At 53.3% G+C, this 115,343-nt stretch carries 105 protein-coding genes, 1 tRNA gene, 3 rRNA genes and 1 pseudogene (1 of these 110 cut by a window edge); 51 read left to right on the top strand and 59 right to left on the bottom strand.

What is annotated here, in order from left to right; translation table 11 throughout:
• The 4 genes from pstS to glmU all read right to left on the bottom strand — a co-directional run.
• A protein-coding gene (gene pstS, locus C813_RS46050) for a phosphate ABC transporter substrate-binding protein PstS (RefSeq protein ID WP_017458057.1) crosses the window boundary here: on the bottom strand, positions 1 to 156 show its 5' end (the start). The gene continues 885 nt to the left of window position 1, outside the view; 156 of the gene's 1,041 nt are visible here — the first part of the coding sequence; its start codon is at positions 154 to 156; its stop codon lies off the left edge, out of view.
• 272 nt (positions 157 to 428) lie between these two features.
• Positions 429 to 1,007 (bottom strand): hypothetical protein, encoded by a 579-nt coding sequence (locus C813_RS46045; protein ID WP_017458056.1) that lies wholly within the window; start codon positions 1,005 to 1,007, stop codon positions 429 to 431.
• Between the two features lie 65 nt (positions 1,008 to 1,072).
• On the bottom strand, positions 1,073 to 2,902 hold the full coding sequence (glmS, locus tag C813_RS46040) for a glutamine--fructose-6-phosphate transaminase (isomerizing) (RefSeq protein WP_025263783.1): 1,830 nt from the start codon (positions 2,900 to 2,902) through the stop codon (positions 1,073 to 1,075).
• Between the two features lie 207 nt (positions 2,903 to 3,109).
• Positions 3,110 to 4,480, bottom strand: a complete 1,371-nt coding sequence (gene glmU, locus C813_RS46035; RefSeq protein WP_017458054.1) for a bifunctional UDP-N-acetylglucosamine diphosphorylase/glucosamine-1-phosphate N-acetyltransferase GlmU — start codon at positions 4,478 to 4,480, stop codon at positions 3,110 to 3,112.
• Between the two features lie 343 nt (positions 4,481 to 4,823).
• Between glmU and C813_RS46030 the strand changes: the two genes are divergently transcribed.
• Complete coding sequence (locus C813_RS46030) at positions 4,824 to 6,941, top strand: right-handed parallel beta-helix repeat-containing protein (protein ID WP_017458052.1); 2,118 nt, start codon at positions 4,824 to 4,826, stop codon at positions 6,939 to 6,941.
• A 336-nt stretch (positions 6,942 to 7,277) separates the two neighbouring features.
• Here C813_RS46030 and C813_RS46025 read toward each other — a convergent pair whose 3' ends face one another.
• The 13 genes from C813_RS46025 to asnC form a co-directional block, all read right to left on the bottom strand.
• On the bottom strand, positions 7,278 to 7,697 hold the full coding sequence (locus C813_RS46025) for a F0F1 ATP synthase subunit epsilon (RefSeq protein ID WP_017458049.1): 420 nt from the start codon (positions 7,695 to 7,697) through the stop codon (positions 7,278 to 7,280).
• A 20-nt stretch (positions 7,698 to 7,717) separates the two neighbouring features.
• Entirely contained in the window at positions 7,718 to 9,100 is a 1,383-nt protein-coding gene (atpD, locus tag C813_RS46020; RefSeq protein WP_017458048.1) for a F0F1 ATP synthase subunit beta, read from the bottom strand.
• 26 nt (positions 9,101 to 9,126) lie between these two features.
• On the bottom strand, positions 9,127 to 9,990 hold the full coding sequence (gene atpG / locus C813_RS46015) for a F0F1 ATP synthase subunit gamma (protein WP_017458047.1): 864 nt from the start codon (positions 9,988 to 9,990) through the stop codon (positions 9,127 to 9,129).
• A 50-nt stretch (positions 9,991 to 10,040) separates the two neighbouring features.
• A complete protein-coding gene (atpA, locus tag C813_RS46010) occupies positions 10,041 to 11,582 on the bottom strand; it encodes a F0F1 ATP synthase subunit alpha (RefSeq protein WP_017458046.1) in 1,542 nt (513 codons plus the stop codon).
• 12 nt (positions 11,583 to 11,594) lie between these two features.
• On the bottom strand, positions 11,595 to 12,128 hold the full coding sequence (atpH, locus tag C813_RS46005) for a F0F1 ATP synthase subunit delta (protein WP_017458045.1): 534 nt from the start codon (positions 12,126 to 12,128) through the stop codon (positions 11,595 to 11,597).
• 13 nt (positions 12,129 to 12,141) lie between these two features.
• On the bottom strand, positions 12,142 to 12,612 hold the full coding sequence (atpF, locus tag C813_RS46000; RefSeq protein WP_017458044.1) for a F0F1 ATP synthase subunit B: 471 nt from the start codon (positions 12,610 to 12,612) through the stop codon (positions 12,142 to 12,144).
• Positions 12,613 to 12,670: 58 nt separating this feature from the next.
• Positions 12,671 to 12,910 carry a F0F1 ATP synthase subunit C gene (gene atpE / locus C813_RS45995; protein WP_007369368.1) on the bottom strand — a complete coding sequence of 80 codons (240 nt, stop codon included), beginning with the start codon at positions 12,908 to 12,910 and terminating at the stop codon, positions 12,671 to 12,673.
• Between the two features lie 48 nt (positions 12,911 to 12,958).
• Entirely contained in the window at positions 12,959 to 13,777 is an 819-nt protein-coding gene (atpB, locus tag C813_RS45990; RefSeq protein WP_017458043.1) for a F0F1 ATP synthase subunit A, read from the bottom strand.
• An 8-nt stretch (positions 13,778 to 13,785) separates the two neighbouring features.
• On the bottom strand, positions 13,786 to 14,166 hold the full coding sequence (atpI, locus tag C813_RS45985; RefSeq protein ID WP_017458042.1) for a F0F1 ATP synthase subunit I: 381 nt from the start codon (positions 14,164 to 14,166) through the stop codon (positions 13,786 to 13,788).
• A 617-nt stretch (positions 14,167 to 14,783) separates the two neighbouring features.
• Entirely contained in the window at positions 14,784 to 15,407 is a 624-nt protein-coding gene (rsmG, locus tag C813_RS45980; RefSeq protein ID WP_017458041.1) for a 16S rRNA (guanine(527)-N(7))-methyltransferase RsmG, read from the bottom strand.
• Positions 15,408 to 15,461: 54 nt separating this feature from the next.
• The gene (mnmG, locus tag C813_RS45975; protein ID WP_017458040.1) at positions 15,462 to 17,351 is read right to left on the bottom strand and encodes a tRNA uridine-5-carboxymethylaminomethyl(34) synthesis enzyme MnmG; all 1,890 of its coding nucleotides are present in this window, start codon (positions 17,349 to 17,351) and stop codon (positions 15,462 to 15,464) included.
• 372 nt (positions 17,352 to 17,723) lie between these two features.
• On the bottom strand, positions 17,724 to 18,173 hold the full coding sequence (gene mioC / locus C813_RS45970) for an FMN-binding protein MioC (protein ID WP_017458039.1): 450 nt from the start codon (positions 18,171 to 18,173) through the stop codon (positions 17,724 to 17,726).
• Between the two features lie 118 nt (positions 18,174 to 18,291).
• On the bottom strand, positions 18,292 to 18,750 hold the full coding sequence (asnC, locus tag C813_RS45965; RefSeq protein ID WP_007369362.1) for a transcriptional regulator AsnC: 459 nt from the start codon (positions 18,748 to 18,750) through the stop codon (positions 18,292 to 18,294).
• A gap of 150 nt (positions 18,751 to 18,900) precedes the next feature.
• Here asnC and asnA point away from each other — a divergent pair, with 150 nt between their 5' ends.
• Positions 18,901 to 19,893: an aspartate--ammonia ligase gene (gene asnA / locus C813_RS45960; RefSeq protein ID WP_017458038.1), complete on the top strand. Its 993-nt coding sequence runs from the start codon at positions 18,901 to 18,903 to the stop codon at positions 19,891 to 19,893.
• Here asnA and viaA read toward each other — a convergent pair.
• Together viaA and ravA are read right to left on the bottom strand one after the other, a co-directional pair.
• Entirely contained in the window at positions 19,890 to 21,341 is a 1,452-nt protein-coding gene (gene viaA / locus C813_RS45955) for an ATPase RavA stimulator ViaA (RefSeq protein WP_017458037.1), read from the bottom strand. The two genes, asnA and viaA, sit on opposite strands and share 4 nt — an antisense overlap.
• Entirely contained in the window at positions 21,335 to 22,834 is a 1,500-nt protein-coding gene (gene ravA, locus C813_RS45950; protein ID WP_017458036.1) for an ATPase RavA, read from the bottom strand. The genes viaA and ravA overlap by 7 nt, the downstream gene beginning before the upstream one ends.
• Positions 22,835 to 23,057: 223 nt before the next feature.
• Between ravA and kup the strand changes: the two genes are divergently transcribed.
• The 7 genes from kup to rbsR all read left to right on the top strand — a co-directional run bounded on the left by kup (position 23,058) and on the right by rbsR (position 30,985).
• A complete protein-coding gene (gene kup / locus C813_RS45945) occupies positions 23,058 to 24,926 on the top strand; it encodes a low affinity potassium transporter Kup (protein ID WP_017458035.1) in 1,869 nt (622 codons plus the stop codon).
• A 204-nt stretch (positions 24,927 to 25,130) separates the two neighbouring features.
• The gene (gene rbsD, locus C813_RS45940) at positions 25,131 to 25,550 is read left to right on the top strand and encodes a D-ribose pyranase (protein WP_017458034.1); all 420 of its coding nucleotides are present in this window, start codon (positions 25,131 to 25,133) and stop codon (positions 25,548 to 25,550) included.
• A gap of 7 nt (positions 25,551 to 25,557) precedes the next feature.
• On the top strand, positions 25,558 to 27,063 hold the full coding sequence (gene rbsA / locus C813_RS45935; RefSeq protein WP_017458033.1) for a ribose ABC transporter ATP-binding protein RbsA: 1,506 nt from the start codon (positions 25,558 to 25,560) through the stop codon (positions 27,061 to 27,063).
• A gap of 5 nt (positions 27,064 to 27,068) precedes the next feature.
• On the top strand, positions 27,069 to 28,034 hold the full coding sequence (gene rbsC, locus C813_RS45930) for a ribose ABC transporter permease (RefSeq protein WP_017458032.1): 966 nt from the start codon (positions 27,069 to 27,071) through the stop codon (positions 28,032 to 28,034).
• 26 nt (positions 28,035 to 28,060) lie between these two features.
• Positions 28,061 to 28,951: a ribose ABC transporter substrate-binding protein RbsB gene (rbsB, locus tag C813_RS45925; protein ID WP_025263782.1), complete on the top strand. Its 891-nt coding sequence runs from the start codon at positions 28,061 to 28,063 to the stop codon at positions 28,949 to 28,951.
• A 108-nt stretch (positions 28,952 to 29,059) separates the two neighbouring features.
• Positions 29,060 to 29,989 (top strand): ribokinase, encoded by a 930-nt coding sequence (gene rbsK / locus C813_RS45920; protein ID WP_017458030.1) that lies wholly within the window; start codon positions 29,060 to 29,062, stop codon positions 29,987 to 29,989.
• A 3-nt stretch (positions 29,990 to 29,992) separates the two neighbouring features.
• Positions 29,993 to 30,985, top strand: a complete 993-nt coding sequence (rbsR, locus tag C813_RS45915; protein ID WP_017458029.1) for a ribose operon transcriptional repressor RbsR — start codon at positions 29,993 to 29,995, stop codon at positions 30,983 to 30,985.
• On the opposite strand, the gene mdtD is transcribed toward rbsR, so the two are convergent.
• Both mdtD and C813_RS45905 read right to left on the bottom strand, forming a co-directional pair.
• Positions 30,977 to 32,380 carry a multidrug transporter subunit MdtD gene (mdtD, locus tag C813_RS45910; protein WP_017458028.1) on the bottom strand — a complete coding sequence of 468 codons (1,404 nt, stop codon included), beginning with the start codon at positions 32,378 to 32,380 and terminating at the stop codon, positions 30,977 to 30,979. The two genes, rbsR and mdtD, sit on opposite strands and share 9 nt — an antisense overlap.
• A gap of 11 nt (positions 32,381 to 32,391) precedes the next feature.
• Positions 32,392 to 33,081, bottom strand: a complete 690-nt coding sequence (locus C813_RS45905) for a FadR/GntR family transcriptional regulator (protein ID WP_017458027.1) — start codon at positions 33,079 to 33,081, stop codon at positions 32,392 to 32,394.
• Positions 33,082 to 33,556: 475 nt separating this feature from the next.
• Here C813_RS45905 and C813_RS45900 point away from each other — a divergent pair.
• The 4 genes from C813_RS45900 (at position 33,557) to rrf (ending at position 38,749) form a co-directional block, all read left to right on the top strand.
• A 16S ribosomal RNA gene (locus C813_RS45900) occupies positions 33,557 to 35,096 on the top strand.
• Positions 35,097 to 35,266: 170 nt separating this feature from the next.
• Positions 35,267 to 35,342 (top strand) — tRNA-Glu (locus C813_RS45895).
• A gap of 194 nt (positions 35,343 to 35,536) precedes the next feature.
• Positions 35,537 to 38,442 (top strand): 23S ribosomal RNA (locus tag C813_RS45890).
• Between the two features lie 191 nt (positions 38,443 to 38,633).
• Positions 38,634 to 38,749: ribosomal RNA gene (gene rrf, locus C813_RS45885) — 5S ribosomal RNA — on the top strand.
• Together the 16S, 23S and 5S rRNA genes with 1 tRNA gene alongside form the textbook arrangement of a ribosomal RNA operon.
• Before the next feature lie 148 nt (positions 38,750 to 38,897).
• Here rrf and mobB read toward each other — a convergent pair.
• Both mobB and mobA read right to left on the bottom strand, forming a co-directional pair.
• The gene (mobB, locus tag C813_RS45880) at positions 38,898 to 39,407 is read right to left on the bottom strand and encodes a molybdopterin-guanine dinucleotide biosynthesis protein MobB (protein WP_017460089.1); all 510 of its coding nucleotides are present in this window, start codon (positions 39,405 to 39,407) and stop codon (positions 38,898 to 38,900) included.
• Entirely contained in the window at positions 39,404 to 39,934 is a 531-nt protein-coding gene (gene mobA, locus C813_RS45875; RefSeq protein ID WP_025263781.1) for a molybdenum cofactor guanylyltransferase MobA, read from the bottom strand. The genes mobB and mobA overlap by 4 nt, the downstream gene beginning before the upstream one ends.
• A gap of 126 nt (positions 39,935 to 40,060) precedes the next feature.
• Here mobA and C813_RS45870 point away from each other — a divergent pair, with 126 nt between their 5' ends.
• The 3 genes from C813_RS45870 (at position 40,061) to dsbA (ending at position 42,032) form a co-directional block, all read left to right on the top strand.
• Positions 40,061 to 40,330, top strand: a complete 270-nt coding sequence (locus C813_RS45870; protein WP_017460091.1) for a YihD family protein — start codon at positions 40,061 to 40,063, stop codon at positions 40,328 to 40,330.
• A gap of 75 nt (positions 40,331 to 40,405) precedes the next feature.
• A complete protein-coding gene (locus C813_RS45865; protein WP_017460092.1) occupies positions 40,406 to 41,392 on the top strand; it encodes a serine/threonine protein kinase in 987 nt (328 codons plus the stop codon).
• A 16-nt stretch (positions 41,393 to 41,408) separates the two neighbouring features.
• Complete coding sequence (dsbA, locus tag C813_RS45860; RefSeq protein ID WP_017460093.1) at positions 41,409 to 42,032, top strand: thiol:disulfide interchange protein DsbA; 624 nt, start codon at positions 41,409 to 41,411, stop codon at positions 42,030 to 42,032.
• Between the two features lie 12 nt (positions 42,033 to 42,044).
• On the opposite strand, the gene C813_RS45855 is transcribed toward dsbA, so the two are convergent.
• Positions 42,045 to 42,953 carry an acyltransferase gene (locus C813_RS45855; RefSeq protein WP_017460094.1) on the bottom strand — a complete coding sequence of 303 codons (909 nt, stop codon included), beginning with the start codon at positions 42,951 to 42,953 and terminating at the stop codon, positions 42,045 to 42,047.
• 422 nt (positions 42,954 to 43,375) lie between these two features.
• Between C813_RS45855 and polA the strand changes: the two genes are divergently transcribed.
• On the top strand, positions 43,376 to 46,162 hold the full coding sequence (polA, locus tag C813_RS45850; RefSeq protein ID WP_017460095.1) for a DNA polymerase I: 2,787 nt from the start codon (positions 43,376 to 43,378) through the stop codon (positions 46,160 to 46,162).
• Positions 46,163 to 46,328: 166 nt separating this feature from the next.
• Positions 46,329 to 46,376, top strand: coding sequence for a spot 42 RNA, inhibition of DNA synthesis (locus tag C813_RS47755; RefSeq protein WP_071892919.1), 48 nt, complete (start codon positions 46,329 to 46,331; stop codon positions 46,374 to 46,376).
• 97 nt (positions 46,377 to 46,473) lie between these two features.
• On the opposite strand, the gene yihA is transcribed toward C813_RS47755, so the two are convergent.
• On the bottom strand, positions 46,474 to 47,103 hold the full coding sequence (yihA, locus tag C813_RS45845; protein WP_025263780.1) for a ribosome biogenesis GTP-binding protein YihA/YsxC: 630 nt from the start codon (positions 47,101 to 47,103) through the stop codon (positions 46,474 to 46,476).
• 575 nt (positions 47,104 to 47,678) lie between these two features.
• Between yihA and yihI the strand changes: the two genes are divergently transcribed.
• Both yihI and hemN read left to right on the top strand, forming a co-directional pair.
• Positions 47,679 to 48,179: a Der GTPase-activating protein YihI gene (yihI, locus tag C813_RS45840; RefSeq protein ID WP_017460097.1), complete on the top strand. Its 501-nt coding sequence runs from the start codon at positions 47,679 to 47,681 to the stop codon at positions 48,177 to 48,179.
• Between the two features lie 186 nt (positions 48,180 to 48,365).
• Entirely contained in the window at positions 48,366 to 49,739 is a 1,374-nt protein-coding gene (gene hemN / locus C813_RS45835; protein ID WP_017460098.1) for an oxygen-independent coproporphyrinogen III oxidase, read from the top strand.
• A 67-nt stretch (positions 49,740 to 49,806) separates the two neighbouring features.
• Here the strand turns inward: hemN and C813_RS47290 are convergent, their stop codons facing one another.
• The 4 genes from C813_RS47290 to glnA all read right to left on the bottom strand — a co-directional run bounded on the left by C813_RS47290 (position 49,807) and on the right by glnA (position 54,182).
• Positions 49,807 to 49,929 carry a YshB family small membrane protein gene (locus tag C813_RS47290; protein WP_017460099.1) on the bottom strand — a complete coding sequence of 41 codons (123 nt, stop codon included), beginning with the start codon at positions 49,927 to 49,929 and terminating at the stop codon, positions 49,807 to 49,809.
• Between the two features lie 110 nt (positions 49,930 to 50,039).
• Positions 50,040 to 51,449 carry a nitrogen regulation protein NR(I) gene (gene glnG, locus C813_RS45830; protein ID WP_017460100.1) on the bottom strand — a complete coding sequence of 470 codons (1,410 nt, stop codon included), beginning with the start codon at positions 51,447 to 51,449 and terminating at the stop codon, positions 50,040 to 50,042.
• A gap of 8 nt (positions 51,450 to 51,457) precedes the next feature.
• Positions 51,458 to 52,507 (bottom strand): nitrogen regulation protein NR(II), encoded by a 1,050-nt coding sequence (gene glnL, locus C813_RS45825; protein ID WP_017460101.1) that lies wholly within the window; start codon positions 52,505 to 52,507, stop codon positions 51,458 to 51,460.
• Positions 52,508 to 52,772: 265 nt separating this feature from the next.
• Positions 52,773 to 54,182, bottom strand: a complete 1,410-nt coding sequence (glnA, locus tag C813_RS45820) for a glutamate--ammonia ligase (protein ID WP_017460102.1) — start codon at positions 54,180 to 54,182, stop codon at positions 52,773 to 52,775.
• 380 nt (positions 54,183 to 54,562) lie between these two features.
• Between glnA and typA the strand changes: the two genes are divergently transcribed.
• The 6 genes from typA to fabY all read left to right on the top strand — a co-directional run bounded on the left by typA (position 54,563) and on the right by fabY (position 60,049).
• On the top strand, positions 54,563 to 56,386 hold the full coding sequence (gene typA, locus C813_RS45815) for a ribosome-dependent GTPase TypA (RefSeq protein WP_017460103.1): 1,824 nt from the start codon (positions 54,563 to 54,565) through the stop codon (positions 56,384 to 56,386).
• Positions 56,387 to 56,554: 168 nt separating this feature from the next.
• Entirely contained in the window at positions 56,555 to 56,992 is a 438-nt protein-coding gene (gene tnpA / locus C813_RS45810; protein WP_025263572.1) for an IS200/IS605 family transposase, read from the top strand.
• A 171-nt stretch (positions 56,993 to 57,163) separates the two neighbouring features.
• Entirely contained in the window at positions 57,164 to 57,763 is a 600-nt protein-coding gene (yihX, locus tag C813_RS45805; RefSeq protein WP_017459697.1) for a glucose-1-phosphatase, read from the top strand.
• The gene (locus C813_RS45800; RefSeq protein ID WP_017459696.1) at positions 57,757 to 58,629 is read left to right on the top strand and encodes a virulence factor BrkB family protein; all 873 of its coding nucleotides are present in this window, start codon (positions 57,757 to 57,759) and stop codon (positions 58,627 to 58,629) included. The genes yihX and C813_RS45800 overlap by 7 nt, the downstream gene beginning before the upstream one ends.
• On the top strand, positions 58,626 to 59,063 hold the full coding sequence (dtd, locus tag C813_RS45795; RefSeq protein WP_017459695.1) for a D-aminoacyl-tRNA deacylase: 438 nt from the start codon (positions 58,626 to 58,628) through the stop codon (positions 59,061 to 59,063). The genes C813_RS45800 and dtd overlap by 4 nt, the downstream gene beginning before the upstream one ends.
• A gap of 44 nt (positions 59,064 to 59,107) precedes the next feature.
• A complete protein-coding gene (gene fabY, locus C813_RS45790; protein WP_025263779.1) occupies positions 59,108 to 60,049 on the top strand; it encodes a fatty acid biosynthesis protein FabY in 942 nt (313 codons plus the stop codon).
• A 49-nt stretch (positions 60,050 to 60,098) separates the two neighbouring features.
• On the opposite strand, the gene C813_RS45785 is transcribed toward fabY, so the two are convergent.
• From C813_RS45785 to fdnG, 6 genes are all read right to left on the bottom strand, one after another.
• Positions 60,099 to 60,437: a nuclear transport factor 2 family protein gene (locus C813_RS45785; RefSeq protein WP_017459693.1), complete on the bottom strand. Its 339-nt coding sequence runs from the start codon at positions 60,435 to 60,437 to the stop codon at positions 60,099 to 60,101.
• Positions 60,438 to 60,459: 22 nt separating this feature from the next.
• On the bottom strand, positions 60,460 to 61,371 hold the full coding sequence (locus C813_RS45780) for an alpha/beta hydrolase (RefSeq protein ID WP_017459692.1): 912 nt from the start codon (positions 61,369 to 61,371) through the stop codon (positions 60,460 to 60,462).
• A 166-nt stretch (positions 61,372 to 61,537) separates the two neighbouring features.
• The gene (gene fdhE / locus C813_RS45775) at positions 61,538 to 62,467 is read right to left on the bottom strand and encodes a formate dehydrogenase accessory protein FdhE (RefSeq protein WP_017459691.1); all 930 of its coding nucleotides are present in this window, start codon (positions 62,465 to 62,467) and stop codon (positions 61,538 to 61,540) included.
• Entirely contained in the window at positions 62,464 to 63,099 is a 636-nt protein-coding gene (gene fdoI, locus C813_RS45770; protein ID WP_017459690.1) for a formate dehydrogenase cytochrome b556 subunit, read from the bottom strand. The genes fdhE and fdoI overlap by 4 nt, the downstream gene beginning before the upstream one ends.
• Entirely contained in the window at positions 63,096 to 63,998 is a 903-nt protein-coding gene (gene fdxH, locus C813_RS45765; protein WP_017459689.1) for a formate dehydrogenase subunit beta, read from the bottom strand. The genes fdoI and fdxH overlap by 4 nt, the downstream gene beginning before the upstream one ends.
• 12 nt (positions 63,999 to 64,010) lie before the next feature.
• The gene (gene fdnG, locus C813_RS45760; RefSeq protein ID WP_139164783.1) at positions 64,011 to 67,061 is read right to left on the bottom strand and encodes a formate dehydrogenase-N subunit alpha; all 3,051 of its coding nucleotides are present in this window, start codon (positions 67,059 to 67,061) and stop codon (positions 64,011 to 64,013) included.
• A 243-nt stretch (positions 67,062 to 67,304) separates the two neighbouring features.
• Between fdnG and fdhD the strand changes: the two genes are divergently transcribed.
• Positions 67,305 to 68,141 (top strand): formate dehydrogenase accessory sulfurtransferase FdhD, encoded by an 837-nt coding sequence (gene fdhD, locus C813_RS45750; protein WP_017459686.1) that lies wholly within the window; start codon positions 67,305 to 67,307, stop codon positions 68,139 to 68,141.
• A 126-nt stretch (positions 68,142 to 68,267) separates the two neighbouring features.
• Positions 68,268 to 68,480 carry a YdgH/BhsA/McbA-like domain containing protein gene (locus C813_RS45745; protein ID WP_017460122.1) on the top strand — a complete coding sequence of 71 codons (213 nt, stop codon included), beginning with the start codon at positions 68,268 to 68,270 and terminating at the stop codon, positions 68,478 to 68,480.
• A 51-nt stretch (positions 68,481 to 68,531) separates the two neighbouring features.
• Here the strand turns inward: C813_RS45745 and C813_RS45740 are convergent, their stop codons facing one another.
• Together C813_RS45740 and C813_RS45735 are read right to left on the bottom strand one after the other, a co-directional pair.
• Entirely contained in the window at positions 68,532 to 69,029 is a 498-nt protein-coding gene (locus C813_RS45740) for a YgjV family protein (RefSeq protein WP_231942983.1), read from the bottom strand.
• Positions 69,030 to 69,084: 55 nt separating this feature from the next.
• Positions 69,085 to 69,606: a Crp/Fnr family transcriptional regulator gene (locus C813_RS45735; RefSeq protein WP_025263778.1), complete on the bottom strand. Its 522-nt coding sequence runs from the start codon at positions 69,604 to 69,606 to the stop codon at positions 69,085 to 69,087.
• 136 nt (positions 69,607 to 69,742) lie between these two features.
• Between C813_RS45735 and C813_RS45730 the strand changes: the two genes are divergently transcribed.
• Positions 69,743 to 69,955 carry a YdgH/BhsA/McbA-like domain containing protein gene (locus C813_RS45730; protein WP_017459685.1) on the top strand — a complete coding sequence of 71 codons (213 nt, stop codon included), beginning with the start codon at positions 69,743 to 69,745 and terminating at the stop codon, positions 69,953 to 69,955.
• 249 nt (positions 69,956 to 70,204) lie between these two features.
• On the opposite strand, the gene C813_RS45725 is transcribed toward C813_RS45730, so the two are convergent.
• Complete coding sequence (locus C813_RS45725) at positions 70,205 to 70,630, bottom strand: flagellar protein FlhE (RefSeq protein WP_017459684.1); 426 nt, start codon at positions 70,628 to 70,630, stop codon at positions 70,205 to 70,207.
• Between the two features lie 403 nt (positions 70,631 to 71,033).
• Here C813_RS45725 and C813_RS45720 point away from each other — a divergent pair, with 403 nt between their 5' ends.
• Genes C813_RS45720 through C813_RS45705 form a run of 4 tightly spaced genes read left to right on the top strand, consistent with a single transcriptional unit; the run spans position 71,034 to position 75,767 of the window.
• Complete coding sequence (locus C813_RS45720) at positions 71,034 to 71,771, top strand: ABC transporter ATP-binding protein (protein ID WP_046199721.1); 738 nt, start codon at positions 71,034 to 71,036, stop codon at positions 71,769 to 71,771.
• Positions 71,764 to 73,014, top strand: a complete 1,251-nt coding sequence (locus C813_RS45715) for an ABC transporter permease (protein ID WP_017459682.1) — start codon at positions 71,764 to 71,766, stop codon at positions 73,012 to 73,014. Before C813_RS45720 ends, C813_RS45715 begins: the two co-directional genes overlap by 8 nt.
• A complete protein-coding gene (locus tag C813_RS45710) occupies positions 73,007 to 74,473 on the top strand; it encodes a TolC family protein (RefSeq protein ID WP_017459681.1) in 1,467 nt (488 codons plus the stop codon). The genes C813_RS45715 and C813_RS45710 overlap by 8 nt, the downstream gene beginning before the upstream one ends.
• The gene (locus tag C813_RS45705; RefSeq protein WP_017459680.1) at positions 74,466 to 75,767 is read left to right on the top strand and encodes an efflux RND transporter periplasmic adaptor subunit; all 1,302 of its coding nucleotides are present in this window, start codon (positions 74,466 to 74,468) and stop codon (positions 75,765 to 75,767) included. The genes C813_RS45710 and C813_RS45705 overlap by 8 nt, the downstream gene beginning before the upstream one ends.
• A gap of 12 nt (positions 75,768 to 75,779) precedes the next feature.
• Here the strand turns inward: C813_RS45705 and C813_RS45700 are convergent, their stop codons facing one another.
• Together C813_RS45700 and C813_RS45695 are read right to left on the bottom strand one after the other, a co-directional pair.
• Positions 75,780 to 76,103: an AzlD domain-containing protein gene (locus C813_RS45700; protein WP_017459679.1), complete on the bottom strand. Its 324-nt coding sequence runs from the start codon at positions 76,101 to 76,103 to the stop codon at positions 75,780 to 75,782.
• Positions 76,103 to 76,765, bottom strand: coding sequence for an AzlC family ABC transporter permease (locus C813_RS45695; protein ID WP_017459678.1), 663 nt, complete (start codon positions 76,763 to 76,765; stop codon positions 76,103 to 76,105). The genes C813_RS45700 and C813_RS45695 overlap by 1 nt, the downstream gene beginning before the upstream one ends.
• A gap of 101 nt (positions 76,766 to 76,866) precedes the next feature.
• Between C813_RS45695 and C813_RS45690 the strand changes: the two genes are divergently transcribed.
• The 6 genes from C813_RS45690 (at position 76,867) to C813_RS45665 (ending at position 83,781) form a co-directional block, all read left to right on the top strand.
• Positions 76,867 to 77,415, top strand: a complete 549-nt coding sequence (locus tag C813_RS45690) for a helix-turn-helix domain-containing protein (protein WP_025263777.1) — start codon at positions 76,867 to 76,869, stop codon at positions 77,413 to 77,415.
• A gap of 415 nt (positions 77,416 to 77,830) precedes the next feature.
• Positions 77,831 to 78,367, top strand: coding sequence for a fimbrial protein (locus C813_RS45685; protein ID WP_017459676.1), 537 nt, complete (start codon positions 77,831 to 77,833; stop codon positions 78,365 to 78,367).
• Positions 78,368 to 78,388: 21 nt separating this feature from the next.
• Positions 78,389 to 79,120 (top strand): fimbrial biogenesis chaperone, encoded by a 732-nt coding sequence (locus tag C813_RS45680; protein ID WP_017459675.1) that lies wholly within the window; start codon positions 78,389 to 78,391, stop codon positions 79,118 to 79,120.
• A gap of 38 nt (positions 79,121 to 79,158) precedes the next feature.
• Positions 79,159 to 81,705, top strand: a complete 2,547-nt coding sequence (locus C813_RS45675) for a fimbria/pilus outer membrane usher protein (RefSeq protein ID WP_017459674.1) — start codon at positions 79,159 to 79,161, stop codon at positions 81,703 to 81,705.
• A 16-nt stretch (positions 81,706 to 81,721) separates the two neighbouring features.
• Positions 81,722 to 83,041 (top strand): fimbrial protein, encoded by a 1,320-nt coding sequence (locus tag C813_RS45670; protein ID WP_017459673.1) that lies wholly within the window; start codon positions 81,722 to 81,724, stop codon positions 83,039 to 83,041.
• On the top strand, positions 83,038 to 83,781 hold the full coding sequence (locus C813_RS45665; RefSeq protein WP_025263776.1) for a fimbrial biogenesis chaperone: 744 nt from the start codon (positions 83,038 to 83,040) through the stop codon (positions 83,779 to 83,781). Before C813_RS45670 ends, C813_RS45665 begins: the two co-directional genes overlap by 4 nt.
• A gap of 31 nt (positions 83,782 to 83,812) precedes the next feature.
• On the opposite strand, the gene rhaM is transcribed toward C813_RS45665, so the two are convergent.
• The 9 genes from rhaM to rhaB form a co-directional block, all read right to left on the bottom strand.
• Complete coding sequence (gene rhaM / locus C813_RS45660; RefSeq protein WP_017459671.1) at positions 83,813 to 84,127, bottom strand: L-rhamnose mutarotase; 315 nt, start codon at positions 84,125 to 84,127, stop codon at positions 83,813 to 83,815.
• The gene (gene fucO, locus C813_RS45655; RefSeq protein WP_017459670.1) at positions 84,124 to 85,272 is read right to left on the bottom strand and encodes a lactaldehyde reductase; all 1,149 of its coding nucleotides are present in this window, start codon (positions 85,270 to 85,272) and stop codon (positions 84,124 to 84,126) included. The genes rhaM and fucO overlap by 4 nt, the downstream gene beginning before the upstream one ends.
• A 62-nt stretch (positions 85,273 to 85,334) precedes the next feature.
• The gene (locus C813_RS45650) at positions 85,335 to 86,339 is read right to left on the bottom strand and encodes an ABC transporter permease (protein ID WP_017459669.1); all 1,005 of its coding nucleotides are present in this window, start codon (positions 86,337 to 86,339) and stop codon (positions 85,335 to 85,337) included.
• Entirely contained in the window at positions 86,336 to 87,340 is a 1,005-nt protein-coding gene (locus tag C813_RS45645; RefSeq protein ID WP_017459668.1) for an ABC transporter permease, read from the bottom strand. Before C813_RS45645 ends, C813_RS45650 begins: the two co-directional genes overlap by 4 nt.
• Positions 87,340 to 88,851, bottom strand: coding sequence for a sugar ABC transporter ATP-binding protein (locus C813_RS45640; RefSeq protein ID WP_017459667.1), 1,512 nt, complete (start codon positions 88,849 to 88,851; stop codon positions 87,340 to 87,342). Before C813_RS45640 ends, C813_RS45645 begins: the two co-directional genes overlap by 1 nt.
• A 49-nt stretch (positions 88,852 to 88,900) precedes the next feature.
• Positions 88,901 to 89,887 carry a rhamnose ABC transporter substrate-binding protein gene (gene rhaS / locus C813_RS45635; RefSeq protein ID WP_017459666.1) on the bottom strand — a complete coding sequence of 329 codons (987 nt, stop codon included), beginning with the start codon at positions 89,885 to 89,887 and terminating at the stop codon, positions 88,901 to 88,903.
• Positions 89,888 to 89,969: 82 nt separating this feature from the next.
• Positions 89,970 to 90,800, bottom strand: a complete 831-nt coding sequence (rhaD, locus tag C813_RS45630; RefSeq protein ID WP_017459665.1) for a rhamnulose-1-phosphate aldolase — start codon at positions 90,798 to 90,800, stop codon at positions 89,970 to 89,972.
• Between the two features lie 65 nt (positions 90,801 to 90,865).
• Positions 90,866 to 92,125, bottom strand: coding sequence for an L-rhamnose isomerase (rhaA, locus tag C813_RS45625; protein ID WP_017459664.1), 1,260 nt, complete (start codon positions 92,123 to 92,125; stop codon positions 90,866 to 90,868).
• Positions 92,122 to 93,591, bottom strand: a complete 1,470-nt coding sequence (rhaB, locus tag C813_RS45620; protein ID WP_017459663.1) for a rhamnulokinase — start codon at positions 93,589 to 93,591, stop codon at positions 92,122 to 92,124. The genes rhaA and rhaB overlap by 4 nt, the downstream gene beginning before the upstream one ends.
• Before the next feature lie 299 nt (positions 93,592 to 93,890).
• Between rhaB and rhaS (C813_RS45615) the strand changes: the two genes are divergently transcribed.
• Both rhaS (C813_RS45615) and rhaR read left to right on the top strand, forming a co-directional pair.
• The gene (gene rhaS, locus C813_RS45615) at positions 93,891 to 94,727 is read left to right on the top strand and encodes an HTH-type transcriptional activator RhaS (protein WP_017459662.1); all 837 of its coding nucleotides are present in this window, start codon (positions 93,891 to 93,893) and stop codon (positions 94,725 to 94,727) included.
• A 73-nt stretch (positions 94,728 to 94,800) separates the two neighbouring features.
• Positions 94,801 to 95,649: an HTH-type transcriptional activator RhaR gene (gene rhaR, locus C813_RS45610; RefSeq protein WP_017459661.1), complete on the top strand. Its 849-nt coding sequence runs from the start codon at positions 94,801 to 94,803 to the stop codon at positions 95,647 to 95,649.
• On the opposite strand, the gene rhaT is transcribed toward rhaR, so the two are convergent.
• Positions 95,650 to 96,684 (bottom strand): L-rhamnose/proton symporter RhaT, encoded by a 1,035-nt coding sequence (rhaT, locus tag C813_RS45605; RefSeq protein ID WP_017459660.1) that lies wholly within the window; start codon positions 96,682 to 96,684, stop codon positions 95,650 to 95,652.
• Between the two features lie 289 nt (positions 96,685 to 96,973).
• Here rhaT and sodA point away from each other — a divergent pair, with 289 nt between their 5' ends.
• Together sodA and kdgT are read left to right on the top strand one after the other, a co-directional pair.
• Complete coding sequence (gene sodA, locus C813_RS45600) at positions 96,974 to 97,594, top strand: superoxide dismutase [Mn] (RefSeq protein WP_017459659.1); 621 nt, start codon at positions 96,974 to 96,976, stop codon at positions 97,592 to 97,594.
• Between the two features lie 255 nt (positions 97,595 to 97,849).
• Entirely contained in the window at positions 97,850 to 98,833 is a 984-nt protein-coding gene (kdgT, locus tag C813_RS45595; protein WP_017459658.1) for a 2-keto-3-deoxygluconate transporter, read from the top strand.
• 36 nt (positions 98,834 to 98,869) lie between these two features.
• Here kdgT and C813_RS45590 read toward each other — a convergent pair whose 3' ends face one another.
• Positions 98,870 to 99,712: a dihydrodipicolinate synthase family protein gene (locus C813_RS45590; protein WP_046199738.1), complete on the bottom strand. Its 843-nt coding sequence runs from the start codon at positions 99,710 to 99,712 to the stop codon at positions 98,870 to 98,872.
• 212 nt (positions 99,713 to 99,924) lie between these two features.
• On the opposite strand from C813_RS45590, the pseudogene yiiM reads away from it, so the two are divergent.
• Positions 99,925 to 100,615, top strand: a pseudogene (gene yiiM, locus C813_RS45585) (6-hydroxyaminopurine reductase).
• Positions 100,616 to 100,632: 17 nt separating this feature from the next.
• Here yiiM and cpxA read toward each other — a convergent pair.
• Both cpxA and cpxR read right to left on the bottom strand, forming a co-directional pair.
• Positions 100,633 to 102,006, bottom strand: coding sequence for an envelope stress sensor histidine kinase CpxA (gene cpxA / locus C813_RS45580; protein WP_017459655.1), 1,374 nt, complete (start codon positions 102,004 to 102,006; stop codon positions 100,633 to 100,635).
• Entirely contained in the window at positions 102,003 to 102,701 is a 699-nt protein-coding gene (gene cpxR / locus C813_RS45575; protein ID WP_017459654.1) for an envelope stress response regulator transcription factor CpxR, read from the bottom strand. Before cpxR ends, cpxA begins: the two co-directional genes overlap by 4 nt.
• Positions 102,702 to 102,852: 151 nt before the next feature.
• Between cpxR and cpxP the strand changes: the two genes are divergently transcribed.
• The 6 genes from cpxP to C813_RS45545 all read left to right on the top strand — a co-directional run bounded on the left by cpxP (position 102,853) and on the right by C813_RS45545 (position 108,950).
• Complete coding sequence (gene cpxP / locus C813_RS45570) at positions 102,853 to 103,356, top strand: cell-envelope stress modulator CpxP (RefSeq protein ID WP_017459653.1); 504 nt, start codon at positions 102,853 to 102,855, stop codon at positions 103,354 to 103,356.
• A gap of 150 nt (positions 103,357 to 103,506) precedes the next feature.
• Positions 103,507 to 104,391: a CDF family cation-efflux transporter FieF gene (fieF, locus tag C813_RS45565; protein WP_017459652.1), complete on the top strand. Its 885-nt coding sequence runs from the start codon at positions 103,507 to 103,509 to the stop codon at positions 104,389 to 104,391.
• Positions 104,392 to 104,592: 201 nt separating this feature from the next.
• Entirely contained in the window at positions 104,593 to 105,555 is a 963-nt protein-coding gene (gene pfkA / locus C813_RS45560; protein WP_017459651.1) for a 6-phosphofructokinase, read from the top strand.
• 146 nt (positions 105,556 to 105,701) lie between these two features.
• Positions 105,702 to 106,691 carry a sulfate ABC transporter substrate-binding protein gene (locus tag C813_RS45555; RefSeq protein WP_017459650.1) on the top strand — a complete coding sequence of 330 codons (990 nt, stop codon included), beginning with the start codon at positions 105,702 to 105,704 and terminating at the stop codon, positions 106,689 to 106,691.
• 122 nt (positions 106,692 to 106,813) lie between these two features.
• On the top strand, positions 106,814 to 107,572 hold the full coding sequence (locus C813_RS45550; protein WP_017459649.1) for a CDP-diacylglycerol diphosphatase: 759 nt from the start codon (positions 106,814 to 106,816) through the stop codon (positions 107,570 to 107,572).
• A 73-nt stretch (positions 107,573 to 107,645) separates the two neighbouring features.
• Positions 107,646 to 108,950, top strand: coding sequence for an SLC13 family permease (locus tag C813_RS45545; protein ID WP_017459648.1), 1,305 nt, complete (start codon positions 107,646 to 107,648; stop codon positions 108,948 to 108,950).
• 39 nt (positions 108,951 to 108,989) lie between these two features.
• On the opposite strand, the gene tpiA is transcribed toward C813_RS45545, so the two are convergent.
• Together tpiA and C813_RS45535 are read right to left on the bottom strand one after the other, a co-directional pair.
• Positions 108,990 to 109,757 carry a triose-phosphate isomerase gene (tpiA, locus tag C813_RS45540; RefSeq protein ID WP_017459647.1) on the bottom strand — a complete coding sequence of 256 codons (768 nt, stop codon included), beginning with the start codon at positions 109,755 to 109,757 and terminating at the stop codon, positions 108,990 to 108,992.
• Positions 109,758 to 109,864: 107 nt separating this feature from the next.
• Positions 109,865 to 110,464, bottom strand: coding sequence for a DUF1454 family protein (locus tag C813_RS45535; RefSeq protein ID WP_017459646.1), 600 nt, complete (start codon positions 110,462 to 110,464; stop codon positions 109,865 to 109,867).
• A 113-nt stretch (positions 110,465 to 110,577) separates the two neighbouring features.
• Here C813_RS45535 and C813_RS45530 point away from each other — a divergent pair, with 113 nt between their 5' ends.
• Entirely contained in the window at positions 110,578 to 110,997 is a 420-nt protein-coding gene (locus C813_RS45530) for a DUF805 domain-containing protein (protein WP_017459645.1), read from the top strand.
• Here C813_RS45530 and fpr read toward each other — a convergent pair whose 3' ends face one another.
• The 4 genes from fpr to C813_RS45510 form a co-directional block, all read right to left on the bottom strand.
• Positions 110,998 to 111,744, bottom strand: a complete 747-nt coding sequence (gene fpr, locus C813_RS45525; RefSeq protein WP_017459644.1) for a ferredoxin--NADP(+) reductase — start codon at positions 111,742 to 111,744, stop codon at positions 110,998 to 111,000.
• A 96-nt stretch (positions 111,745 to 111,840) separates the two neighbouring features.
• Complete coding sequence (gene glpX / locus C813_RS45520; protein WP_017459643.1) at positions 111,841 to 112,851, bottom strand: class II fructose-bisphosphatase; 1,011 nt, start codon at positions 112,849 to 112,851, stop codon at positions 111,841 to 111,843.
• Between the two features lie 106 nt (positions 112,852 to 112,957).
• Positions 112,958 to 114,466, bottom strand: a complete 1,509-nt coding sequence (gene glpK / locus C813_RS45515; RefSeq protein ID WP_017459642.1) for a glycerol kinase GlpK — start codon at positions 114,464 to 114,466, stop codon at positions 112,958 to 112,960.
• Between the two features lie 21 nt (positions 114,467 to 114,487).
• On the bottom strand, positions 114,488 to 115,336 hold the full coding sequence (locus C813_RS45510; RefSeq protein WP_017459641.1) for an MIP/aquaporin family protein: 849 nt from the start codon (positions 115,334 to 115,336) through the stop codon (positions 114,488 to 114,490).
• Between the last annotated feature and the right edge of the window lie 7 nt (positions 115,337 to 115,343).

Here is a 115,343-nt window from a genome sequence, read left to right as displayed (position 1 = left end):
TGTTTCTTTCTGGTAGGTATCAGCCCACTTGGCATACACCGGCGCCGGGAAAGTTGCGCCCGCGCCTGTCAGGCTGGCAGCTGCGTTTACAGCAAATGCACTCAGAGAAAAGGTCGCGGCGACAACAGTTGCGACAGTGGTACGCATAACGTTCATAATGTCTCCTGCAAGAATCGTAAATCGTTGTTTAGTGGCTACGATGAGCAAAATAGGACACTTTGATGACAGTTATATGCAATGATTGTTACTGTTTGATGACAGCAACGAATTACGGCCCGATTTAACGAATGTCGGATGATTTATCAGCGAGATAAAAAAGCTGATGACGATAAGATGTCAGAAAAATTTTAGTTTTATGACATTAAAAACGTAGCTGAATCTGACAAGAAGTCCTAACGAAACGCGAGAAAATGCCACCGCTTATCACTTTATTTACGCTTAGATTGCGTCAACGCCTGACGCCGGAATTGAGCGATTTTTAGCGATACACGCCACTGCACTAATTTCGTGAGTTCCGGCCCGTTCATCACTTTCCGTGTAAGCCATAACAGAACAATACCAATCCCCCAAAAAACCAGAGACAGTGCGGAAAACGGAGTAATGAGCAGCCATCCTGCCACTGGCACGTTGCAAACACATAACAGCAACCAGACAACCAAAAATAATTTTAAGGAGAGCGTGCGCCCTTTTTCTATGCCGATAAGCGCCACGACCAGGATAAAAAATACCGCGACACCGACGATAAAACCCAGACCACCAATGGTGGTTTTCACCGTCAGCGCAAGGCAGACATAGCTCAGTAACAAGGCATAAAACACGACCGTTACGCTGCCATAAAATGTCATCCCACCTCTGCCTGCAGGATAGGCTTTTGGCATCTCTTTAAATGCCTCCGCAGCCAGCTTCAACTGCGCCAGCTTGCGACCCGCGATTCCCGCATCAACGCCCCGGCAATAATTGATGAGCGCATACAACCTCGCACCTGCCATTTTTTCCAACAAACTCATGCGTATCCTTAAAAAAGAGGCTGCCATAAGGCAACCTCTTTCTACACGATGACAAGCTTAAAACCTTATTCAACGGTAACCGATTTCGCCAGGTTACGCGGCTGATCCACGTCGGTGCCCTTGATCAGCGCAACGTGGTAAGCCAGCAATTGCAGCGGCACGGTATAGAAGATTGGTGCGATCACCTCTTCTACATGCGGCATATCGATAATGTGCATATTGTCGTTGCTGGTGAAACCGGCATCCTGATCGGCAAAGACATATAGCACGCCGCCACGGGCGCGAACTTCTTCGATGTTGGATTTCAGTTTTTCCAGCAGTTCGTTGTTTGGCGCAACGACAATGACCGGCATATCGGCATCAATCAGCGCCAGCGGACCATGTTTCAGTTCACCAGCAGCATAGGCTTCAGCGTGAATATAGGAGATCTCTTTCAGCTTCAGCGCGCCTTCCAGCGCGATCGGATACTGATCGCCACGGCCAAGGAACAGCGCATGATGCTTGTCGGAGAAATCTTCTGCCAGCGCTTCAATGCGTTTATCCTGCGATAACATCTGCTCAATGCGGTTCGGCAGAGCCTGCAAACCGTGAACGATATCGTGCTCAATGGCCGCATCCAGCCCTTTCAGGCGGCTCAGTTTCGCCACCAGCATCAGCAATACGGTGAGCTGAGTGGTGAACGCTTTGGTTGATGCAACGCCGATTTCCGTACCGGCTTTGGTCATCATCGCCAGGTCGGATTCGCGCACCAGCGAGGAACCCGGAACGTTACAAATTGCCAGCGAACCCAGATAACCCAGCTCTTTTGACAAGCGCAGCGCCGCCAGCGTATCTGCCGTTTCACCAGACTGCGACAGCGTGATCATCAGGCTATTGCGACGCACCGCAGATTTGCGATAGCGGAACTCAGAAGCGATTTCGACATCGCACGGAACACCCGCCAGTGCCTCAAACCAGTAGCGAGAAACCATACCGGAGTTGTAAGACGTACCGCAGGCAACAATCTGAATATGCTCAACTTTCGACAACAATTCGTTGGCATTCGGCCCCAGTTCGCTCAGATCAACTTCACCGTGGCTGATGCGGCCAGTCAGGGTGTTTTTGATGGCGTTCGGCTGCTCGTAGATCTCTTTCTGCATGTAATGGCGGTAAATACCTTTATCGCCAGCGTCGTATTGCAGATTCGATTCGATCTCAGGGCGTTTAACCTGCGTGCTGGATTTATCGAAAACCGTCACGCTACGGCGAGTCACTTCAGCAATATCGCCCTCTTCGAGGAAAATAAAGCGGCGGGTAACCGGCAGCAACGCCAGCTGATCGGATGCAATAAAGTTTTCGCCCATGCCAAGACCGATAACCAGCGGACTGCCAGAACGCGCTGCCAGCAGCGTGTTAGGATCGCGGGTATCCATAATAACCGTGCCATATGCACCGCGTAACTGCGGGATCGTGCGCAGCACAGCTTCACGCAGCGTACCTCCCTGCTCCAGTTCCCAGTGCACCAGGTGCGCGATAACTTCGGTATCCGTTTCAGAAACAAACACATAACCGCGTGCTTTTAACTCTTCACGCAGCGGTTCATGGTTTTCGATGATGCCGTTATGCACCACAACAATATGGTCAGAAACATGCGGATGCGCATTCCCTTCCGATGGCTCACCGTGCGTTGCCCAGCGGGTGTGCGCAATACCGGTTCCACCGTGCAGAGGATGTTCTTCCGCTGCCTGAGAGAGCATCTGCACTTTACCGAGACGACGCAAACGGGTCATGTGACCTTGTGCATCAACCACTGCCAGACCAGCAGAGTCATAACCACGGTATTCCAGACGACGAAGGCCTTCGAGAAGGATTTCAGCTACATCACGTTGCGCGACTGCGCCAACAATTCCACACATATTTTTTGATTCCGATTTTGGCATTATGCCTTTTGTTGTCGGTCAACCTGTTTACACGTCATGCTTCGACGCTGCCTTTATACAACGCGAATTATTGAGTGTAAGTGTCCGATTACCGGACTCCCCGAGCCTTGTAGAAAGTGGGGTTATTTTTATAGGTACTGCATTTGGGCGGGGGAATTATCTTTCCCCTCATCCCTGAAATCGTTACTTCTTCTTCACAGGACGCTGCCAGCCTTGTTTTTGCACCTGCGGCACGCGGCTTAAAACCAGTTCATTTTCGTTAACGTTGCGCGTTACCGTCGTACCGGCGGCAATCGTCGCACCTTTACCGACCATGACAGGTGCCACCAGCTGCGTATCAGAACCGACAAACACATCATCACCAATGATGGTTTTATGCTTATTCGCACCGTCATAGTTACAGGTGATAACGCCTGCGCCAACATTCACGTTGTCGCCAATTTCCGCATCGCCAAGATACGTCAGATGGCCCGCTTTAGAGCCTTTACCCAGACGCGCTTTTTTCATTTCCACAAAGTTGCCGACATGCGCGCCAGCCAGCAGTTCAGCGCCTGGACGCAAACGCGCAAAAGGCCCGATGGTACATGCCGCTTCCAGACGAGCATCTTCCACAACGCTGTATGGGCTGATTTCGCAATCGTCGCCAATTTCGCTGTTTTTCAGGATGCAACCAGCACCGATCTTCACGCGATGGCCAAGCTTAACGTGACCTTCAATGATGACGTTAGCATCGATCTCGACATCCCGCCCGTGCTCCAGCGTACCGCGCAGATCGAAACGAGCAGGATCGCGCAGCATAACGCCTGCCAGCAGCAGTTTCTCCGCTTGTTCAGACTGGTAAGCGCGCTCCAGACGCGACAACTGAAGACGATTGTTAACGCCTTCCACTTCGCTCAGGCGCTGCGGGTGCACAGCGACGATTTCACGCCCTTCCAGATAAGCCAGCGCAATGATATCGGTGATGTAGTATTCACCCTGGGCATTGTTGTTAGTGAGTTTGCCAAGCCAGCGTTTCATATCGCCGCCATTGGCGATCAAAATACCGGTGTTGATTTCATTAATCTTACGCTGCTCTTCGCTGGCATCTTTCTGTTCAACAATGCCCGTCACGACGCCGTTTTCGCGCGTGATGCGGCCATATCCAGTAGGGTCATCCAGAACCACCGTTAACAAACCGATCCCACCTTGCGGTTTTGCCGCACGCAGACGTTCCAGTGTTTCCACTGAAATCAGCGGCACATCACCGTAGAGCATGAGAATATCTTCGTCATCAGCGAAGAACGGCGCAGCCTGCTGCATCGCATGACCAGTGCCCAGCTGTTCAGCTTGTAAAACCCAATTGAGTTTATCGTCAGAAAGGCGTTGTTTGAGCAGATCGCCGCCATGTCCATACACCAGATGAACGTGGTTCGCGCCAAGAACAGTCGCAGTATCAATGACATGCTGAACCATCGCTTTCCCTGCAAGCGTATGCAGCACTTTGGGAAGATCGGAATACATGCGTGTACCTTTGCCCGCAGCAAGGATCACCACACTCATTTTTGTGTTCAACATATGCGTCCTGACTCTATTTTGGGAAAGAAGTAAACCTCTTTCACGTTGAAAATTCTACATATTTTGTAGCATGAAATGGATTGCCGACGAAACGCTCAAGTTCGGCGATTACAGGCCATTTGAATGCTAGTTGGTGCGCAGAGTAAATCAGTTTACCGCTGAAAAATAGCGCCATTTCCTGCTGGTGCTAATTCATACAATGGGTTAGCCATTTTTTTCATCCTGAATAAAGATCGCACAAAAACAAAACGGCGTTTTAATCATCGAAGAGTGTGACGCACAAAAAAGAAACAGCGTTTCATCTTGATGATAATGGCAGGCAATTATCAATCAGGAGAATAGAATGAATTATAAAATACCTCTGGCCCTCACAGTTTGCAGTTCACTTATTTCCGTTCCTGCGTTGGCTGCAACAGCCCCTGTCTGGAAAGCTATTGCTTTCGGGCAATCTACCGACGTGAATTTCTCATCGAATGTGTTACCGGAAAAAATAGGCGTCAATGATGTCACCATCGCCGGTAAAAAGCTCTCTGTCGCGGATGAGGTAACGTTAACAAATCCGATCACCATTGAAAGCCGTGGCGGCAAAATTGCCAATTCCCACGACGGGCTGACGTTTTTTTATACCCAGCTTCCCAGTAACGAAAATTTTGTCTTGCAGGCGACCATTACTGTTGAACAGTTCGGTCCGGAAAACGGTGCAAAACCCGCCGCGCAGGAAGGTGCAGGTTTGCTGGTACGAGACGTGATAGGTGCTCCGCGCCAGCAGCCGCTGAAAGAGGGTTATGAAGAGTTTCCGACGGCATCGAATATGGTGATGAACGCCATTATGACGCAGGATAAAAAAGATAATTTCCGCGTGAAGATGCAAGCGATTACCCGCGAGGGGATCAGCCAACCGTGGGGGAACGCCGGCGCCACGATCTCGAAACAGAGTTATCAGGAAGAGGTTGATCTTCGCCAGACGCCAACCTTCCGCATGAAATTAGAACGTACCAATGACGGTTTTATCAGCGCATGGGCACCGCAGGGCAGTGATCAATGGGTCAGCCGCAGCGTACCGCGCGCCAATTTGATTTCGGTGCAGAATAAGGATCACTATTACGTGGGTTTTTTTGCCTCACGTAACGCCAAAATCGTAGTCAGCGATGCCACATTAACCACCAGCAAAGCCCAGACCATCGACTCGAAGCCCTGGCAGACTAAGCCGTTGCCGGTTGTCGTACAAATAGCCTCTCCCACACAAAGCATTGGCGAAGCCTACACAGTGCAGGCACGCGCTAATTATGATGGCTTGTTTAGCGTTCGGCAGAACGAAGTGGTGATCGGTAATGAAAAACCGGTGAAAGCGGGTGAAATGTATACTCTGCCAACCCACCTGTCGGCAGAGAACACGTTTGCACTGACCTTTACGCCGACAAGCGGCAAAGACACCACTCCCATCGCGCAAACATTCACTGTCGAAAGGGTTGCCGGAACGATGGCTTCTACTCTGTATGCCGCAGCCGATGGTAAAGCGGATGGTGAAGGCACCGCTGCATCGCCTCTGGATTTGCCGACAGCAATCTCTCTGCTGCCGCCAGGCGGGACGATTAACCTGAAAGCCGGAGATTATGCCCGGGCAGAAATCCCACTCACTGCCAGCGGCTTACGTGATAAACCAAAAACGCTGCAAGCCGATGGCAAAGCGGTGATCCACGGTTTACTGGTTGATGCCAGCTACTGGCATATCAAAGGCATTGAAGTTACCGACAAGAGCCTGCGCGTGCAGGGTAGTCATAACGTGATCGAAAAAGTCGTCGCCTGGCGTAATGACGATACCGGCATTCAAATATCCTCACCGGAAAACATTGGTCGCGCGTTGTGGGCGAGCCATAATCGCGTGATCGATGCTGAGTCATGGGGGAATGAAGATCCAGGCAAAATTAACGCTGACGGTTTCGCGGTGAAGATGCGCGTCGGTGACGGGAACCGCCTGGAGAGATGCTTCTCCCATGACAATATCGATGACGGTTTTGATTTGTTTAATAAGATTGAGGACGGCGGGAACGGTGTTGTGGTGATCGAGAATTCTATTGCCAGCAACAATACCAGCAACGGTTTCAAACTGGGGGGAGAAGGACAGCCAGTCGCGCATCAGGTGCGGAACAGTAAAGCGATTGCTAACCATCTGGACGGTTTCACTGACAACTTTAACCCTGGTGCGCTGGTGGTGGAGAACAATATCGCTGCGGATAATCAACGGTTTAACTTTATTTTTCGCCCAAGTCCCTACGGTGACGCGTCTACTCAGGGGAAATTCACCAATAACAAATCCGTGCGCAGTGCGCCGGGCCGCTATGACGATGCAGTGACCGGAAATATTGATGAGACGAATTATTTCATTGCGAAAGGGCAGAGCGTGAACAACAAGGGAAAAGTTCTGGATAGCGGGACAGTGCTGGCGGAACTGAAGATGTAGCCAGATGGCGCTCGCTTATCACACAACGGTAAGCGTGGCGCCACTCGGCATATCAGCAATTAATGATTGAACGTACCGAAAGAGATGTTCATGTTGCTGAAGAGAGCGATGATTTTGTTGATCAGTTTCATAATGGTTTCCTGCTTTGACTGAAGGTTATTTTCTGTGATGAACTTCACAAAAAAGAGTCTACGCCTCATTTTTTAACCGATCAACATTTTTGTGACTTGCATCACAAAATAATAAAACACACTTTCAGTTTCATATTTACTGGAACGCAGCCATAAAAAAAGCCAGCCTGGAAACCAGACTGGCTTTTTAACGTTCAAGCCGGTGTTACATCGCTTTTTTGGTCAACTCGATAACACGCAGTTTCGCGATGGCTTTCGCCAGCTCCGCAGACGCCTGAGCGTAATCCACGTCACCGTGAGAGCTATTAATGTGCTCTTCTGCTTTACGCTTCGATTCCAGGGCTCGCGCTTCGTCGAGATCCTGGCCACGAATAGCGGTATCAGCCAGAACGGTCACGCTGCTCGGTTGCACTTCAAGAATGCCGCCGGACAGATAGATAAACTCTTCATGACCGAACTGTTTTACGATGCGGATCATACCAGGCTTAATGGCGGTGAGCAGCGGCGCGTGACCCGGGAAAATACCCAGTTCACCTTCACTGCCCGTTACCTGGATTTTTTCGACCAGACCAGAGAACATTTGTTGCTCTGCACTGACGACATCCAGGTGGTAAGTCATTGCCATATCACCCTCCGATTAAGGCGTTAAAGTTTTTTGGCTTTTTCCACTGCTTCTTCGATGGAACCAACCATGTAGAACGCCTGCTCCGGCAGGTGATCGTATTCGCCTTCCATAATGCCTTTAAAGCCACGGATGGTGTCTTTCAGGGAGACGTATTTGCCCGGAGAACCGGTAAATACTTCCGCTACGAAGAACGGCTGGGACAGGAAGCGCTGGATCTTACGTGCGCGAGCTACCACCAGTTTGTCTTCTTCAGACAGCTCATCCATACCCAGGATGGCGATGATGTCTTTCAGTTCCTGATAACGTTGCAGCAGAGACTGTACGCCACGCGCGGTGTCGTAGTGTTCCTGACCAACAACCAGCGGATCCAACTGACGGCTGGTGGAATCCAGCGGGTCAACAGCCGGGTAGATACCCAGAGACGCGATCTGACGGCTCAGTACCACGGTTGCGTCAAGGTGCGCAAAGGTGGTGGCTGGTGACGGGTCAGTCAAGTCATCCGCAGGTACGTATACCGCCTGAACGGAAGTGATAGAACCGGTTTTGGTGGAGGTGATACGTTCCTGCAGAACACCCATCTCTTCCGCCAGCGTCGGCTGGTAACCTACCGCTGAAGGCATACGGCCCAGCAGTGCGGATACTTCAGTACCGGCGAGGGTATAACGGTAGATGTTGTCGACGAACAACAGAACGTCACGACCTTCGTCACGGAACTTCTCAGCCATGGTCAGGCCGGTCAGCGCAACGCGCAGACGGTTTCCCGGCGGCTCGTTCATCTGGCCGTAAACCAGGGATACTTTATCCAGAACGTTGGAGTCGGTCATTTCGTGGTAGAAGTCGTTACCCTCACGAGTACGTTCACCCACGCCCGCAAACACAGAGTAACCGGAGTGCTCGATCGCGATGTTACGGATCAGCTCCATCATGTTTACGGTTTTACCTACGCCCGCACCACCGAACAGACCAACTTTACCGCCCTTAGCGAACGGACACATCAGGTCGATAACTTTGATGCCGGTTTCCAGCAGTTCCTGAGAGCTGGACAGCTCTTCATAGGAAGGTGCCGCACGGTGAATAGCCCAACGCTCTTCTTCACCGATGTCGCCTTTCATGTCGATCGGCTGACCGAGCACGTTCATGATACGACCCAGTGTTGCTTTACCTACCGGGACTTCGATCGGGTGCGCAAGGTCATTAACTTCCAGACCACGACGCAGACCGTCAGAAGAACCCATGGCGATGGTACGTACGATACCGCCACCGAGCTGCTGCTGAACTTCCAGCACCAGCGTCTCGTTACCATTTTTAACCTCAAGAGCATCGTACACGCGCGGTACGGCATCCTGAGGGAATTCGACGTCAACTACGGCGCCGATTACCTGGACAATTTTTCCAGTAGCCATCATGAATCCTCTACGAATTAACCTGGTTATACCGCGGATGCACCACCGACGATTTCGGTGAGTTCCTGAGTAATGCTGGCCTGACGAGCTTTGTTGTATACCAACTGCAGCTCTTTAATCAGGCTGCCGCCATTGTCGGTCGCGGCTTTCATCGCCACCATACGTGCGGCCTGCTCGCTGGCCAGGTTTTCCACAACACCCTGGTAAACCTGAGATTCAACATAACGACGCAGGAGCGTATCCAGCAGCGCTTTTGGATCAGGTTCATACAGATAATCCCAGGATTTACGCTTCAACTCTTCATCTTCTGCAGCCGGTAACGGCAGCAGCTGAGTGATGGTCGGAACCTGAGACATAGTGTTGATAAATTTGTTGCTAACAATATAAAGCTTGTCGAGACGACCTTCGTCGTAGGCTTGCAACATCACTTTTACCGGGCCAATCAGTTCTGACAAGGACGGGTTATCACCCATGCCTGTCACCTGAGCGACAACGTTGCCACCTACGGAATTAAAGAAAGAGACGCCTTTAGAGCCGATCATCGCGAGTTCGCTCTGAACGCCTTTATCGGACCATGCTTTCATATCCGCCAGCAGTTTTTTGAACAGGTTAATGTTCAAACCACCGCACAGACCACGGTCGGTCGACACCACCAGGTAGCCCACGCGTTTAACGTCGCGTTCTTCCAGATAGGGGTGCTTATATTCCAGATTACCGTTTGCAAGGTGACCAATCACTTTGCGCATGGTATCTGCATAAGGACGGCTGGACGCCATGCGATCCTGCGATTTACGCATTTTGGAAGCGGCGACCATCTCCATCGCTTTAGTGATCTTCTGCGTGTTCTGGACGCTTGCGATCTTACTACGTATCTCTTTTGCGCCGGCCATGAGCTTCTCCTCAATGCCTTGCGGCCTGCCCTAAGACAAGCCGCCAGACGTTACCAGGATTGGGTTGCTTTGAAGGAATCGAGGAGGCCTTTCAGCTTGCCTTCGATTTCGTCGTTATAGCCACCGGACTGGTTAATCTCTTGCATCAGCGGAGCGTGATCACGGTCAGCGAAAGCCAACAGTGCGGCTTCGAAGCTACCAATTTTCGCCAGTTCCACATCTTCGAGGTAACCGCGCTCAGCCGCGAACAGCACCAGGCCCTGTTGTGCAACAGACATAGGGGCATACTGTTTCTGTTTCAGCAGCTCGGTCACTTTCTGACCGTGGCTCAGCTGTTTACGGGTCGCTTCATCCAGATCGGAAGCGAACTGAGAGAACGCCGCCAGTTCACGATACTGCGCCAGTGCGGTACGAATACCACCGGACAGTTTCTTGATGATCTTGGTCTGAGCTGCACCACCCACACGAGATACGGAGATACCCGGGTTAACCGCCGGACGAATACCGGAGTTAAACAGGTTGGTTTCCAGGAAGATCTGCCCATCGGTAATAGAAATTACGTTGGTCGGAACGAACGCAGAAACGTCACCCGCCTGGGTTTCGATGATCGGCAGCGCGGTCAGAGAACCGGTTTTACCTTTCACTTCACCTTTGGTGAAGTTTTCAACGTATTCAGCATTAACGCGGGATGCGCGCTCCAGCAGACGAGAGTGGAGATAGAATACGTCGCCCGGGAATGCTTCACGTCCTGGCGGACGACGGAGCAGCAGGGAAACCTGACGGTAAGCGACTGCCTGTTTAGACAGGTCATCGTATACGATCAGCGCATCTTCACCGCGGTCACGGAAGTATTCGCCCATTGCGCAACCGGCATACGGCGCCAGGTATTGCAGTGCAGCAGATTCAGAAGCGGTTGCCACAACAACGATGGTGTTGGACAGTGCGCCGTGCTCTTCCAGTTTACGAACCACGTTAGCAATGGTGGACGCTTTCTGGCCGATAGCCACGTACACACATTTGATGCCGGAATCGCGCTGGTTGATGATCGCATCGATTGCCATCGCGGTTTTACCGGTCTGACGGTCACCGATGATCAGCTCACGCTGACCACGACCGATTGGGATCATGGCGTCAACGGATTTATAACCCGTCTGAACCGGCTGATCGACGGACTGACGATCGATAACACCCGGGGCGATAACTTCGATTGGCGAGAAGCCATCGTTATCAACCGGACCTTTACCGTCGATCGGCGCGCCCAGGGTGTTGACCACACGGCCAAGCAGACCACGACCAACCGGAACTTCCAGAATACGGCCAGTACACTTCACCTTCATGCCTTCGGCGAGGTCAGCGTACGGACCCATCACAACGGCACCTACGGAGTCGCGCTCCAGGTTCAGTGCGATAGCGTAACGGTTACCCGGCAGAGAAATCATCTCGCCCTGCATACAGTCGGCCAGGCCGTGGATGCGGATAACACCGTCGCTTACAGAAACAATAGTACCTTCGTTGTGAGCTTCGCTCACAACACTGAACTGAGCAATGCGCTGCTTGATCAGTTCGCTGATTTCGGTGGAATTCAGTTGCATGCTCCAGTCCCCTTAAGACTGCAAGACGTCTGCAAGGCGTTCAAGACGGCCGCGTACGCTGCCATCAATGACCATATCACCCGCACGGATGATTACGCCTGCCATTACAGACTTATCGATATTGCAATTCAGCTTCACTTTGCGTGACAGACGTTTTTCCATCGCGGCGCGGATCTTCGAAAGCTGTTCTTCACTCAGTGCGGACGCGGAAGTCACTTCGACTTCTGCGATAGCCTCGCTGGCTGCGCGTAACTGAATAAACTGCTCAAGAACATCAGGAAGCACTTTGATTCGACCATTTTCAGCCATCACCCGGATCAGGTTCTGACCTTTGTCGTCAAGTTGCTCCCCACAAACTGCGATAAACGACTTAGCGAGCGTTTCTGGTGCTAACGCGCCGGAAATAAGCTCTGCCATGTCTTCATTTTTCGTCACCTCGGCGGCGAACGCCAGCATGTCCTGCCAGCGGTCAACGCTCTGAGTTTCGACGGCAAAGTCAAAAGCTGCTTTGGCGTAGGGGCGAGCTACCGTTACAAATTCAGACATCAGCCCCTCCTCCTTACAGTTCAGCGACCAGTTTATTCACGATGTCGCTGTTAGCAGCTTCATCCACGGAACGCTCGATGATTTTCTCGGCGCCGGCTACTGCCAGCAGAGCCACTTGCTTACGCAGCTCTTCGCGGGCGCGTTTGCGTTCGGCGTCAATTTCCGCCTGCGCCTGCGCCACGATTTTGGTACGTTCCTGCTCGGCTTCTGCTTTTGCTTCGTCCAGGATCTGAGAACGACGTTTGTTCGCCTGTTCAATGATTACCTGAGCTTCAGCTTTCGCTTTTTTCAGCTGGTCGGTCGCATTGGCCTGTGCAAGGTCAAGGTCCTTTTTGGCTCGTTCTGCGGAAGCAAGACCGTCAGCAATTTCTTTCTGACGTTTTTCGATGGCAGCCATTAACGGCGGCCATACGTACTTCATGCAGAACAGAACGAACAGGACAAACGCGATGGCCTGGCCGAGGATTGTTGCGTTTAGATTCACAGCACAATGCCTCTTATCTGGTTAACGTTCTAAACAATTGCTTGAAAAGCAACCCTTACTACGCGACAGCAAACATCACGTACAGACCCAGACCCACAGCGATCATCGGGATAGCATCCACCAGACCCATTACGATAAAGAACTGAGTACGCAGCAGAGGAATCAGATCCGGCTGACGCGCTGCGCCTTCCAGGAATTTACCCCCGAGGATGCCGATACCGATCGCAGCACCGATTGCCGCCAGACCCATCATCACAGCGGCAGCCAAGTACAGCAGATCCATATTCAGGTTTTCCATGACAGTCTCCAGTTTGTTTCAGTTAAAACGTAGTAGTGTTGTTAAAAATCAATGCTCTTCGGATGCCATCGACAGATAGACAATCGTCAGAACCATGAAGATAAAGGCTTGCAGCGTAATAATCAGGATGTGGAAAATGGCCCAAGGCACATTCAGAATCCACTGTGACCACCACGGCAGAAGACCCGCGATCAGAATGAAAATCAACTCACCCGCGTACATGTTGCCGAACAGTCGCAGACCGAGTGAAACCGGTTTGGACAGTAGGCTCACGCCCTCAAGGATAAGGTTTACCGGAATAAATACCGGATGGTTGAACGGCTGGAGAGTCAGCTCTTTAGCGAAACCGCCAATACCCTTCATTTTGATGCTGTAGAACAGAATCAGGATAAATACGCCCAGCGCCATCGACAGAGTGATGTTGACGTCAGCAGACGGCACCACGCGCAATGCAGGCAGACCCAGGACGTGCTCGCCAATCCACGGAAGGAAGTCGATAGGCAAAAGATCCATCAGGTTCATCAGGAATACCCAGACAAAAATCGTCAGGGCCAGTGGCGCGATAAGCTTGCTTTTGCCGTGGTACATGTCTTTGACGCTACCATGAACAAAACCAATCACCAGCTCAATCGCCGTCTGGAATTTCCCCGGGACACCGCTGGTGGCTTTTTTCGCTACGCTACGGAACATCACCAGGAACAACAGACCCAGAACCACTGAGAAAAACATGGAGTCGATATTCAGCGTCCAGAAAGTGGCCGGGGGGTTATGCGGATCCACCAGTGAGAAGGTACGCAGGTCAATCTGAAGGTTATTCAGATGGTGACCGATGTACTCCTGCGGTGTTGAGTATTCTCCTGCAGACATGATGCCTCTTACCCTTTGTTGTTAATTACAGCAGGTGCCAGTATCTGAACTACCAGCACCGAAACCCACGTGACTATCAGCGGCAAAAAAGCCACCTTAAAAACCGCCAGCGCCACCACCAGTAACACGAATGTCATCAACACCTTGAGCGCTTCACCGAAGGCGAAGGTCCAGGCCACGCGGCCTTTAGCGGGTGTATGCGCCTGATGACGCCAGGCAAAAATCATAAACAACATATTCGGCAGTAAGACTGCCATACCTCCGCACACAGCGGAAATGCCCCAGAAGGGGTCTTTGAGGCTAAACAGCAATCCACTTGCCATTACTGCCAGAAACTGAATAAGCAGAAGCCTGCGAGCAACGTTTCGACTATAGAGCGACACAGACATTGCGTTTCTTAACTCCTGCTCCCTTTGAGGTATGCCGCGTGTCGTATAAAACGTTCTTTGGGGCCCGGAGTCAAGCATCAAAAAGCGGTCAAATTATACGGTGCGGCCTCGTGATTTCAAACAATAAGTAGCGAAAAGGTGAATAAATGTTTAAATATTTTTCCCAAGGGCTATTTTTAAACTTTTGCAGAAACTGTGAACCTTCAGACAAAAGTGCAAATAACGCGAAATTCCTAATGGTAAAGCGTGCACTCGGTCACAAAATAAACATTTATGCACTTGCCATATTTATCGCAGCAGGAATTTGATACTTTTCATCTTTCTGATATTTAAGCCGATTTATCACAACTCTTTTTAAAACACTCACATCTACCATGAAAACGATTTATTGACATTTTTAATAATTATTTAACATCAATATTTCGTTATCGAGGCCGATTTTTAGCGGGCTGATATTTTCACAGTTGATTATTTTAAGCGTTAATAAAATTCTTATCGTTAAATGTCAGAAAAATCCTGGTAAAAATACGGTTAAATGTAACCGAACGTATCATCGTTTTTAATGTCGTTTTTTAACATCGCGGCAACCGCACGAATGATACATTTTTTGATAAAAATTAAACTTTATTTGCTTTAACGACGACCAAATGACGTTCGCCATCCAGGTGCGGAACATGCAGTTTAACAATAGTTTCTACACACAAATCAGCGGGTAACAACGCGATTTCCTCTTCCGGCACTAAACCTTTAAGCGCATAGAAACGCCCTTCTTCGCCAGGCAAATGTCGGCACCAGCTCACCATGTCATTCAGCGAAGCAAAAGCGCGGCTAATCACGCCGTCAAACGGCGGTTCTGCCGGGAAATCTTCGACACGACTCTGCACCGGCTCAATATTGCTCAGTTTTAATTCATGCTGAACCTGGCGTAAAAACCGCACCCGTTTGCCAAGGCTATCAAGCAAAGTGAAGTGCGATTCAGGGCGTACGATAGACAACGGAATGCCAGGCAATCCGGGGCCGGTCCCGACGTCAATAAAGCGTGAGCCTTGCAGATAAGGCGCAACCACAACGCTGTCGAGGATATGGCGGATCAACATCTCGTTGGGATCGCGTACGGAAGTCAGGTTGTACGCTTTGTTCCATTTGTGCAGCATTTCGACGTAAGCCACCAGTTGCTGTTGCTGGTGATCGGACAACGAAATACCTGCTTCATCGAGCAGACGAGAGAGTTTGTTAAGCACGGTTGTTACCTGTGGAATTAAAATGCCCGGTAAAAACCGGGCAGATAAGTAGGATTAGGCACTGCGGCGCAGCATACCTTGTTTTTTCAGCCACACCAGCAGAATGGAGATAGCCGCCGGGGTGATCCCGGAGATGCGTGATGCCTGGCCAATGGACGACGGCTTGTGATCGTTAAGCTTGGCGATCACTTCGTTGGACAGCCCATTAACCTGGCGGTAATCCAGCGTTGCGGGCAACAGCGTATTCTCATTGCGCTGCTGTTTTTCGATCTCATCCTGCTGACGCGCGATGTAACCCTCGTATTTCACCTGGATTTCCACCTGCTCGGCGGCTTGTTGATCGTCCAGGCCCGGAGCGAACGGAGCCAACTGTACCAGTTGCTCGTAGGTCATTTCCGGTCGACGCAGCAGGTCTTCTCCGCTGGCTTCGCGCGACAACGGCGCCGTCAGATGTTCATTGACCGCTGGCGCATGTTCAGAGGCTGGCGATACCCACTGAGATTTCAGGCGCTGACGTTCACGCTCGATGGTCTCGAGTTTTTCGTTGAAACGCGCCCAACGGGCGTCATCCACCAGACCCAGTTCACGACCCGCTTCTGTCAGGCGCAGATCGGCATTGTCTTCGCGCAACATCAGGCGGTATTCCGCGCGAGAGGTAAACATGCGGTACGGCTCTTTCGTCCCCAGGGTACAGAGATCGTCCACCAGTACGCCGAGATAAGCCTGATCGCGACGCGGGGCCCAACCCTCTTTCTCGGCAGAGAAGCGCGCAGCGTTAAGCCCAGCCAGCAGCCCCTGGGCGGCGGCTTCTTCATACCCGGTGGTGCCGTTAATCTGTCCGGCAAAGAACAGACCCTGAATAAATTTGCTTTCAAGCGTTGGTTTGAGATCGCGCGGATCGAAGAAGTCGTACTCAATGGCGTAGCCAGGGCGAACAATCTTCGCGTTTTCCATCCCCTGCATGGAGCGCACAATTTGCATCTGCACATCGAACGGCAGGCTGGTGGAGATACCGTTCGGGTAAATTTCGTTTGAGGTCAGTCCTTCCGGCTCAAGGAAGATCTGATGCTGATTACGATCGGCAAAGCGCATGACTTTATCTTCGATCGACGGGCAGTAACGCGGGCCGATCCCTTCGATAACACCTGCGTACATCGGGCTGCGATCGAGGTTGTTGCGGATCACATCGTGGGTTTTTTCATTGGTATGCGTGACGTAGCACGGCACCTGACGCGGATGCTGCGCTGCGTTGCCCATAAACGAGAACACCGGCATCGGGTTATCGCCATGCTGCTGGGCCAGGACGCTGAAATCGATGGTGCGTGCGTCAATACGCGGCGGTGTCCCGGTTTTCAGGCGGCTGACGCGCAGCGGCAGTTCGCGCAGACGACGCGACAGCGGAATCGATGGCGGATCGCCCGCACGACCACCGCTGTAGTTATCAAGACCAATATGGATTTTACCGTCGAGGAATGTCCCTACGGTCAGCACCACCGCTTTCGCACGGAATTTGAGCCCCATCTGGGTCACTGCGCCAACAACACGATCGTTTTCGACAATCAGATCTTCAACAGCCTGCTGGAAGATCATCAGGTTCGGTTGGTTCTCAAGCGCGGTACGTACTGCCTGCCGGTAAAGCACGCGGTCGGCCTGCGCACGTGTCGCGCGCACTGCCGGGCCTTTGCTGGCGTTTAGTATCCTAAACTGGATACCCGCCTGATCGATCGCCTTCGCCATCAGCCCGCCGAGCGCATCCACTTCTTTTACCAGGTGTCCTTTCCCAATACCGCCGATCGCCGGGTTGCAGCTCATCTGCCCCAGCGTGTCGATATTGTGTGTCAACAGCAGGGTCTGCTGACCCATACGCGCTGCGGCCATCGCGGCCTCAGTGCCTGCATGACCCCCGCCAATGATAATGACGTCAAAAGGATCCGGATAAAACATGGTGGTATGCCTCGCCTGAGCGGTTAGAAATTGGATTGAAGCCTGGGCCGTGGATTCTACTCAACTTTAGTCCACTGAGAAAGGATCGGATCCCGGCTATTAAAAAGAAGATCTTTTATATGTAGAGATCTGTTCTATTGTGATCTCTTATTAGGATCGACAGGTGCTGTGGATAACCCGGATCATCACTTTAAGATCAATTCATTAGGCAGGATCATTAGCTGTGAATGATCGGTGATCCTGAACCGTATAAGCTGGGATCAGAATGGCTAGTTATGCACAAGTCAAAAACTGAACTGCAGTTGTTAATGGGATAACTACCGGTTGATCAGTGCTTTTAAGCATAGTTATCCACATCTGATCGCACGATCTTTAATCGTTATTGAGTAAATTTTTCCAGGATCCCAGCCATTCTTCCGCTGGATCTTCCGGAATATCGTGATCAAGGATGTTGATCTTCAGCGTTTCGCCGATCTGCTTTGCTCCGCACGCCTTTAATGAAGCTTCCAGTTTTTCGATTGCCTGACAGAAGGTGTCATATTCGCGGCTACCGATACCGATAGCGCCAAAACGTACCTGGGACAGATCCGGCTTTTGCTCATTCAAATCGTCTAAAAGCGGTTGCAGGTTTTCGGGCAGATCGCCCGCACCATGGGTGGAACTGACCACCAGCCATGTGCCCTGCAAAACAAGATCCTCTAAAAGCGGGCCGTGCAGCGTCTCGGTACTGAAACCCGCGTCTTCCAGCTTTTCCGCCAGATGTTCCGCCACGTATTCCGCGCCGCCAAGGGTACTGCCGCTAATAAGAGTAATGTCTGCCATCAAGCCCGCTCCGTTTTACTCGCCATTCGGCGATAAATAGGGGGGCATTGTACGCTGTGAATGGGCTGGGATCTACCTGTGGACAATGCGGGTATTATTTGAGGATGAAAACGCCCGGTTAAGGGCGGATCGTACGCATGATCGGGTTTTGCAGGGAGATTAGCGTCTCCGTGGACTGAATTTCATCAATGGTTTGGATCTTGTTGATAAGTACCTGCTGCAGGGCGTCAATAGATCGACACATCACCTTTATAAAGATGCTGTAGTGGCCGGTGGTGTAGTAGGCCTCGGTCACCTCCTCCAGACTTTCCAGCTTCGCCAGCGCGGAGGGGTAATCTTTCGCGCTTTTCAAAATGATGCCGATAAAGCAGCAGACGTCATATCCCAATTGTTTTGGGCTTACGTCAATGCGCGCACCGGTAATGATCCCTGCTTGCTTCATTTTTTCCACGCGAACGTGAATGGTACCTGGGCTGACGCCGAACTGTTTGGCCAGCTCGGCGTATGCAGTACGCGCATTTGCCATTAACGCGTCGAGGATGCCGCGGTCCAGATTGTCGATCTGATAATTTTCCATAGAATTTTCTTATGAAGAATGTTGATTCTTTCTATTTTAGCTTGCTGTTTTGACGAATCAAAAGCGTTACCGGCTTTTTAATTGCAGATTATTGAGTTGCTGTGATGTTTTATTGCTTAATGAATAGCAACAGGACACAGGAGTAACATAATGAAAACCGCTTACATCGCAAAACAACGGCAGATTGCTTTCGTGAAATCTTTTTTCTCTCGCCAGCTGGAGGAGAAACTGGGTCTGATTGAAGTTCAGGCGCCGATCCTTAGCCGCGTTGGTGATGGCACGCAAGATAACTTGTCGGGGTGCGAAAAAGCGGTCCAGGTCAATGTGAAAACGCTGCCGGATGCCCGTTTCGAAGTGGTGCATTCACTGGCTAAATGGAAACGTCAGACGCTGGGCCAGCACGACTTCAGCGCCGGAGAAGGGCTCTACACGCACATGAAAGCCCTGCGCCCGGATGAAGATCGCCTTTCTTCTATTCACTCCGTTTATGTTGATCAGTGGGACTGGGAACGCGTGTTGGGTGACGATCAGCGTCAGCTGGCAACCTTAAAAAGCACCGTTGAGGCGATTTGGTCAGGAATCAAAGAGACCGAAGCCGCCGTCAGCGAACGATTTGGCCTGGCACCGTTCCTGCCAGAACAGATCCACTTTGTTCACAGCGAAACCTTGCTGAGCCGTTTCCCGGATCTCGATGCTAAAGGGCGCGAGAGAGCGATCGCGAAAGAGTTGGGCGCTGTGTTCCTGATGGGTATTGGCGGCAAGCTTAGCGACGGCAAGCGCCACGATGTGCGTGCACCTGATTATGATGATTGGAGCACGTCGGTTGAAGCCGGTTTCAACGGTCTGAATGGCGATATTCTGGTGTGGAACCCGGTACTGGAAGACGCACTGGAACTGTCGTCGATGGGCATTCGCGTCGATGCCGACGCCTTAAAGCGCCAGTTGAAGCTGACCGGCGATGAAGATCGCTTACAACTGGAGTGGCATCAGGCGTTGCTGCGCGGTGAGATGCCACAAACCATCGGCGGCGGTATCGGGCAATCGCGCCTTACCATGCTGCTGCTGCAATTACCGCACATCGGGCAAGTGCAGTGCGGCGTGTGGCCTTCGCAAGTTCGCGAGCAGGTTTCCGGCCTGCTTTAACGCCGCCAGCGTCGTAACAGGCGGCTGCGCATCCCCGTATCGAAGCGCCAGATATGGTCGAAGATACGCATGATGCCGGGCTTGCCGTGCGACGACATTGCCACCGCGTGAAAGCGATGCTGGTGAATGTGCTGGAGCTCCTTTACTTTACTGACGACATCGTCCGGCAGGCGCTGGGCGATGAAATCAGAAATCACCACCGCGTCCGCGTCATACCACTCTCCACCCTGCATCCGTTCGATGATCGCGCGAAAACAGCTCGCCAGATCGGTGCCACCGCGAAAGCGCTGGCTAAGAAAGCGGATCGCCTGCTCCAGCCCCTGCGCACTGGTAAGTTCATAGCGCACCACTTCGCTGGAAAACAGCATAATAAAACAGCGTCGTTTGTCTGCCAGCGCCACGCGCATCAGTGCCAGGCAGAACGCTTTGGCGCACTGTTCGTTGAAACCGCCCATGGAACCGGAGGTATCGACACAAACAATGAAAGGGCCGCGCGGCTGCTGGTCAAAATCCTGGTGAACGACCGGGCGTTCCGTCACTTTTTCCCGCCAGGCATCGCCATGCAGGCGGTAAGTCAGCAACTGTTTTTCCACCAGCCGCCGGTAAAATTCATACTCCAGTTCGGTGATACCCAGCGTCGCCAGTTCCGGCGGCAATAAGCGCAGGATATCGTCGCTCTGATGCAGCCCGTCAACCTGCTCCGGTACGATTGCCGGTTCGCGCACCATGGTGCGGAAGGTTTCCATTGGCGCATCTTTCCGCGGCACCGACCTGGCTTCCCGTGAGCGGCCAAGTTGTTCCGCCAGTTGCTGGAGTTCCGGTTGCTCTTTGAGAAAATCACCATACTTAACGATCAACTGATAATCACCGCGTTTGAGCTGCCCGGCGCTCATATCCCATAACCTGCCTGCGGCGTTTTCATTTTCGATCAGGACCGGCTCTAACTGGCCGCTGAGCGTCATGCGTTCCTGCACTTCACTGAGCAGTTGCTCGCGCTCCTCTTCCAGTAATTGCTGATTGAATGCGGTGGTTTGCACCACCAGACTCAGCCGCCAGCGTTGCAAAAACAGGGTATGCAGCGCGGGCGTAAAGACCGGGTTATCGGCAACCATTTGCCGGGCTTGTGTGGCGAAAGGAGATCGCAGCTTATCCAGTAAATCCAGGATTTGCGGAAGCTGAATGGTAAATTGCGAGGTTGAAAGCAGCTGGCTTTGCTGATAGCTCAGTACTTCTTGCGCCAGCTCCGGCGGCACCTCGGTCTCTTTCAGATGCTTTTTCAGTGCCTCGCGCCAGCGCGGCACATCTTCAGTGATCGCATGTTTGAGTTTGGGGAATTTTTCGAAAAACAGCGCCAGTTGCGGTGAAGCAAGCAGGAGGACGATAAGTTCTTCAACCAACGCCTCCTCACTGATTGTGAGCATTACATTCAGTGTTTCCAGCGTTAGCATTGTCGCGCCTGTTGGATCTGCGCTCTGACATCCTGCAGGCTGGATTCAATGCGACCTAACCAGTCGGCGGCGATAAACAGGCATTTTTGCTGTTCGCTAAAGCGGGTGTGCTGTTGGTGCCAGGTATTGTCCAGTGCTTCCAGTTGTTGCTTGATCTCTTCCGGCACATTTTCAGTGGCACTGCCGCCGGGCAGAGCAAGACGCGATCCTTGCAGGCTGACGTCGCGGATCAACAGATGCAGGCTGGTATCCACTTCCAGATTCAACACTTGCGCAAAACCAATGCCGTTGAGTTTGCCGCGGATCTCACCGCCTTTCGCCAGCCACTGCTCCAGCGCACCGCGTTCAATGGTGACGTGAATAACCTGCAAATCATGCAATTTTAACGGCTGTTGCAGGAGAAGTGTCAGCACCGGTTCGGTTAAATCGGCGGGCAAATCGTAATGAGGGCGTCGGCTGAACATGCCGCCCTGGCGACTCACTTTGAGCGCTGTTTTGTCGCTTTGCTGTTGCTGAATTTGCAGGTGGCGCTGCGAAATCGTGGTGAGCTGCGCGATCATTGATTGCTGTTGCCAGGCGTGCCCGGTCATCAATATTTCCAGTTGCTGTTGCAGCAGGCGCATGCCTTCAGCGTCGTGCCACAGACAATCTTTCAGCAAGATTAAATCAATCGGCGCAACCGCATCGCGACCGCTGAAAAAGGCACTGGATTGCAACAGACGGATGGCCTTTTTCCAGCGACGATCGGAAACATACGGCGCGCTCGGCAACGCATCAAGCTGCTGGCGCAACGTATAAATAAGCTCAAAGACATTATCCGGCAGTTTGACCTTGCTGATTTCCTGCTGCCAGCTGGCGTACTCTTCATCGGTGATTTGCAACTCCGCAGGCACGGGGTTGTCGTTCTCATCCTGTTGGCTAATCAGCATCGAGCGGAAATTGCCTTTCTCCTGCACTTTGTCCAGCCACAGACGAATCAACATACGGTCATACAGCGCTTCAAGGCTGCTGTCTGCTTCCGGCAGTTCGTTAGAGGCGGCCACCAGCAGACGCATGGGGATTTTCTCTTCGCTGGCACCATTGCGAAAACGCCGCTCGTTAATCGCCGTCAGCAGTGTGTTGAGAATGGCCGGACCGGCTTTCCAGATCTCATCCAGAAAGACAATTTCAGCTTCCGGTAAATAGCCGCTGGTTAAGCGCTCGTAACGTCCTTCATCTTTCAGTGCCTGGATGGAAAGCGGGCCAAACACCTCTTCCGGTGTGGAGAAACGGGTCATCAAATATTCGAAGGCGCGGGCATGTTTGAAGGCAAACTTCAGACGGCGAGCAATCAGGCTTTTGGCGATGCCCGGCGGGCCAAGAAGAAAAACACTCTCACCGCTTAGCGCCGCCAGCAAACACAGGCGAATGGCGTGGCTGCGCTCAAAAAGCCCTTTTTCCAGCGCGCTGCTCAAGCGGGAAATTCTTTCTGCTAATAAATGTGAGTGAGCCATAATAGATTTGCGTCCTTTCGCCGTGTTATCCGGCTTGCAAAAGCGAGTATAGACGTTCCTGAAAGGGCTTGTAATAGACTGAAGAACGGCTTTATTTTCTTTGCGCCAGATTAATGTGGCCGCATTTAGGGGTACGATTTCATAAATAATCGTGCATACTGTGCGCTTTTTGTGGGCCAAGGGACTAAGCACACATTTTGGCATTCAATCAAAAGATTAGTCTATGAGCACTGATAATAAGCAATCATTACCTGCGGTTACGCTTGCGGCGATTGGGGTTGTCTACGGTGATATCGGCACCAGCCCACTTTATACACTTCGTGAATGTTTGTCTGGTCAGTTTGGTTTTGGCGTTGAGCGCGATGCCGTATTCGGCTTTTTGTCGCTCATCTTCTGGCTGCTGATTTTTGTTGTCTCCATTAAGTACCTGACATTCGTCATGCGGGCGGATAACGCCGGTGAAGGGGGCATCTTAACCCTGATGTCGCTGGCCGGGCGCAATACCTCCGCAAGGATGACCTCGGTGCTGGTGATCATGGGGCTGATTGGCGGCAGCTTCTTTTATGGCGAGGTGGTGATAACCCCCGCGATTTCGGTGATGTCGGCAATAGAAGGGCTGGAAATTATCGCGCCTTCGCTCGACGACTGGATTGTGCCGCTGTCGATTGTGGTGTTAACCCTGCTGTTCGCGATTCAAAAACACGGTACAGGCCTTGTGGGGAAGCTGTTTGCGCCCATTATGCTGGCGTGGTTTTTGATTCTCGCGGTGCTTGGTGCGCGCAGCATTATTGATAATCCTGAGGTGTTGCAGGCGCTGAACCCGATGTGGGCGGTGAATTTCTTCCTGCAATATAAAGCTATCTCCTTTGTGGCGCTGGGTGCGGTTGTGCTCTCTATCACCGGGGTGGAAGCGCTGTATGCGGATATGGGCCACTTCGGTAAGCTGCCGATCCGCGTGGCGTGGTTTATCGTTGTGCTGCCATCGCTGGTGCTGAACTACTTTGGCCAGGGCGCGTTGCTGCTGAAAACGCCGGAAGCGATTAAAAACCCCTTCTTCCTGCTCGCGCCAGAATGGGCGCTGATCCCCATGCTGATTATCGCCACGCTGGCGACTGTGATTGCTTCGCAGGCGGTTATTTCCGGTGTGTTCTCACTGACGCGCCAGGCCGTGCGTCTGGGTTATCTGGCGCCGATGCGCATCATCCATACCTCGGAGATGGAATCCGGGCAGATCTATATCCCGTTCATTAACTGGCTGCTCTACTTTGCGGTGGTGCTGGTTATTGTCAGCTTCGAACACTCAAGTAACCTGGCGGCGGCGTACGGTATCGCCGTGACCGGCACCATGGTGCTGACCTCGATTCTCTCCACCACGGTGGCGCGTAAAAACTGGCACTGGAACAAAGTGTTGGTGGGGCTGCTTCTGCTCTTATTCCTCTCTATCGATGTGCCGCTGTTCTCGGCGAACCTCGACAAAATCGTCTCCGGTGGTTGGTTGCCATTAACCCTTGGGCTGGTGATGTTCATGGTCATGACGACCTGGAAGAGTGAGCGTTTCCGTCTGCTGCGCCGTATGCATGAACACGGTAACTCTCTGGAGGCGATGATTGCCTCACTGGAGAAATCACCGCCGGTGCGCGTGCCGGGCACGGCGGTCTATATGTCGCGTGCGTTGAACGTTATTCCGTTCGCGATGATGCATAACCTGAAGCACAACAAGGTGCTGCATGAGCGGGTGATCCTGCTGACGCTGCGTACTGAAGATGCGCCGTATGTGCACAATGTGCGTCGCGTGCAGATTGAGCAATTGTCGCCGACCTTCTGGCGCGTGGTGGCGAGCTACGGATGGCGCGAAACGCCGAACGTGGAAGAAGTGTTCCACCGTTGCGGACTGGAAGGGCTGAACTGTCGCATGATGGAGACCTCGTTCTTTATGTCGCATGAATCGTTGATTCTGGGCAAACGCCCCTGGTATCTGCGTCTGCGCGGTAAGCTTTATCTGGTGCTACAGCGCAACGCGCTGCGCGCGCCTGACCAGTTTGAGATCCCGCCAAATCGGGTGATAGAACTGGGAACGCAGGTCGAAATTTAATGCTGATAAAACCCCTCTCCACGAGGGGTTTTTGTTATTAATTGCTGGCTATTTCACTTAAAACAAGAAAGCTGTTTTTTTCATCAATTCGACAAGCGAAACGTTTCGATATCGATCACACTTCTGTAACGGCAAGATAGTTTTCTGCACATTCTTCGTACTACACTGCATACAGCGAAACGTTTCGCTGATGGAGCATAAAAAATGAAAAAAGGTCGTGTGCTGAACGCTGACATCTCGTCAGTCATCTCTCGTCTTGGTCATACTGATTCGCTGGTGGTGTGTGATGCCGGGTTGCCGGTGCCGCGTAATACACAACGTATTGATATGGCATTAACGCAGGGCGTGCCTTCCTTTATGCAAGTACTGGAAGTGGTGACGGCGGAAATGCAGGTTGAGTCCGCGATTATCGCCTCGGAGATTAAGCAGCATAATCCGCAGCTCCATGAAACGTTGCTCAAGCATATTGAGCAGCTGCAGCAACACCAGGGAAATAACATCGACGTGCGGTACGTTACGCACGAGCAATTTAAAAAACACACCGCGGACAGTCATGCGGTGATTCGCAGCGGGGAGTGTTCCCCGTTTGCGAATATTATTCTCTGTGCTGGCGTGACCTTCTGAGGCCATCATGGACGCGTTACTACAACTCAAAGGCATCGACAAAGCCTTCCCCGGCGTAAAAGCCCTCTCCGGCGCGGCGCTAAATGTTTACTCTGGCCGCGTGATGGCGCTGGTGGGGGAAAACGGCGCTGGCAAATCAACGATGATGAAAGTGCTTACGGGCATCTACACCCGTGATGCCGGTTCGCTGCTGTGGTTAGGCAAAGAAACCACTTTCACCGGGCCGAAATCCTCTCAGGAAGCCGGTATTGGCATCATCCACCAGGAACTGAACCTGATCCCGCAACTCACCATTGCCGAAAACATCTTCCTCGGTCGTGAGTTTGTGAATCGCTTTGGCAAAATCGACTGGAAAAAGATGTTTGCTGAAGCCGACAAACTGCTGGCGAAGCTGAATCTGCGCTTTAAAAGCGAGCGGCTGGTCGGCGAACTGTCGATTGGCGATCAGCAGATGGTCGAAATCGCCAAAGTGATGAGCTACGAATCGCAGGTCATCATTATGGATGAGCCAACCGATGCCCTGACCGATACCGAAACCGAATCGCTGTTTCGCGTCATTCGCGAGCTGAAATCGCAGGGGCGCGGCATCGTCTATATTTCTCACCGCATGAAAGAGATCTTCGAGATTTGCGATGACGTGACCGTCTTCCGTGACGGGCAATTTATTGCCGAGCGCGAAGTAGCCACGCTGACCGAAGATACGCTGATTGAAATGATGGTGGGCCGCAAACTGGAAGATCAATATCCGCGGCTGGATAAAGCGCCGGGCGAGATTCGCCTTTCCGTCGATAACCTGTGCGGGCCGGGCGTGGAAAATGTCAGTTTCACACTGCGTAAAGGCGAAATTCTTGGTGTAGCCGGGTTGATGGGCGCCGGGCGCACCGAGCTGATGAAAGTGCTGTATGGCGCGCTGCCGCGCACCAGCGGTTATGTGACGCTCGACGGCCATGAAGTGATCACTCGTTCACCGCAGGACGGGCTGGCAAACGGCATTGTTTATATTTCGGAAGACCGCAAGCGCGATGGCTTAGTGCTCGGCATGTCGGTTAAAGAGAACATGTCGCTGACCGCGCTGCGTTACTTCAGCCATGCGGGCGGAACGCTGAAACACAAAGATGAGCAGCAGGCGGTAAGTGATTTTATTCGTCTATTTAATGTGAAAACGCCCTCAATGGAACAGGCAATCGGTTTGCTCTCTGGCGGGAACCAGCAAAAAGTGGCGATTGCGCGCGGTCTGATGACCCGGCCGAAAGTACTGATCCTCGACGAGCCGACGCGTGGTGTCGACGTTGGGGCGAAGAAAGAGATTTATCAATTAATTAACCAGTTTAAGGCCGATGGCCTGAGCATCATTCTTGTCTCCTCCGAAATGCCGGAAGTGTTGGGCATGAGCGATCGCATAATGGTGATGCATGAAGGGCATCTCGGCGGGGAATTCACGCGCGAGCAGGCCACTCAGGAAGTGTTGATGGCTGCCGCTGTGGGCAAGCTTAATCGTGTGAATCAGGAGTAAAAAAGATGACTACCCAGGCTGTTTCTGGTCGCCGTTATTTCACCAAAGCATGGTTGATGGAACAAAAATCGTTGATTGCCCTGCTGGTGCTGATTGCGATTGTCTCGACCATGAGCCCGAACTTTTTTACCGTCAATAACCTGTTAAATATCCTGCAACAGACCTCGGTGAACGCCATTATGGCGGTCGGTATGACGCTGGTTATTTTAACGTCGGGAATCGATCTGTCCGTCGGTTCTCTGTTAGCGCTCACCGGCGCGGTTGCCGCCTCGCTGGTGGGCATGGAAGTTAACGCGCTGGTGGCGGTTGTCGGCGCGTTGGCGCTCGGCGCGGCTGTTGGCGCGCTGACCGGTACGATTGTCGCGAAAGGCCGCGTACAGGCGTTTATCGCCACGCTGGTGATGATGCTGCTGCTGCGCGGTGTGACGCTGGTTTATACCAACGGTAGCCCGGTAAATACCGGTTTTACTGATAACGCTGATGTGTTTGGCTGGTTCGGTATTGGTCGCCCGTTCGGCATTCCAACGCCGGTGTGGCTGATGGCCGTCGTCTTTATCGCGGCGTGGTATCTGTTGCATCACACCCGTTTGGGCCGCTATATCTATGCATTAGGCGGTAACGAAGCGGCGACACGCTTATCCGGTATCAGCGTTGATAAAGTCAAAGTTATCGTTTACTCCCTGTGCGGCCTTCTGGCCTCGCTGGCGGGCATTATTGAAGTGGCGCGTCTTTCCTCGGCGCAACCTACTGCGGGAGCGGGTTATGAGCTGGATGCTATCGCTGCGGTTGTTTTGGGTGGGACCAGTCTCGCAGGTGGCAAAGGACGTATTGTCGGCACGTTAATTGGCGCACTGATCCTTGGCTTCCTCAATAATGGATTGAATTTGTTGAGCGTTTCCTCCTATTACCAGATGATCGTTAAAGCAGTGGTGATTCTGCTCGCGGTGCTGGTAGACAACAAAAAGCAGTAATTACCTACACAACAGGACTCATGAAAATGAACATGAAAAAACTGGCCACTCTGGTTTCTGCTGTTGCACTGAGCGCCACCGTAAGCGCGAACGCGATGGCGAAGGACTCTATTGCTCTGGTGATTTCCACGCTGAACAACCCGTTCTTCGTTTCCCTGAAGGATGGCGCGCAGAAAGAAGCGGACAAACTGGGTTATGACCTGGTGGTGCTGGACTCGCAAAACAACCCGGCGAAAGAGCTGGCGAACGTGCAGGACCTGACCGTGCGCGGCACCAAATTGCTGCTGATCAACCCGACCGATTCCGACGCTGTAGGTAACGCTGTAAAAATGGCAAACCAGGCGAAAATCCCGGTGATCACCCTCGACCGCGTAGCGTCCAGCGGTGAAGTGGTAAGCCATATTGCTTCTGATAACGTGCTCGGCGGCAAAATCGCCGGGGATTACATTGCTAAGAAAGCGGGCGAAGGCGCGAAAGTGATTGAACTGGCGGGTATTGCCGGGACGTCCGCTGCGCGTGAACGTGGTGAAGGCTTCCAGCAGGCAGTTGCTGCGCACAAATTTAACGTACTGGCCAGCCAGCCGGCTGACTTCGACCGCACTAAGGGTCTGAACGTGATGCAGAACCTGCTGACCGCGCATCCGGATGTGCAGGCTGTTTTCGCGCAGAACGACGAAATGGCGCTGGGTGCGCTGCGCGCACTGCAAACTGCCGGTAAAACCGATGTGATGGTTGTCGGCTTTGACGGTACGCCAGACGGCGTGAAAGCGGTTAACGACGGTAAACTGGCGGCGACTATCGCTCAGTTGCCGGAGCAGATCGGCGCGAAAGGCGTGGATACCGCAGACAAAGTGCTGAAAGGTGAAAAAGTCTACGCCAAAAACCCGGTTGATCTGAAGCTGGTGGTTAAGCAGTAATTCGTCATTCTGGTGGAGGGCAAACACCTTTCGCCAGAGGGACAATGCAAAAAAGAAAAGCATGGCACGCGCCACCGAAAGGTGGCGCATTTTACGGACAAGCTCATCATGAAAACCGCAGGCAAACTCGTTGTCCTTGGCAGTATCAATGCCGATCACATTCTTAACCTTGAATCTTTCCCGACACCGGGCGAAACCGTGACGGGCAGCCAGTATCAGGTGGCTTTTGGCGGTAAAGGGGCAAACCAGGCGGTAGCCGCCGGGCGCAGCGGTGCGGATATTGCGTTTATCGCCTGTACCGGCGATGACGATACCGGTGCGCACGTGCGTAAACAGCTTGAGAGCGACAATATTGATGTTGCGCCGGTGAGCGTGGTTGCAGGTGAATCCACCGGTGTTGCGCTGATTTTCGTTAACGGTGAAGGTGAGAATGTTATCGGTATTCATGCGGGAGCGAATGCAGCGCTCTCAGTGGAGCGCGTCAACGCGCAGCATGACCTGATTGCGCAGGCTTCTGCGATGTTAATGCAACTGGAATCACCGGTTGAGAGCGTACTGGCTGCGGCGCGTATTGCGCATCAGAATAATACCCTCGTGGCGTTGAATCCGGCACCGGCGCGCGAGCTTTCCGATGAACTGCTGGCGCTGGTGGATATCATCACGCCAAATGAGACCGAAGCGGAAAAACTCACCGGGATTAAGGTATCCAGCGACGAAGATGCTGCGCGGGCTGCACAGGCGCTTCACGCCAAAGGTATTAACACGGTGATTATCACCCTTGGTAGCCGTGGCGTGTGGGCCAGCGTTAATGGCGAAGGCAAACGCATACCCGGTTTTAACGTGAAAGCCATCGATACCATTGCGGCGGGTGACACGTTTAACGGCGCGTTGTTGACCGCGCTACTGGAAGATAAACCTCTGGATGAGGCGATTCGTTTTGCTCATGCGGCGGCGGCGATTGCTGTCACGCGTAAGGGTGCGCAACCGTCTGTGCCGTGGCGCAATGAGATTGACGATTTTCTCTCTTCGCAGGGGTGACGCTTGGCGACCATGAAGGATGTTGCCCGCCTGGCGGGCGTTTCTACTTCAACCGTTTCCCACGTAATTAACAAAGATCGCTTTGTCAGTGAGGCTATCCGCGAAAAAGTGGAAACGGCGATCAAGACGCTGAACTACGCGCCTTCTGCTATCGCGCGTAGCCTGAAGATCAACCAGACGCGTACGATTGGTATGCTGATCACCGCCAGTACCAATCCGTTTTACTCGGAGCTGGTACGCGGCGTGGAGCGCAGCTGCTTCGAGCGGGGTTACAGCCTTGTGTTGTGCAACACCGAAGGTGACGAGCAGCGGATGAACCGCAACCTGGAAACATTGATGCAAAAACGCGTCGATGGGTTGCTGTTGCTGTGTACCGAAACGCACCAGCCTTCGCAAGAGATCATGCAGCGCTATCCTTCAATTCCAACTGTGATGATGGACTGGGCGCCATTCGATGGTGACAGCGATCTGATTCAGGACAATTCGTTGCTCGGCGGCGATATGGCGACACAATATCTGATTGGCAAAGGCCATACGCGTATTGCCTGCATTACCGGTCCGCTGGATAAAACGCCTGCGCGTCTTCGCCTGGAAGGGTATCGCGAAGCGATGGCTCGCGCCGGGTTGATGATTCGTGAAGGGGATGAAATCGAGAGCGATTTTGAATTTGGCGGCGGTTTTGACGCTATGCAGGCATTACTGGCAATGAACGAACGCCCGCAGGCGGTATTTATTGGTAATGATGCGATGGCCGTGGGCGCGTATCAGGCGCTGTACCAGGCGGGGCTAAAAATCCCGCAGGATATGGCGATCGTCGGTTATGACGACATTGAACTGGCGCGTTACATGACGCCGCCGCTCACCACTATTCATCAGCCGAAAGATGAACTGGGTGAGCTGGCGATTGATGTGCTTATCCATCGGATTGCGGAGCCTGGTTTGCAACAGCAGCGTTTGCAGCTCACGCCAATATTAATGGAGCGCGGCTCAGCCTGACTTTTTGTGCCGTTCTTTAATCAGGTTGCGGCCATCTTTTGCTTTTAACAACATAAACACTAACGCGGAAATCAACGTGATCGCGCCCATCGTGATAAAGGTGTAGTGGAATTGTTCCACCGTGTTTGTGCTGTCAAACCCTTCATAGAAACGCAGCACCGCTGCGCTAACCGCCACGCCGAGGCTAATTGATAGTTGCTGTGTTACCGCCAGCACACTATTGCCACTGCTGGCGTTCTCGTCGGTTAAGTCTGCAAGCGTAATGGTGTTCATTGCGGTGAACTGCGTGGACATTGCCATCCCAAGAATGAACAGCGGTAATACCAGCATCCATATTGCCATCGCTGGTGTTTGTAAGGCGAACTGGGCAATCATCAAACCAATAAACAGCGTGATACCCACCAACGTTTTACGGTAGCCAAGCCGGCGCAATATCTGGGTTACCATCGATTTTGCGAGAATAGAACCCAGCGCGGTGGGTGCCATCATGCAACCGGCGATCAATGCCGGATAACCGAACCCAACCTGCAACATTAGCGGCATTAAAAAGGGCACACAGCCGGTACCCAAACGCGAAGCAATATTCCCGGCAACGCCAACGGAGAAGGTGCGGGTGTTAAACAGGTTGAGCGATATCAACGGCGTTGGATGGCGGCGCGCGTGGCGGATGTAGGCCAGTAACAGCAAAATGCCGCTCAGAATGATAGTAAAAGCGATCCAACTGGCGACCAGCTTCTCACCGAACAACTCCATTCCGCTTGAGAACAGCACCAGGCTCAAACCGAACAGGAAAAAACCGCCCATATCGAAACTGCGTCGTGGCGTGGTGAAGTTCGGCATGTATTTGCGGGCATAAAACAGACCGGCGAGGCCAATCGGGATATTAATTAAGAAGATCCAGTGCCAGCTCGCCCAGGTAACCAGTACGCCACCCATTACTGGCCCCAGAATCGGCCCGACCAGCCCGGGCATGGTGACGAAGTTCAGTACCGGCAGCAATTCGCTGCGCGGATAAGCCCGAAGCAATGCCAGGCGTGCGACCGGCATCATCATTGCGCCACCGATCCCCTGAATCACACGGAACACGACCAGCATCGATAATGAATTAGAAAGCGCGCAGGCCAGCGAGCCAAGAGTAAACAGGCTGACTGCCAGCATAAAGACGCGCCGTGTACCGAAGCGATCGGCCAGCCAGCCGCTCATGGGGATAAGCATGGCGACTGTGAGTGTGTAGCTGATAATCGCCGATTGCATCGCTAAAGGGGAACGACCAAGGCTTTGTGCTATTGCAGGGAGTGCGGTGTTAAGAATCGTGGCATCCAGTGCCTGCATAAAAAAAGCCATTGCCGCAATCCACGGCAGGCCGGCCATACTGCGTGCTTTCTTCTCTGTCATACCTTGTCCTGTTAATTCGGCGTATTAAGTAACAGCTGGCACGCCCGCAGCGCGCTGTCGCCATCGCTCTCCTGGATGGCGTCCACAATCGCCTGGTGAAGGTCGAGCTTGATCACTTCATTTTGTGTAATAGAGGTAAAGTAGGTGTGATAGATAGAATGAAACAGTGTGGAGAACGAAATAAGAAACGGGTTATCGCTCATCGCATAGATATGTTCATGCCATGCCATATCGACTTCTACCCAGCGTTCGCGGTTGAAGTTCTTTTTCAGGAACACCATCTCTTCCATTAATGTATTGAGATACGCTTTTTGTTCCGCGCTACCCAGCGTGGCGGCGAGCAGACACGCCTGAGGCTCAAGACTGCTGCGCATAATGAGAAAGTGTTGAACAACGTCCTGGAAATTATCCTCATGCATCCACCAGGAGAGCAACTCCTTATCAAGGAAGTTCCAGTTTCCACGCGGCATAACGCGAGTACCAATACGCGGGCGAGGGAGCACCATCCCTTTTGCGGTTAATGTCTTTACCGCTTCTCTGACAGCGGTGCGGCTTACGCCAAACTTCTCACCCAGCTCCATCTCACCCGGCAGAATACTTCCTGGGGCATATTCTCCCTTCAGGATTTGTTGCGCCAGTTTCTCTGCCAGAACCCAGGATATGTTTTTCTGCGCGGCAAGTTGTTGTGCGTTTAGCGGCATTTTTACTTCCTTATCTCTTTATTTCACTGGCTAGTATGCCATTCGATACCTTTCAGCGGTGGTAAAAACAGCGAAATCGGCAATTCATGCCGCTTTTTACCACGCTTTGTTGAAAAAAGAGACGGTTGAAAAGTTTTTTGAAATTAGGGGTTGTCAGCGGGAATTAACTCCCTATAATGCGCCTCCACTGACACGGCACAACGGCAAACACACCGGCCTGTCAGGTGAAGAATTCTGAAAATAAACAGTTGACTTCACGGCGGGAAAGCGTAGTATACGCAACCCGCGCCGCAGCAAAAAGCGAGGCGGCACTGCTCTTTAACAATTTATCAGACAATCTGTGTGGGCACTCAGGGTGACTGGATTCTTAACGTCGCAAGACGAAAAATGAATACCAAGTCTCAGTGAGTGAACACGTAATTCATTACGAAGTTCTTTTCTTTAGAAATAAAGAAACATTGAGCATCAAACTTTTAAATTGAAGAGTTTGATCATGGCTCAGATTGAACGCTGGCGGCAGGCCTAACACATGCAAGTCGAACGGTAGCACAGAGAGCTTGCTCTCGGGTGACGAGTGGCGGACGGGTGAGTAATGTCTGGGAAACTGCCTGATGGAGGGGGATAACTACTGGAAACGGTAGCTAATACCGCATAATGTCGCAAGACCAAAGAGGGGGACCTTCGGGCCTCTTGCCATCAGATGTGCCCAGATGGGATTAGCTAGTAGGTGGGGTAACGGCTCACCTAGGCGACGATCCCTAGCTGGTCTGAGAGGATGACCAGCCACACTGGAACTGAGACACGGTCCAGACTCCTACGGGAGGCAGCAGTGGGGAATATTGCACAATGGGCGCAAGCCTGATGCAGCCATGCCGCGTGTATGAAGAAGGCCTTCGGGTTGTAAAGTACTTTCAGCGGGGAGGAAGGGAGTAAGGTTAATAACCTTATTCATTGACGTTACCCGCAGAAGAAGCACCGGCTAACTCCGTGCCAGCAGCCGCGGTAATACGGAGGGTGCAAGCGTTAATCGGAATTACTGGGCGTAAAGCGCACGCAGGCGGTCTGTCAAGTCGGATGTGAAATCCCCGGGCTCAACCTGGGAACTGCATCCGAAACTGGCAGGCTTGAGTCTCGTAGAGGGAGGTAGAATTCCAGGTGTAGCGGTGAAATGCGTAGAGATCTGGAGGAATACCGGTGGCGAAGGCGGCCTCCTGGACGAAGACTGACGCTCAGGTGCGAAAGCGTGGGGAGCAAACAGGATTAGATACCCTGGTAGTCCACGCCGTAAACGATGTCTATTTGGAGGTTGTGCCCTTGAGGCGTGGCTTCCGGAGCTAACGCGTTAAATAGACCGCCTGGGGAGTACGGCCGCAAGGTTAAAACTCAAATGAATTGACGGGGGCCCGCACAAGCGGTGGAGCATGTGGTTTAATTCGATGCAACGCGAAGAACCTTACCTGGTCTTGACATCCACAGAACTTAGCAGAGATGCTTTGGTGCCTTCGGGAACTGTGAGACAGGTGCTGCATGGCTGTCGTCAGCTCGTGTTGTGAAATGTTGGGTTAAGTCCCGCAACGAGCGCAACCCTTATCCTTTGTTGCCAGCGGTTAGGCCGGGAACTCAAAGGAGACTGCCAGTGATAAACTGGAGGAAGGTGGGGATGACGTCAAGTCATCATGGCCCTTACGACCAGGGCTACACACGTGCTACAATGGCGCATACAAAGAGAAGCGACCTCGCGAGAGCAAGCGGACCTCATAAAGTGCGTCGTAGTCCGGATTGGAGTCTGCAACTCGACTCCATGAAGTCGGAATCGCTAGTAATCGTGGATCAGAATGCCACGGTGAATACGTTCCCGGGCCTTGTACACACCGCCCGTCACACCATGGGAGTGGGTTGCAAAAGAAGTAGGTAGCTTAACCTTCGGGAGGGCGCTTACCACTTTGTGATTCATGACTGGGGTGAAGTCGTAACAAGGTAACCGTAGGGGAACCTGCGGTTGGATCACCTCCTTACCTTAAAGAACCTGCCTCTGCAGTGTCCACACAGATTGTCTGATGAAAAGTAAATAGCAAGGCGTTTACGCGTCGGGAGTGAGGCTTAATAAATAAAGCCGCTCGCTTTCTGTTAATGAAAGCTCACCCTACACGAAAATATCACGCAGCGCGTGATATGCAATTTTCGTGTCCCCTTCGTCTAGAGGCCCAGGACACCGCCCTTTCACGGCGGTAACAGGGGTTCGAATCCCCTAGGGGACGCCACTTGCGCGGTAATGTGTGAAAGGCGTTGCCAGCCGTATCTCAAAACTGACTTGCGAGTCACGTTTGAGATATTTGCTCTTTAAAAATCTGGATCAAGCTGAAAATTGAAACACTGAACAGTGTGAACTGTTCTGTGAGTCTCTCAAATTTTTACAGCGCGATGATGAATCGAAAGAAACATCTTCGGGTTGTGAGGTTAAGCGACTAAGCGTACACGGTGGATGCCCTGGCAGTCAGAGGCGATGAAGGACGTGCTAATCTGCGAAAAGCGCCGGTAAGGTGATATGAACCGTTATAGCCGGCGATGTCCGAATGGGGAAACCCAGTGTGACTCGTCACACTATCATTAACTGAATCCATAGGTTAATGAGGCGAACCGGGGGAACTGAAACATCTAAGTACCCCGAGGAAAAGAAATCAACCGAGATTCCCCCAGTAGCGGCGAGCGAACGGGGAGGAGCCCAGAGTCTGAATCAGCTTGTGTGTTAGTGGAAGCGTCTGGAAAGTCGCGCGATACAGGGTGACAGCCCCGTACACAAAAGCACACAGGCTGTGAGCTCGATGAGTAGGGCGGGACACGTGGTATCCTGTCTGAATATGGGGGGACCATCCTCCAAGGCTAAATACTCCTGACTGACCGATAGTGAACCAGTACCGTGAGGGAAAGGCGAAAAGAACCCCGGCGAGGGGAGTGAAAAAGAACCTGAAACCGTGTACGTACAAGCAGTGGGAGCCTCTTGATGGGGTGACTGCGTACCTTTTGTATAATGGGTCAGCGACTTATATTCTGTAGCAAGGTTAACCGAATAGGGGAGCCGAAGGGAAACCGAGTCTTAACTGGGCGTTAAGTTGCAGGGTATAGACCCGAAACCCGGTGATCTAGCCATGGGCAGGTTGAAGGTTGGGTAACACTAACTGGAGGACCGAACCGACTAATGTTGAAAAATTAGCGGATGACCTGTGGCTGGGGGTGAAAGGCCAATCAAACCGGGAGATAGCTGGTTCTCCCCGAAAGCTATTTAGGTAGCGCCTCGTGAATTCATCTCCGGGGGTAGAGCACTGTTTCGGCTAGGGGGCCATCCCGGCTTACCAACCCGATGCAAACTACGAATACCGGAGAATGTTATCACGGGAGACACACGGCGGGTGCTAACGTCCGTCGTGAAGAGGGAAACAACCCAGACCGCCAGCTAAGGTCCCAAAGTCATGGTTAAGTGGGAAACGATGTGGGAAGGCCCAGACAGCCAGGATGTTGGCTTAGAAGCAGCCATCATTTAAAGAAAGCGTAATAGCTCACTGGTCGAGTCGGCCTGCGCGGAAGATGTAACGGGGCTAAACCATGCACCGAAGCTGCGGCAGCGACACTATGTGTTGTTGGGTAGGGGAGCGTTCTGTAAGCCTGCGAAGGTGGCCTGTGAGGGTTGCTGGAGGTATCAGAAGTGCGAATGCTGACATAAGTAACGATAAAGCGGGTGAAAAGCCCGCTCGCCGGAAGACCAAGGGTTCCTGTCCAACGTTAATCGGGGCAGGGTGAGTCGACCCCTAAGGCGAGGCCGAAAGGCGTAGTCGATGGGAAACAGGTTAATATTCCTGTACTTGGTGTTACTGCGAAGGGGGGACGGAGAAGGCTATGTTAGCCGGGCGACGGTTGTCCCGGTTTAAGCGTGAAGGTGTGTGCTCCAGGCAAATCCGGAGTGCTTTAACACTGAGGCGTGATGACGAGGCACTACGGTGCTGAAGTAACAAATGCCCTGCTTCCAGGAAAAGCCTCTAAGCATCAGGTAACACGAAATCGTACCCCAAACCGACACAGGTGGTCAGGTAGAGAATACCAAGGCGCTTGAGAGAACTCGGGTGAAGGAACTAGGCAAAATGGTGCCGTAACTTCGGGAGAAGGCACGCTGATATGTAGGTGAAGCGACTTGCTCGTGGAGCTGAAATCAGTCGAAGATACCAGCTGGCTGCAACTGTTTATTAAAAACACAGCACTGTGCAAACACGAAAGTGGACGTATACGGTGTGACGCCTGCCCGGTGCCGGAAGGTTAATTGATGGGGTCATCCGTAAGGAGAAGCTCTTGATCGAAGCCCCGGTAAACGGCGGCCGTAACTATAACGGTCCTAAGGTAGCGAAATTCCTTGTCGGGTAAGTTCCGACCTGCACGAATGGCGTAATGATGGCCAGGCTGTCTCCACCCGAGACTCAGTGAAATTGAACTCGCTGTGAAGATGCAGTGTACCCGCGGCAAGACGGAAAGACCCCGTGAACCTTTACTATAGCTTGACACTGAACACTGGTCCTTGATGTGTAGGATAGGTGGGAGGCTTTGAAGCGTGGACGCCAGTCTGCGTGGAGCCATCCTTGAAATACCACCCTTTAATGGCTGGTGTTCTAACGTGGACCCGTAATCCGGGTTGCGGACAGTGTCTGGTGGGTAGTTTGACTGGGGCGGTCTCCTCCTAAAGCGTAACGGAGGAGCACGAAGGTCAGCTAATCCTGGTCGGACATCAGGAGGTTAGTGCAATGGCATAAGCTGGCTTGACTGCGAGCGTGACGGCGCGAGCAGGTGCGAAAGCAGGTCATAGTGATCCGGTGGTTCTGAATGGAAGGGCCATCGCTCAACGGATAAAAGGTACTCCGGGGATAACAGGCTGATACCGCCCAAGAGTTCATATCGACGGCGGTGTTTGGCACCTCGATGTCGGCTCATCACATCCTGGGGCTGAAGTAGGTCCCAAGGGTATGGCTGTTCGCCATTTAAAGTGGTACGCGAGCTGGGTTTAGAACGTCGTGAGACAGTTCGGTCCCTATCTGCCGTGGGCGCTGGAGAATTGAGGGGGGCTGCTCCTAGTACGAGAGGACCGGAGTGGACGCATCACTGGTGTTCGGGTTGTCATGCCAATGGCACTGCCCGGTAGCTAAATGCGGAAGAGATAAGTGCTGAAAGCATCTAAGCACGAAACTTGCCCCGAGATGAGTTCTCCCTGAGACTTTAAGTCTCCTGAAGGAACGTTGAAGACGACGACGTTGATAGGCCGGGTGTGTAAGCGCAGCGATGCGTTGAGCTAACCGGTACTAATGAACCGTGAGGCTTAACCTTACAACGCCGAAGATGTTTTGGCGGTGAGAGACAGATTTTCAGCTTTGATTCAGAGTCCGAAGGATTTTGCGCAGAGACAAGGCGGCAAATGAGACGACGGAGGGAGCATACAGGAGTATGTGACTGACGTTCGTGAATGCAGCCAACGCGGTATTGGTGCAAAAGACACAGGACAGGGCACAAAGAATTTGCCTGGCGGCACTAGCGCGGTGGTCCCACCTGACCCCATGCCGAACTCAGAAGTGAAACGCCGTAGCGCCGATGGTAGTGTGGGGTCTCCCCATGCGAGAGTAGGGAACTGCCAGGCATCAAACCAGTGAAGAGGCCATCCTGACGGATGGCCTTTTTGCGTTTTTATGCAGTGAAATTCATGCCTGCGATGCTGGTTGCTGGTTTTTTGTTTTATGTTCCAGGCCAGAACGCTTCATGTTAAACAGGCAGTCAGTACCAGCAAATTAATCCACTTGCCTAATCCAGCGCATAATAAACGTGACTATCTGCTCAATATCATTCAGGTCTAGTACCGGCACACCATGCATTAGAGGGATATCACTGGCAATGGCGATAACATGCTCGTCCAGCACCAGCTCCGCTAAATCATGACCACAGTCATGCCGCCAGAGCAGGATTTTGGGCACAGGCTCGTGTTTAAAACCCTCGATAAGTACCAGATCCAGTTTTGTTGCATCCATTCTGCTAATCAGATATGCCAAATCCAACTCGGCCTCATCCGGCGTTTCTGTCATTAATGCCCAGCGTTGCGAACTGGCAACCAATGTTTGCGCCGCACCTGCTTTACGTAATTCGTAGCTGTCTTTACCAGGCTTATCAACATCCATATCGTGATGGGTATGTTTGATTAACCCAGGGCGAATACCTTGTTCACAGAGAGCTGGAATCAACTTCTTAAGCAGCGTCGTTTTCCCTGTTCCGCTCCAGGCGGCAATGGCAAGTAATGGGATCATATTCTCTCCTGCCAGTGCGCGAGATCATCTGGGGTGTTCACATTGGCGAAGGCGGATTTCACATCACTAAAATCCACCGCATGCCCTCCTGCTCGTCGCATAAATACCATCACCCGACGTTCGCCGCTGGTGAGATAGTCCTGCAAAAATGGTAAAACGCTGCGATGTACCAGAGCAATTGCCGGGTGATCTCTCTCGCCATCATTAACCCACATTGCAGGCGCATTATGCTGCCGGTTCTTTTGTAACCGCGTAATAAGATCCGTTGGTATACGTGGCGTATCGCACGGGCAAAATAGAAACCACTCCCCATCACTTTGCTGCATAACGGAGAGAATTCCCGCCAGCGGGCCAGGAAAATCATCCAGCGTATCTGTGAGGACGGGTAAGCCACTGGTGCGATAAATTTCAAGGTTTTGATTGGCGCTAATAACTAAGCTGGTTACCTGTGGTGCCAGCCGTTCGGCAACATGTTGCCACAGCGGTTTGCCATTTAATTCCTGCAGCCCTTTATCTTTTCCACCCATCCGCGAGGCTTTTCCTCCCGCCAGCACCACACCTGTTACTGCACTACTGTCTGTCACCCTTATCGCCTCTTTTATTGTGGGTTTTACCCTGCTAACGTGTCTGTACCCAGAGTAAGGAGCACGATTATGAAATGTAAACGCCTGAATGAAGTTATCGAACTTCTCCAGCCTGCATGGCAAAAAGAGCCAGAGCTTAATTTAGTGCAATTTTTGCAGAAACTGGCGCAAGAGTCAGGTTATCAAGGCGACCTTGTGGATTTAAGTGATGACATCCTGATCTATCATCTGAAAATGCGCGACTCCTCGAAAGATGCGGTGATCCCAGGCATTCAGAAAGATTATGAAGAGGATTTTAAAACCGCGCTGTTGCGCGCGCGTGGCGTAATTAAAGAGTAAAAGCTTGTAAGCGGCGCAACCGAATACGCTACGAAATGATATCCTGAACTATTCGTCGTATTTTCGGATCCCAGGATGACCTGCAACGCCTTTACCTTCCAGACATTACACCCGGATACCATTATGGATGCGCTGTTTGAGCAGGGGATCCGGGTGGATTCCGGGCTTACCCCGCTCAACAGCTATGAAAACCGCGTTTATCAATTTCAGGATGAAGATCGCAAACGTTATGTGGTGAAGTTTTACCGTCCGGAGCGTTGGTCTGCACAACAAATCCGTGAAGAGCATGAATTTGCTTTAGATTTGCAGCGTGATGACGTGCCAGTCGCGGCGCCGCTCGCTTTCAATAATAAAACCTTACTCACCCATCAGGACTTCTTTTTCGCTGTTTTCCCAAGCGTTGGTGGCCGTCAGTTTGAAGCCGACAACCTGGATCAAATGGAGTGGGTAGGTCGCTACCTTGGCCGTATGCATCAAACCGGCAGTAAGAAGCATTTTACAAGCCGTCCGGAAATCGGCGTTCAAGAATATCTGATTGAGCCACGCCAACTCTTTGAAACATCAACGCTCATTCCTTCTGGTTTTAAGGATGAATTTTTGCGCGCAGCCGATAAGCTTATCGATGCTGTAATGGCGCAATGGCATAACCGTTTTAATCTTTTGCGTCTGCATGGTGATTGCCATGCAGGGAATATTCTCTGGCGAGACGGGCCAATGTTTGTTGATTTAGACGATGCCCGTAACGGTCCTGCCATACAGGATCTGTGGATGTTGCTACACGGTGATAAAGCCGAGCAGCGTATGCAGTTGGAGATGATCGTCGAGGCCTACGAAGAATTCAGTGAATTCAACGTGGCTGAGTTGGCGTTAATCGAGCCGCTACGCGCCATGCGTCTGGTTTACTATCTAGCATGGCTGATTCGTCGCTGGGACGATCCGGCATTTCCCAAAAATTTTCCGTGGCTAAGCAGTGAAGATCACTGGCACAGACAGACATTGATTTTTCTTGAACAGGTGAAAGTTCTTCAAGAACCACCTTTAGCATTAACACCAATGTATTAAATGGAGAGAGTTAACCATGAAGAAGATTTGGCTGGCGCTGGCAGGAATGATTCTGGCTTTTAGCGCCTCAGCAGCACAACCGACAGACGGTAAGCAATTCATTACACTTGATAAGCCAGTAGCGGGCGAGCCGCAGGTGCTTGAGTTCTTCTCGTTTTATTGCCCACACTGCTACGACTTCGAGCAAGTTTGGCATATTGCTGACGCGGTGAAGAAGAAGCTGCCAGAGGGCACAAAAATGACCAAATACCACGTGGAATTCTTAGGTCCACTGGGTAAAGAGATGACGCAGGCGTGGGCTGTAGCCATGGCACTTGGTGTGGAAGATAAAATCACCTCTCCGCTGTTTGAAGCGGTGCAGAAAACGCAAACCGTGCAGTCTGTTGCTGATATTCGCGATGTCTTCATCAGCGCGGGTGTGAAAGGCGAAGAGTATGATGCTGCATGGAACAGCTTCGTGGTGAAATCGCTGGTTGCTCAGCAAGAAAAAGCGGCAGCGGATTTACAACTTCAGGGCGTTCCGGCCATGTTTGTTAACGGGAAATATCAGGTTAACCAGCAGGGCATGGACGGCAGCAGCCTGGATGCCTTCGTTCAGGACTACGCAAACACCGTGAAATATCTGGTTGAGAAGAAATAAAAATAACGCCGGTCACTGACCGGCGTTTTTGTATTCTGCTTTGATGGTATCAATCAGTTCGTCTTTCCCAAGCCACAGTTTATTCAGCCACTGCTGGAAACTCCGTTTAAAATTCTTATCGTTAACGTAGTCTCCATGTAACGCTTCATCCACCGGCAATAAATTGACTCGCACGACAATACGCGTCAGCTTACCGCTGAGCATATCAAAGAATGGCGTCCGGTCGTTTTCCGGGTAACAGAGCGTAACATCAAGCAATTTATCGAACTGTTTACCCAATACATTCAGCGCCATGGCAACACCTGCTGCTTTTGGCGACAGCAGGTTTTTGAAAGAAGAGCGTGTCTGCTGGCGCTTTTCTTCCGTAAAGCGTGAGCCTTCAACAAAGTTCACAATGGTGGTTGGGTGAAAGCGAAATTTCTCGCATGAACGGCGCGTGGTTTCGACATCTTTACCCCGACGCTCAGGGTGGCGAAGCAAATAACTTCTGGAGTAACGGCGCATAAAAGGCATATCCAGCGCCCAGCAAGCAAGACCAATAAAAGGTACCCACGCCAGTTGCTGTTTAAGGAAATATTTGTTCATGGGAATATGTTTACGAAACAAAACGCATAACACCACAATATCCGCCCAGCTATGATGATTGCAGATCAGCAAATACCAGTTTTTCTTATCCAGCCCTTCCAGCCCCTCAACATCCCATTTTAAATAAGGGTTGAGATGCAATAGTAATGAAAGCCCTTCGCACCAGCAATACATCATAAAATTGCAAAACGTTGAGATCGCGCGCCATACCGCAGGAAGGGGAATTAACAGCTTGAGCATTCCGGCGATAATAATGGGCACGGAGCAAAAAATGGTAACCAATATGGTTAGCAGGACACTCAAAATTAGAGTGGCTACCGCAAGGAATCTCGACATAGTTATATTATTCAGAAAGTTAGCTGCTAAAAGCACACTAAAACAAGCGCAAGGCGCAGATCTTAACAGAAAACCGTTATCAGGAATGCTTAAACCTTGCTGGTAATACCTGAGCAATTATTGGCAATAAATCAAATCAAAATTACTTATATCCACACAGCGTAAATTGCCAGCAAATAGCAATAATGATCAGCTTTTATAGTATAACTAATTGAATATAAATAATTTGTATAATCCTACGATCGGCGAAATGGCACAAAAGTCCAGCCTGACAAAAACTATTCACAAACTTATCCACAGGATGTTTATGCGAGCGATCCCGACGATCGCGAAATCTTTTCGGCATTTTCCGCGAAAAACTCATGTTTTCTCCCTGTCTGTGGCATCCTTTAACCATAATTTGATAAACAGGCATGGACATCATGGTTCAGATCCCAGAAAACCCACTTATCCTTGTTGACGGCTCGTCTTACCTTTATCGCGCGTATCATGCGTTTCCACCGCTGACCAACAGTGCCGGTGAGCCTACTGGCGCTATGTACGGCGTGCTCAACATGTTGCGCAGCCTGATTTTGCAATACCAGCCGACACACGCTGCGGTGGTGTTTGATGCGAAAGGCAAAACCTTCCGTGATGAACTGTTTGAGCATTACAAATCTCATCGCCCGCCAATGCCGGACGATTTGCGTGCGCAAATTGAGCCGCTGCACACCATGGTAAAAGCGATGGGATTGCCGTTACTGGCGGTCTCTGGCGTTGAAGCGGATGATGTCATCGGCACGCTGGCGCGTGAAGCCGAAAAAGCGGGTCGACCCGTGTTGATAAGCACTGGCGATAAAGATATGGCGCAGTTGGTGACGCCAAATATTACGCTTATCAATACCATGACCAACACGATCCTTGGCCCGGATGAAGTCGTCACAAAATATGGCGTCCCGCCGGCGTTAATTATCGATTTCCTCGCCCTGATGGGTGACTCCTCAGATAACATTCCTGGGGTGCCGGGCGTTGGCGAGAAAACGGCGCAGGCGCTGCTACAAGGGCTAGGTGGCCTGGATACGCTCTATGCCGAATCGGATAAAATCGCCGGGCTCACCTTCCGCGGTGCCAAAACCATGGCGGCAAAACTAGAGCAGAATAAAGAGGTGGCCTACCTCTCTTACCAGCTGGCCACTATTAAAACAGATGTCGAACTGGAACTGACCTGCGAACAGCTGGAAGTTCAGCAACCTGCGGCGCAGGCGCTCCTTGAGCTGTTTAAGAAATATGAATTCAAACGCTGGAGCGCAGATGTAGAAGCGGGCAAGTGGCTCCAGGCGAAAGGCAGTAAACCGGCGGTGAAACCGCAGGAAACTATTGAGATTGAGGCAGAAGCGGATATTCCCGCAGCCGCGCTGTCGGCGGAAAATTACGTCACCATTCTCGATGAAGAGACGTTGCAAACATGGATCGGCAAACTGAAAAGCGCACCGCTCTTTGCTTTCGATACTGAAACCGACAGCCTCGATAATATCAGCGCCAATCTGGTTGGCCTCTCCTTTGCGACCGAACCGGGTATCGCGGCTTATGTGCCAGTTGCGCATGATTATCTTGATGCGCCGGATCAAATCCCGCGTGAGCGCGTACTGGAATTACTGAAACCGCTGCTGGAAGATGAAAATGCCCGTAAAGTGGGGCAGAACCTCAAATATGATCGCGGTGTGCTGGAAAATTACGGCATTGAACTGCGCGGCATTGCCTTCGATACCATGCTGGAATCCTACACGCTGGATAGCGTCGCTGGCCGTCATGATATGGACAGCCTCTCCGAGCGCTGGCTGAAGCACAAAACCATTACTTTTGAAGAGATTGCCGGCAAAGGTAAAAACCAACTGACGTTTAATCAGATTGATCTCGAGCAGGCCGGGCGTTATGCGGCGGAAGATGCCGATGTCACACTGCAACTGCATTTGAAGATGTGGCCGGAGCTGCAAAATAATGCCGGGCCGCTGAACGTCTTCCAGAACATTGAAATGCCGCTGGTGCCGGTAATTTCGCGTATCGAGCGTAACGGCGTCAATATCGATCCCGCCGTGTTACACAAGCACTCCGAAGAGTTGACGCTGCGTCTGGCTGAGCTGGAGAAAAAGGCGCATGAAATTGCGGGTGAGCCGTTTAATCTCTCGTCAACCAAGCAGCTGCAAACCATTTTGTTTGAGAAGCAAGGCATTAAGCCGTTAAAGAAAACGCCTGGCGGTGCGCCGTCGACGTCGGAAGAGGTGCTCGAAGAGCTCGCGCTGGATTACCCGCTGCCAAAAGTTATTCTCGAACATCGTGGGCTGGCGAAGCTGAAATCGACCTATACCGATAAGCTGCCGCTGATGATTAACCCGAAAACCGGGCGTGTGCATACCTCGTATCATCAGGCAGTGACGGCAACGGGCCGTTTATCTTCGACCGATCCGAACCTGCAAAATATTCCGGTACGTAATGAGGAAGGCCGCCGTATCCGCCAGGCCTTTATCGCGCCGAAAGATTACGTCATTGTCTCGGCGGACTACTCGCAAATTGAGCTGCGTATTATGGCGCACCTGTCACGCGACAAAGGTCTGCTATCTGCATTTGCAGAAGGTAAAGACATTCACCGCGCAACGGCGGCAGAAGTGTTTGGTTTGCCACTGGAAAGCGTCAGTAACGAGCAGCGCCGCAGCGCGAAAGCGATCAACTTTGGGCTGATTTACGGCATGAGCGCCTTTGGCTTATCGCGTCAGCTCAATATCCCGCGTAAAGAGTCGCAGAAGTACATGGATCTCTACTTCGAGCGTTACCCTGGTGTGCTGGAATATATGGAGCGCACTCGCGCACAGGCTAAAGATCGTGGCTATGTTGAAACCCTGGACGGGCGTCGTCTTTACCTGCCGGACATCAAATCCAGCAATGGTGCCAGACGAGCCGGTGCGGAACGTGCGGCGATTAATGCCCCAATGCAAGGCACGGCAGCCGACATCATTAAACGCGCCATGATCGCTGTAGATAGCTGGTTGCAAAGCGAGAAACCGCGCGTGCGGTTGATCATGCAGGTGCACGATGAACTGGTGTTTGAAGTGCACAAAGATGATGTTGAGGCCGTATCGAAAAAGATCCATGAACTGATGGAGAGCAGCACCAAACTGGATGTGCCGTTGCTGGTGGAAGTCGGAAGTGGTCAAAACTGGGATCAAGCGCACTAAGTATACGGCGGGTAAAGGGCTTTTTCTGTAAGTAAGCAACAAATAGCCGTCAGTTTTGTGACAATCATTAGAATTCCCTATGTAAAAATTGAAAAGAAATTACAAAAAGTGCTTTGTCCGGATCTAAAAAGAGAGTAGAGTTATTTGCGTAGGGTACAGAGGTAAGATGTTCTATCTTTCAGACCTTTTACTTCACGTAATCGGATTTGGCTGAATATTTAGCCGCCCCAGTCAGAAATGACTGGGGCGTTTTTTATTGTGCAAAAGAAATAAAGAAAAAAGCGCGGCGAATGCCACGCTTGATATGAAGGTTACTCGCCCGTTTCTTCTTCCACTGGCGGCAGGTTATTGAACCAGCCATCCAGTTTCTCACGTAACTTGTCCACGCCCTGTTTCTTCAGCGACGAGAAAGTTTCCACCTGTATGTCGCCGTTAAAAGCAAGCACGGCTTCACGCACCATATTCAGCTGCGCTTTCCGCGCGCCGCTGGCCAGTTTATCCGCCTTGGTCAGCAGCACCAGCACTTGCAGATTGCTCTCGACTGCCCACAGGATCATCTGCTGATCAAGATCTTTCAGCGGATGACGAATATCCATCAGCACTACCAAACCTTGCAGGCACTGGCGTTTTTCGAGGTATTCACCCAGCGCGCGTTGCCATTTGAGTTTCATCTCTTCCGGCACTTCCGCATAACCGTAACCCGGCAAGTCGACAAGACGTTTGCCTTCAGCGACTTCAAACAAGTTGATCAGCTGCGTACGGCCGGGCGTTTTCGAGGTCCGCGCCAGGTTTTTCTGGTGGGTCAGGGTATTAAGTGCGCTCGATTTACCTGCGTTGGAGCGGCCAGCAAAAGCCACTTCAATGCCAGTATCGGCGGGTAAGTGGCGAATATCAGGCGCACTGGTGACAAAGTGCGTCTGTTGATAATTCCAGTTAGTCAAAATGGTCGTCTCCATCATCAAAGCATGCGGCGATTATACCTGAACCCACGCAAAAGGCTGTTTTTCTCGCCAGAAACTCTGTTGTGAGCCATTACTACGCGATGTGTAAGATATTTGCCCTTTTCGTTATACGAACTTTCGGAGAAGTTGCAGATTAAAAAATGGCTAAAAGTTATTTAATCAAAGGGTTATGTATATAGAATTTTCTTAAACTGCGGGTTCTGGCGCTTTTCCTGCTTGTCAGTTTAGCTCAGAAGGGTAAAGTAACCCACCAAGGCCGGATGCTGCTTGTGGAAGGATAACTCACGGAATGAGGGGTCAGGAGCGCCAGGAGGCGAAGACCGGAGACTAACGTCAGAAGACGTTGAACAAGGAAAAGGAACCGTAACAGGGAACGTTCTACGCTAAGGGATAAACAGGGCAAGTTGATAGCGAACACGGAATGTAAAACCCATTACGGGTTAAGGGTCAAGAAAAAAGGCGACAGTTTGCACTGTCGCCTTTTTTCTTTGCTTGCTTTCTGCTAGATTCCGCCGCAATTCTATACTGATGAAAAACGACTTAAGAACACTCATATGAAAAAACCGTCCACCAATCCGCGCGGTAAAGTGCGCCGTAAAACCCGTGAAGAGTTAAATCAGGAAGGCCGCGATCGTAAGCGTGAGAAAAAGCACCGCGGTAATGCTTCAGGTAGCCGTGCGAACGGTGGTGACGGCGCTTCTGGCTCCGGAAGGGGTAAACAACAAAAAGATCCGCGTATTGGCAGTAAAAAACCGATCCCGCTGGGTGTCACCGACACGCCGGTCAACAAGCAGCACAAACCTAAGAGCGAGAAACCTATGCTTTCACCGCAGGCTGAGCTGGAAATGCTGGAAACGGATGAGCGCCTGGACGCGCTACTGGAACGTCTGGAAGAGGGGGAAACCCTGAGCGCTGACGATCAGGCGTGGGTCGATGCCAAACTGGATCGCATTGATGAACTGATGCAGAAACTCGGCCTCTCTTACGATGATGACGAAGAAGAGGAAGAAGAAGGCAAAGAAGATATGATGCGTCTGCTGAAGGGCGGCAACTAATCCTTTTCTATGGGGCTTTCTGTCCTGCTTATAACCCTTCCGGTTATATGTTATCTGGTGTGGTTATTCGTTAAACTACAGCGGTTGTCGCGGCGCAAACTGTGGCTGCGCAACCGGCTTATGACCCGAAACGAGGTCAGGCCGGGCCGCCGGAACCGCCAGCGGCGTCATCGGAAGGAGTAAACAATGTCTGAGCAAGTCATCGACTGGGATCTGGCCCTGATCCAGAAATATAACTATTCCGGGCCGCGTTACACCTCATATCCCACCGCGCTGGAGTTTTCCGACGCTTACGGCGAAGACGATTTTCGCCAGGCTGTGGTGCGTTATCCTGAGCGACCGCTGTCGCTGTATGTGCACATCCCGTTTTGTCACAAGCTGTGCTACTTCTGCGGCTGCAATAAAATTGTCACCCGCCAGCAGCATAAAGCCGATCAGTATCTGGACGCGCTCGAGCAGGAAATTATTCACCGTGCGCCGTTATTCTCTGGTCGCCACGTCAGCCAGTTGCACTGGGGCGGCGGTACGCCGACCTATCTGAACAAAGCGCAAATCAGTCGGCTGATGAGCCTGCTGCGCGGTCATTTTGCGTTTGATGCTGATGCGGAAATCTCGATCGAAGTTGATCCGCGCGAAATCGAACTGGATGTGCTCGATCATCTGCGTAGCGAAGGCTTTAATCGCCTGAGTATGGGCGTGCAGGATTTCAACAAAGAGGTTCAGCGTCTGGTCAATCGCGAGCAGGATGAAGCGTTTATCTTCGTGCTGCTCAATCACGCCCGCGATATTGGTTTTACCTCGACCAATATTGACCTGATTTATGGCCTGCCAAAACAGACGCCGGAAAGCTTTGCTTTCACGTTACAACGCGTGGCGGCGCTGAGCCCGGATCGCCTGAGCGTCTTTAACTATGCGCATTTGCCGACATTATTCGCCGCACAGCGCAAAATCAAAGACGCTGATTTGCCAACAGCGCAGCAGAAACTCGATATTTTGCAGCAAACCATCGCTTCGCTGACCGGCTCCGGTTATCAGTTTATTGGTATGGATCACTTTGCCCGTCCGGACGACGAGCTGGCTATTGCTCAGCGTGAAGGTGTACTGCACCGTAATTTCCAGGGATACACCACGCAGGGTGACAGCGATCTGCTGGGGTTGGGCGTTTCTGCCATTAGCATGATCGGCGACAGTTACGCGCAAAATCAAAAAGAGCTGAAACACTATTATCAGCAAGTGGACGAGCGCGGAAATGCGCTGTGGCGCGGCATCGCGTTAACCCGTGATGACTGTATTCGCCGCGATGTGATCAAAGGGCTAATTTGTAACTTCCGCCTTGAGTTCGATGCGGTGGAACGCGCCTGGGATCTTAACTTCCGTGACTATTTTGCCGAGGATTTGCGCCTGCTGGCGCCGCTGGTGGAAGACGGGCTGGTGGCAATGAGCGAGCAAGGGTTGCAAGTCACAGCGAAAGGGCGTTTGCTGATCCGCAATATCTGCATGTGTTTCGATGCTTATCTGCGTCGCAAAGCGCGTTTGCAGCAGTTTTCACGAGTGATTTAACGAAGACGGCGCATCAAGCCTACAAAATACGTTCTGTAGGCCTGATAAGCGCAGCATAACGCGAAGATTAACTAAACAGCCCAACCAGCGCGGCACACAGAATAGCCGCGATGGCCGTTTGCGGTGTGTGGCTTGCCGACGCGCCTGCTTCTACGCCTGCAGTGACCACATTGATTAATGATTCCAGCATGATGACCTCTCCCATGAACGGGCAAGATCATACGTCACTGCCGGTAACAGTAAAGCGCAAAATAGCGGCAATTTGCGATCGTGGTTCATTCTTTACACTTCACCTGCACACTACTCCATTCCCAGTTCTTTCAACTTACGCGTCAGGGTGTTACGACCCCATCCGAGCAGCCGCGCCGCTTCCTGTTTATGGCCCTGCGTGTGGCGCAGGGCCGTGGTCAGTAATGTGCGCTCCATTTCGGGTTGCGCTTCAGAAAGCAGATTTTGATGACCGGAACGCAATGCGCGATCCGCCCATTGCGCCAGCAGTGTTGCCCAACTGTCTGGCAAACTCTGCGAAGGGCTGTCCGGCACGGTGGTTTCGAACAACTCGCCTGGCAAATCCTGAATCAACACTTCCTGGCCTGCGGCCATAACCGTTAACCAACGGCAGGTGTTTTCCAGTTGGCGGACGTTACCCGGCCATGCCAGACGCGTTAGCGCGGTTTCGGTTTCCGGATGCAGTTGCTTCGTTTCCACGCCCAGCTCACGTGCGGCGACTTGCAAAAAGTGGCGTGCTAAACGCGGAATATCTTCCCGGCGTTCGCGCAGCGGCGGCAAATGCACGCGGATCACGTTCAGGCGGTGGAACAGATCCTCACGGAATTTGCCCTCCTGAACGCGCTGTTCCAGATTCTGGTGCGTGGCGGCGATAATGCGGACATCGACCTTCACCGGCGCATAGCCGCCAACGCGATAAAACTGGCCATCGGCCAGCACGCGCAGCAAACGTGTCTGTACATCGAGCGGCATATCGCCGATTTCGTCCAGAAACAGTGTCCCGCCATCGGCTTGTTCAAACCGTCCCTGACGAATCGTATTCGCGCCAGTAAACGCCCCTTTTTCGTGACCAAATAGTTCCGATTCAATCAAATCCTTCGGAATAGCCGCCATATTGAGGGCGATAAACGGCGCTTTCACGCGCGGGCTGTGGCGATGCAGCGCATGCGCCACCAGTTCTTTACCGGTCCCCGATTCACCATTAATCAATACGCTGATCGACGAGCGCGACAAGCGACCGATAATGCGAAACACATCCTGCATCGCTGGTGCTTCGCCGATAATGTCAGTCGTCGGACCGCTGGCCTGCACATTGCGCGGCTGCTGCTGTTCCTGATAATGGCTGATAGCGCGTTCAACCAGCGCGACAGCTTCGTCGATATCAAACGGTTTGGGCAGATAATCGAATGCCCCCTGTTGATACGCGCTGACCGCCGCATCAAGATCGGAATGCGCGGTCATAATGATGACCGGGAGCATCGGATGGCGCTGTTTGATCTGTTTCAATAACGCAAGACCATCCATCCCTGGCATACGAATATCCGAAAGCAGTACATCCGGGGTTTTGGTGGTGAGTGCATCTAGCACTTCATTGGCACTTTCAAACGTTGTACAACTCAAGCCAGCCCCGGTGAGCGCGCGTTCCAGCACCCAACGGATGGAGCTATCGTCATCAACGATCCAGACTATCCCTCGTTGCATAAACACCTCTACTTCCGAATAGGCAGAAATACCGAGAATTCGGTATGGCCTGGCCAACTGGTAAATTCAATTTTGCCAGAATGTTGATCAATCAAACTGCGTGCGATAGATAACCCCAGCCCGGTACCGCCTTCGCGTCCGCTCACCATCGGGTAGAACAAGGTATCCTGGAGGTGCGACGGAATACCCGGGCCGTTATCTTCCACATCTATTCTCGCCGCGAGGCGATAACGCACGCCGTGCAGCGTCAGCTGGAAGGCGGTACGGGTGCGCAGAATAATTTCACCCCCTTCCGGTCCCAGCGCCTGCAAAGCGTTACGCACAATATTCAGTAAAACCTGCTCGATTTGGTCGGGATCGTGCGCGAGCTCCGGCAAACTTGGATCGTAATCACGGGTTAAGGTGACGTTCTCCGGCAGCTCCATTGAAACCAGTTTCACCACGCGCTCGGCCACTTTGTGAATGCTTTCGGTAACATGCATCCCCGGTTGCTGCGGCCCCAGCAGGCGATCAACCAGGTTACGCAAGCGGTCAGCCTGCTCGATGATCACTTTGGTATATTCCAGCAGCGCCGGATCGGGCAGGGCTTTGCTCAGCAACTGCGCCGCGCCGCGTAAACCGCCAAGCGGGTTTTTAATTTCATGCGCCAGACCGCGTACCAGATCGCGCGCCGCAACTTGTTGGGCATGCTGGAGCTGCTCCTGGCTAAGACGGCGCTGGTTATCCATCGGCGCCATTTCCAGCAGAATCAAACCATCCGGCAGACGTTGCGCCGTCAGCGAAAGAATGTGTGAGCGCCCGTCAATAACGAGGGTCACTTCGTTATCGGTAAACCCCTGCCCGGCGTGCAAACTTTCCCGCATCAAATCGATGTTCAGGGAAAAGTAACTCAGCAGTTCGGGGAGCGGTGTGCCGAATAGCTTACGAGAGCTTTGCGCCAGCAGTTGCTGTGCCGCAGGGTTGGCGTAATGTACCGCCAGGTCGTCATCAACCAGCAAGATGCTGTTGATCAAAGAATTGAGGATCTGCCCAGCATCGGGCAGCACGCCGCTTGCCATTTAGCAGTCTCCCGGAGGTGTGCACTAATTTAGTGCAGTATAGCGTTTTATTGGTAAAAAGCGCGTTAGATCAGATTGTTGGTGGAGAAAAAAGCCCATCCAGGGATGGGCTAAAAGTTCCACGGCAACTAAAAATCCTCTGGCATCTTTCTTACCATAGCTGCATTGGCTACCTCATTCGCCCGAATCAGTTAGCGAACTCAGTGATTCGGGACATATTCGGTTGCCGCCTTGCTGCGACAAGACTTCTGCCGAGTCTTAATTCTTAAACGCTGTAGTACAATTCGAACTCTACCGGGTGCGGCGTCATGCGAACACGGTCGTTCTCTTCGATACGCAGCGCGATGTAAGCATCGATAGCGTCGTCGGTGAATACGCCACCAGCAGTCAGGAACTCGCGGTCAGCATCCAGCGCGTTGAGCGCTTCTTCCAGAGAGCCTGCAACCTGCGGGATCTCTTTCGCTTCTTCAGCCGGCAGGTCATACAGGTTTTTGTCCATCGCTTCGCCCGGGTGGATTTTGTTTTTAATGCCATCCAGACCAGCCATCAGCAGCGCTGCGAAGCACAGATACGGGTTAGCAGCTGGGTCCGGGAAGCGCACTTCGATACGACGCGCTTTCGGAGAAGCGACAACCGGAATACGGATAGACGCAGAACGGTTACGCGCAGAGTAAGCCAGCATTACCGGCGCTTCATAGCCCGGGACCAGACGCTTGTAAGAGTTGGTGGTCGGGTTAGACAGGGCATTGATCGCTTTTGCGTGTTTGATTACGCCGCCAATGTAGTACAGCGCCATTTCAGACAGGCCAGCGTATTTGTCGCCAGAGAACAGGTTAGTGCCGTTCTTGGACAGGGACATGTGGCAGTGCATACCGGAACCGTTATCACCGAACATCGGTTTCGGCATAAAGGTCGCGGTTTTACCAAAGCGGTGAGCAACGTTGTGCACCACATATTTGTAAATCTGAATTTCGTCGGCTTTTTTGGTCATGGTGTTGAAGCGGGTAGCCACTTCGTTCTGACCAGCCGTTGCCACTTCGTGGTGGTGAGCTTCAACAACCAGGCCCATCTCTTCCATCACCAGACACATGGTGGAACGCAGATCCTGTGATGAATCGACCGGCGGGACCGGGAAGTAACCGCCTTTCACAGCCGGACGGTGACCTTTGTTACCACCTTCGTATTTGGTGGAGGTGTTCCATGCGCCTTCGATATCGTCGATAGCGACGCTGGAACCGGAAATGGAGCTGCCGAAGCGCACGTCGTCGAACAGGAAGAATTCCGGCTCTGGCCCAAACAGAACGGTGTCTGCCAGACCGGTGGAGCGCAGGTATTCTTCAGCGCGTTTAGCGATGGAGCGCGGGTCACGGTCGTAGCCCTGCATGGTGCCTGGTTCGAGGATATCGCAACGAATGATCAGCGTAGACTCTTCGTAGAACGGGTCAATGACAGCGGTAGTCGCGTCCGGCATCAGCACCATGTCTGATTCGTTGATGCCTTTCCAGCCACCAATCGAAGAACCATCAAACATTTTACCTTCTTCAAAGAAGTCGGCGTTTACCTGATGGGCTGGGATAGTGACGTGCTGTTCTTTACCTTTGGTATCGGTGAAGCGCAGATCGACAAACTTCACTTCGTGCTCATTCAGCATCGTCAAAACGTGTTCAGCGGACATACTTAAACTCTCCCGGATTTGTCATTGTCGTCGTGGTAACGAGGTCTTCTAATTACTACGTAAGCTGGCGTAGTTATCGTACAATCGTTAAAGCGAAATCTATGCCAACTTTTAAATGCCCCTAAAAAGGCGTTATCATGCTCGGTATAGTGCAAAAGGGCTGCACCATGATGGTTATGTTGCACCAATATAGTGCCTTTATGTGAACACTGGGCACTATATTGGTGCAATTTTCGTTAAATGCCCCTTTTAACGCTCCGTGAAAGCGATCACAAAGCAACTCTGCAATACTTGTTTGCGGAGGATGTTTGTGATCCTGTTTAGTCCTTCGATTAATACGTGTACAATAACGCGCTATTTCTAATGCCTGAGGCAAAGTTGTGATCGAAAATCTGCGTAACATCGCCATCATTGCTCACGTTGACCACGGTAAAACCACCCTGGTTGACAAGCTGCTGCAGCAATCCGGTACGTTCGACGAACGTGCTGAAACTCAAGAGCGTGTGATGGACTCCAACGATTTGGAGAAAGAGCGTGGGATTACCATCCTCGCTAAAAACACCGCTATCAAATGGAATGATTACCGTATCAACATCGTTGATACCCCAGGGCACGCCGACTTCGGTGGTGAAGTTGAGCGTGTGATGTCCATGGTCGATTCCGTGCTGCTGGTGGTTGACGCATTTGACGGCCCTATGCCGCAAACGCGTTTCGTGACCAAAAAAGCATTTGCCCATGGCCTGAAACCGATTGTGGTAATCAACAAAGTTGACCGTCCTGGCGCGCGTCCGGACTGGGTTGTCGATCAGGTATTCGACCTGTTCGTAAACCTGGATGCGACCGACGAGCAGCTGGACTTCCCGATCGTTTACGCTTCTGCGCTGAACGGTATCGCGGGTATGGACCACGAAGACATGGCTGAAGACATGACTCCGCTGTACCAGGCGATTGTTGACCATGTCCCTGCACCGAACGTCGATCTCGACGGCACGTTCCAGATGCAGATCTCCCAGCTCGACTACAACAACTATGTTGGTGTAATCGGCATCGGTCGTATCAAGCGCGGTAAAGTAAAACCGAACCAGCAAGTCACTATCATTGATAGCGAAGGCAAAACCCGCAACGGTAAAGTCGGCAAAGTGCTGACCCACCTGGGGCTGGAGCGTATTGATAGCGAAATCGCAGAAGCAGGCGATATCATTGCCATCACCGGTCTGGGCGAGCTGAACATCTCCGACACCATCTGCGATCCGCAGAACGTCGAAGCGCTGCCGGCGCTGTCTGTTGATGAACCGACCGTGACTATGTTCTTCAACGTCAACACCTCTCCGTTCTGTGGTAAAGAAGGTAAGTACGTGACTTCACGTCAGATCCTCGACCGCCTGAACAAAGAGCTGGTGCACAACGTTGCGCTGCGCGTTGAAGAGACCGAAGACGCTGACGCATTCCGCGTTTCCGGCCGTGGTGAGCTGCACTTGTCCGTGCTTATCGAGAACATGCGTCGTGAAGGTTTCGAAATGGCGGTTTCCCGTCCGAAAGTTATCTTCCGTGAAATCGATGGCCGCAAACAAGAGCCGTTCGAAAACGTCACGCTGGACGTTGAAGAGCAGCACCAGGGTTCTGTGATGCAGGCGCTGGGCGAGCGTAAAGGCGATCTGAAAAACATGAATCCGGACGGCAAAGGCCGCGTACGTCTCGACTACGTGATCCCAAGCCGTGGTCTGATCGGCTTCCGTTCTGAGTTCATGACCATGACTTCCGGTACTGGTCTGCTGTATTCCACCTTCAGCCATTACGACGATGTTCGTCCGGGCGAAGTGGGCCAGCGTAACAACGGCGTGCTGATCTCCAACGGTCAGGGTAAAGCGGTTGCGTTCGCCCTGTTCGGTCTGCAGGATCGCGGTAAGTTGTTCCTCGGTCACGGCGCGGAAGTGTATGAAGGCCAGATCATCGGTATTCACAGCCGTTCTAACGACCTGACGGTAAACTGCCTGACCGGTAAGAAACTGACCAACATGCGTGCGTCTGGTACAGACGAAGCCACGGTTCTGGTTCCGCCGATCAAGATGACCCTGGAGCAAGCTCTGGAGTTCATCGATGACGACGAACTGGTAGAAGTGACCCCGCTCTCTATCCGTATTCGTAAACGTCACCTGACGGAAAACGACCGTAAACGTGCAATGCGCGGAGCGAAAGAAGAGTAATCACTCTTTATTTGCTTGTGAAAAAGCCGCTGATTTTCAGCGGCTTTTTTTATCCTTGCATGAACACCACCTCCTATGGAGGTGGTCAGCAACAAGTTGGCTCTGCCAATAATGCTACTCATGGGAAAATCCGAATCCGTTATCCCCATAACTGATAAGGATTTAACCATGAGTAGATTCCAGAGAGCATCTCATGTGCTCTGGTGTTGTCAATATCATATCGTTTGGACACCCAAGTACCGATTTCGCATCCTGAGGAACAATGTTGGCAAAGAGGTCTATAAACAGATAAGGATCTCAAGTGAACAGCTCGGGATAGAAGTGGTGGAGCTGAATGTCCAGATAGATCATGTTCATTTGCTGGTAAAAGTGCCACCACGGCTTTCAATTTCCCATGTAATAGGTCACTTAAAGGGTAAAACAGCCCTTCGATTGTTCAGTAAATTTCCTTATCTACGGAAGAATAAGTTGTGGGGCAATCACTTCTGGGCACGGGGTTACTGCGTGGATACCGTAGGTATAAACGAAGAAATGATAAGAAAGTACGTGAAGTACCAGGAAAAGCATGAAGTTGAAGAGAGCCAACTTCCACTAAAAGAGGTGTGAAGGGAAGGCTCTCAGAGTCTGGACTTAGTACGCCCCTATGGGGCGCTATCAATGCCACCTGCTATGCAGGTGGTTTTTTACGTCTGTATTTTCTTCGCGTGAAGTCGCGAACTATTCAAGTCAGAACTTTCCCGCTACAGTTAACTCTCCACGGCTGGCAAGGAGAGAGAAATGCTCTATATCTTTGATTTAGGTAACGTGATTGTCGACATCGACTTCAATCGGGTGCTGGGTGTCTGGAGCGATTTTAGCCGTGTGCCGCTGGCGACCTTAAAGCAGAGTTTCACCATGGGCGAGCCGTTTCACCAACATGAGCGCGGTGAGATCAGCGACGAAGATTTCGCCAAAGCGCTGTGTCATGAAATGGAACTACCGCTCAGCTACGAGCAGTTTTCCACCGGCTGGCAGGCAGTGTTTGTCGCGCTGCGCAAAGAGGTTGTCGACATCATGCACAAACTGCGTGAGCAGGGGCATCGGGTTGTCGTGCTGTCGAATACTAACCGTCTGCACACCACGTACTGGCCGGAGCAATATCCGGAAATTGAGGCGGCGGCTGACCATATTTATCTTTCCCAGGAGATGGGAATGCGCAAGCCCGAAGCGCGAATTTATCAGCAGGTGCTGGCGCTTGAAGGTTTTTCTGCCGAAGATAGCGTCTTTTTCGACGACAATGCGGACAATATCGCCGGTGCGGAACAACTGGGCATTACCAGTATCCTGGTGACGAGCAAAACGACCATCCCGGACTATTTCGCGAAACAGCTATGCTAAAAAATCTGCGGCATCATGCAAAACATCGCACGCGCCCGCTTGTTGCCTGGTTACGGTTGCTTTGGCGGCGTATTGATGAAGACCATATGACGACGCTGGCGGGGAATCTCGCCTACGTCTCTTTGCTTTCGATTGTGCCGCTGATCGCCGTGGTGTTTGCTTTATTCGCTGTTTTTCCTATGTTTTCTGAAATCAGCATCCAGTTGCGCCACTTCGTGTTTGCCAATTTCATTCCCACCACTGGCGATGTGATCCAGAACTACATTGAGCAGTTTGTGGCGAACTCCACCAAAATGACGGCGGTCGGCGCATGTGGGCTGGTGGTGACATCGCTACTGCTGATGTACTCCATCGACTCGGCGTTAAACACCATCTGGCGCAGTACGCGTGTACGCCCGCATGTCTATTCATTTGCCGTCTACTGGATGATCCTCACACTCGGCCCGCTGCTGGCGGGTGCCAGCCTGGCGATAAGCTCCTACTTACTGTCACTGCGCTGGGCGAGTGAACTGAATAGCGTGATTGATGATGTGCTGCGCATATTTCCGCTGATTCTGTCGTGGCTCTCTTTTTGGTTGCTGTACAGCATTGTGCCGACAACGCGTGTGCCGAACCGCGATGCTATCGTCGGCGCGTTTGTCGCGGCGCTGTTATTTGAGTTAGGTAAAAAGATTTTTGGTCTCTACATCACCATGTTTCCGTCTTACCAGTTGATTTATGGCGTGCTGGCTGTCATCCCCATTTTGTTCCTCTGGGTCTACTGGACCTGGTGTATCGTCTTGCTTGGCGCTGAAATAACTGTCACTCTCGGTGAATACCGAAAACTCAAAATAGCCGCACAGCAAGAAGAAGCAGACCAACCATGATTGCATTAATTCAACGTGTTTCCCGCGCGAGCGTTAGCGTGGCGGGTGAGGTGACGGGCGAAATCGGCCCTGGACTTTTGGTGTTGTTGGGTGTCGAAAGGGAAGACGATGAACAAAAAGCGAACCGCCTGTGCGAGCGCGTGCTGGGGTATCGTATTTTTGGCGACGCGGAAGGGAAGATGAACCTTAACGTCCAGCAGGCTGGTGGGAGTGTGCTGGTGGTGTCGCAATTTACGCTGGCGGCGGATACAGAACGTGGAATGCGTCCGGGATTTTCCCGGGGCGCTGCGCCGGAAAAAGCCGAGGCGCTGTACCACTATTTTGTTGAACGTTGCCGCAGCCAGCAAATGGAAACGCAAACTGGGCGATTCGCTGCCGATATGCAGGTTTCGCTGGTCAACGACGGCCCTGTCACGTTCTGGTTGCAAGTATGAGCCAGCTTGCGGCGTGGCCCCTGGTTACAAGAGAGAGTGCTGCTATGTACCACCTTCGCGTACCGCAAACGGAAGAAGAGTTAGAACTCTATTACCAGTTCCGCTGGGAAATGCTGCGTAAACCGCTGCATCAACCGAAAGGTTCCGAGCGTGATGGCTGGGATGCGATGGCACATCACCAGATGGTTGTCGATGAAGAGGGCAACATTGTCGCTATCGGTCGGTTGTATATCAACGCGGATAACGAAGGGTCTATTCGCTTTATGGCGGTACACCCGGACGTGCAGGACAAAGGCCTCGGCACGCTGATGGCGATGACGCTGGAGTCCGTGGCCCGCCAGGAAGGGGTAAAACGCGTGACCTGTAGCGCCCGCGAAGATGCGGTGGCGTTCTTCGCGAAACTCGGGTTCGTCAACGAAGGGGAAATCACCGCGCCGCAAACCACGCCGGTACGTCACTTTTTGATGATCAAACCGATAGCCACGCTCGATGACATTCTGCATCGCGGCGACTGGTGCGGGCAGTTGCAGCAGGCCTGGTATCAACATATTCCGCTGAGTGAAAAGATGGGTGTGCGCATTCAGCAGTACACCGGGCAGAAATTTATCACCACCATGCCGGAGACCGGCAACCAGAATCCGCACCACACGCTGTTCGCCGGTAGCCTGTTTTCACTGGCGACACTCACCGGTTGGGGGCTGATCTGGCTGATGCTGCGCGAGCGCCATCTCGGCGGCACCATCATTCTTGCCGATGCGCATATCCGCTATAGCACGCCGATCACCGGTAAGCCGAGCGCTATCGCCGATCTTGGCTCGCTAAGCGGCGATTTGGATCGCCTGGCGCGCGGGCGCAAAGCACGCGTTCAGCTACAGGTTGAACTGTTTGGCGAAGATAAGCAGGGTGCGATTTTCGAAGGCATTTATATCGTGTTGCCCGCCAAACCCTTCGGCTCGTTTGAAGAGGGTGGTAACGAGGAAGAGTAATCGTTCGCGCGCCTGACGATACAGGCGCGCAACGTCCTGCGAACCACCCCTACTGCGCGAAGAAAAACCACGCGGTTTTGATCAACCCATCCTGCACTTCATAAACCGCCATATTTTCAATCACCGACTCGCCGATGCCGTAGATTTTTTCGTGATCGAACACCTTATTACCCATCACCGTGCATGAGAGCAACTCGGCACGTAACGCGGGGTTGTTAAAACGATGCGTCGCATAAAAGGCACGTAATGCTTCACGCCCTTGCAGCGACGGCTCAGTGGATGGCAAGCGAAAAGCGATAAAATCCTCGCTAAAACAGGCGGTAAACGCCTCAATATTATGGGCATTGTAAGCAGCAAACTGCTTTTCCACAGGACTTACGACAGACATCGGCTCTCCTTTTTTCACGCGGTTATATCCTGGCCACCCGTGCGGCTACGTCTCGTATCGCGTCTTTTGCGCTTTTGCTGATCCCGGCAAGCTGGAAGAAGCCATGGATCACGCCCTGATATTGTGAACAGGTACAGGTGACGCCCTGCTCGGTCATGTGCTGGAACAGTGCTTCACCTTCATCGCATAACGGATCGAATTCGGCGGTAATAATATGCACCGGCGGCAGACCGGAAAAATCATCGCGCCACAGCGGGCTGACATCCGGCAACAGACGGTCGGTATCGCCAAGATACATTTCATAGCCCGACAACAGCGCCTCGCGGGTAATCACATAATCGGAACCGTTAAAGGTATAGCTATCGAAATAGGCAGTGGCGTCGAGCATCGGATAAATCAACACCAGCTGTGCCGGTTGCCATGTCGCCGCGGCTTTCAGCCGTAGCGCCGTCACCAGCGCTAAGTGACCGCCTGCGCTATCCCCCGCAAACGTGATACGTTCTTTGTCGATACCGAGTTTTTCGGCGTTTTTCCACACAATATCGGCGCCACGTTGCGCATCATCATGTGCGGCAGGCCAGCGATGTTCCGGCGCTAACCGATATTGCACAGCCACAACCCGGCAGCCACTATAAAAGGCCAGCTGACGCAGTTGCTTATCGTGCGTGTCAAAGCCGCCGCTAATAAAGCAGCCGCCGTGGTAGTAAATCAACGCGGGAAGATGGCCGCTGGCGTCCTGCGGCGAAAACAGACGAAACGTTATGCCTTCAAGCGTCATCTCTGCAACCTGAACGCGCGTTTCCGTTTCCCCTGCCAGTACGGTGCTGGCGACATACCCACTGCGCCGGTCATCAATACTCTTCGCTCGCGCTGACGGGCGTCCAGCGGCAATAAAGTCACTCACCAGCCCGGCAATACCTTTTTCCAGTGCCATTCCGCTAACCTTTTATCTGTATAAATATCCAGTTTTATAGCCTGGTTTATGCGGAATGGGAATGGTCGCTTTTTAGCAATGTGTGGCAAAAAGCAGGACTAAGATAAACACGTAGAGAACCAGACAGGCTGACAACCCTTGCCAGAAAGGCAAGGGTTAAAGGGCATTATTCCCCTTCGCCAGGGAATAAGAACGGGTTGATGGAGCTGCGGGCGAAACCTTCCTGCTCCATGCGGGCATCTAACACCAGCGAGGCTAAATCGTCCGCGACCGGCTCGACGTTCGGGTCTTTTTCCTGATAAAGGATCTTCAGGTAAGTGCCGCAGTCGCCGCAGCTTTCCGCTTTGATTGCCGCCTGCTCGTTATCCAGCGACCAGTAGTGCAGATCACGGGTTTGCTCGCAGTTGCTGCATTTGACGCGCACCACATGCCACTCGGTTTCGCACAGGTTGCAGTGCAGATAGCGCAACCCTTGCGTCGTGCCAATATGCACCATGCTGGACACCGGCATTGCGCCGCACACCGGGCAGAACTGGCGCTGTTCACCATATTCCGCGCGCGCTTTGCCTGGAATAAGGCTGGCCATTTGCGCCCAGTAGAGCGACAGCGCAGCCCAGATAAAAGGTGCTTTATCGCTGCTTACGGAGGTGAAATCAGCGGCAAACAACGCGCTGGCCATTGCCTCCAGTTCCTGCGCTGAGGCTTTTTCCAGGTTCTCAATGACCGCCAGTGCCGGGCCGCTCATCTCTGGCTTCAGCTCGGCGATCAGCGAATGCAGCAACTTGTGCCAGTGCGCATCGCGCGGCAGAACATGAATGTCCAGCGGCGGTTTGCCCTGTTCGGCGGCTTCTTTAATGCGCGCAGTCAGATCAATGTGCAGGGGGTGGTCGTAAAGCACCACTTCCTGGGCATGGGCGATAAGCGCAGCAAAGCGCAGATAATCACCCAGCGGGTTACTCTCTGCCAGCTCACGCAAACGCTCTGCGCGGCGGTTATAGAGATTTTTCAGTCTGGGGAATAATAACGGCGGAATCACTTCCGCCGTGCGTTTATCGCTCTTCTCCAGCTCATCTTGCGGGATTATGCGAATACTCATTCAGTCGATTTTTCCGTTGTCTTGCGAACTTCCCGGTACCAGCGCGGGTGATGTTTCTTCGCCCACGAACTGGTAACCCAGCCTTCCACCATTGCGGTTATCGTGCCTTTCACCCACAGGGCGGCGTAAATGTGCACCATAATAACCACAATTAACGCGACTGCGGCAAATGAATGCACCATCAACGCTAATCGGATCACCGGAATGGGAAACGCTGGCGCGAAGTAAGGGCGCCAGATAACCACGCCGCTTACCAGTAGCAACACCAGAAAAATAATCGCCGCCCAGAAAACACATTTCTGACCGAAATTATAGCGCCCGGTGTCACCCACTTCCTCATTGACGACGATCTTACGAATATTCTTCGCCCAAAAGATATCATCCCTATTGATGAGGTTATGGTGCCAGTAGCGGAAAAACATGATTATAAACGACGCGAACATCACCACGCCGACAAACGGATGGAGAATGCGCGCCAGCTGCGGCGTACCCAGAATCCCCATCAACCAGTTGAAGGAGGGGAAGAAAAACCCCAGCCCGCTCACCGCCGCCAGCACGAAGCAGAAGGCGGTGACCCAGTGGTTGATGCGCTCTGGCGCCGTGTAGCGCACGATGGTGTCACGTTTTTTCATTTGCGCACCTCGTCTTTCTCTTCATGCAGGTTATCGTCTTCCTCTTCTGCGCGGTTCGGACCGACACCGACATAGTGGAAGATGCTGGCAGCGAAGGTCGCGGCAAAGCCGACCGCCGCAAGAGGTTTCCAGATACCTTTCCAGAACTTCACGGTAGAGCTGATTTCCGGGTTCTCCGGCAGGCCGTGATACAGATTCGGCTTGTCGGCGTGATGCAGTACATACATCACGTGCGTACCGCCAACGCCAGCCGGATCGTACAGACCTGCGTTGTCGTAACCACGGGTTTTCAGTTCCGCCACGCGCTCGCCGGCCAGCGTTTTCATATCCTCTTTGGAGCCAAAGTGGATAGCGCCGGTCGGGCAGGTTTTCACACACGCCGGTTCCTGACCCACGGTCACGCGGTCAACACACAGCGTACATTTATAGACGCGGTTGTCTTCCGGGTTCATGCGCGGCACGTCGAACGGACAGCCGGCGATACAGTAACCGCAACCGATGCACTGCTCGGACTGGAAGTCGACAATACCGTTAGCATACTGAATGATAGCCCCTTCTGACGGACATGCTTTCAGACAGCCAGGATCGGCGCAGTGCATGCAGCCATCTTTACGGATCAGCCACTCCAGTTTGTCGTTCTGTTCCACTTCCGAGAAGCGCATGACTGTCCACGATTTGGCGGTCAAATCCGCCGGGTTGTCATACACCCCGACGTTATGTCCCACCTCATCACGAATGTCGTTCCACTCGGAACAGGCCACCTGACAGGCTTTACAGCCAATACAGGTGGTGACGTCGATAAGCTTCGCCACTTCCTGCTGGTGATCCCGCGCCTGCGGCGCGGGAGTGAAACCGTTAGTCGCGGAACGACGGATGATGTCTTGCGATTGATAAGCCATAAGTCGTCTCCGTTACACCTTTTCCACATTCACCAGGAACGCCTTAAACTCCGGCGTTTGGGTGTTCGCATCGCCGACAAACGGCGTTAACGTATTAGCGATAAAGCCTTTCTTCGCCACACCTTCATAACCCCAGTGGATCGGAATACCGATGGTATCGACTTCCTTACCGTGCACGTTGAGCGTGCGAATACGTTTGGTCACCACCGCCTTGGCTTTGATATAGCCACGGTTGGAGGAGACGCGTACCGTATCGCCCTGCGTGATGCCCAGCTTGTTCGCCAGTTTTTCGCCAATTTCCACAAACTGCTCCGGCTGCGCGATTGCGTTAAGCAGCGCGTGCTTGGTCCAGTAGTGGAAGTGCTCGGTTAAACGGTAAGTCGTACCGACATACGGGAACTTATCCGCTTTACCCATCGCTTCCAGATCGCCTTTAAACACGCGGGCGGCCGGGTTGGAAACCACTTTCGGGTGCAGCGGGTTGGTGCCCAGCGGCGTTTCAAACGGCTCGTAGTGTTCCGGGAACGGCCCTTCAGCCATCTTATCGAGTGCGAACAGGCGGCCCATGCCTTCCTGCTGCATGATAAACGGCCCGACATTGCTGCCAGGTGCGGCTGCGCTGTAGTCCGGAATATCCACGCCACCCCACTTCGCGCCGTCCCATTTCAGCAACTGACGCTTCGGATCCCACGGGTTGCCCTGCGGATCAGCGGAGGCGCGGTTGTAGAGAATGCGACGGTTAAGCGGCCATGCCCATGCCCAACCCAGCGTATTGCCGAGGCCCGACGGATCAGCGTTATCGCGGTTCGCCATCTGGTTGCCTTTCGGCGTCCAGCTCCCGGCGAAAATCCAGCAACCGCTTGCGGTTGTGCCGTCATCGCGCAGGTGAGCGAAGGTGCTCAGTTGCTCGCCTTTCTTCGCCAGTACAGTGCCGGTTGCCGGATCGATAATATCCGCCAGCGCTTTACCGTTGCTTTCCATGGCCACTTCTTCAGGCGACGGGTTTTCCGGCGTCGAGTAGTTCCAGGTCATGTTCAGCACCTGTTCCGGGTTGGCTCCGCCTTCTGCCGCGTACATTTTACGCATGCGCAGGAAGATGCCCGCCAGGATCTCGCCGTCGTTCAGCGCATCGCCCGGGGCGTCCGCGCCTTTCCAGTGCCACTGCAACCAGCGGCCTGAGTTAACGATAGAACCGTTCTCTTCTGCGAAGCAGGTCGACGGCAGACGGAACACCTCGGTCTGAATTTTCGACGGATCGACGTCGTTAAATTCGCCGTGGTTCTGCCAGAAGTTCGAGGTTTCCGTATTGAGCGGGTCAATCGTTACCAGGAACTTCAGTTTTGACAGTGAGGCGACCACTTTATTTTTGTTCGGGAACGACGCTACCGGGTTAAAGCCCTGGCAGATATAGCCGTTGACCTTGCCCTGGTTCATCATCTCGAAGTACTGCAGGACGTCGTAACCCTTGTCCCACTTCGGCAGCCAGTCAAAGCCCCAGCTATTTTCCGCTGTCGCTTTGTCGCCAAAGAAGGATTTCATCATCGAAACGAAGAATTTCGGGTAATTGCCCCAGTAGTTCACCTGGCCTTCCAGCAACGGTTTTGGCGTGTTGGCGGTCAGATAGGTCTGGAGATCGGTCTGTTTTTCGTTTGGCAGCGTCATATAGCCCGGCAGGCTTTGTGACAGCAGGCCAAGATCCGTCAGTCCCTGAATGTTGGAGTGACCGCGCAGGGCGTTCACGCCGCCGCCTGCCATCCCCATGTTGCCCAGCAGCAACTGAATCATCGCCATGGTGCGGATGTTCTGCGCGCCAACGGAGTGCTGCGTCCAGCCAAGTGCATACAGGAACGACGCGGTTTTATCACGGGCGCTGGTTTCGGCGATGTATTCGCACACCTTCAGGAAGTCCGCTTTTGGCGTCCCGCAGATGTCTTCCACCACGTCCGGCGTATAGCGGGAGACGTGCGCTTTCAGCAGGTTCCACACGCAACGCGGATGGGTGAGCGTGGTATCGCGTTTGGCGAAACCTTTCTCATCCAGTTCGTAGTTCCAGCTGGTTTTGTCGTATTTACGTTTTTCCGCGTCATAGCCGGTGAACAGGCCATCTTCGAAGCCAAAATCTTCACGCACAATAAGCGTGGCGTTGGTGTAGGCCTCGGTGTATTCGCGCTGATATTTTTCGTTGGTCATCAGGTACAGCAACACGCCTGACAGGAAGGCAATGTCAGTACCGGAACGAATCGGCGCATAGAAATCCGCCACAGAGGCGGTACGCGTAAAGCGCGGATCGATAACAATCAGCTTCGCGCCATTGTGGATCTTGGCTTCCATCGCCCAGCGGAATCCCACCGGATGCGCTTCTGCCGCGTTCCCCCCCATCACAACGATAAGGTTGGCGTTTTTCATGTCGACCCAGTGGTTGGTCATCGCACCGCGACCAAAAGATGGAGCAAGACTTGCTACCGTTGGTCCGTGTCAGACACGCGCCTGGTTGTCGACGGCTAACATGCCGAGTGCGCGGGTGAATTTTTGCGTTAAATAGCCGGTTTCATTACTGGATGCGGATGCGCACAGCATACCGGTGCTCAGCCAGCGGTTGACGGTCGTCCCTTCCGCGTTTTGCGCGATATAGTTGGCGTCACGATCCGCTTTCATCAGTTTGGCAATGCGGGTAAAGGCTTCATCCCACGAAATTTGTTGCCACTTATCTGAGCCTGGCGCGCGGTATTCCGGGTATTTCAGGCGGCTTTCTGAGTGGATGAAATCCACCAGACCTGCGCCTTTCGGGCACAGCGCCCCACGGTTTACCGGATGATCGGGGTCACCCTCGATATGGAAGATTGACGCTTTGGCGTTTTTTGCTCCATCGCCGAGGCTGTACATCAACAGCCCACAGCCGACGGAACAATATGTGCAGGTATTACGGGTTTCGCGGGTACGCAGCAGCTTATACTGCCGTGTTTCCGCGAGCGCAACACTCGGGGCAAAGCCCAGCGCCGCTGCCGTGGTTCCTGCCATACCGCCAGCGCAGATCTTAAAGAACTGCCTTCTGCTGACCTGCATGGTTTGCTCCTGGTTCGACATTACTCTTATCGTTTTTTTTCTTTGCGGTGCTTTTCGCAAAGGTTCAGAATTGCTGTTAATCCCTCATATCCAGGGGGATTAGCAACGAAGAATACCACAATGTAGGTATGCTCATTCTGCCGTGGAAGGTTCAGAACTGTTGCTATTCCCTCTTTTCCCCAAGGGATATGCGCGGAGAATACCATAATGTTGATACGCTTGTTCGATAACGGTTAAGACAAAGTGAACGATTTACAGACAAAAAAGCACAAAAATGCAACATCAGTCACAGGAGCCCGCGAGGTTAGCCTGTGGAAACGTGCTGATTTGCAGCACGCCGTGCCGGACATGCTGGCGGAGGAAGTGCCTGTCGCGCTGGTGTACAACGGTATTTCGCATGTGGTGATGATGGCGTCGCCAAAAGATCTTGAACTCTTCGCAATCGGCTTCTCCTTATCCGAAGGGATTATCGAAAACGCATCAGACATTTACGGGATGGATGTGGTCCACTCCTGTAACGGCCTTGAAGTGCAAATTGAGCTCTCCAGCCGCCGTTTTATGGGGTTAAAAGAGCGGCGACGCGCGCTGGCCGGGCGCACCGGTTGCGGCGTATGCGGCGTCGAGCAGCTAAACGACATTGGCAAACCCATCGCGCCGCTGCCTTTTACGCAGACTTTTGATTTGCAGGCGCTGGATGCCGGGCTGGCGCATTTAACCGATTTTCAGCCTGTCGGGCAGCTAACCGGCTGCACGCACGCCGCTGCCTGGATGCTGCCATCCGGTGAGTTAGCGGGGGGACATGAAGATGTCGGGCGTCATGTCGCGCTGGATAAGCTGCTTGGTCATCGCGCCCGCGAAGCGCGAGCCTGGGCGAGCGGTGCGGTGTTGGTTTCCAGCCGTGCCAGTTATGAGATGGTACAAAAGTCCGCCATGTGCGGCGTTGAGATCCTGTTTGCCGTCTCTGCCGCGACAACGCTGGCGGTAGAAGTGGCGCAGCGCTATAACCTGACGTTGGTGGGTTTTTGCAAGCCGGGCAGAGCGACAATTTATACCCATCCGCAGCGATTAATTGGCGTGTGAATTGGTCAAAAAAATTGAATATTGAGAACAAATCCTTCCGCTTTTTGTTGTGAGTAAACAGGTCTACTATTTATTTCATCGAGGCACGGCGCCTCACTCAAACAAATTAACGTAAGGGTTTATATCATGAAAAGCATCAAAACTTTTGTCGCAGTTATCGCTCTGGCTACCTCTTTTGGTTCTTTCGCTGCACAGTCTGTGACCGCAACTGATTTAACCCTGAGTGGCGCAGAAGCGAAAATCGCCGCGCAGGCTCAGCAGGCTGGCGCATCTTCTTACCAGATCACTGAAGCGTATACCGGCAACCAGGTTCATATGACCGCCGAACTGAACAAATAAGTCACGCTGTATTGTCGAAAGAGCGCCTGCGGGCGCTTTTTTTTTTGCCTGTTATTCCGCCTGCCGGGTGAGCCGCCAGCACGACACCAGCGTACTGAGAATGAAGGCGCTCTCCATGGCAACAGCCACGGGCGATCCGATCACCATATTATTCACCAGCCAGCAGCCGCTCCCGCAGAGGGTGAGCCGCCGCATATTTTTTGCCGCCGGGTGAAAAGCGGCGCTGGTCATCAGCAGGCTACCGAGTAGCGGTAAAACATCGGTGGGTTGCTGCCAGCTTAGCGCGCTGCACAAGCAGGTTGCGACAATAAATCCATTTTTCATTTTCCGCGCGGTCGTCATGATGGCGGTGAGATAACGGCATGCGGCCAGCGCCATCAAACTCGCGGCTACGGGCGCGTTCAGCAAGCAAAAATGTATCGCCAGCATGCTGGTGGAGGCGGCAAGTATCGCCAGGGTGATCCGCCGGCGGGCAAACTGAAACGCCAACAAATCAAAAATGAAAGAAAAGCCAGCCAGCATTTGTGATAACCAAAAAGCGCTCATCATCGTCTCCTCGGGTGCGAGATGACGGCGATAGTAGCGACCCGGCGGCAGGCTTTCGTTAACCTTTGTTAAGACGCGCGCGGATGCGCGACAAGCTCACCGGCGAGATCCCGATATAACTGGCGAGATCTTTTTGCGTTAATTGTGCCTCCCATGCCGGGAAATGGGTCTGCACATAGCGATAGCGTTGCTCCGGGTTATTGAGCAAAAACATCTGCTCCTTCTTCTCTTTAAAGATCAGTTGCTGGCGCAGGAGCGCTATTTTGGCGGCCTGATGTTCTTCTTGTTCCAGTAAACGCAGCGGTACTTCGCAGAGCGCGCCTGACGTCAGCATTTGCAGGCTGTAATCCGCCACGCTCCCGGTTAGCCAACTGAGATAGAGAAAGCAGCACTCGCCGGGGAAATAAAACTCTTTGATCCGTTCGTTCCCCTCCGGTGAATGCCAGACCGCCCTGGCAATACCCTCCTGCAAGACAAACATGTTTTGTTGCCTGTCACCCTGCCTGAGCAGGGTTGTTGTCGGGCTGACCTGTATCGTTTTTCGACCCGCCAGCAGCGGTGCTAATTCAGTCGCTATCATCGGAAACTCGTTTGTTCAGTAATTTTGAATTTTAACGGCAAATACTTCCGCTTTTTGTTGTGAGTAAACAGACCTATTATTTATTTCATCGAGGCAGAACGCCTCACTCAAACAAATTAACGTAAGGGTTTATATCATGAAAAGCATCAAAACTTTTGTCGCAGTTATCGCTCTGGCTACCTCTTTTGGTTCTTTCGCTGCACAGTCTGTGACCGCAACGGACACCACACTTGCCGGCGCCGAAGCGAAAATTGCTGCGCAGGCTCAACAGGCTGGTGCATCGTCTTACCAGATCACTGAAGCGTATACCGGCAACCAGGTTCACATGACCGCTGAACTGAGCAAATAAGCAAAGTTTTCCTGTCGAAAGAGCGCCTGCGGGCGCTTTTTTTATTTCTGCGATGGGATAATAGCGTATTACCGGGGACGTAGGTGTGTGCAGTAATTACCTGAAGTGTTTTTAAAAGCTCCATAGATGACTGAAATGCCCAATGACATATAAAAATGTCGTCGGGCATTATTATTATGGGCGAATTAAATTCACATCCTTATTATTACCATGCGTTATCAGTAATAATAAAATTACGCGCTAAGTGAATTATTGATTAAATGTGTAGTTAACAATAACCTGGCTTGATTGCCCATTTGCCGTCAGCATTTTACCGGTGCCATTTACGCGAGCATATAGACTGATTGGTTGGTTCGGTGCGATATTATAAGGCGTGAAGTCAACGTTGCCTGAACGTGCATTAGAAACGTCCATGCAAGTATTACCGTTGTTATAGCATAAATAAACCTGCATACCCGCCGGGTAATAGCTGTAAGTCCAGGTGTAATAAACCATGCCGACTTTACCGGTTGACGGCGTTCCGGCTGTAACCGGGAAGGCTTTGTTATACCATTGGTTTTTTACTGAAACTGAGGGTGCAAGCATTGAGCCGACTGAAGTGCCACCCGTTGCGAATGCGCTTGAAGAGATAAACATTAAACCTGATAAAGCCAGCAGGATCGATTTCCGTTTCATTTAAAGCCTCATTAAAGAGTAAGCTAACTTATATCCATGATATTTACCTTAAATCATGGGAATTATTGAGTTGCCCTGCGTGAACACAAGGTAACTCAATAATTCTTATTTGCCAGCTCTAATTTCCGTTTGCCCGAGGAAAGCTAGATAATATATTTATTTTTGTCAATTCTTATTATTTTAATTAAGTGTGGCTTAATTGCTGTTTAATATTTAAATATGTTGGGTAAAGTGTGCCAAATACCTATCGGCGATTGCGGTTAATTCTTTAGATATCAATTTTGGTAGGTTTTGTTGAAATGCATTCACGGCAAAAACACTAAAGGTTTCGTTTTTCTGGCCGTTAATATTGATATGTAGTTCACACCATATCCGTGTTCTTCAGGATGAATGATTGGCAAACATGGAACGGTTGCACGACTCAGGGATAAGCGAAACTCACCACACGACATCTGGCGCTGATTTGATACGCCTGGATTCGGTGACCTATTCCTACGCCGCTGGTGCCGCGCGGCAGACTATCCTGCACAACATTTCGTTATCTATCCCCTCCGGGCAAAGTTGCGCCATTGTTGGCGCGTCTGGCTCGGGGAAAAGCACGCTGCTTAATCTGCTGGGATTGCTTGATACGCCCACCTCCGGGCGCGTGATGTTTCATGGCGAAGATATGTCCCGCTGCGGCGCAGACGCTCGCGCGACGGCGCGTAATCACATCATTGGTTTTGTCTTTCAGAGTTTCAATTTACTGCCCCGGCTTACCGCGCTGGACAATGTTGCTTTGCCGCTGCTCTATCGAGGCGTACTGCGTCATGAAGCACAGGAGGCTGCCCGCAAGCAGCTTCAGCGCGTCGGTTTAAGTGAACGCGCGCACCACCGCCCTGCGGATTTGTCCGGCGGGCAGCGCCAGCGTGTGGCCATTGCCCGCGCGCTGGTGGGTGAACCGGCTTTGCTGCTCGCCGATGAACCCACCGGTAACCTTGATAGCCAAAACGCCGCTGACATCATCGACTTACTGCTGGCTCTGAATCGCGACAGTGGTACCACGCTGGTGCTGGTAACGCATGACGATGCCATTGCCCGCCGCATGTCGCGCTGCATTCAGGTGGCTGACGGACGGATCAACGAGGCAACGCATGTCTGATCTTCGTCTGCCCGCCGCAATCCGTGTTTCTCTGTCTTCACGCTACGGAATGCCGTGGCTGCAACTTTTGCTGGAGTCGCTGGATAACCTGCGGCTGTTAGGTCGCCGCGCGGTGCTGGCGCTGTTGGGCATCGCAGTGGGCTGCGCGGCGGTGGTGGCGTTGCTGAACATTGGCTACAACGCCGAACGTGAGGCGATGAGCATTTTTCGCGGTATGGGTAGTGAGTTACTGGTTGCCAATATTCAGCAGCCTGTCGGTTCCGGCAGAAAACCGCTGGTCGCGCCCGCCGATCTCGATATCGACGCCTTGCATCAGCACATCCCGGAGATTGACGCGGCCTCTGCGCTCGTTCCCAGTAACACACAAGCGCGTTTTAATGGCCGAACGGCAGCGGCAACGCTGGTCGGTAGCGGCGCTGAACTGCCTTCTGTGTTGCGACTGCAACTGGAGCAAGGCCGCTTTTTGAGCCGCTTTGATGCGCAGAGCACCTACGCCGTTCTCGGGGCCAATGTCGCCGCACAATGGGCCCAGCCCGACCGCCCCGTCCTGCTGGGCGACCGCATTCAGATTGGTGGTTATCTCTTTGAGATAGTTGGCATTCTGCGCGCGCAAGGACCAAACCCGATCATTCCTGTCTCCATAGATGATGCCATTTTGCTGCCGATAACCGGTATGCGCCGGGTGATCGATTTTCCGCAAATCACTGGCGTCGCGGCGCGTAGCCGCAGCGGTGAAGAACTTGATCGCATCGCGCCCCGGCTACAGGCGTGGCTCAGCGAAAAGATGCCCGGCTTTGAGGTCAATGTGCAGGTTCCTCAGCAGTTGCTGGAAGGCATTGAGCAGCAGTCGCGCCTGTTTTCATGGTTGCTCGCCGGGCTTGGCGGCATCTCGCTGTTGGTCGGCGGGGTGGGCGTGATGAATGTGATGGTGATGAATGTGTCGGAGCGCCGCCGGGAAATTGGTGTACGCATGGCGCTGGGCGCGCGTTCGCGCGATATCGCGATGCTCTTTTTGCTGGAAGCGATTGTCTTAGCCACTGTTGGCGCGATACTTGGCGCGGCGGCGGGGTTGGCGGCGGCGTGGCTGTTTGTCTGGTTTTCTGGCTGGTCTGATTTTGCCTTATCCGCTGCTGCGCTGCCGCTGGGCGTTGGTAGCGCCATTGTTATTGGGCTTTTTTTTGGCCTATCTCCCGCTCTGGCGGCGTCCCGGATGGAGCCGGTAGAGGCGTTGCGCGATGCGTAGACATTTAGGGTTGTTATTACTGGCAAGCCTGTTTGTTTGCCCGGCGCGTGGCGAAATGCCGGTGAACCCTTCCCACGCCACGCGTGACGGTGAGACGGCACGTGTTGCGCTGAAGGGCGACAATATCGATCTCACTCTGAGCGATGCCATCTATCTTGGACTGCGTGATAACCGCGCCATTCGTAGCGCGTATCTCGACAGGGTTGCGCAGAAATTTGACCTGCGCGTGGCCGAAGATCGCTTCACGCCAAAACTGGTGCTCTCCGGTAATTATCTCTCCACGCGCAACCAGGATGACCGCTACCGGCAGGGAAACCTGACGCCGACCTCCACGTTGCTCACCCCTTACGGCACGCGCGTTAGCCTCGGCTGGACATATCAACACACCGACGCCAATGTGGCGGGGTTATCCCACAACGATGGCGCGAACTTTTCTGTTATTCAGCCGCTGTTGCGCGGTGCGGGTAAAGATATTGCCACCGCGCCGGTTCGCCTTGCGCAGATGACTGAGCAAATCAACCGCTTGAATTTGAAGTCCACCGTTTCGCAGACGATCACCCAAATTATCACCGCTTATCGCGATTTGTTGCTGGCGCAGGAGCAGTTAAAGATTGCTCAGGATTCGCTGGCGCGGGCGCGCCAGTTGGTGGAAGTGAACCAGGCGATGATCAGCGCCGGGCGCATGGCGGAGTTTGAAATTGTGCAAACCGAGGCCGAAGTGGCCTCACAAGAACTGGCGCATGAAGAGGCGCGAAATCGGGTGGATATGGCGCGGCTGGCGCTGTTGCAACTGCTGGCGTTGGATCTGCATGCGCCAATTGTCGCGACCGAAGCGCTACAGGCAAAGCCTGTCGAGGTGCAGGCCGATCGCGCGTTGAAACAGGCGGAGGCGTCGCAGCCCGCTTATCTGGCGCAGTTGCTTGTTGGTGAACAGGCTGCGATTAACCTCGCCGTCGCCCGTAATGACCGGTTGTGGGATGTTTCGCTGGTCGGCGGCGCAACGCAGCAGCGTAACCGTGCGGCGCGAGGCGATGGCGCGCGCAACTGGGATAACTATGTTGGGGTTCAGGTGGAGATCCCCATCGGCGACATGACCGCCCGGCAGGCGGAAGTGCAAGCGCAGGTTAATGTGAAAAATCAGCAAATCCAGCTGGCGGAAGCGCACCAGCAGCTTGACCGTGATGTCACCAACGCCGTGCGCGATATGGGCACCCGCTGGCGGCAGTTTGAGATAGCCCAACGCGCACGGGATTTGTCACGCCGCAAACTGGAAATTGAACGGGAAAAACTCACCGCTGGCCGCTCCAGCAACTTCCAGGTACTGAGCTTTGAAAACGATCTTCGCAACGCGGAAAACGCCAGGCTAAATGCGCTTATCAGCTATTTGAATGCGCAGGCCGGGCTAGATCAAACGCTGGGAACCACGCTGCAAAGTTGGGATATTTCGCTCAATGATTAAGTTTTTTACGCAAAAGCAACGCCTGCTTTTACTGCTGACACTTGCGGTAGTGGTTGGCGGCTCGCTCTTATGGTGGGTAGTCTCACGCGAACCGGAAAGTCGCGCTGCGCAGGAAGTCTGGCTGTCGGTTCAGCCACAGCGGCTTGAAAACCAGTTGGGGCTGGTGGGGCGTATTCAGGCGGCCCGCCAGCAAACCCTTGCCGCGCCATTTGATGGGGTGATCCGCGAAATCGCGGTTCACGAAGGGCAGCGCGTTGAAACGGGGCAAGTGCTGGTAGTGCTTGATCCCGGACAGATTGAGATCCAACTTCGCCAGGCGCAGGCGGATCTTTTGAAAGCGCAAAAAGAGGTGGCGCTGTTTCGCAACTGGAGCAGCAGCCCGGATGTTTCACGTGCCAGGCGCGTGGTGCAGACCGCACGCGCGACGCTTTCCAATACGCAGGCCAATCTTCGCGATACCACTGCGCTTTTTAAGCGCGGGATTGTCGCCCGTATGGAAGTCGATGCGCTGACGCAGCAGGCACAAACGCAGCAGCAGGATCTGGCGGCCGCGCAGGAAGAGTTACACACGATGGAAGCGCGGGGTAAAGGCGAGGACAGCAAAATTGCCGATATGGAACTGGCAAATGCGCAGGCTCGCTACGCAACACTGAAAGCGCAGGTGGAGCGACAAACAATACGTGCGCCCTATGCCGGTTTTATCGTGCGCCCGGTCGCGCCGGATAGCGGTAAACCGGTGACTCTTCAGCCGGGTTTGTCAGTGAGCCAGGGCGCGGCGTTGTTAACGGTGACAGGGCTGGACACGATACAGGTAGTGACTCGCGTCGAGGAATCGGATCTCCACCAGTTAAAAGAGGGGATGCCGGTTAACATCACCGGTGAAGGGTTTGCTGGCAAAACGCTCAGCGGGCAGATCCGCGAAATTGGCGTTCAGAGCAGCGCGGCAGAGACGCAGGGCGCTTATTACGATGTCACGGTGTCGGTAAACACGCCGCAGGCGGATTTACAGCAAGATATTCGGCTGGGGATGAGCGCCCGGCTGGCGGTGATCACCTGGCAGAACGAACACGGATTCGCGGTGCCCGCTCAGGCGTTACATGTCGATCCGCAATCGGGTTCGCGTTGGGTGCTCTGGCGAGCCTCGTCCGGTGCGACACCGTGCAAAGTGGTGGTTACCACCGGGCAGACGGTGGCGCAGGGGGTGGAAATCCACGGGATTGACGCGGGGGAAGTGCGCGTTGAAATGGGCGCGCAGGGCGGTTCGGCTAACCCGGTTTCCGTGAGTATCCATTAACGCGCCCGTTCCTTATGCGATTCCGGCAAGGCGCAGCAGCGCGGTGACGACCGCTGCGGAGAGGATCACCACAATCAGCGGCATTTTGCGCCAGGCGAGAAACAACGCGAAAAGCACACCCAGTACGCGCGCCATGCCAGCGAAATGCCCGCCTTCATAGAGCATCGATGCCAGCGCGACCGCGAAAAGCAGGGTGGTTGCCGCATCCGACAGCAGTGCCTGCGAGTGCTCGGAAAGCGCCAGCCGGCTGCCGAGTTTTGCGCCACCAAGGCGCATCAAATAGGTGCCGATAGAAAGGATGGCGATACCGCCGATAATGAGCGCAACGCTGGCCATTATTTCTTCCTCGTCAGTAAGCCAAGTAAAGAGAGCAGCACCGGTAATCCCACTGGCGCAAAGGGAACGGCGGCGAGCGACAATACCGCGCCGCTCGAGGCGCGAATCAGCGTGGTGCGCTTTTTCAGCGCCGGCAACACCAGCGCCAGCAAAATTGCCGGGAAAACCGCATCCAGACCGATGGTTTCCGGCGCGGGCAGCAATTTACCCACCGCCGCACCTACCAGTACGCCAGCGGGCCACAATAGCGCGACCCCTAAACCACACAGCCAGTAAGCGGCTTTACGTTGCTCGGCGGTGGGCTGTGATAAGCCGAACACGACGCTTTCATCGTTCATGATGTGGCAGCCAAGAAAACTGGCCGCACGTTGACCTACCAGTTCACGCACCGTGACGCCAAATGGGATATGGCGGGCGTTAACGAGCAGACCCGCCAGAGCCGCAGCCAGTGGATTGCCGCCGCTGGCGACAATACCGATAAACATAAACTCGGATGCGCCAGCCAGCACCAGGGTGGAGAGCGCCAGCGGCACCCATAAAGGAAAGCCGTAAGCCATGGCCAGCGATCCGTAAGAGACGCCGACGACGCCCACTGCCAGGCAGACCAGGAAGATAGCTTTTACGGTGTCGCCTTTCAGCGAGGCGAAGTGTCTGGTGAACATCTCTCTTTACCCATATCGAACGTTTATCCATTATAATGAACACACCAGAATCGTTTTTCAACAAGAACGATTCGTTCGATTAAATGAACAGTGGGGTGTTTATGACACAGCCAATTAGCATCATTGCCAAAAGTCTGGTGCGTGAGCGACTGCGAACCGGGCTTTCGTTGGCGGAGATTGCCCGCCGGGCGGGTATCGCCAAATCCACGCTTTCACAACTGGAAGCGGGTAACGGTAATCCTAGTCTGGAAACGCTTTGGGCGCTCTGCGTCGCGCTGGACATTCCCTTTGCTCGCCTGCTGGAACCGCAGAAACCAACCACGCAGATTATCCGTCGTGGCGAAGGCACAAAAGTGACCGCCGAAGGGGCAAATTACCAGGCGATATTGCTTGCCGCCTGCCCGCCCGGCGCACGACGCGATATCTATTTATTGTTCACGCAACCTGGCGCCGATCGGATCTCGCATCCACACCCGACAGGTTCAGTGGAGCACATTATTGTGACACAAGGGCGCGCGCTGGTAGGGCTGACGGAAGCACCGGAAGAGTTAGGTGAAGGGGATTACATTTGTTATCCGGCGGACAGGGAACATATCTTTAAAGCGCTGGAAGCAGATACACAGGCCATTCTGGTGGCTGAACAAAATTAATCCGCTTTAATTCCACCCAACAATAATAAAAACAGATAAAGATAACAGAGAGTGGGACAATTTAATTGTTCCCTTTACATGTTTTAATATTTTTAAGATTCTTCATTTTATTTTTCTTTGTGAATATTCTGATTAAACACTGATTTTAATGAATTAAATCATCGAGTTACTTAAATCCATATTAAACTATCTTGCTGTTTTAATTAGGTTTTTAATTTGTTTTTTATAGTTCTTACGAATGGTTGTTTGAGTGTTATTTATTATTTTGATGTTATAGATTAGTTCCATTAAACGCCCTCTCTTAATACCTTTACATCAATATTAAGCCAGTGTAATTTACTCGCGATATTAAATTGATTGAATATATATCAATCAAGTGTTTTGGGGTTGTTAATATTAATAGTGAGGCGAGTTTATGAATAAGTTGATAAATGTGTTTGCAGCGACGGCTATTTTGTCGTTAAGCAGTTCTGCTTTTGCAGCGACATCAAATAACACCGTGCGTTTTATGGGTGAAGTTAGCGAACAGACCTGTGATATTAATATTAATGGTAGTAGTACATCGCCGATTGTACTTTTACCTACCGTCAGTGACAGTCAATTAGCGTCTTCCGGTTCAACAACAGGTGATACGCCGTTCACCGTGACGCTTTCTGGCTGTGGCGGCGCACAAGCATCCAATGCCGGTATTGTTTTTGTTGCCAACGATATTGATGGTACGAATTTGAAAAATACCGCGAGCACTTCACCGGCAACAAACGTTGCGATTCAGCTGATGGAAGGGGCGAGTGCGCTGGACTTTACGGGAAATAAAGCCCAAACCGCGACGCAATCTGTCGGCGGAGCCAACACTACCGTAACTTATGACCTGGCAGCACGTTATTACGCGACCGGGCAGGCAACGCCTGGCGCTGTTGAAGCACAAGCGCAATTTGCTGTGACTTATCAATAATCTTTCTTAAAGCGCTGCATTATGCAGCGCTTCTATGCGGCTTATATCAGTATGTCGAAATATATATCACTGACAGCATTATTATTTTTTATTGTCGGAAATGTTTGCGCCAGTGTGACGATGGTCGGGACGCGCGTTATTTATCCTGCTGACATAAAAGAAAAGGCATTAGCTTTTACTAATACAGGTAATGAGCCTGTTCTGGTGCAGGTCTGGACAGATAAAAATAATCCCCAGTCGACACCAGAAACGGCTGACGCGCCGTTTCTTTTGATGCCATCGATTTTCCGTATTAATCCAGCTACTGAGCACACATTACGGCTGAAATTTACCGGGGCACAATTTCCTCAGGATCGGGAATCTCTTTTTTGGTTGAATTTTTTACAATATCCGGCAAAGAAAACGTCTGAACGTGGGCAGAACAGTTTAACCATGCTGATAAAAAGCCGACTAAAAATTTTTTACCGCCCCGACGGTATTACAGGAGATGCTAACCATTCTCTGGACAATGTAAAAGTGACATTACATGGTCAAATTGTCGAAGTGAATAATACGAGTGCTTACCATATTTCTGTGATTAGCGCTTTTACTGAAGAACGGGAAAAGAAACATCCAATAAAATTCAAAGGAATGATTGCGCCACGCTCCATTACGCAGTGGAATCTCCCGACGAGTGGTGCGGATAAATTAACGATTAATGCAATAAATGATTATGGTGGAGTATTTAGCAAGTCGTATTCTTTAGTTAAATAAATCTTCCGCCCGGAAATATAAAACATTATTCAACTCGGATGGTACTGATGCATCTGCGCTCCTCATGCTTTCGTATTCTCATAGGGTTTATTTCTGTTGTGTCGTTGACAGTATCAGCGAAAGATAATGAATTTTATTTTGACTCATCCTTGCTACGAAATAGTGGATTATCTAATGAAGATCTTCAGCGCTTAAATAAGGATGACTTAATTACGCCCGGTCGACACTCTCTTGATATTTATCTCAATGGGAAATTTACTACCCACCGCGAGATTGAGTTTTCCCGGCGCGGTAAAAAAATCGAACCGTGTCTGCCCCATGATTTATTAACAACGTTGGGTTTTAACGCATTGTCTGACGACGCTGCGCCATCATGTTATTGGCCAGACGATAAGGCATTGAACGGTATCACCCGTAAAGATGACATGGCGCAATTGCGAATGGATTTCACCGCGCCGCAGGCGTTATTGAAATCGGTTCCCCGTGGCAGCGTAAGCGAAGCAAGTCTCAGCGCCGGGGAAAGTATGCTATTTCTCAATTATATGGCTAACCAGTACCATGTTGAGTCGCGGCAGGGTAGCGCTGGTGGCATGGATTCCACCTGGCTGAGTTTCAATGGTGGTATTAATTTGGGGCTATGGCGTTATCGCCAGCAATCCAACTTCAGTTACAGCAAATATAACGGCAGCCGCTGGAGCACCAGCCGCCGTTATATCCAGCGCGCGATTTATCCTTTACGTAGCGAAGTATTGATCGGCGAAGGCTACACCAACGGGCAATTCTTCTCCGGCATGAGTTTTCGCGGCTTCCAGATCTCATCGGATACGCGAATGCTGCCTAATTCCCAACGAGGCTATGCGCCGGTCGTGCGTGGGATTGCCAAAACCAACGCCAAAGTGACCATCCTGCAAGGCAAAACCACGCTATACGAAACAACCGTTGCCCCCGGCCCGTTCACCATAAATGATCTCTATCCCACCAATTTTGCCGGGGATTTAACCGTTGTTGTCAGCGAGGCTGACGGCAGTGAAAACACCTTTAGCGTGCCTTTCTCCGCGCTGGCGGAATCTATGCGTCCAGGCGCTTCCGACTATGTTTTCACCGTCGGGCGAGCGCGCGACGTTGGCGATAACAATGTCTTTAGCGAAGCGGTCTGGCGTCAGGGGCTGACGAACGCCCTCACCCTCAACCTCGGTAATCAGCTCGCCGCGGGTTATATGAGCTATTCATTGGGGGCTATTTACAGCAGCGCGGCCGGAGCGTTTGGCCTGAACAGTATGTTTTCACGCGCAAACATGGGCAGCGAAGGTAACAAGAGCGGTTGGACGCTGCGCGCGAACTACAGCAAATTTATTCCGCGTACCGGCACCTCATTTACGCTGGCGGGTTATCGGTATTCAACGGAAGGTTATTCAGAACTTTACGACGCCCTGGGTTCGCGTGAAGCGCGCAATCATGGGCAAAAATGGCAGTCGCAGAGCTGGAAACAACGCAGCCGCATTGAGATTTCCGCTGGTCAGCACATTGGCGAGCTGGGGGATATCACCCTCTCTGCGTCATCACAGGATTACCGTGACGGTAAAAAGCGCGACAAACAGCTTCAGTTCAACTGGAGTAAAACCTTCAACCATGGCATCTCGCTGAATCTGGGGGTGGCGAGGACGTACAACGTCGTGCCTGGCATGAACAGTACGCCATGGCAAAACAACGGTAACGACCATACGATTTTCCTGCGTGATCGCATACAAACCATGTGGTCGCTCTCTGTTTCCGTGCCGCTTGGCAGTACGCGTTATGCTCCGATTTTGTCGGCCAGTGCGAACCGCTCAAACAGTAGCAATAGTCGTGATGGTGGCTATCAGTCGACGCTGAGCGGAGTATATGGCGAGCAGAACCCGCTGAACTACAACCTGAATTACTCGACCGATAGCAAAGGTGAACAATCCGTTTGGGGCGGTGGGCTCCAGCGCAGTTTCCCGTATGCCAATGCTGGTCTCTCATGGTCCTCTTCGAAAAATTACTGGCAAGCGTCTGGTTCGCTTCAGGGCGCCCTGGTGGCGCATAAAGGTGGCGTAACGCTCGGTCACTGGGTGGGCGACAGCTTTGTACTGGTCGATGCACCCGGCGCCAAAGGTGCGGAAGTGATTGGTGGCCAAGGGGCGCGCATTGACGCCTTTGGCTATGCGATTGCGCCGTCGCTGGGGGCTTATCAGTTCAACAACATCGGTCTGGATCCCCGCAATATGAGCGAAGATGTTGAACTGCAAACGTCACTGCAACGTGTCGCACCTTATGCGGGCGCGGCGGTACGGGTTCGTTTTAACACGCTCAGCGGCCAGGCCATGCTTATCACCGCGCAGCCGCAGAATAATACGCCGATCCCCATGGGTTCCGCCGTCTATGACAGCTACGGCAATTACGTCGGCATGGTCGGCCAGGCCAATCAAATTTACCTGCGTTCGAGTGACGACAAAGGAACGTTGCGCGTTCAGTGGGGAAATAACGCCCAGGAAATCTGCCATATCTCATGGCGTATTACGCCGCCGCGCAAACCTCTGCTTCTGATGAGCTTGCCATGTCGTTAATCGACGGAGTTTTTGTATGTCACTTATACGCATTATTTTGCTGAATATTGTTTTATTAACCAGCCTGTCTGCGAGCGCGCTGTGCAAAAAAGGGCCAGATTTCGTTCGTACCGAGTTAGATGACTATGGCCTTAGCCTGGCGATGGGAACCGTCAACGTTTCCAGCCTCGAAATCCAACCGATAGGTTCCCCGCTGGGTTCGAATATCGTGACCTTCTCGCAGAACCCCCGTTACAAAGGCCCGGATAGCGTGCTGTGGGTCTGCGATATCGCCGATAAAAACAATATTTTTGAAATCATCGCCACCAATGGCGACGATCGTAACAGCGGTTTTTTCGATTTGGGGAAAACGGATGGTTACCCCGACTTCTACGGCACGTTGTTTGAGCATGTTGCGTTACGTCTGACACACATGAATTCGGGCACGGTATTTACGCGCCAATACCAGCGTATCCCGATGAAGAATTACCAGGTTTCACCGGATGGCAGCCAAATCTACATTCGGGTGAAAGATTTCAGCCCTATCCGCGCGGATCTGATTCGGGTGAGTTCGACAACGCCGACTACCGGAGCGCCATTTAACTATTGTGCCCGCGCGTCGCAGTTAACATCTGGCAGTTATAGCTGCAATCAACCCAACGGTTATGTCTCTTTCTGCTCACCCGGCAGCCCGGATGCCTATTGTGATTCCGGCGATTCCGCATATACCTTTATTGGCTGGTCTTACGATAACTGGATGGCCATCAATATGGGCATTTCCACGGGCTATCCTGCCAACCTGGTATCGATACCTACCTGCGTCGCGAAAAGCGTCACACCGATGGTCTTTTTCCCCACCATTTCCATTAACGATCTGAACAATGGCCAAACCGCTCAAAGTAGCTTTAACGTGCATATCCTCTGTGAAGGGCAGTCGACAAGCGGTGAAACGCAGGGGATGACGGCGATGGGGCTACAGGTGCCCTATGAAAGTTACCTGACGGCGCAGCAACTCAACCTGGTGAATGCGTCAGGCGGGGTGAGCCATCTGCTTTCCGAAAAATATGGTCAACCGGGTTACGCCAGCGGAGTCGGTATTCAGATAGCCAACAGCAATGACGGTGTGCTGCGTAATTTTATTGGCTGGTCTCGCTGCCTGGCCGCAACTTGCCAACCCGGCGGTAACGGCGGCTGGTACGCGGTGCGTGATGGCGCGACGCAAGTGACAAATAACGGTTCAACCGCGATCAACGAATATGTGGTTAATTTCAATGCTTATCTGACCCGTATCGCGGGCGAAACGGTCACGGCGGGTAAGGTTGATGCCAGTGCTGAAGTGCTGGTGAAAGTCCAATGAGATCCCGCCTTGCCCTCGCGATGCTTACCTCTTTGTTGATGACCGCCTTTTCCACCCGCGCCGGGCTTATCGCCGCCTCGACGCGGGTGATTTTTAACGAAGGGCAGACCCAGCAAAGCCTGATGCTGGTCAACACCAACAACTGGCCGGTGATGGTGCAAACCTGGGTCGATAACGGCGAAGCGGATGTCGATGCGCCAGCCCGTTTTAAAGCGCCGTTTGTGGCGGTTCCGACGCTGTTTTCACTCGAACCCAAAGGGATGCAGGGGTTGCGGCTGCTGTATAACCAGCAAACGCTGCCACAGGATCGGGAGTCGGTCTTTTGGCTCAATCTGTACGAAATGCCGCCAAAATCAACCGCTTCCGCGCCAGACGCGCGCAGCGTGATCCTGACGATGAATACGCAAATGAAAATCTTCTGGCGACCAAAAAAAATTGGCGCGCCGGTGGATATAGCGAAAAAAATCCGTTTCAGTGTGGTCAACAGCGGCAAAAATATGGAGATCGTCTGCCATAACGCATCGCCGTGGCATCTCTCATTTGGCGGATTATCGTTACGCTACGGCGAAAAAAACTACGCTGTGGAGCAGCAGCCGGACATGATGGTGGCGCCCTACGGTGAGAAGCGATACACCGTGGTTGCAAAAGTTCTGCAGCCCACGGTTTTACCGCTGCGTATCCAGGCCAAACTGATTAATGACAGCGGCCTGGTTGCCGAACAGACATTTCCCGTCCGTTAATCCCCCCCTTCTTTGCGAAGGGGGGAACCGCTTACTCCAGGTAGAACACTTCTTTTAATTCCGCGCTGACCGGGCTGTTGTCCGGGTTGGCCGGCATCACATCACGCATATGTTTCCACCAGCGCTGGCACACCTCTGTCTTCGCGACGGCGTTCCAGCGTGCTTCCGATTCAATCTCAACGGTGGCGAACAGCAGATTGCGCTGTTTATCGAGAAAAATGGCGTAATGGTGCGCACCACCGGCTTTCAGCGCTGCTTCCAGCTCCGGCCAGATGGGGTTGTGGCGGCGTTCATACTCTTCGTGCGCATCGGGATTTACCTGCATCACAAAGGCTTTGCGGATCATAATGCCTCCAGATACAGCTCGCGCACTTCGTCCCGGCTGGCGGTTCGCGGGTTGCACGGCGCACACGGATCAGCGAGCGCTTTATCCAGCCAGCCTTCGATATCGGCTTTAGTGACGCCGAGTTTGCTGAAACCAGAAGGAATACCAACACGCGCGCTCAGGGTGCGGATGGCATTGATGGCTTCCATGCTGGCGGCTTCATCGCTCATCCCGCGAGTATTCACGCCCATCGCCTGTGCCACGCGGGCAAAGCGGGCAACGGCGTTCGGGCGGTTAAAGTTTTCGATAACTGGCAACAGGATGGCATTGCACACGCCATGCGGCAGATTATGCGTGGCGCCCGGCTGGTGCGCTAACGCATGCACCAGACCAAGACCGGCGCTGTTAAAAGCCATGCCGGCAAGGTACTGGCCGTACGCCATTTGCTCACGCGCTTCAAGATTGTGGCCGTCATCAACCGCCTTTGGCAGCCACAGGTTAATTAAGCGAATGGCTTCCAGCGCATTGGCGTCGGTCAACGGGTGCGCGCCCACCGAGACATACGCTTCAACGGCGTGGGTCAGCGCATCCATGCCGGTTGCGGCGGTAACAGAAGCGGGGATCGCCAGCATCACGCTGGCATCATCGACGGCGATATCAGGAATAATGTTCGGGTCGATAATCACTTCTTTCACCTGACGCGCGGAATCAATGATCACCGCGTTACTGGTCATCTCCGCCGCCGTGCCGGCGGTAGTATTGATGGCGACCAGCGGTACGCCGGGGTTTTTCACTTTGCCGACGCCGGAATAGGCGGTCGACGGGCCGGGGTTGGCGGTGAGGATTTTCACCCCTTTGGCGGTATCGATCGGGCTGCCGCCGCCGAAAGCGATAATGTAATCGCAGGCGGCGTTTTGAAACGCCGCATAGCCTTGTTGCACCAACGCTTCCGTTGGGTTCGGGAACACCTCATCAAACAGGTGATACGGCATGTTATGCGCTTTCAGCGCGGCAAACAGGCTGTCCAGCAAACCCAGTTTGACCAGTTGCCCGTCGGTGACAATCAGCGCTTTTCCCCACTGTTTGTTCGCCACCATAGTGACCATATCGCCGATAGCGCCCGCACCGTGCAGGCTGATTTTGGGTAGTGCTAACATAAAGCTCATACATCACTCCTTTATTTTGTTTGATTTTTACCGGCGACGAAACGCCCTGTCGCCGGAGGGATTCATAAACGCCTGCGCTGCATCATGCGGCGGGTAATGATTGGCAGCGAAATCACCACAATCAGCATCGCGCCGACGATAATCGACATCACAATGCCCGGCACATTGAGCAGGCTCAGGCCAAAGGTCACCAGCCCCATCAGGAAGGCGGCGATAATCACGCCGACCATGCTGCCGGAACCGCCGAGAATATTGACGCCGCCGAGCACCGCCATCGTCACTACCGACAGCTCCCAGCCGAGCGCAATCGTCGGGCGTGTGCTGCCCAAACGCGACGTCAGCAGCACCGAGGCCAGGCCTGCCATCAGCCCCACCAGCGCGAAGAGGATCAGGTTGTGGCGTTTCACATTGATACCGGAATACCAGGCGCCGGTCGGGTTATTACCGATGGCGTACGTGCGGCGGCCAAAGTTGGTTTTGTGCAGCAGAAAAGCGAACAGCAGCGCCAGCACGATGAACAAAGCAAACTCAAATGACAGCGCGCCCCACACGTAACCCTGGCCAAACCACGCAAAGCTCGCAGGCCAGGTGTTAAGCGCCTGATCGCCGAGAAGAATGTAGGTAATACCGCGATACAGGCTCATGGTGCCGATGGTGATCACAATCGAAGAGAGGTTGAAGCGCGTCACCAGAATGCCGTTGAACAACCCGCACAGCAGCCCAACGCCCAGGCCGACGCACACCAGCAGCGGCGTATCCACACCCGCCTGGGCGCAAAACCCCATCGCCGTGGAGCTGAGCGCGATGGTGGCGGCGACAGAAAGGTCAATTTCGCGGGCAATGATCAGCATCGCCATCGGCAACACGATGATCGCTTTTTCGGTGAAGTTGAAAGTCGCGTCGGAAAGATTCCAGATATTGAGGAAATAGGGCGACGCGAGGGCGTTTACCACAAACACCGCCAGCGTCACCGCCAGTAAAAAACCTTCCCAGCACAACAAGCGCTTAAAGAGTGGTGTCGCGGCAGGGGTATTTTTCACGGGCTCAGAAGTCAATATTTTGCTCATGGTTTCACCGCCTGTTTTTGTCGCGCCAGCGCCGTGTCACGCAGGATCAGGCGGCCTTTGCGTTTGTTACCGCGCTCGTTGAGCAGCACCGCGATGACGATCACCGTGCCGGAAATCGCCATCTGCCAGAACGGCGAAATGCCAATTACCGGCAACGCGTTATTGATAACGCCAAGGAACAGTGCGCCGAACAAACAGCCGGGCACGCGCCCGGTGCCGCCCATGGTGCTGATGCCGCCAATCACACAGGCGGCAACCACTTGCAGTTCGAACCCGTTAGCCACGTCGACATAGGCCACGGCAAAACGTGAAATCCACAAATAGCCGCAAAAACCTGCCAGTGCGCCAGAAAGGCAGAAGCTGACAAACTGCATCTTCCCGGCGTTGATACCGGTGTAATACGCCGCCGTGGCGTTGCCGCCCGCGGTATAGAGCGCTCGCCCGGTGCGGCTATAACGCAGGAAGTAGCCCACCAGCAGCAATACGGCGATGGCGCACCAGCTCAGTACTGGCAAACCCAGCACCGAGGCACGCGGCAGGCCGAGAAAATCTGCGCCCATCTGGTTCGAGTTCACCCAGCCGCCGCCGGAGAGCAAAAAGATCATCCCGCGATAAATACTCATGGTGCCAAGCGTGACGACAATCGCCGGGATACCGAGTTTCCATACCAGCAGACCATTGATGATGCCCATCACCAGCCCGAGCACCGTTGCCAGCAGCAGCAACGACCAGACCGGCACATCCGGGTGATGGAAGTTGATCAACGCGACAATCATGCCGGTCAGCGCCAGGTTGGCCGCCATCGACAGGTCGATACCTTTGGTCAGGAGCACCATCATTTGTCCGAGGGCGAGGATTATCAGAATGGCGGTATCGTTGAACATCTCCACCAGGTTACCGGGACTGATAAACGAAGGGACACGGCTGCCGATAGCCAGCACCAGCAGCACAATCACGCCGCCGAGCAGCGCTTCGCGATGTTTAAGCAGTTGTTGCCACATTATGCTGCCTCCTTCCCGGCACCGCTGGCGGCGCTGACGATGGTTTCCGCCGTCGCTTCACCGGTCTGGTACTCGGCGACCATTAGCCCTTCGTGCATAACGATCACCCGATCGGCCATGCCCATCACTTCCGGCAGTTCGGAAGAGACCATAATCACCGCCAGCCCCTGTGCCACCAGTTCAGACATAAACTGGTGTACGGCGGCTTTGGAGCCGATATCGATGCCTTTCGTTGGCTCATCAAGAATGATCACTTCCGGATGGGTGGCGAGCCATTTGCCGATCACCACTTTTTGCTGATTGCCGCCGGAGAGGGTTTCTACCGCCTGTTTCCAGCTAAAGGCTTTCACCTGCAAACGCCGGGCGTACTCATCCGCCAGCGCCCACTCTTTGGCCTCGTTGAGCACGCCGTTGCTATTGAGTTTGCTGAGCTGCGGCAGGCTGATGTTCTGGGCAATCGACAGTTCGATAATCGCGCCCTGCTTTTGCCGCTCTTCCGGCACACAGACAATCCCGGCGTTGATGGCATCCGCAGGCTGGCGGAAATGCATCGTTCGCCCGTTAAGGATGATGTCGCCCGAAGCGGGGCGCGACACGCCAGAAAGCGCCTGCATCAGTTCCGTGCGACCGGCACCGACCAGGCCGTAAAAGCCGAGGATCTCGCCTTTGCGCAGCGAAAAGTTGATATGGGCAAATTCGGTGGGATGGCATAAATCGCGCACTTCAAGCACGGTTTCGCCGAGTGTGCAGGCCACTTTCGGCCAGCTCTGGTTAATGGCGCGCCCGACCATCATCGCCACCATTCGCTCTTCGCTGATGTCATTGATGGCGCCGGAATCGACATACACCCCGTCGCGCAAAATGGTGTAGTGATCCGCCAGCTCGAAAATTTCATCAAACTTGTGCGAGATAAACAGGATCGCTTTGCCTTCCTGCTTCAGGCGCTCAACGATTTGGTAGAACTCCAGAATTTCATGCTGCGAGAGCGCGGCTGTCGGTTCGTCCAGAATCACCACCTGCGCTTCAAAGGAGAGCGCACGGGCAATCGCCACCATGTGGCGCTGGGCGATACTCAATGTTTTCAGCGTCGCGCGCGGGTCAATTTGCACTTCCAGCCGGGTGAGGATCGCCTGCGCTTGCTGGTGCATGGCGGGCCAGTCGAGTTTTTTCAACAGCCCTTTATATAAATACTGCCCGACAAAGATGTTTTCGGTGACCGAGAGTTCGTCGAACAGCACTGTTTCCTGGTGAATGGCGGTGATCCCCACTTTATGCGCCGATTCGGGCGTAGGCAGTGAAATCGGGATCGCTTTATAGAGAATTTCGCCCTCTTCAGGCTGGTAAATACCGGTCATCACTTTGACCAGCGTGGATTTCCCCGCGCCGTTTTCACCGATCAACGCGGTGACTTTGCCGGGCCAGAGATCGAGCTGCACGTTCTCAAGGGCGCGCACACCGGGAAAGACCTTGGTGATGCCCTTGAGCGACAGCAGAGGGGTGGATGCCGTCATGATAGTTCTCCAGTTTTTGCCCTCTCCCGCAAAAGAGGGCAGGAAGGGATCAGAAAATCTTCGAGAACTTATCAATGTTGCTGGCGTCGTAGACGAACGGTTCCGCCATTGCGCCGTTACCGTCGGCATCCAGTTTCACTTTGCCGAGTTTGCCCATGCTGGCTTCGTCTTTGGTTGCCGTACCTTTCACCAGATCATCCGCTAAATAGGTGGCGGCATAACCGAGGTCGATCGGGTTCCAGATGGCGAAACTTTTGCTCGCGCCGGACTTAATCGCGCCCGCCATTTCAGACGGCAGCCCTAAACCGGTGACATACACTTTGCCAATCTTGCCCTGGTCTTTTACCGCTTGCGCCGCCGCGACAATGCCGACCGACGACGGCGAGACGATCACTTTCAGGTCCGGGTACGATTTCAGCAGGCCGACCGCTTCGCGGTAGCTTTTATCGGAGAGATCGTCGCCATAAGCGACGGTCACCAGGTTAATCGACGGGTACTTCGGCAGCACCTTTTTCATCTCCGCAATCCAGATGTTCTGGTTGGTGGAGGTGGGCGTGGCGCTAAGAATCGCCACATCGCCTTTTTCAACGTTCAGCGCTTTTAGCGCATCGGCGGCCAGTTTGACGTTGGTTTCGCCAATCAGCGCGTTATTCGAGGGGTTGAGGTGGATCTGGCGTCCGGCTTTTGCCACGCCGGAATCCCACGACACCACTTTGATGCCGCGCTGAATCGCTTTTTTCAGCACCGGCACCACGGCATCGGGATCGTTGGCGGAGATGGCGATCGCATCCACCCCCTGGGCGATCAACCCGTTAAGCACTTCGATCTGCGCTTCGGCCGTGGTGGTGGTGGGACCGGTGTAGATCACTTTGACATCACCTAGCTCTTTGGCTGCCTCCTGTGCGCCGGTGTTTGCTGCTTCAAAAAAGCCATTACCTAAAGATTTCGCCACAAGGGCGATTTTTACTTCAGCTAAAGCGGAACCGGACAACGCCAGCATGGCAACGGTGAGGATTAAGCTTGCTTTTGTTTTCATTGCTTTTACTCCACGAGAGTTAGTGTTTGTAGGGCTTGCAGGTGAGGATTCGCCCCGTCTCAATGAGCGGGGCGCGATGTTGTTATGGGTACAGATCTAATGCCGATTGCAGCGGCGTCACGCCAAAGCGTTTACCCAGCGCAATCAACTCTTGCTGCGTGATGGTCTGTTTCATACCGCCCATCGAATAGATTTTTACCAGCACCTCGGCAGATTTCTCGGCGGTGTCGATCAGGCCAAAGGCTTCGTCGAGCGTCGGCCCGCTGCCGAACACACCGTGGAAGGGCCACAGCACCAGCGAATGTTTCTGCATATCTTTGGCGGTTGCCTGGCCGATTTCATCGGTGCCTGGCACCATCCACGGCAGAATGCCAACGCCATCCGGGAACACCACCAGACATTCGGTGCTGCCTTCCCACAGCTTGCGGGTAATCAAATCAGAGGTGTTTTCCAGCACGTAGGTCAGCGCAATCAGGTTGGTGGCGTGGCAGTGCATAATCACACGGTCTTTCCCGCCGGTGGCTTTGATGCGCTCGCAGTGCGACAAGAAGTGCGCCGGTAGCTCTGACGTCGGTACCGCTTCGTGTTCCAGCCCCCACAGAATGTGGTAGCCCGCGCCGTCGCTGTCGACTTTCACAACGCCTAAATTTGCAGCTGGATCGAGCTGCACATTACGGAAAAATTTGCCGGAGCCGGTGACGATAAACGGCGTGTTAGCCAGCAGCGGCATCGGCTGGCTCAGGGCGATATAGCGCGGTTTCTGGTGAAAATCAGCGGCGAACGATGTGATATCGGCCTCATCCAGGCGCAGTGTCAGGTTGCCGCCGTTGCGTTCATCCCAGCCTTTCAGCCAGGCGTCCGAGGTGGCTTTGATCATCCCCTGGACGAACCAGGAATCGGTAATGGTCTGCATAGTCTTCTGTTTCCCGTTTATTGCCCGGTAGCGCTGCGCTTACCGGGCTGATGAATGCGCAGCGATTAGCCGCGTTTGCTTAATACGTCTTTCTCATAGGCCCGCACGCTTTCCAGCCACTGGCTACCGGCTGGCGTATCGTGGCGCTGGCAGTACATTTCCCACACCGCCTGCCACGGCAGGGATTTCTGCTCTTCGAGCAGCGCCAGGCGCGCGGTGTAATCGCCATCCGCTTCCAGTTTGCGCAGTTGTTCAACCGGTTCGAGCAGCGCGCGCAGCAGCGCTTTTTTCATGTTGCGCGTACCAATTACCCACGCGGCGATGCGGTTGATAGAGGCGTCGAAAAAGTCGAGCCCGATGTGTACGCGGTCGAACAGTTTGTGGCGGATGATTTCGCTGGCGATGGCCTGGGTTTCGTCATCCAGCAGCACCACGTGGTCGCTGTCCCAGCGTACCGGGCGGCTGACGTGCAGCAGCAGACGCGGCACATAGAGCATGGCGGCAGAGATTTTGTCGGAGATAACCTCCGTTGGATGGAAGTGACCGGCATCGAGGCACAGCGCGGTCTGGCGGCTGGTGGCGTAACCCATATAAAACTCGTTGGAGCCGACGGTGTAGCTCTCAGCGCCGATGCCGAACAGCTTACTTTCCACCGCGTCGATATGGTGCGCCGGGTTCAGTTTCTCGCTGATCACCTCATCCAGCGCAGCCAGCAGACGCTGGCGCGGCGCGAGACGGTCAACGGTGACATCTTTCATGCCGTCCGGGATCCAGATATTCATCACCGACGGCGTACCCAGTTGTTCGCCAAAGTAAGCGGAAACGCGGCGGCTGGCTTTTACATGGTCGATCCAGAACTGGCGGATCTCGTCATTGGCGTGAGAAAGCGTGAAGCCATCGGCGCTCAGCGGGTGCGAGAAGCAGGACGGGTTGAAGTCCAGCCCCAGGTTATTGGCTTTTGCCCACTGCACCCAGTTTTTGAAGTGCTCGGGTTTGATTTCATTACGCGCGACCGGCGTTTCGGCTTCGTGATAAATCGCATGCAGGTTCAGGCGTTTCGGACCGGGGATCAGGCTTAGCGCTTGTTCCAGATCGGCGCGTAATTCCGTGGCATTGCGCGCTTTACCCGGATAATTGCCGGTAGCCTGAATGCCGCCGGTCAGGCTGCCTTCCGGATTTTCGAAACCGGCAACGTCATCGCCCTGCCAGCAGTGCATGGAAACCGGCAGCCTGTCGAGCTGGCGCAGTGCCTCCTCGACATCGATCCCCACAGCGGCGAAACGCTGTTTAGCTATGTCCCAGGCTTGTTCAAGTTGAGTGGTCATGCGCAAAGCTCCTTTGTCTGTCGTTTTTGCTGAAAGCGCGCGACGTAGCGGGCGATTTCATTATCAGGATTAGGGGAAAACGTAATCAGTGAATGGTTAGCCGTGACCAGCTGGCGAAAATCATCGACGTTGCTTAGCTCATCCAGCGTCATCAGTTGCACGCCAATATTGCCCAGTGTCGAGGCCTCCACCGGCCCGGCGACGACCGGCAGCCCGCAGGCATCGGCGCAGAGCTGGTTCAGTAACTGGTTCTGGCAGCCGCCGCCGACAATATGCAGGCGGGTAAACGGCTTACCACGCAGGAAAGCCAGTTCGCTCAGCACATCGGCATACAGCAGCGCGAGGCTATCGAAGATGCAGCGCGCCAGTTCGGCAGCGTTTTGCGGTACGGGTTGACCCGCTTCCCGGCAGGCGGCCTGGATTTCGGCGCTCATATTGTCCGGGTTGATAAAGCGATCGTCGTTCGGATTAATCACGCAGCGGCAGAGAGGGAGCGGCTCGGTGAGCGCGATCAGCGCTGGCAAATCGGTGATGTTTTGCTCTTTCAGCACGCGTTGCAGCAGCCACAATCCCATGATGTTTTTCAGCACCCGGTAACGGCCTTCGGCACCGCCTTCGTTGGTGATATTGGCGGCGAGCGCCTCATCGCTGGTGTGCGGGGTTTTGCTCTCAAAGCCCATCAGTGACCAGGTGCCGGAAGAGAGATACGCCGCATCGTGGTTTTCCAGCGGTGCGGCGATAACCGCGCTGGCAGTGTCGTGGCTGGCGACGGCGACGACCGGAATGGCATTACCCTGTGGGCAGATCCAGTTGCCGATAACGTTGCCAGGATGGGTTGGCGTGCCAAACCAGCGAGCCGGAACGCCTGCCCAGCTCAGCAGTGATTCATCCCAGTTATCGGTGTTGATATTGACCAGTTGGGTGGTGGTGGCGTTGGTGTATTCCCAGTTGAGGTTGCCGGTCAGGCGGTAGCTGAAGTAATCCGGGATCAGCAGCACGTGATCGGCCTGTTCCAATAAGTGCGGTTGCTGTTCTGCCAGTGCGCGTAACTGGTACAGGGTGTTGAAGGGTAAAAACTGAATACCGCTGCGGCGATAGATATCGGCTTTGCCGGGATTTTGCAGCGCCCGGTGCATCACGCCATCGGTGCGATTATCGCGGTAGGCAATCGGCAGCCCGACGCGCTGGCCGTCGCGATTGATCAGGATGTAATCGACGCCCCAGGTATCAATACCGATGCTGTCCGGTTGTATGCCTTCGGCGCAAACCTTGTTCAGGCCGAGGCGGATTTCGGCTTCCAGGCCGTCGATATCCCAGCAATCAAAGCCGTCCACTTTTTGCAGACAGTTTACAAAACGGTGGATTTCGCGAAGCGAAAGCGTGCGGTTCTGGCGGTCATAGCGCGCCAGCATGACGCGTCCGCTGGAGGCGCCTAAATCCACCGCAACACAATGGCGAAAAGTCATGATCGGGTCCTTCTTAGAGTCATTGCGGACAGTCTAAAAAGGGCGGAACCGTCGTACCTTCTTGCTACTGACAACGGCGATTTCGCGCTGGCAAGAAAGCAAAGGTGAACGTGAGAGAGTTCACAGTTTCCAGTAATCGCGAGGTTTTCGGCCATTGTGACCCTCACCACATTTCCCGATCTTTCCGGCCGTTTCTTGAAAAAACGGCAGGCTATGCGCAAATCGGCGTCGAAAATTTAAGGTGAGGTCGAAAACCCTTAATTACTATTTTGAGAACATTTCTCAAGACCGGGGCCATCATGACCGTATTGCATAGCGTGGATTTTTTTCCGTCAGGTAAATCACCCGTTGCCATTGAACCGCGATTGCCCCAGGCCGCGTTTCCGGAACATCATCATGATTTTCATGAAATTGTGATTGTTGAACATGGAACGGGGATTCATGTGTTCAATGGTCAGCCTTATACCATCAGCGGCGGGACGGTCTGTTTTGTGCGCGATCATGACCGCCATTTGTATGAACATACCGATAATCTCTGTTTGACCAATGTGCTGTACCGTTCGCCGGATGCGTTCCAGTTCCTTGCCGGGTTGAACCAGTTGCTGCCGCAGGAGCAGGACGGGCATTACCCATCGCACTGGCGGGTAAGCCAACACACGCTGGGGCTGGTGCGCGGCATCATTAGTCAGATGGAAGAGATGGGCAGTGAAGCGACAACCCATGACATTGCCAACCGCGAGATCCTGTTTATGCAGTTGCTGGTGTTATTGCGTAAAAGCAGCCAGCAGGAAGATGCGGGCAACAGCGATGCGCGGCTCAACCAGCTGATGCTGTGGCTGGAGGATCACTTCGCCGAGGATATTTGCTGGGAGTCGCTGGCGGAACAGTTCACCTTGTCGTTGCGTACGCTGCACCGCCAGCTAAAACAGTCCACCGGCATGACGCCGCAGCGCTATTTGAACCGCCTGCGGTTGATTAAAGCGCGCCATATGCTGCGCCATAGCGACGAGAGTGTTACCGATATCGCCTTTCGCTGCGGTTTCGGCGACAGTAACCACTTTTCGACGCTGTTTCGCCGCGAGTTTGACTGGTCACCGCGTGATATCCGCCAGGGGCGCGACACGCTGCTTCAGTAACGAGAAGGCTATCACCGATTTTTTGCCGGGCTTCCGTTAATAATGTCAGGTTGTTCACGGCAGAGGTGGCGTTGTGGCTGGTCAGTTAATTCTTCGTAAAGCAGACTTTTTCCCGCGCGCCGGACAGGCGGTCGCGGTGGCCGATCGCTACCCGCAAAATGTTTTTGCCGAACATACCCATGAGTTCTGCGAACTGGTGATGGTGTGGCGCGGCAATGGTTTGCACGTGCTTAATGGCCGCCCTTACCGCATTACGCGCGGCGATCTGTTTTATATTCGCGCCGAAGATTGCCACTCTTACGCCTCGGTTAATGACCTGGTGTTGCAGAACATTATCTACTGTCCGGACCGGCTGACGCTGAACCTCGACTGGGCGGCGCATATTCCGGGGCTTAACGGCGCGCCAGGGAACCCGCACTGGCGTATTGGCAGCAGCGGAATGGCGCAGGCGCGGCAGGTGATTACGCAACTGGAACATGAGAGCGCGAAGGACGATCCGCTGGCCAATTTGATGGCGGAAACCCTGTTTGCCCAACTGGTGATGACCTTAAAACGGCACCGTTTTGCCACCGATAACCTTGCCGCGACCCATAGCGAAACGCTGCTGGATAAGCTTATTACCGCGCTTTCCGGCAGCCTGAATCGCAGCTTTGTGCTGGAGCGTTTTTGTGAACAGGAACAGTGCAGCGAGCGGGCGCTGCGCCAGCAGTTTCGTACTCAAACCGGGATGACCATCAACCACTATTTGCGTCAGTTGCGCATTTGCCACGCGCAATTTTTGTTGCAGCACTCCGAGCAGATGATCAGCGAAATCGCCATGCAGTGTGGCTTTGAGGACAGTAATTACTTTTCGGTGGTGTTTAGCCGCGAGGTAGGGATGACGCCAGGTCAGTGGCGTCATCGTAGCCGGGTTGCTGCCTGATTAGCTCGCCATGCCGAGGCCGACGATATTGGCGGCGACAATGATTACCACACAACCGAGACTCAGCACACTTACCGGTTGTCGTCCGGCGTTCTTCCACTCTTTGAGCACCAGCCCAACCAGCCCGCCGCACAGCACATAGAAGCTCATATGCAGCATCCAACTAATGTAGTCATACTGCCCCGGAATACGCGCATGGCCCCAGGCGTAGAAGAAGAATTGCAGATACCACATCAGGCCGCCCAGCGCGGAAAGCAGGATATTGCTGATGATCAGCCCTTTTGCCAGCGAGAAGTCGGCTTTTAGCGACAGGTTTTTTACTTTTGCCAGGCGGATAAAACAGAAACTCAGGTTGACCAGCGCACCGCCGCCCATGATCACCACATAACTTGGCAGCGCAGTGTAGAGCGGGTCGATACCCAGTGCGGCAGCGGCTTCGTGCATTGGTTTGGCGGCATTCATCGCAAAGGACATCCCGGCAGAGAACACGCCGCACATTACCGCCAGCGCTAACCCTTTTCTCAGGTTGAACTCTTCGGCTTTGATGCCCATTTTGCGCTCTTTCAACTGACCGGCGCGGGTGACAATGCCAACGCCAATCAACGCTACCAGCACACCCAGCAGCGTCATCCGCCCGCCTTCGGTGTTGATCAGCACATCGAAGTGACCGTTGAGGATCGGCGTCATCAACGTACCGACAATCAGCGTAATGCCAATGGCGATACCAATGCCCATCGACATGCCTAAGTAGCGCATGGTCAGGCCATAGTTGATGTTACCGATGCCCCACATTGCGCCGAAAAGAAACACCGGCAGCAGAGTTGAAGCGCTAAACGAACTGAAATAAGCCCAAAAATCAGGCAATAACAGCGCGCTGATAGTCCAGGGAAGGATCAACCAGGAGACGATGCCGCCGATTGACCACATGGTTTCCCAGGACCAACTTCTTACCTTTTTAAACGGGGCATAGAAACAGGCTGCACTGGCTGCACCTATCAAATGCCAAAAAATACCCATCGTAATCGCGTTACTCATTTCACAATCCTCTTTGTTTTTATCGCCGGGATACGAGCAGCCGACCTGATGAGTGTAAAAATCGGTCAGAGGATTAACCTTGAGGCGTTTGCCGCGTTGCGTTGCAGGCTGGCAATGAGCGCATGATGAGGGTGAGCGGCTTCACAAATTCAATAACATAACCAAAAGTTATAACCTTATTAAAACTACGGCATTGATAAACATTTTCAATATCATTTAATTAACTATAATGAACCAACTGCTTACGCGGCGTTAACACAATAGCCGCTTACCCTTAATGGAGATGAATATGAGCTATACACTGCCCGCTCTGCCGTATGCATACGATGCCCTCGAACCGCATTTCGACAAGCAGACGATGGAAATCCATCACACTAAACATCACCAGACCTACGTGAACAACGCAAACGCCGCGCTGGAAAGCCTGCCGGAGTTCGCGAGCCTGCCGGTTGAAGAGCTGATCACCAAACTGGACCAGCTGCCAGCAGACAAAAAAACCGTACTGCGTAACAACGCAGGCGGTCACGCTAACCACAGCCTGTTCTGGAAAGGCCTGAAAAAAGGCACTACCCTGCAGGGCGATCTGAAAGCCGCTATCGAGCGTGATTTCGGTTCCGTGGACAATTTCAAAGCTGAATTCGAAAAAGCAGCGGCAACTCGCTTTGGTTCCGGCTGGGCATGGCTGGTACTGAAAGGTGACAAACTGGCTGTGGTTTCTACCGCAAACCAGGATTCCCCGCTGATGGGTGAAGCGATCTCTGGCGCGTCTGGCTTCCCGATCGTGGGCCTGGATGTGTGGGAACACGCTTACTACCTGAAATTCCAGAACCGCCGTCCGGACTACATCAAAGAGTTCTGGAACGTGGTGAACTGGGACGAAGCTGCTGCACGTTTCGCTGCGAAAAAATAAGCCGCTTTCGTCACGCATTAGCGCGTGAGTCGAAACCCCGCCAGGCATTGCCGGCGGGGTTTTTTTATTCCTTTTGTCTGCCATAAACCAAAAGGAACGATGATCCTAAAATAATGAAATAATGTTTTGTTATGGTTGTTTGATCACTTTTCTCGCATTAATCCGGGTCTACGCTCTCTTCATCCGCGCGGCTGTTGTTCCGTTTAACCGGAGTGCCAGCGCCATAAAAATCGAACGGTTTTTACAGGTGAAGATATGCAAATCAAGCGTGCAATAGAAAAAATCCCTGGCGGGATGATGCTGGTTCCATTGTTCATCGGTGCCTTGTGCCACACTTTTGCGCCCGGCGCAGGGAAGTATTTCGGTTCGTTCACCAACGGTATGATTACCGGCACCGTGCCGATCCTGGCGGTGTGGTTTTTTTGCATGGGCGCGTCGATCAAACTGAGCGCGACCGGTACGGTGCTGCGTAAATCCGGCACGCTGGTGGTGACGAAAATCGTGGTCGCCTGGGTCGTGGCGGCTGTCGCGTCGCGGTTGATTCCGGAACACGGCGTGGAAGCGGGTTTTTTTGCCGGACTATCGACACTGGCGCTGGTAGCATCGATGGATATGACCAACGGCGGGTTGTATGCCTCCATCATGCAGCAGTACGGCACTAAGGAGGAGGCCGGGGCATTTGTGCTGATGTCGCTGGAATCCGGTCCATTGATGACGATGATTATTCTCGGCACTGCCGGGATTGCTTCTCTTGAACCGCATGTGTTTGTCGGCGCGGTGCTGCCATTCCTCGTGGGGTTCGCGCTGGGTAATCTCGACCCGGAACTGCGCGAGTTCTTCAGCAAGGCAGTGCAAACACTGATTCCGTTCTTCGCCTTCGCGCTTGGCAACACCATCGATTTAAGTGTGATTGCACAAACCGGGCTGCTGGGGATTTTGCTGGGTGTCGCGGTGATTGTGATTACCGGGATCCCGCTGATAATTGCCGATAAACTGATTGGCGGCGGTGACGGCACTGCGGGCCTGGCAGCCTCCAGTTCGGCTGGTGCTGCGGTGGCAACGCCGGTGCTGATTGCTGAAATGGTGCCGGACTTCAAAGCGATGGCGCCAGCCGCGACCGCGCTGGTGGCGACTTCGGTGATCGTTACCTCGATCCTGGTGCCGATTCTAACTTCCGTTTGGTCACGAAAAGTGAAAGGGGCGGAAGCGGAAATGTCGATACGAAACACCGTGAAATAACGGAATGAAGCCGACCTTTACAGGCCGGCTTTTGCATTAGCGGATAGCAAAAACAGTGTCGATAATATTGCACTGATCTTCATTGAGGGCGCCACCGAAGTTACGGGCGACGGGTGTACAGTAGCCAAATTTGCGCGATACCACGGTTTTGATGGTAGTAACAAAATCGTCGCCGATGCTGTAGATGGCCATAAATTTGCCGATCTCTTGCTGCACCTGATGCAGCGTTGCCACATCACCTTGCCGCCACGCTTCCCGCGCTTTTACGAACAGCTCCGGCATCACGTTGTTTAAGCCTGAAATCACTCCTGCGCCGCCCGCCAGCAGGTTGGGAATGAAATATTCGTCGTAGCCGCACAGCACGGCGAAATCATCGCGCACGTTCTTGGTTGCCAGAATCATATTGCGGGTGTGCGACTGGCAATCCACGGTGTCTTTAATGCCAGCAAAATCGGGGAATTCGGCGGCCAGCGTCGCCACCAACTCGGGGGTTAAATCGCAGCCGGTTCGCGCCGGGAAGTTATAGGCAAACCATTTGCCGCTGATCGCTTTGCCCAGCGCGCGGAAGTAGCTTAAAAGCTGGTTGCTGGTTTGCCCATAGTAATAAGGCGGCAGCACCATCACGGCTTCATAGCCGGTGCGGTAGGCTTCATCGGCCATCCACAGAATGTCGTTAAAACAGGTGGAAGAGACGTTAGCCACCATCGAAATGGGCGACATAGCGCGCGCTTCACGAATCAGCATTACGCGTTCGTCCAGTGAGAAAGAGGCGAATTCGCCAATGCTACCCATCAGCAATACCACGTCGATTTTCGCCGCCGTCAGGCGGGTAATATGCTGCTTTAATCCATTGAGATCGATGTTGCCTTCACTGTCCATCGGCGTGATGGAAGGACACCAGACGCCGGAAAAGGGGATTGTTTGCGTCACGTCACTGCCTCCTCGATTAATGAAATCATGTTTCAAAAGCGTAAGGTAAGTGATAGCACGGCACAGAGGCGCACATGTGCATGAATGTCTCATTTTTGCAGGTTTGGTCTGCGAACAATTGTGGTGTAATACCGTGATGAACGAAGCCTGTTGGAGGGAATATGCAACATCCGGTTGACGTATTTGTAGGAAAAATAAGGGATTATCAGGGCAGCCGACCGAGCGCCATCGCAAAATTGCAGGTTGAAGGCGAACTCATGCTCACCGAAACCGGCATTGCCGGAGACGAGCAGGCGGAAAAGAGTTACCACGGTGGGACGGATCGTGCGTTGTGCCACTACCCGCGAGAACACTATGCACACTGGGCGCAGATGTTTCCGCAGCAGGCGGCATTATTTTGTGCCCCGGCGTTTGGCGAAAACCTTTCCACCAGCGGCCTGACAGAGAAAAATGTCTTTATCGGCGATATCTTTCGCTGGGGCGACGCGCTGATTCAGGTGACGCAACCGCGCTCGCCCTGTTTCAAACTCAATTTCCACTTTGGTATCAGCGATATGTCAACGCAGATGCAGTCCAGCGGCCGCACTGGCTGGCTTTATCGGGTGATTGCGGGCGGCAATGTATCGGCTGAAGCGCCGCTGGAGCTGGTTTCACGCGTGAGCGATGTCAGCGTCTATGACGCGGCGGCGATTGCCTGGTTTCAGCCGTTTGACGACGAGCAATATCATCGCCTGCTGGCAGCAGCGGGATTGTCGGCGAGCTGGACGCGTACGATGCAAAAGCGGCGTTTGAGCGGCACGATTGAAGATAATTCGCGCAGGTTGTTGGGAAAATAAAACGCCCCTCCGGTGAACGGAGAGGGCGAGTTATCAAGCGCGTTTATATAACGGCAGCCATATCGTCAGGCGTAAACCGCCGAGCGGGCTGTCGTCTGCTTTTACCCAGCCGCGATGCTGCTGGATAGCGGTTTCGACAATCGCCAGACCAAGCCCCGTACCGCCGGACTCGCGATCGCGCGCTTCATCGGTGCGGTAGAACGGGCGGAAAATCTGTTCCCTGTCTTCCGGGCTGACGCCGGGACCGTCATCGTCCACGTTAATGGTGATGCCGTCTTTATCCACCGCGAAACTGACTTCGATTTTGCTGTGCGAGTAACGCAGCGCGTTGCGCACAATGTTTTCGACCGCACTTTCCAGCGCGCTGGGGTTACCGTACAGCGGCCATGGGCCCGGCGGGAAATTGATGGTCAGGGATTTGCCCATCTGCTCCGCTTCAAACGCCGCGTTATCCAGCACCTCATTCCACATCTGATTGGCTTTCACCGTTTCGCTGACCAGCGCGTTTTTCTGCTGATTGCGCGACATCACCAGCAGATCGTTGATCATGCTGTCCAGCCGCTGTGCTTCAGTTTCAATACGCTCCAGCTCTTTGCTTTCGCCGCTGCGGCGACGCAGCAGGGCGGTGCCGAGCTGCAAGCGTGTGAGCGGTGTACGCAGTTCGTGCGAGATGTCGGAAAGCAGGCGCTGCTGCGCGGTCATCATGCGTTCGAGCGCTGTCACCATCTGGTTGAAACTGGCGCCGGCGGCCAGAAACTCTTGCGGCCCTGATTCCAGTTCCGGATGCTGCCGCAAGTTGCCTTGCGCCACTTCATCCGCCGCATTTTTCAACTTACGCGCCGGTTTCGCCAGGCTCCATGCCAGCCACAACAGCAGCGGCGAGCTGATAAGCATGGTGACAATCAACAGCAATAACGGGCGGTCAAACAACAGGTTGATAAAGTCAGATTGCGAACTGCTGGCGGGACGAATCAGATAGAGTTGGTAGTTATCTTCCCCGTCACGAACGGAGAAGGGCCCTACCATTTCGACCCGGCCATATTTCTTTTTCTGCGGATGGTCGGAGTTGTCCGCCTGGCCGATGAAGTTACGGATGATTTGCATCTCGTTGCGTTCGGCGCCAATGACGCGCCCTTCGCTGGTCACCAGCAGCAGACGTTGACCCGGCGGCGCCCATTTGTCGATGGCGCGGAAAAGCCTGCGCCACCACATCAGATCGTTCGGCGGGTCGTTCGACAGTTCCGCTTCAACATGCTGTTCAATCATCACGCCCTGACGCTGCTCACTGTCCAGCAATTCCGTCATCTGACGGGAGTCCAGCTTTGGCACCATCAAAACCAGCATCAATACCAGCGCCAGCGTTAACCAGAAAATGGCAAAGATGCGGGCGGTCAAACTTCCTATCATGAAGCGGACACCATCAGATAACCGCGGCCGCGCAGGGTTTTAAACCACGGATGCCCATCTTTACGCTCTGGCAGTTTGCGGCGCAGATTGGAAATATGCATATCAATAGCGCGGTCGAACGGCGTTAAACGTTTACCCAGCACTTCCTGGCTCAAATGTTCACGCGATACCACTTGGCCTAAATGTTGCGCCAGCAAGTAAAGCAGCGTGAATTCAGTGCCGGTCAGTTCCAGCGCCTGGCCTTCAAAGCTGGCTTCCTGACGACCCGGATTAAGACTCAGCGCGTCCACTTCAAGCGTGGGTGAGCCGTTATCGTTGTTTTGCTGCTGCTCGCTCCAGTGCGAGCGGCGCAAGATTGCGCGAATACGCGCGACCAATTCACGATCGTTAAACGGTTTTGGCAGATAGTCATCCGCGCCCAGCTCAAGGCCGAGAACGCGATCGAGTTCGCTGCCGCGTGCGGTCAGCATAATGACCGGTGTCTGGTGTGTCTGGCGTAGCTCTTTAAGTGTGTCGATACCGTTTTTCTTCGGCATCATGACATCAAGCAAAAGCAGGTCAATGCTGTCGTCGAGGAGGTCGAGCGCCTGCTCCCCGTCATGGGCAACGAGCACATTGAAACCTTCCATGTCGAGTAGCTCCTTTAACAGGGAAGTAAGCTCTCGGTCATCATCTACTAAAAGGATTTTATTCATTGTTTAAATACCTCCGAGGCAGAAATTACGTCATCGAGACTCGCTAATCCATGACTTTACGTTGTTTTACACCCCCTGACGCATGTTTGCAGCCTGAATCGTAGACTGATTATCGTTGAATCGTGAGACGAAAAGGTTACTGGAGTAAATGATGCGCATCGTTACCGCTGCCGTCATGGCCTCAACGCTGGCGTTTAGCACCGTTAGCCAGGCTGCTGGCGTCGTAACAGGCGATAACTGGCACCCGATTGATGGGTTTGCACAGCGCAGTGTTCAGAGCCATATGTTCGACGGTATTAATTTAACCGAACATCAGCGTCAGCAGATGCGGGATTTAATGAGGCAGGCGCGGCACGATCAGCCTCCTGTAAATGTTAGCGAAATGGAGACAATGCATCGCCTTGTCACCGCAGAAAATTTTGATGAAAACGCTGTGCGCGCTCAGGCAGAAAAAATGGCGCAGGAGCAAGTTGCTCGTCAGGTTGAAATGGCGAAAGTCCGCAACCAGATGTACAACCTGCTTACACCGGAGCAGCAAGCGGTTTTAAACCAGAAACACCAGCAACGGATGACGCAACTGCGCGAAGTCGCACAGATGCAACAAAGTTCTCCGTCGACAGTTTTAAGTAGCAGTAGTACCCGGCATTACCAGTAACAAACCCTGTTTTCCTTGCCATAGACACCATCCCTGTCTTCCCCCACATGATGTGGGGGTTTTTTTTGCCCGCAATTCCACCGCTTAATTTCCCCATTGCTGTTGCCTGGCTTTCGTTATAATCCCTGCTGGATCCAAGCAGGAGCGTTTATGAATCAATCCTATGGGCGTCTGGTCACCCGGGCAGCGGTTGCGGCGACCGTCATGGCATCGTCACTGCTGGTAATTAAAATCTTCGCGTGGTGGTTTACCGGTTCGGTCAGTATTTTGGCGGCGCTGGTTGATTCGCTGGTGGATATTGCTGCGTCGCTAACCAACTTGCTGGTTGTACGCTATTCGCTGCAACCTGCTGACGAAGAGCACACATTCGGTCACGGAAAGGCGGAATCGCTGGCGGCGCTGGCACAAAGTATGTTTATTTCTGGTTCAGCCTTGTTCCTGTTTTTGACCGGTATTCAGCACCTTGCTAAGCCTGAACCGCTTCGTGATGCTGGCATTGGTATTACGGTCACGTTGATCGCGCTGTTTAGCACTGTGATCCTTGTCACTTTTCAGCGCTGGGTCGTGCGGAAAACCCACAGCCAGGCGGTGCGGGCGGATATGCTTCATTATCAGTCTGATGTTATGATGAACGGCGCAATTCTCATCGCGCTGGGGCTCTCCTGGTATGGATGGCATCGTGCCGATGCATTGTTTGCGTTGGGTATTGGCAGCTATATTTTGTATAGCGCGTTACACATGGGGTATGACGCAGTTCAGGCATTGCTGGACAGAGCTTTACCCGACGAAGAGCGACAGGAAATTTTCACCATTGTCACCTCCTGGCCGGGCGTCAGCGGCGCTCACGATCTTCGCACGCGGCAGTCAGGGCCGACCCGCTTTATTCAAATACATCTGGAAATGGAAGATAACCTGCCGCTCGTTCAGGCGCATCTTATTGCTGAGCAGGTAGAACAGGCGATTCTGCAACGTTTCCCGGGTTCTGATGTGATAATCCATCAGGATCCTTGTTCGGTAGTACCTCAAGGACGATAAGCACGTAGAGGCTTTCGTATTTCGTTGTAAAAAGTGAGCCAGACCAACTTTTTGTGTATAAATTACCGCCATTTGGTCTGACCTGAATCAATTCAGCAAGCTGGGATTGATATACTATTTGCAGCATAGTTGTTCGCTCCCACAGGGGAGTCGCTTCGGGCCACAGAATTTTATTTTGCATTCCTAAGTTCAGAGGTAGTCATGATTAAAAAAATCGGTGTGTTGACAAGTGGCGGTGATGCGCCAGGCATGAATGCCGCGATCCGCGGTGTCGTCCGCGCAGCATTGACAGAAGGTCTGGAAGTTGCAGGTATCTATGACGGTTACCTCGGCCTGTACGAAGACCGCATGATCCAACTTGACCGCTACAGCGTGTCCGACATGATCAACCGCGGCGGTACATTCCTCGGCTCCGCCCGCTTCCCGGAATTCCGTGAAGAGCATATCCGCGCCGTGGCTATTGAGAACATGAAAAAACGCGGTATCGACGCGCTGGTTGTTATCGGCGGCGACGGTTCCTACATGGGTGCTAAACGCCTGACTGAGATGGGTTTCCCGTGCATCGGTCTGCCGGGCACCATCGATAACGACGTAGCAGGTACCGACTACACCATCGGTTACTTCACCGCCTTGCAAACCGTGGTGGAAGCCATTGACCGCCTGCGTGACACCTCTTCTTCCCACCAGCGTATTTCCATCGTTGAAGTGATGGGTCGCTACTGCGGCGACCTGACGCTGGCGGCGGCGATTGCGGGCGGTTGCGAGTTTATCGTACTGCCTGAAGTGGAATTCAACCGTGAAGATCTGGTAGCAGAAATCAAAGCGGGTATCGCCAAAGGTAAAAAACACGCCATCGTAGCGATTACCGAGCACATCTGCGATATCGACGAGCTGGCGAAATACATCGAAAGCGAAACCCAGCGTGAAACCCGCGCCACCGTTCTTGGTCATATCCAGCGCGGCGGTTCTCCGGTGCCTTACGACCGCATTCTGGCTTCCCGTATGGGTTCTTACGCGATCGAACTGCTACTGCAAGGTTATGGCGGCCGTTGTGTTGGTATTCAGAACGAAAAAATGGTGCATCACGACATCATCGATGCTATCGAGAACATGAAACGCCCGTTCAAAGGCGACTGGCTCGACTGCGCGAAAAAACTCTACTAAGAGCAAGAACGCCCTCAATAACGAGGGCGTTTTTTTATCCTGATTTATTCCCAAAGTTATAGCCAATCTTTTTTTATTCTTTAATCATTGGATGTCTTTCTGGCAGTCTGGCGACATCAAAATCGATAACTTTAAGAGAGCGGGCGATGAATAAATGGGGCTTGGGGATTACATTATTGCTGGCTTCTACCAGCGTTCTGGCAAAGGATATCCAGTTATTAAACGTCTCTTACGATCCAACGCGTGAGCTGTATGAGCAATACAACAAAGCTTTCAGCGCGCACTGGAAACAAGAGACTGGCGACAACGTTGTGATCCGTCAGTCCCATGGCGGCTCCGGCAAACAAGCAACATCGGTTATCAACGGTATCGACGCCGATGTGGTAACTCTGGCGCTGGCCTACGATGTCGACGCGATTGCAGAACGTGGCCGTATCGATAAAAACTGGATCAAACGCTTGCCAGACAATTCCGCTCCGTACACTTCGACCATCGTTTTCCTGGTCCGTAAAGGCAACCCGAAACAGATTCATGACTGGAACGATCTGATTAAACCCGGTGTTTCAGTGATCACGCCGAACCCGAAAAGCTCCGGCGGCGCACGCTGGAACTACCTGGCTGCCTGGGGCTACGCGCTGCATCAGAACGGCGGCGATCAGGCAAAAGCGCAGGAGTTCGTCAAAGCGCTGTTTAAAAATGTCGAAGTGCTGGATTCCGGCGCACGCGGTGCGACCAATACCTTTGTTGAGCGCGGCATCGGTGATGTATTGATTGCGTGGGAAAACGAAGCGCTGCTGGCAACGAACGAACTGGGCAAAGACAAGTTTGAAATTGTCACCCCGAGCGAATCTATTCTCGCAGAACCGACCGTCTCTGTTGTCGACAAAGTGGCAGAGAAGAAAGGGACTGAGAAAGTCGCGGAAGCCTATCTGAAATATCTCTACTCGCCGGAAGGCCAGGAGATTGCCGCGAAGAACTTCTATCGTCCGCGTGACGCGCAGATAGCGGCGAAATACGCCAGCGCGTTCCCGAAACTGAAACTGTTCACCATTGATGATGTGTTCGGTGGCTGGACGAAGGCGCAAAAAGAGCACTTCTCCAACGGTGGTACGTTCGACCAAATCAGTAAACGTTAATCCCCCCAAACGCCCTCATAAGAGGGCGTTTTTGCTTTTCACCTGCGTAAAATCCAGGATTTCCAACTTGCCCTGCAATTTGCGCTATCATTCCGGTTCTTTCAGCAAAGGAAGCGGAAAAAATGAAAACAGTGCGTCGCATCGTCATTATTCTGTTGGTGCTGGCCTTACTGGCAGCGGCGGGAGCGTGGTTATGGTTTAAAAACAGCGGTAACCCGGATGCGCTGCGTCATATTGTCACCGAACAATGTTTACCGAACATGCGCGAGCATAACTCGCCAAAACCCTGCGCCCAGGTGAACCTGAAAAGCGGCTATGTGTTGATGAAAGATCGCAATGGGCCGCTGCAGTTTTTGCTGATGCCAACTTATCGCATCAACGGCACGGAAAGCCCGTTGCTGCTGCAACCGGCAACGCCCAACTTCTTCTGGCAAGCGTGGCAATCCCGCGATGTGATGAGCAAACTGCGTGGTAGTACGGTGCCGGACAACGCCATCTCGTTGACCATTAATTCACGCTCCGGGCGCACACAGAACCATTTTCATATCCATATCTCCTGCCTGCGTTCCGATGTGCGCACGCAACTGAATGACAATGCCGCACGTATCAGCAGCCAGTGGTTAGCGTTTCCTGGCGGTCTGCTCGGTCATCAATATTTAGCGCGCCGCGTGACAGAAGCGGAGTTGGTGCAACGCAGCCCGTTTGTGATGCTGGCAGAAGAAGTGCCGGAAGCAAAAGCGCATATGGGACGATTCGCGCTGGCAATGGCACAGCAGGCCGATGGCTCATTTGTGTTGCTGGCCACCGAGCGTGATCTGTTAGCGCTAAACCGCGCATCGGCAGAGGAAATTCAGGATCATCAATGCGATATCCTGAAATAACCCCACCATAATTCACGTTTACTCCGTCTGCCTGTCACCGTAGACTTGCTGAAAAAATCTACAGGAGACAGGCATGTCGCTCTGGTTTGCTCACCCTCTGTTCCTTCCCTCTGTCATTGTCGGCATCACCATCGTGCTGTGGGCCACCTCGTTATTGCCGGAATTTATCACCGCGCTGCTGTTTTTTACGGCGGCGATGGTAGCGAAAATTGCGCCGCCGGACGTCATTTTTGGCGGTTTCGCTTCATCGGCCTTCTGGCTGGTGTTCAGCGGTTTTGTGCTCGGTGTGGCAATACGCAAAACCGGTCTGGCGGATCGGGCGGCGAGAGCATTATCGGCAAAGCTGACCGACTCATGGCTGCAAATGGTCGCAAGCGTCGTACTGCTAAGTTACGCGCTGGCGTTTGTGATGCCTTCGAACATGGGACGCATTGCGTTGTTGATGCCAATCGTCGCAGCAATGGCAGCGCGCGCAGGCATTAACGAAGGGACGCGCTCCTGGTATGGGCTGGCGCTGGCGGTCGGTTTCGGCACTTTTCAGTTATCGGCAACCATTTTGCCCGCCAACGTACCAAACCTGGTGATGAGCGGCGCGGCAGAAGGCTCTTACGGCATTCATCTTAACTATGTGCCTTATCTGCTGTTGCATACGCCGGTGCTTGGCATTTTAAAAGGGCTGATCTTGATTGGCCTTATTTGCTGGCTTTTTCCCGGTCAGCCACGTGCGCCCCGCGAGCAAGCCCCTTCTGAACCGATGAGCCGGGCAGAGAAACGGCTGGCGTGGATGCTGGCGGTGGTGCTGACGTTGTGGGTTACCGAAAGCTGGCACGGCATCGGGCCTGCGTGGACGGGGCTAGCTGCCGCCTGCGTGACGCTGCTGCCGCGCGTGGGGTTTATCACGGGTGATGAATTTTCCAGCGGCGTGAATATTCGCACCTGTATCTATGTGGCGGGAATTCTTGGCCTGGCGATTACGGTGACGCAAACCGGGATCGGTAGCGCCGTCGGTGATGCGCTGCTGCATGTGATGCCGCTCGATTCGGCGCGGCCATTCACCAGTTTCCTGGCGCTGACCGGCATTACCACCGCCCTGAATTTTATTATGACCGCTAACGGCGTACCTGCACTGTTTACTACGCTTGCGCAGAGTTTTGCCGACGCCACCGGTTTTCCGTTGTTGTCAGTGATCATGATTCAGGTGCTGGGATATTCCACGCCGCTGTTGCCGTATCAGGCGTCGCCGATTGTGGTGGCGATGGCGCTCGGCAAAGTGCCGGCGAGATCGGGGATGCTGCTCTGTCTGGCACTGGCAGTGGTGACGTATCTGGTGTTGTTACCGCTGGATTACGCGTGGTTTAGCATGTTGGGGAAATTGTGAGGTAAAACCCTCTCCCGGGTGGGAGAGGGTAAAACAGAATTACGCCTGTTTTGCAGCTTCTGCCGCTTTAACGATCACCGCAAAAGCGTCTGCTTTCAGGGATGCGCCGCCAACCAGTGCGCCGTCGATATCCGGCTGGGTGAACAGCTCAGCTGCGTTGCCAGCGTTAACGGAACCGCCGTACTGAATGATCACTTGTTCAGCCACTTTCGCGTCGGCTTTAGCAATGTGGTCACGGATAAATTTGTGAACAGCCTGTGCCTGAGCCGGGGTAGCGGATTTGCCGGTACCGATAGCCCAAACCGGTTCGTAGGCAATTACCGCGCCTTCGAATGCCGCCGCGCCCTGCGTTTTCAGCACGGCGTCGATCTGACGTGCGCACACTTCTTCGGTTTTACCGGCTTCGTTTTCTGCTTCGGTTTCACCGATGCACAGAACCGGCGTCAGACCCTGCGCTTTCAGCACAGCGAATTTTTTCGCGATCAACTCGTCGGATTCTTTGTGGTAAGTACGGCGCTCAGAGTGGCCGATGATGATGTATTTCGCGCCAATATCTTTCAGCATTTCGGCAGAGGTTTCGCCGGTGAATGCGCCAGACAGGTTAACGTCAACGTTTTGCGCGCCCAGTACGATGTGGCTGCCGTCAGCCGCATGTTTAGCCAGATCGAGGTACATTTCCGGCGGAGCGATTGAGACAGCACAACCCGTTACGCCAGCCAGCTCGGTACGCAGGTTTGCAACCAGTTCGTTTACCATGTGGCGGCTGCCGTTCAGTTTCCAGTTACCCATCACTAAAGGATGTCGCATTTTTACTCTCCACGCGCTTGGCGAATTAAGGAATATGGCCGCCCCTCAGGGCAGCATGGTCTGTGAAACAGTATAGAGATTCATCCCCTGAAAGGCTTTGCTTTTTGTCATTTATTGTTCTCTTCCAGCGAATCAGATAGCGTCAGCTTAATCGGTTCAACAGCGAAGGTCAGCCCTTTTTCGCCGTTGTCTGCCACCACATAGCGAATCGCACCTTCCGTTTCGGCGTAGTAAGGTTTGTTTTTGCCGTTAGTCAGCAATTTTTGCAGCTTTTGCGTACTTTGCGCGGCGGTTAGCGTCGGTGAAAAGGCGCGGATAAACGCCGCCATATACTCCTGAGCCTTTGCTTTCGCCGCTTTTTGCTCCGGGCCTTGCACTGGCAGCCAGGTAATCTGCATCGATTTGATTTTCAGCGTGCCGCGCTCCAGCGCCGTCGAGGCGTAGAGGTAATCATTGATTTTCGTGGCTGCGCGCGTCAGGTTCGCCTGATCGCCCCGGCTATCCACCGCGCGAAATTCGCTGAGTGCCAGCGTTGGGTTATCGGTGTTGAATTTCTCTCGAAACTGACTAATCGACTGGTCAAATGTCGGTGCGCCCGGCCATAAATAGGGCGCAGTGGTGGCGGTCGGCGGCTCTTCTGCATGAATCGGCATGCTGAAAATCAGCGCGGAAAAGAGCAGCCAAATGGGATAACGCCATGCTTTCATTCACTTCGCCCTCTGTTGAGTTTGCTCACGATTAAAACGATATCGGGCTGGCTTGTCAAAAACTCCCGCCGCCAGGGTAAACTACGCGGCACTACGATAATAAGGAACCTTACATGGGCATACAGCAGTGGTTGTTCTCTTTTAAAGGGCGCATTGGGCGTCGCGATTTTTGGGTCTGGGTGATCCTGTGGGTGTTGAGTATGACGGTGCTGTTTGTGCTTGCTAACGGCGGTATGCTCGATTTTCAGATGGCAGCATTCATCCTTGTATGTCTGATCTGGCCGACAACCTGCGTGATGGTAAAACGTCTGCATGACCGGGGGCGTCACGGTGCATGGGGGTTGCTGATGGTGCTGGCGTGGATGCTGCTTTCAGGCAACTGGCAAGTGCTGGGCGGTACGCTGGAGTGGACGGTGGGACGTCTGATCCCGGTGGTGATTATCGTAATGATGGTTATCGACCTGGGCGCATTTGTGGGCACCCAGGGGGAAAATAAGTACGGCAAAGAGACGCTGGATGTGAAGTACCGCTGATCACCAATAGTGTTCGGCGGTGATATGCCCCGGACGGCGGCGCAGGTGTTTTGCCATCTGGCGGGTATCTTTCAGTAACTGTGTGGTATCACGCACCATTTGCGGGTTGCCGCACAGCATCACATGGCAGGTCTCCGCTGTCATCGGCAGCCCGACCGCTTCTTCCAGCGCACCGCTTTCAATCAGCGCCGGAACGCGCCCGGTCAGCGAACCGGAAAGTGTCTCCCGGCTGACCACCGTCTGGATCTTAAGCTTCCCTTCGTAGCGCTTTTGCAGCTCCAGCATCAGCGGCAAATAACTTAAATCCGCCGCGTAACGCACCGCATGTACCAGCACCAGGTTTTTGAAGCGCTCCAGATCTTTGCCTTCCTGCAAAATCGACAAGTACGGTCCAATCGCGGTGCCGGTTGCCAGCATCCACAAGGTGTCGCAGTCTGGTACTTCTTCCAGTACGAAGAAACCGGCGGCTTCGCTCACCAGCAACACTTCGTCCCCCGGCTGAAGCGCGGCCAGGCGCGGGCTGAGTTTCCCTTCAGGTACGGTAACGAGATAGAACTCCAGATCGGGGTTGCTCGGTGCGTTTACGTATGAGTAGGCGCGCTGTACGCGCTCGCCGTCAATTTCCAGCCCGAGCTTGGCGAATTGTCCGGCAGTGAAGGGGTGAACGGGGGCATGAACGGTGAGGCTGAATAGCGCATCGGTCCAGAACTGCACCTTTGTGACTTTTCCTGTTACCCAGTCCGCCATGGTTTTCTCCTGTTCTGTAGCGTTGCCTTATCTTCGTGTCTGTCGGGTGAGATTTCCAGCCCGCGAAGGCCGGAAAGCTCAATTGAACAAATACCCTTACAGTATATGACGCTGCACTTCCGGGTCTTTGCGATCCAGGTAGTGAATAGACTGAATACGGCGAATGGTGCGCGATTTGCCGCGGATCAGCAGCGTTTCGGTGGTGGCGATATTGCCTTTACGGGTGATACCGTCCAACAGATCACCTTTGGTGATGCCGGTGGCGGCGAAAATCACATTGTCGCTGCGCGCCATTTCATCCAGACGCAATACATTACCCGCTTCAATTCCCATACCACGGCAGCGTTTTAACTCATATTCGCCAATACGACGATTCTCTTCGTTGTCGCCTTTTACCTGATGGCGCGCCAGCAGACGGCCCTGCATATCGCCATCAAGCGCGCGGATGACCGCCGCAGAAACCACACCTTCCGGCGCACCGCCAATGCCGTACAGGACATCCACTTCGCTATCCGGCATGCAAGTGAGGATCGACGCGGCAACGTCGCCATCGGGAATAGCGAAAACGCGTACGCCCAGCGCCTGCATTTCGGCAATGGTGGCGTCGTGGCGCGGTTTAGCCAGAATAGTGACCGTCAGTTCGCTCAGCGGTTTGCCGAGCGCAGCAGCGACATTGCGCAGGTTATCAGCCAATGGCAGATTGAGATCGATAGCGCCTTTCGCACCAGGACCAACAATCAGTTTTTCCATGTACATATCCGGCGCATTCAGGAAACAGCCTTTATCGCCGACCGCCAGCACCGCCAGCGCGTTGGCCTGGCCCATCGCCGTCATGCGTGTCCCTTCGATCGGGTCAACGGCGATATCGACTGCGTCACCTTTACCGGTGCCGACTTTTTCACCGATAAACAGCATTGGCGCTTCATCGATTTCGCCTTCACCAATCACGATGGTGCCGTCAATGTCGACATTGTTGAGCATGATGCGCATAGCGTTAACCGCTGCGCCATCCGCCGTGTTCTTATCGCCACGCCCCAGCCATTTGTAGCCAGCCAGCGCTGCGGCTTCGGTCACGCGGGAGAATTCGATGGCAAGTTCTCGTCTCATAACAAACTCTATAGTGAAAGAAATTGAGCGAAGTTTATCACAGCGACAAGAGGAGGGTTTGTTGGACAGCCCTCTCCCCGAAGAGAGAGGGCAAAGTTGAGTCAAATTACTCGTCGTGATCTTCCCACGCCAGCGCGCGTTTGACTGCTTTTTTCCAGCCGTTGTAGCGGACGTTACGTTCGGTGGTTTCGATACCCGGACGGAATTCACGTTCGATAACCGCTTTTTCCTGCAGCTCATCCAGATTCTGCCAGAAACCAACTGCAAGACCCGCAAGGTACGCCGCACCCAGCGCCGTAACTTCACGCACTTCCGGACGTTCTACGCGCGTGCCGAGAATGTCAGACTGGAACTGCATCAGGAAGTTGTTGGCAACTGCGCCGCCATCCACGCGCAAAGCGTGTAAACGAATGCCGGAATCCGCCTGCATTGCTTCCAGTACGTCGCGTGTCTGGTAGGCGATAGATTCAAGCGTAGCGCGGATGATGTGGTTCGCGTTGACGCCACGGGTTAGACCGAAAATAGCACCGCGTGCATACGGGTCCCAGTACGGCGCGCCCAGGCCGGTAAAGGCCGGTACCACGTACACACCGTTGGTATCTTTCACTTTGGTGGCGAAGTATTCAGAGTCAAATGCATCGCTGATAAGCTTCATCTCGTCACGCAGCCACTGAATGGATGCGCCCGCCATAAACACTGCACCTTCCAGCGCATAGTTCACTTCACCTTTCGGGCCGCAACCGATGGTAGTCAACAGACCATGCTCTGATTTCACCGCTTTTTCGCCGGTGTTCATCAGCATAAAGCAGCCGGTGCCGTAGGTGTTTTTCGCCATCCCTTCTTTCACGCACAGCTGGCCGAACAGCGCCGCCTGCTGGTCACCAGCGATACCGGCGATAGGAATACGTGTACCGCCTTTACCACCAATGTTGGTCTGGCCGTAAACTTCAGACGATTTACGCACTTCCGGCAGCATGGCGCGCGGGATATCCAGCGCTTCCAGCATTTTGTCGTCCCAGTCCAGCTCGTGAATGTTGAACAACATGGTACGCGAGGCGTTGGTGTAATCCGTCACGTGTACGCGGCCCTGGGTCATTTTCCAGATAAGCCAGGTATCAACGGTACCGAACAGCAATTCGCCGCGTTTCGCACGTTCGCGAGAGCCTTCAACGTGGTCGAGGATCCATTTCACTTTGGTGCCAGAGAAATACGGGTCAACCACCAGACCAGTGGCATTGCGTACATACTCTTCCATACCGTCGCGTTTCAGTTTTTCGCAAATATCGGCGGTGCGGCGGCATTGCCAGACAATCGCGTTATAAATCGGTTTACCGGTTTCACGTTCCCAAACGATCGCGGTTTCACGCTGGTTAGTGATGCCGATGGCGGCGATCTCGTCAGAATTGATATCCGCTTTCGCTAACACTTCGACCAGCGTAGAGCTCTGCGATGCCCAGATTTCCATTGGGTCGTGCTCAACCCAGCCTGGCTTCGGATAAATTTGTTCAAACTCGCGCTGAGAAACGCTGATGATGTTGGCGTCATGATCCATCACGACGGCGCGGGAGCTGGTAGTGCCCTGGTCGAGCGCAACGATATATTTTTTGTCAGTCATGGTTATGTTCCCGTAGTCACATTACAGCGAAGCTTTTTGTTGAGTCGTAGAGGCGGTGCCTTTTTCTTCCGCCGCCTCACTGGTTCCAGACGGCAGATGGCGACCAATCAGTTTACGATAACCGAATGCGCCGAGCGCCGCGCCTACGATCGGCCCGAACAGCGGGACGAGGAAGTACGGAATATCTTTGCCGCCGGTAAAGGCAACGTTGCCCCAGCCAGCAAGCCAGGCGAACGTTTTCGGTCCAAGGTCACGCGCCGGGTTCATGGCGAATCCCGTCAGTGGCCCCATGGATGCACCGATAACCGCAATCAACAAACCGATGAGCAAGGGTGCCAGCGGGCCGCGCGGAATACCGTTACCGTCATCACCTAACGCCATGATGACGCCCATCAGCACAGCGGTAATCACCATTTCAACGGCGAAGGCCTGCACAAAGTTGATGTGCGGGTTCGGGTAGGTAGAGAAAATACCAGCCAGATCAAGACTTTCAACACTGCCGCGCACCATATTGTGCGTGTGTTCGAAATCGAGGAAAAGATTGTAGTAAAGCCCGTAAACAAGTGCAGCCGCGCAAAACGCGCCGGCAAACTGAGAAATGATGAAGGGAACAACTTTGCGCCCATCAAAACTAGCGAAGAGCCATAATGCAATAGTCACAGCCGGGTTCAGATGTGCGCCGGAAACCCCTGCGGTCAGGTAGATGGCCATCGCCACACCCAAACCCCAGATGATACTGATTTCCCATTGGCCGAAGGTGGCGCCAGCCACTTTCAACGCCGCGACACAGCCGACACCGAAGAAAATCAACAACCCGGTACCGAGAAACTCGGCGATGCACTGGCCTTTTAAGGTTGATGTCTGACTCATAATCGGA

Source organism: Kosakonia sacchari SP1, assembly GCF_000300455.3.
In the GTDB taxonomy this organism is placed as follows: Bacteria; Pseudomonadota; Gammaproteobacteria; order Enterobacterales; family Enterobacteriaceae; genus Kosakonia; species Kosakonia sacchari.
This window is presented reverse-complemented; position numbering and strand designations above follow the sequence as displayed.

What these genes read in the sequence shown, in the direction of transcription:
- C813_RS46045 (WP_017458056.1), bottom strand. Translation starts at nt 1,007, where the DNA reads ATGAGTTTGTTGGAAAAAATGGCAGGTGCGAGGTTGTATGCGCTCATC.
- glmS (WP_025263783.1), bottom strand. Translation starts at nt 2,902, where the DNA reads ATGTGTGGAATTGTTGGCGCAGTCGCGCAACGTGATGTAGCTGAAATC.
- glmU (WP_017458054.1), bottom strand. Translation starts at nt 4,480, where the DNA reads ATGTTGAACACAAAAATGAGTGTGGTGATCCTTGCTGCGGGCAAAGGT.
- C813_RS46030 (WP_017458052.1), top strand. Translation starts at nt 4,824, where the DNA reads ATGAATTATAAAATACCTCTGGCCCTCACAGTTTGCAGTTCACTTATT.
- C813_RS46025 (WP_017458049.1), bottom strand. Translation starts at nt 7,697, where the DNA reads ATGGCAATGACTTACCACCTGGATGTCGTCAGTGCAGAGCAACAAATG.
- atpD (WP_017458048.1), bottom strand. Translation starts at nt 9,100, where the DNA reads ATGGCTACTGGAAAAATTGTCCAGGTAATCGGCGCCGTAGTTGACGTC.
- atpG (WP_017458047.1), bottom strand. Translation starts at nt 9,990, where the DNA reads ATGGCCGGCGCAAAAGAGATACGTAGTAAGATCGCAAGCGTCCAGAAC.
- atpA (WP_017458046.1), bottom strand. Translation starts at nt 11,582, where the DNA reads ATGCAACTGAATTCCACCGAAATCAGCGAACTGATCAAGCAGCGCATT.
- atpH (WP_017458045.1), bottom strand. Translation starts at nt 12,128, where the DNA reads ATGTCTGAATTTGTAACGGTAGCTCGCCCCTACGCCAAAGCAGCTTTT.
- atpE (WP_007369368.1), bottom strand. Translation starts at nt 12,910, where the DNA reads ATGGAAAACCTGAATATGGATCTGCTGTACTTGGCTGCCGCTGTGATG.
- atpB (WP_017458043.1), bottom strand. Translation starts at nt 13,777, where the DNA reads ATGTCTGCAGGAGAATACTCAACACCGCAGGAGTACATCGGTCACCAT.
- atpI (WP_017458042.1), bottom strand. Translation starts at nt 14,166, where the DNA reads ATGTCTGTGTCGCTCTATAGTCGAAACGTTGCTCGCAGGCTTCTGCTT.
- mnmG (WP_017458040.1), bottom strand. Translation starts at nt 17,351, where the DNA reads ATGTTTTATCCGGATCCTTTTGACGTCATTATCATTGGCGGGGGTCAT.
- mioC (WP_017458039.1), bottom strand. Translation starts at nt 18,173, where the DNA reads ATGGCAGACATTACTCTTATTAGCGGCAGTACCCTTGGCGGCGCGGAA.
- asnC (WP_007369362.1), bottom strand. Translation starts at nt 18,750, where the DNA reads ATGGAAAATTATCAGATCGACAATCTGGACCGCGGCATCCTCGACGCG.
- asnA (WP_017458038.1), top strand. Translation starts at nt 18,901, where the DNA reads ATGAAAACCGCTTACATCGCAAAACAACGGCAGATTGCTTTCGTGAAA.
- viaA (WP_017458037.1), bottom strand. Translation starts at nt 21,341, where the DNA reads ATGCTAACGCTGGAAACACTGAATGTAATGCTCACAATCAGTGAGGAG.
- ravA (WP_017458036.1), bottom strand. Translation starts at nt 22,834, where the DNA reads ATGGCTCACTCACATTTATTAGCAGAAAGAATTTCCCGCTTGAGCAGC.
- kup (WP_017458035.1), top strand. Translation starts at nt 23,058, where the DNA reads ATGAGCACTGATAATAAGCAATCATTACCTGCGGTTACGCTTGCGGCG.
- rbsD (WP_017458034.1), top strand. Translation starts at nt 25,131, where the DNA reads ATGAAAAAAGGTCGTGTGCTGAACGCTGACATCTCGTCAGTCATCTCT.
- rbsA (WP_017458033.1), top strand. Translation starts at nt 25,558, where the DNA reads ATGGACGCGTTACTACAACTCAAAGGCATCGACAAAGCCTTCCCCGGC.
- rbsC (WP_017458032.1), top strand. Translation starts at nt 27,069, where the DNA reads ATGACTACCCAGGCTGTTTCTGGTCGCCGTTATTTCACCAAAGCATGG.
- rbsB (WP_025263782.1), top strand. Translation starts at nt 28,061, where the DNA reads ATGAACATGAAAAAACTGGCCACTCTGGTTTCTGCTGTTGCACTGAGC.
- rbsK (WP_017458030.1), top strand. Translation starts at nt 29,060, where the DNA reads ATGAAAACCGCAGGCAAACTCGTTGTCCTTGGCAGTATCAATGCCGAT.
- mdtD (WP_017458028.1), bottom strand. Translation starts at nt 32,380, where the DNA reads ATGACAGAGAAGAAAGCACGCAGTATGGCCGGCCTGCCGTGGATTGCG.
- C813_RS45905 (WP_017458027.1), bottom strand. Translation starts at nt 33,081, where the DNA reads ATGCCGCTAAACGCACAACAACTTGCCGCGCAGAAAAACATATCCTGG.
- mobB (WP_017460089.1), bottom strand. Translation starts at nt 39,407, where the DNA reads ATGATCCCATTACTTGCCATTGCCGCCTGGAGCGGAACAGGGAAAACG.
- mobA (WP_025263781.1), bottom strand. Translation starts at nt 39,934, where the DNA reads ATGGGTGGAAAAGATAAAGGGCTGCAGGAATTAAATGGCAAACCGCTG.
- C813_RS45870 (WP_017460091.1), top strand. Translation starts at nt 40,061, where the DNA reads ATGAAATGTAAACGCCTGAATGAAGTTATCGAACTTCTCCAGCCTGCA.
- C813_RS45865 (WP_017460092.1), top strand. Translation starts at nt 40,406, where the DNA reads ATGACCTGCAACGCCTTTACCTTCCAGACATTACACCCGGATACCATT.
- dsbA (WP_017460093.1), top strand. Translation starts at nt 41,409, where the DNA reads ATGAAGAAGATTTGGCTGGCGCTGGCAGGAATGATTCTGGCTTTTAGC.
- C813_RS45855 (WP_017460094.1), bottom strand. Translation starts at nt 42,953, where the DNA reads ATGTCGAGATTCCTTGCGGTAGCCACTCTAATTTTGAGTGTCCTGCTA.
- polA (WP_017460095.1), top strand. Translation starts at nt 43,376, where the DNA reads ATGGTTCAGATCCCAGAAAACCCACTTATCCTTGTTGACGGCTCGTCT.
- yihI (WP_017460097.1), top strand. Translation starts at nt 47,679, where the DNA reads ATGAAAAAACCGTCCACCAATCCGCGCGGTAAAGTGCGCCGTAAAACC.
- hemN (WP_017460098.1), top strand. Translation starts at nt 48,366, where the DNA reads ATGTCTGAGCAAGTCATCGACTGGGATCTGGCCCTGATCCAGAAATAT.
- C813_RS47290 (WP_017460099.1), bottom strand. Translation starts at nt 49,929, where the DNA reads ATGCTGGAATCATTAATCAATGTGGTCACTGCAGGCGTAGAAGCAGGC.
- glnG (WP_017460100.1), bottom strand. Translation starts at nt 51,449, where the DNA reads ATGCAACGAGGGATAGTCTGGATCGTTGATGACGATAGCTCCATCCGT.
- glnL (WP_017460101.1), bottom strand. Translation starts at nt 52,507, where the DNA reads ATGGCAAGCGGCGTGCTGCCCGATGCTGGGCAGATCCTCAATTCTTTG.
- glnA (WP_017460102.1), bottom strand. Translation starts at nt 54,182, where the DNA reads ATGTCCGCTGAACACGTTTTGACGATGCTGAATGAGCACGAAGTGAAG.
- tnpA (WP_025263572.1), top strand. Translation starts at nt 56,555, where the DNA reads ATGAGTAGATTCCAGAGAGCATCTCATGTGCTCTGGTGTTGTCAATAT.
- yihX (WP_017459697.1), top strand. Translation starts at nt 57,164, where the DNA reads ATGCTCTATATCTTTGATTTAGGTAACGTGATTGTCGACATCGACTTC.
- C813_RS45800 (WP_017459696.1), top strand. Translation starts at nt 57,757, where the DNA reads ATGCTAAAAAATCTGCGGCATCATGCAAAACATCGCACGCGCCCGCTT.
- dtd (WP_017459695.1), top strand. Translation starts at nt 58,626, where the DNA reads ATGATTGCATTAATTCAACGTGTTTCCCGCGCGAGCGTTAGCGTGGCG.
- fabY (WP_025263779.1), top strand. Translation starts at nt 59,108, where the DNA reads ATGTACCACCTTCGCGTACCGCAAACGGAAGAAGAGTTAGAACTCTAT.
- C813_RS45785 (WP_017459693.1), bottom strand. Translation starts at nt 60,437, where the DNA reads ATGTCTGTCGTAAGTCCTGTGGAAAAGCAGTTTGCTGCTTACAATGCC.
- C813_RS45780 (WP_017459692.1), bottom strand. Translation starts at nt 61,371, where the DNA reads ATGGCACTGGAAAAAGGTATTGCCGGGCTGGTGAGTGACTTTATTGCC.
- fdhE (WP_017459691.1), bottom strand. Translation starts at nt 62,467, where the DNA reads ATGAGTATTCGCATAATCCCGCAAGATGAGCTGGAGAAGAGCGATAAA.
- fdoI (WP_017459690.1), bottom strand. Translation starts at nt 63,099, where the DNA reads ATGAAAAAACGTGACACCATCGTGCGCTACACGGCGCCAGAGCGCATC.
- fdxH (WP_017459689.1), bottom strand. Translation starts at nt 63,998, where the DNA reads ATGGCTTATCAATCGCAAGACATCATCCGTCGTTCCGCGACTAACGGT.
- C813_RS45745 (WP_017460122.1), top strand. Translation starts at nt 68,268, where the DNA reads ATGAAAAGCATCAAAACTTTTGTCGCAGTTATCGCTCTGGCTACCTCT.
- C813_RS45740 (WP_231942983.1), bottom strand. Translation starts at nt 69,029, where the DNA reads ATGATGAGCGCTTTTTGGTTATCACAAATGCTGGCTGGCTTTTCTTTC.
- C813_RS45735 (WP_025263778.1), bottom strand. Translation starts at nt 69,606, where the DNA reads ATGATAGCGACTGAATTAGCACCGCTGCTGGCGGGTCGAAAAACGATA.
- C813_RS45730 (WP_017459685.1), top strand. Translation starts at nt 69,743, where the DNA reads ATGAAAAGCATCAAAACTTTTGTCGCAGTTATCGCTCTGGCTACCTCT.
- C813_RS45725 (WP_017459684.1), bottom strand. Translation starts at nt 70,630, where the DNA reads ATGAAACGGAAATCGATCCTGCTGGCTTTATCAGGTTTAATGTTTATC.
- C813_RS45720 (WP_046199721.1), top strand. Translation starts at nt 71,034, where the DNA reads ATGGAACGGTTGCACGACTCAGGGATAAGCGAAACTCACCACACGACA.
- C813_RS45715 (WP_017459682.1), top strand. Translation starts at nt 71,764, where the DNA reads ATGTCTGATCTTCGTCTGCCCGCCGCAATCCGTGTTTCTCTGTCTTCA.
- C813_RS45710 (WP_017459681.1), top strand. Translation starts at nt 73,007, where the DNA reads ATGCGTAGACATTTAGGGTTGTTATTACTGGCAAGCCTGTTTGTTTGC.
- C813_RS45705 (WP_017459680.1), top strand. Translation starts at nt 74,466, where the DNA reads ATGATTAAGTTTTTTACGCAAAAGCAACGCCTGCTTTTACTGCTGACA.
- C813_RS45700 (WP_017459679.1), bottom strand. Translation starts at nt 76,103, where the DNA reads ATGGCCAGCGTTGCGCTCATTATCGGCGGTATCGCCATCCTTTCTATC.
- C813_RS45695 (WP_017459678.1), bottom strand. Translation starts at nt 76,765, where the DNA reads ATGTTCACCAGACACTTCGCCTCGCTGAAAGGCGACACCGTAAAAGCT.
- C813_RS45690 (WP_025263777.1), top strand. Translation starts at nt 76,867, where the DNA reads ATGACACAGCCAATTAGCATCATTGCCAAAAGTCTGGTGCGTGAGCGA.
- C813_RS45685 (WP_017459676.1), top strand. Translation starts at nt 77,831, where the DNA reads ATGAATAAGTTGATAAATGTGTTTGCAGCGACGGCTATTTTGTCGTTA.
- C813_RS45680 (WP_017459675.1), top strand. Translation starts at nt 78,389, where the DNA reads ATGCAGCGCTTCTATGCGGCTTATATCAGTATGTCGAAATATATATCA.
- C813_RS45675 (WP_017459674.1), top strand. Translation starts at nt 79,159, where the DNA reads ATGGTACTGATGCATCTGCGCTCCTCATGCTTTCGTATTCTCATAGGG.
- C813_RS45670 (WP_017459673.1), top strand. Translation starts at nt 81,722, where the DNA reads ATGTCACTTATACGCATTATTTTGCTGAATATTGTTTTATTAACCAGC.
- C813_RS45665 (WP_025263776.1), top strand. Translation starts at nt 83,038, where the DNA reads ATGAGATCCCGCCTTGCCCTCGCGATGCTTACCTCTTTGTTGATGACC.
- rhaM (WP_017459671.1), bottom strand. Translation starts at nt 84,127, where the DNA reads ATGATCCGCAAAGCCTTTGTGATGCAGGTAAATCCCGATGCGCACGAA.
- fucO (WP_017459670.1), bottom strand. Translation starts at nt 85,272, where the DNA reads ATGAGCTTTATGTTAGCACTACCCAAAATCAGCCTGCACGGTGCGGGC.
- C813_RS45650 (WP_017459669.1), bottom strand. Translation starts at nt 86,339, where the DNA reads ATGAGCAAAATATTGACTTCTGAGCCCGTGAAAAATACCCCTGCCGCG.
- C813_RS45645 (WP_017459668.1), bottom strand. Translation starts at nt 87,340, where the DNA reads ATGTGGCAACAACTGCTTAAACATCGCGAAGCGCTGCTCGGCGGCGTG.
- C813_RS45640 (WP_017459667.1), bottom strand. Translation starts at nt 88,851, where the DNA reads ATGACGGCATCCACCCCTCTGCTGTCGCTCAAGGGCATCACCAAGGTC.
- rhaS (WP_017459666.1), bottom strand. Translation starts at nt 89,887, where the DNA reads ATGAAAACAAAAGCAAGCTTAATCCTCACCGTTGCCATGCTGGCGTTG.
- rhaD (WP_017459665.1), bottom strand. Translation starts at nt 90,800, where the DNA reads ATGCAGACCATTACCGATTCCTGGTTCGTCCAGGGGATGATCAAAGCC.
- rhaA (WP_017459664.1), bottom strand. Translation starts at nt 92,125, where the DNA reads ATGACCACTCAACTTGAACAAGCCTGGGACATAGCTAAACAGCGTTTC.
- rhaB (WP_017459663.1), bottom strand. Translation starts at nt 93,591, where the DNA reads ATGACTTTTCGCCATTGTGTTGCGGTGGATTTAGGCGCCTCCAGCGGA.
- rhaS (WP_017459662.1), top strand. Translation starts at nt 93,891, where the DNA reads ATGACCGTATTGCATAGCGTGGATTTTTTTCCGTCAGGTAAATCACCC.
- rhaT (WP_017459660.1), bottom strand. Translation starts at nt 96,684, where the DNA reads ATGAGTAACGCGATTACGATGGGTATTTTTTGGCATTTGATAGGTGCA.
- sodA (WP_017459659.1), top strand. Translation starts at nt 96,974, where the DNA reads ATGAGCTATACACTGCCCGCTCTGCCGTATGCATACGATGCCCTCGAA.
- kdgT (WP_017459658.1), top strand. Translation starts at nt 97,850, where the DNA reads ATGCAAATCAAGCGTGCAATAGAAAAAATCCCTGGCGGGATGATGCTG.
- C813_RS45590 (WP_046199738.1), bottom strand. Translation starts at nt 99,712, where the DNA reads ATGGACAGTGAAGGCAACATCGATCTCAATGGATTAAAGCAGCATATT.
- cpxA (WP_017459655.1), bottom strand. Translation starts at nt 102,006, where the DNA reads ATGATAGGAAGTTTGACCGCCCGCATCTTTGCCATTTTCTGGTTAACG.
- cpxR (WP_017459654.1), bottom strand. Translation starts at nt 102,701, where the DNA reads ATGAATAAAATCCTTTTAGTAGATGATGACCGAGAGCTTACTTCCCTG.
- cpxP (WP_017459653.1), top strand. Translation starts at nt 102,853, where the DNA reads ATGCGCATCGTTACCGCTGCCGTCATGGCCTCAACGCTGGCGTTTAGC.
- fieF (WP_017459652.1), top strand. Translation starts at nt 103,507, where the DNA reads ATGAATCAATCCTATGGGCGTCTGGTCACCCGGGCAGCGGTTGCGGCG.
- pfkA (WP_017459651.1), top strand. Translation starts at nt 104,593, where the DNA reads ATGATTAAAAAAATCGGTGTGTTGACAAGTGGCGGTGATGCGCCAGGC.
- C813_RS45555 (WP_017459650.1), top strand. Translation starts at nt 105,702, where the DNA reads ATGAATAAATGGGGCTTGGGGATTACATTATTGCTGGCTTCTACCAGC.
- C813_RS45550 (WP_017459649.1), top strand. Translation starts at nt 106,814, where the DNA reads ATGAAAACAGTGCGTCGCATCGTCATTATTCTGTTGGTGCTGGCCTTA.
- C813_RS45545 (WP_017459648.1), top strand. Translation starts at nt 107,646, where the DNA reads ATGTCGCTCTGGTTTGCTCACCCTCTGTTCCTTCCCTCTGTCATTGTC.
- tpiA (WP_017459647.1), bottom strand. Translation starts at nt 109,757, where the DNA reads ATGCGACATCCTTTAGTGATGGGTAACTGGAAACTGAACGGCAGCCGC.
- C813_RS45535 (WP_017459646.1), bottom strand. Translation starts at nt 110,464, where the DNA reads ATGAAAGCATGGCGTTATCCCATTTGGCTGCTCTTTTCCGCGCTGATT.
- C813_RS45530 (WP_017459645.1), top strand. Translation starts at nt 110,578, where the DNA reads ATGGGCATACAGCAGTGGTTGTTCTCTTTTAAAGGGCGCATTGGGCGT.
- fpr (WP_017459644.1), bottom strand. Translation starts at nt 111,744, where the DNA reads ATGGCGGACTGGGTAACAGGAAAAGTCACAAAGGTGCAGTTCTGGACC.
- glpX (WP_017459643.1), bottom strand. Translation starts at nt 112,851, where the DNA reads ATGAGACGAGAACTTGCCATCGAATTCTCCCGCGTGACCGAAGCCGCA.
- glpK (WP_017459642.1), bottom strand. Translation starts at nt 114,466, where the DNA reads ATGACTGACAAAAAATATATCGTTGCGCTCGACCAGGGCACTACCAGC.
- C813_RS45510 (WP_017459641.1), bottom strand. Translation starts at nt 115,336, where the DNA reads ATGAGTCAGACATCAACCTTAAAAGGCCAGTGCATCGCCGAGTTTCTC.